Annotated in this window: 92 protein-coding genes, 2 tRNA genes and 1 riboswitch (1 of these 95 cut by a window edge); of the genes, 48 read left to right on the top strand and 46 right to left on the bottom strand. The window is 30.9% G+C overall.

Annotated elements, in window-relative coordinates; all coding sequences use genetic code 11:
* Together NZ841_01865 and iolB are read left to right on the top strand one after the other, a co-directional pair.
* A partial coding sequence (locus NZ841_01865; GenBank protein ID MCS7201513.1) for a 1,4-beta-xylanase occupies positions 1-443 on the top strand: 443 nt, incomplete at its 5' end.
* A 483-nt stretch (positions 444-926) separates the two neighbouring features.
* Positions 927-1,730 (top strand): 5-deoxy-glucuronate isomerase, encoded by an 804-nt coding sequence (gene iolB, locus NZ841_01860; protein ID MCS7201512.1) that lies wholly within the window; start codon positions 927-929, stop codon positions 1,728-1,730.
* Between the two features lie 153 nt (positions 1,731-1,883).
* On the opposite strand, the gene NZ841_01855 is transcribed toward iolB, so the two are convergent.
* A complete protein-coding gene (locus NZ841_01855) occupies positions 1,884-2,867 on the bottom strand; it encodes an acetylxylan esterase (protein ID MCS7201511.1) in 984 nt (327 codons plus the stop codon).
* A gap of 23 nt (positions 2,868-2,890) precedes the next feature.
* Positions 2,891-3,823, bottom strand: a complete 933-nt coding sequence (locus tag NZ841_01850; protein MCS7201510.1) for an SDR family oxidoreductase — start codon at positions 3,821-3,823, stop codon at positions 2,891-2,893.
* A gap of 100 nt (positions 3,824-3,923) precedes the next feature.
* Between NZ841_01850 and NZ841_01845 the strand changes: the two genes are divergently transcribed.
* The 7 genes from NZ841_01845 (at position 3,924) to NZ841_01815 (ending at position 10,921) form a co-directional block, all read left to right on the top strand.
* Positions 3,924-5,108 carry a class I SAM-dependent rRNA methyltransferase gene (locus tag NZ841_01845; GenBank protein ID MCS7201509.1) on the top strand — a complete coding sequence of 395 codons (1,185 nt, stop codon included), beginning with the start codon at positions 3,924-3,926 and terminating at the stop codon, positions 5,106-5,108.
* A gap of 22 nt (positions 5,109-5,130) precedes the next feature.
* Positions 5,131-5,631: a nitroreductase family protein gene (locus NZ841_01840; protein ID MCS7201508.1), complete on the top strand. Its 501-nt coding sequence runs from the start codon at positions 5,131-5,133 to the stop codon at positions 5,629-5,631.
* The gene (locus NZ841_01835) at positions 5,616-6,329 is read left to right on the top strand and encodes an RluA family pseudouridine synthase (GenBank protein ID MCS7201507.1); all 714 of its coding nucleotides are present in this window, start codon (positions 5,616-5,618) and stop codon (positions 6,327-6,329) included. Before NZ841_01840 ends, NZ841_01835 begins: the two co-directional genes overlap by 16 nt.
* A 416-nt stretch (positions 6,330-6,745) precedes the next feature.
* Positions 6,746-6,946, top strand: coding sequence for a Gfo/Idh/MocA family oxidoreductase (locus NZ841_01830; GenBank protein ID MCS7201506.1), 201 nt, complete (start codon positions 6,746-6,748; stop codon positions 6,944-6,946).
* Positions 6,943-8,727 carry an FAD-binding protein gene (locus NZ841_01825; protein ID MCS7201505.1) on the top strand — a complete coding sequence of 595 codons (1,785 nt, stop codon included), beginning with the start codon at positions 6,943-6,945 and terminating at the stop codon, positions 8,725-8,727. Before NZ841_01830 ends, NZ841_01825 begins: the two co-directional genes overlap by 4 nt.
* On the top strand, positions 8,717-9,808 hold the full coding sequence (locus NZ841_01820; protein ID MCS7201504.1) for a zinc-binding dehydrogenase: 1,092 nt from the start codon (positions 8,717-8,719) through the stop codon (positions 9,806-9,808). Before NZ841_01825 ends, NZ841_01820 begins: the two co-directional genes overlap by 11 nt.
* An 18-nt stretch (positions 9,809-9,826) precedes the next feature.
* Positions 9,827-10,921 (top strand): uroporphyrinogen decarboxylase family protein, encoded by a 1,095-nt coding sequence (locus tag NZ841_01815; GenBank protein ID MCS7201503.1) that lies wholly within the window; start codon positions 9,827-9,829, stop codon positions 10,919-10,921.
* Between the two features lie 59 nt (positions 10,922-10,980).
* On the opposite strand, the gene NZ841_01810 is transcribed toward NZ841_01815, so the two are convergent.
* The 3 genes from NZ841_01810 to NZ841_01800 all read right to left on the bottom strand — a co-directional run bounded on the left by NZ841_01810 (position 10,981) and on the right by NZ841_01800 (position 15,241).
* Entirely contained in the window at positions 10,981-12,174 is a 1,194-nt protein-coding gene (locus NZ841_01810) for a UPF0164 family protein (protein MCS7201502.1), read from the bottom strand.
* A gap of 205 nt (positions 12,175-12,379) precedes the next feature.
* A complete protein-coding gene (locus NZ841_01805) occupies positions 12,380-14,014 on the bottom strand; it encodes an NAD+ synthase (GenBank protein ID MCS7201501.1) in 1,635 nt (544 codons plus the stop codon).
* A 6-nt stretch (positions 14,015-14,020) separates the two neighbouring features.
* Complete coding sequence (locus NZ841_01800; protein MCS7201500.1) at positions 14,021-15,241, bottom strand: M48 family metallopeptidase; 1,221 nt, start codon at positions 15,239-15,241, stop codon at positions 14,021-14,023.
* A 50-nt stretch (positions 15,242-15,291) separates the two neighbouring features.
* Between NZ841_01800 and NZ841_01795 the strand changes: the two genes are divergently transcribed.
* Positions 15,292-16,254 (top strand): glycerophosphodiester phosphodiesterase, encoded by a 963-nt coding sequence (locus NZ841_01795; GenBank protein ID MCS7201499.1) that lies wholly within the window; start codon positions 15,292-15,294, stop codon positions 16,252-16,254.
* Positions 16,255-16,297: 43 nt separating this feature from the next.
* On the opposite strand, the gene NZ841_01790 is transcribed toward NZ841_01795, so the two are convergent.
* Both NZ841_01790 and NZ841_01785 read right to left on the bottom strand, forming a co-directional pair.
* Positions 16,298-16,831, bottom strand: coding sequence for a hypothetical protein (locus tag NZ841_01790; GenBank protein MCS7201498.1), 534 nt, complete (start codon positions 16,829-16,831; stop codon positions 16,298-16,300).
* A 67-nt stretch (positions 16,832-16,898) separates the two neighbouring features.
* Positions 16,899-17,921, bottom strand: a complete 1,023-nt coding sequence (locus NZ841_01785) for a glycoside hydrolase family 130 protein (protein MCS7201497.1) — start codon at positions 17,919-17,921, stop codon at positions 16,899-16,901.
* A gap of 144 nt (positions 17,922-18,065) precedes the next feature.
* Between NZ841_01785 and NZ841_01780 the strand changes: the two genes are divergently transcribed.
* Genes NZ841_01780 through NZ841_01760 form a run of 5 tightly spaced genes read left to right on the top strand, consistent with a single transcriptional unit; the run spans position 18,066 to position 20,909 of the window.
* A complete protein-coding gene (locus NZ841_01780; protein MCS7201496.1) occupies positions 18,066-18,374 on the top strand; it encodes an autorepressor SdpR family transcription factor in 309 nt (102 codons plus the stop codon).
* Positions 18,358-19,041 (top strand): SdpI family protein, encoded by a 684-nt coding sequence (locus tag NZ841_01775; GenBank protein MCS7201495.1) that lies wholly within the window; start codon positions 18,358-18,360, stop codon positions 19,039-19,041. The genes NZ841_01780 and NZ841_01775 overlap by 17 nt, the downstream gene beginning before the upstream one ends.
* A gap of 1 nt (position 19,042) precedes the next feature.
* Positions 19,043-19,249, top strand: a complete 207-nt coding sequence (locus NZ841_01770) for a PLD nuclease N-terminal domain-containing protein (protein MCS7201494.1) — start codon at positions 19,043-19,045, stop codon at positions 19,247-19,249.
* Positions 19,246-20,142, top strand: coding sequence for an ABC transporter ATP-binding protein (locus tag NZ841_01765; GenBank protein ID MCS7201493.1), 897 nt, complete (start codon positions 19,246-19,248; stop codon positions 20,140-20,142). Before NZ841_01770 ends, NZ841_01765 begins: the two co-directional genes overlap by 4 nt.
* Entirely contained in the window at positions 20,139-20,909 is a 771-nt protein-coding gene (locus NZ841_01760) for an ABC transporter permease subunit (GenBank protein MCS7201492.1), read from the top strand. The genes NZ841_01765 and NZ841_01760 overlap by 4 nt, the downstream gene beginning before the upstream one ends.
* Positions 20,910-20,918: 9 nt before the next feature.
* Here NZ841_01760 and NZ841_01755 read toward each other — a convergent pair whose 3' ends face one another.
* From NZ841_01755 to NZ841_01740, 4 genes are all read right to left on the bottom strand, one after another.
* Complete coding sequence (locus NZ841_01755; GenBank protein ID MCS7201491.1) at positions 20,919-21,644, bottom strand: MBL fold metallo-hydrolase; 726 nt, start codon at positions 21,642-21,644, stop codon at positions 20,919-20,921.
* Positions 21,645-21,647: 3 nt separating this feature from the next.
* Entirely contained in the window at positions 21,648-22,850 is a 1,203-nt protein-coding gene (locus NZ841_01750; protein ID MCS7201490.1) for a hypothetical protein, read from the bottom strand.
* A gap of 70 nt (positions 22,851-22,920) precedes the next feature.
* Positions 22,921-24,894 carry an ABC transporter ATP-binding protein/permease gene (locus NZ841_01745; protein ID MCS7201489.1) on the bottom strand — a complete coding sequence of 658 codons (1,974 nt, stop codon included), beginning with the start codon at positions 24,892-24,894 and terminating at the stop codon, positions 22,921-22,923.
* Positions 24,891-26,723 (bottom strand): ABC transporter ATP-binding protein/permease, encoded by a 1,833-nt coding sequence (locus tag NZ841_01740; protein ID MCS7201488.1) that lies wholly within the window; start codon positions 26,721-26,723, stop codon positions 24,891-24,893. Before NZ841_01740 ends, NZ841_01745 begins: the two co-directional genes overlap by 4 nt.
* 65 nt (positions 26,724-26,788) lie before the next feature.
* On the opposite strand from NZ841_01740, the gene NZ841_01735 reads away from it, so the two are divergent.
* From NZ841_01735 to NZ841_01715, 5 genes are all read left to right on the top strand, one after another.
* Positions 26,789-27,811, top strand: a complete 1,023-nt coding sequence (locus tag NZ841_01735; GenBank protein MCS7201487.1) for a LacI family transcriptional regulator — start codon at positions 26,789-26,791, stop codon at positions 27,809-27,811.
* Positions 27,812-27,968: 157 nt separating this feature from the next.
* Entirely contained in the window at positions 27,969-29,159 is a 1,191-nt protein-coding gene (malE, locus tag NZ841_01730; protein MCS7201486.1) for a maltose/maltodextrin ABC transporter substrate-binding protein MalE, read from the top strand.
* A 65-nt stretch (positions 29,160-29,224) separates the two neighbouring features.
* On the top strand, positions 29,225-30,961 hold the full coding sequence (locus NZ841_01725; protein MCS7201485.1) for an ABC transporter permease subunit: 1,737 nt from the start codon (positions 29,225-29,227) through the stop codon (positions 30,959-30,961).
* Positions 30,961-33,213, top strand: a complete 2,253-nt coding sequence (locus NZ841_01720) for an ABC transporter permease subunit (protein MCS7201484.1) — start codon at positions 30,961-30,963, stop codon at positions 33,211-33,213. Before NZ841_01725 ends, NZ841_01720 begins: the two co-directional genes overlap by 1 nt.
* 15 nt (positions 33,214-33,228) lie before the next feature.
* Complete coding sequence (locus NZ841_01715; GenBank protein MCS7201483.1) at positions 33,229-35,097, top strand: glycosyl hydrolase 53 family protein; 1,869 nt, start codon at positions 33,229-33,231, stop codon at positions 35,095-35,097.
* Positions 35,098-35,124: 27 nt separating this feature from the next.
* On the opposite strand, the gene NZ841_01710 is transcribed toward NZ841_01715, so the two are convergent.
* The 14 genes from NZ841_01710 to NZ841_01645 form a co-directional block, all read right to left on the bottom strand.
* The gene (locus NZ841_01710) at positions 35,125-36,009 is read right to left on the bottom strand and encodes a homocysteine S-methyltransferase family protein (GenBank protein ID MCS7201482.1); all 885 of its coding nucleotides are present in this window, start codon (positions 36,007-36,009) and stop codon (positions 35,125-35,127) included.
* Entirely contained in the window at positions 36,003-37,004 is a 1,002-nt protein-coding gene (hypE, locus tag NZ841_01705) for a hydrogenase expression/formation protein HypE (GenBank protein MCS7201481.1), read from the bottom strand. The genes NZ841_01710 and hypE overlap by 7 nt, the downstream gene beginning before the upstream one ends.
* On the bottom strand, positions 36,992-38,056 hold the full coding sequence (gene hypD / locus NZ841_01700; GenBank protein MCS7201480.1) for a hydrogenase formation protein HypD: 1,065 nt from the start codon (positions 38,054-38,056) through the stop codon (positions 36,992-36,994). The genes hypE and hypD overlap by 13 nt, the downstream gene beginning before the upstream one ends.
* 2 nt (positions 38,057-38,058) lie before the next feature.
* Positions 38,059-38,268, bottom strand: a complete 210-nt coding sequence (locus NZ841_01695; GenBank protein ID MCS7201479.1) for a HypC/HybG/HupF family hydrogenase formation chaperone — start codon at positions 38,266-38,268, stop codon at positions 38,059-38,061.
* A gap of 73 nt (positions 38,269-38,341) precedes the next feature.
* A complete protein-coding gene (locus NZ841_01690) occupies positions 38,342-39,442 on the bottom strand; it encodes a glycosyltransferase family 4 protein (protein ID MCS7201478.1) in 1,101 nt (366 codons plus the stop codon).
* Complete coding sequence (locus NZ841_01685) at positions 39,436-40,398, bottom strand: glycosyltransferase family 2 protein (GenBank protein MCS7201477.1); 963 nt, start codon at positions 40,396-40,398, stop codon at positions 39,436-39,438. The genes NZ841_01690 and NZ841_01685 overlap by 7 nt, the downstream gene beginning before the upstream one ends.
* Positions 40,399-40,406: 8 nt before the next feature.
* On the bottom strand, positions 40,407-41,399 hold the full coding sequence (locus NZ841_01680; GenBank protein ID MCS7201476.1) for a glycosyltransferase family 4 protein: 993 nt from the start codon (positions 41,397-41,399) through the stop codon (positions 40,407-40,409).
* Positions 41,396-42,475: a glycosyltransferase family 2 protein gene (locus tag NZ841_01675; GenBank protein ID MCS7201475.1), complete on the bottom strand. Its 1,080-nt coding sequence runs from the start codon at positions 42,473-42,475 to the stop codon at positions 41,396-41,398. Before NZ841_01675 ends, NZ841_01680 begins: the two co-directional genes overlap by 4 nt.
* A 35-nt stretch (positions 42,476-42,510) precedes the next feature.
* Positions 42,511-43,515: a glycosyltransferase gene (locus NZ841_01670; GenBank protein MCS7201474.1), complete on the bottom strand. Its 1,005-nt coding sequence runs from the start codon at positions 43,513-43,515 to the stop codon at positions 42,511-42,513.
* Between the two features lie 9 nt (positions 43,516-43,524).
* Positions 43,525-44,484, bottom strand: a complete 960-nt coding sequence (locus NZ841_01665; protein MCS7201473.1) for an NAD-dependent epimerase/dehydratase family protein — start codon at positions 44,482-44,484, stop codon at positions 43,525-43,527.
* The gene (gene rfbC / locus NZ841_01660) at positions 44,468-45,055 is read right to left on the bottom strand and encodes a dTDP-4-dehydrorhamnose 3,5-epimerase (GenBank protein ID MCS7201472.1); all 588 of its coding nucleotides are present in this window, start codon (positions 45,053-45,055) and stop codon (positions 44,468-44,470) included. The genes NZ841_01665 and rfbC overlap by 17 nt, the downstream gene beginning before the upstream one ends.
* A complete protein-coding gene (gene rfbB / locus NZ841_01655; protein ID MCS7201471.1) occupies positions 45,022-46,050 on the bottom strand; it encodes a dTDP-glucose 4,6-dehydratase in 1,029 nt (342 codons plus the stop codon). The genes rfbC and rfbB overlap by 34 nt, the downstream gene beginning before the upstream one ends.
* Positions 46,043-46,933 (bottom strand): dTDP-4-dehydrorhamnose reductase, encoded by an 891-nt coding sequence (rfbD, locus tag NZ841_01650; protein ID MCS7201470.1) that lies wholly within the window; start codon positions 46,931-46,933, stop codon positions 46,043-46,045. The genes rfbB and rfbD overlap by 8 nt, the downstream gene beginning before the upstream one ends.
* Complete coding sequence (locus tag NZ841_01645) at positions 46,930-47,661, bottom strand: sugar phosphate nucleotidyltransferase (GenBank protein ID MCS7201469.1); 732 nt, start codon at positions 47,659-47,661, stop codon at positions 46,930-46,932. Before NZ841_01645 ends, rfbD begins: the two co-directional genes overlap by 4 nt.
* A 272-nt stretch (positions 47,662-47,933) precedes the next feature.
* Here NZ841_01645 and NZ841_01640 point away from each other — a divergent pair, with 272 nt between their 5' ends.
* The 6 genes from NZ841_01640 (at position 47,934) to NZ841_01615 (ending at position 54,595) form a co-directional block, all read left to right on the top strand.
* Positions 47,934-49,478 (top strand): exonuclease, encoded by a 1,545-nt coding sequence (locus NZ841_01640; GenBank protein MCS7201468.1) that lies wholly within the window; start codon positions 47,934-47,936, stop codon positions 49,476-49,478.
* A gap of 97 nt (positions 49,479-49,575) precedes the next feature.
* Positions 49,576-50,784 (top strand): DUF401 family protein, encoded by a 1,209-nt coding sequence (locus tag NZ841_01635; protein MCS7201467.1) that lies wholly within the window; start codon positions 49,576-49,578, stop codon positions 50,782-50,784.
* Positions 50,785-50,839: 55 nt separating this feature from the next.
* A complete protein-coding gene (locus tag NZ841_01630) occupies positions 50,840-52,357 on the top strand; it encodes a bifunctional metallophosphatase/5'-nucleotidase (GenBank protein MCS7201466.1) in 1,518 nt (505 codons plus the stop codon).
* Positions 52,354-52,572, top strand: coding sequence for a hypothetical protein (locus NZ841_01625; GenBank protein ID MCS7201465.1), 219 nt, complete (start codon positions 52,354-52,356; stop codon positions 52,570-52,572). The genes NZ841_01630 and NZ841_01625 overlap by 4 nt, the downstream gene beginning before the upstream one ends.
* 6 nt (positions 52,573-52,578) lie before the next feature.
* The gene (pyk, locus tag NZ841_01620; protein MCS7201464.1) at positions 52,579-54,321 is read left to right on the top strand and encodes a pyruvate kinase; all 1,743 of its coding nucleotides are present in this window, start codon (positions 52,579-52,581) and stop codon (positions 54,319-54,321) included.
* Positions 54,302-54,595, top strand: a complete 294-nt coding sequence (locus NZ841_01615) for a septum formation initiator family protein (GenBank protein ID MCS7201463.1) — start codon at positions 54,302-54,304, stop codon at positions 54,593-54,595. Before pyk ends, NZ841_01615 begins: the two co-directional genes overlap by 20 nt.
* Here the strand turns inward: NZ841_01615 and NZ841_01610 are convergent.
* Positions 54,592-55,194 (bottom strand): cyclase family protein, encoded by a 603-nt coding sequence (locus NZ841_01610; protein MCS7201462.1) that lies wholly within the window; start codon positions 55,192-55,194, stop codon positions 54,592-54,594. The genes NZ841_01615 and NZ841_01610 overlap by 4 nt on opposite strands.
* Positions 55,195-55,428: 234 nt before the next feature.
* On the opposite strand from NZ841_01610, the gene NZ841_01605 reads away from it, so the two are divergent.
* Positions 55,429-57,864 (top strand): glycoside hydrolase family 2 protein, encoded by a 2,436-nt coding sequence (locus NZ841_01605; GenBank protein ID MCS7201461.1) that lies wholly within the window; start codon positions 55,429-55,431, stop codon positions 57,862-57,864.
* Here NZ841_01605 and NZ841_01600 read toward each other — a convergent pair.
* Positions 57,857-58,396 carry an archaemetzincin family Zn-dependent metalloprotease gene (locus tag NZ841_01600; GenBank protein MCS7201460.1) on the bottom strand — a complete coding sequence of 180 codons (540 nt, stop codon included), beginning with the start codon at positions 58,394-58,396 and terminating at the stop codon, positions 57,857-57,859. The genes NZ841_01605 and NZ841_01600 overlap by 8 nt on opposite strands.
* Positions 58,397-58,463: 67 nt before the next feature.
* Between NZ841_01600 and NZ841_01595 the strand changes: the two genes are divergently transcribed.
* Both NZ841_01595 and NZ841_01590 read left to right on the top strand, forming a co-directional pair.
* Positions 58,464-58,538: transfer RNA gene (locus NZ841_01595), tRNA-Asn, on the top strand.
* 245 nt (positions 58,539-58,783) lie between these two features.
* A complete protein-coding gene (locus NZ841_01590; protein MCS7201459.1) occupies positions 58,784-60,127 on the top strand; it encodes a GH1 family beta-glucosidase in 1,344 nt (447 codons plus the stop codon).
* Here the strand turns inward: NZ841_01590 and NZ841_01585 are convergent.
* Positions 60,116-62,407, bottom strand: coding sequence for a transporter substrate-binding domain-containing protein (locus tag NZ841_01585; GenBank protein ID MCS7201458.1), 2,292 nt, complete (start codon positions 62,405-62,407; stop codon positions 60,116-60,118). The two genes, NZ841_01590 and NZ841_01585, sit on opposite strands and share 12 nt — an antisense overlap.
* A gap of 53 nt (positions 62,408-62,460) precedes the next feature.
* Positions 62,461-62,610, bottom strand: a complete 150-nt coding sequence (locus NZ841_01580) for a hypothetical protein (protein ID MCS7201457.1) — start codon at positions 62,608-62,610, stop codon at positions 62,461-62,463.
* A 181-nt stretch (positions 62,611-62,791) separates the two neighbouring features.
* Between NZ841_01580 and NZ841_01575 the strand changes: the two genes are divergently transcribed.
* Both NZ841_01575 and nagA read left to right on the top strand, forming a co-directional pair.
* Entirely contained in the window at positions 62,792-64,438 is a 1,647-nt protein-coding gene (locus NZ841_01575; GenBank protein ID MCS7201456.1) for a hypothetical protein, read from the top strand.
* Between the two features lie 17 nt (positions 64,439-64,455).
* Positions 64,456-65,613 (top strand): N-acetylglucosamine-6-phosphate deacetylase, encoded by a 1,158-nt coding sequence (gene nagA / locus NZ841_01570; GenBank protein MCS7201455.1) that lies wholly within the window; start codon positions 64,456-64,458, stop codon positions 65,611-65,613.
* On the opposite strand, the gene NZ841_01565 is transcribed toward nagA, so the two are convergent.
* A complete protein-coding gene (locus NZ841_01565; protein ID MCS7201454.1) occupies positions 65,614-66,393 on the bottom strand; it encodes a DUF4097 family beta strand repeat-containing protein in 780 nt (259 codons plus the stop codon).
* A gap of 185 nt (positions 66,394-66,578) precedes the next feature.
* Between NZ841_01565 and glgP the strand changes: the two genes are divergently transcribed.
* A complete protein-coding gene (gene glgP, locus NZ841_01560; protein ID MCS7201453.1) occupies positions 66,579-68,279 on the top strand; it encodes an alpha-glucan family phosphorylase in 1,701 nt (566 codons plus the stop codon).
* Positions 68,280-68,343: 64 nt separating this feature from the next.
* Here the strand turns inward: glgP and NZ841_01555 are convergent, their stop codons facing one another.
* Positions 68,344-69,531: an ROK family protein gene (locus tag NZ841_01555; GenBank protein MCS7201452.1), complete on the bottom strand. Its 1,188-nt coding sequence runs from the start codon at positions 69,529-69,531 to the stop codon at positions 68,344-68,346.
* 236 nt (positions 69,532-69,767) lie between these two features.
* Between NZ841_01555 and NZ841_01550 the strand changes: the two genes are divergently transcribed.
* Genes NZ841_01550 through NZ841_01530 form a run of 5 tightly spaced genes read left to right on the top strand, consistent with a single transcriptional unit; the run spans position 69,768 to position 77,669 of the window.
* Positions 69,768-72,191 (top strand): N,N'-diacetylchitobiose phosphorylase, encoded by a 2,424-nt coding sequence (locus tag NZ841_01550; GenBank protein MCS7201451.1) that lies wholly within the window; start codon positions 69,768-69,770, stop codon positions 72,189-72,191.
* A 27-nt stretch (positions 72,192-72,218) separates the two neighbouring features.
* Positions 72,219-74,654: a glycosyl transferase gene (locus tag NZ841_01545; GenBank protein ID MCS7201450.1), complete on the top strand. Its 2,436-nt coding sequence runs from the start codon at positions 72,219-72,221 to the stop codon at positions 74,652-74,654.
* A 32-nt stretch (positions 74,655-74,686) separates the two neighbouring features.
* A complete protein-coding gene (locus tag NZ841_01540; protein ID MCS7201449.1) occupies positions 74,687-74,974 on the top strand; it encodes an RNA-binding protein in 288 nt (95 codons plus the stop codon).
* Positions 74,975-74,985: 11 nt separating this feature from the next.
* Positions 74,986-75,924, top strand: coding sequence for an aldo/keto reductase family protein (locus NZ841_01535; GenBank protein ID MCS7201448.1), 939 nt, complete (start codon positions 74,986-74,988; stop codon positions 75,922-75,924).
* A gap of 5 nt (positions 75,925-75,929) precedes the next feature.
* A complete protein-coding gene (locus NZ841_01530) occupies positions 75,930-77,669 on the top strand; it encodes an NFACT family protein (protein MCS7201447.1) in 1,740 nt (579 codons plus the stop codon).
* Here NZ841_01530 and NZ841_01525 read toward each other — a convergent pair.
* Together NZ841_01525 and NZ841_01520 are read right to left on the bottom strand one after the other, a co-directional pair.
* Entirely contained in the window at positions 77,643-78,554 is a 912-nt protein-coding gene (locus NZ841_01525) for an RluA family pseudouridine synthase (GenBank protein MCS7201446.1), read from the bottom strand. The two genes, NZ841_01530 and NZ841_01525, sit on opposite strands and share 27 nt — an antisense overlap.
* Positions 78,554-79,234, bottom strand: a complete 681-nt coding sequence (locus NZ841_01520) for a Crp/Fnr family transcriptional regulator (GenBank protein MCS7201445.1) — start codon at positions 79,232-79,234, stop codon at positions 78,554-78,556. Before NZ841_01520 ends, NZ841_01525 begins: the two co-directional genes overlap by 1 nt.
* A gap of 148 nt (positions 79,235-79,382) precedes the next feature.
* On the opposite strand from NZ841_01520, the gene dnaA reads away from it, so the two are divergent.
* Positions 79,383-80,705 (top strand): chromosomal replication initiator protein DnaA, encoded by a 1,323-nt coding sequence (gene dnaA, locus NZ841_01515; protein MCS7201444.1) that lies wholly within the window; start codon positions 79,383-79,385, stop codon positions 80,703-80,705.
* Between the two features lie 2 nt (positions 80,706-80,707).
* Here dnaA and NZ841_01510 read toward each other — a convergent pair whose 3' ends face one another.
* The 3 genes from NZ841_01510 to NZ841_01500 form a co-directional block, all read right to left on the bottom strand.
* Positions 80,708-81,553 (bottom strand): protease modulator HflC, encoded by an 846-nt coding sequence (locus NZ841_01510; GenBank protein MCS7201443.1) that lies wholly within the window; start codon positions 81,551-81,553, stop codon positions 80,708-80,710.
* 2 nt (positions 81,554-81,555) lie between these two features.
* Entirely contained in the window at positions 81,556-82,545 is a 990-nt protein-coding gene (gene hflK, locus NZ841_01505; GenBank protein MCS7201442.1) for an FtsH protease activity modulator HflK, read from the bottom strand.
* Between the two features lie 131 nt (positions 82,546-82,676).
* On the bottom strand, positions 82,677-84,722 hold the full coding sequence (locus NZ841_01500; protein MCS7201441.1) for a PEGA domain-containing protein: 2,046 nt from the start codon (positions 84,720-84,722) through the stop codon (positions 82,677-82,679).
* 124 nt (positions 84,723-84,846) lie between these two features.
* Here NZ841_01500 and NZ841_01495 point away from each other — a divergent pair, with 124 nt between their 5' ends.
* Positions 84,847-85,386 (top strand): CDP-alcohol phosphatidyltransferase family protein, encoded by a 540-nt coding sequence (locus tag NZ841_01495; GenBank protein MCS7201440.1) that lies wholly within the window; start codon positions 84,847-84,849, stop codon positions 85,384-85,386.
* Here NZ841_01495 and NZ841_01490 read toward each other — a convergent pair whose 3' ends face one another.
* Positions 85,387-86,712 carry an HD domain-containing protein gene (locus NZ841_01490; GenBank protein MCS7201439.1) on the bottom strand — a complete coding sequence of 442 codons (1,326 nt, stop codon included), beginning with the start codon at positions 86,710-86,712 and terminating at the stop codon, positions 85,387-85,389. It lies immediately after the preceding gene.
* Between the two features lie 75 nt (positions 86,713-86,787).
* Between NZ841_01490 and NZ841_01485 the strand changes: the two genes are divergently transcribed.
* From NZ841_01485 to NZ841_01465, 5 genes are all read left to right on the top strand, one after another.
* A complete protein-coding gene (locus tag NZ841_01485; protein MCS7201438.1) occupies positions 86,788-87,063 on the top strand; it encodes a TM2 domain-containing protein in 276 nt (91 codons plus the stop codon).
* A gap of 114 nt (positions 87,064-87,177) precedes the next feature.
* Positions 87,178-88,326: a homocitrate synthase gene (nifV, locus tag NZ841_01480; protein ID MCS7201437.1), complete on the top strand. Its 1,149-nt coding sequence runs from the start codon at positions 87,178-87,180 to the stop codon at positions 88,324-88,326.
* Positions 88,327-88,328: 2 nt separating this feature from the next.
* Complete coding sequence (locus NZ841_01475; protein MCS7201436.1) at positions 88,329-89,585, top strand: 3-isopropylmalate dehydratase large subunit; 1,257 nt, start codon at positions 88,329-88,331, stop codon at positions 89,583-89,585.
* Between the two features lie 11 nt (positions 89,586-89,596).
* Complete coding sequence (locus NZ841_01470; GenBank protein MCS7201435.1) at positions 89,597-90,097, top strand: 3-isopropylmalate dehydratase small subunit; 501 nt, start codon at positions 89,597-89,599, stop codon at positions 90,095-90,097.
* Positions 90,098-91,240, top strand: coding sequence for an iron-containing alcohol dehydrogenase (locus NZ841_01465; GenBank protein ID MCS7201434.1), 1,143 nt, complete (start codon positions 90,098-90,100; stop codon positions 91,238-91,240).
* Here NZ841_01465 and NZ841_01460 read toward each other — a convergent pair.
* The 7 genes from NZ841_01460 to NZ841_01430 form a co-directional block, all read right to left on the bottom strand.
* A complete protein-coding gene (locus NZ841_01460) occupies positions 91,225-91,914 on the bottom strand; it encodes a glucose-1-phosphate thymidylyltransferase (GenBank protein MCS7201433.1) in 690 nt (229 codons plus the stop codon). The two genes, NZ841_01465 and NZ841_01460, sit on opposite strands and share 16 nt — an antisense overlap.
* On the bottom strand, positions 91,898-92,800 hold the full coding sequence (locus NZ841_01455; GenBank protein MCS7201432.1) for a methylenetetrahydrofolate reductase: 903 nt from the start codon (positions 92,798-92,800) through the stop codon (positions 91,898-91,900). Before NZ841_01455 ends, NZ841_01460 begins: the two co-directional genes overlap by 17 nt.
* Entirely contained in the window at positions 92,797-93,384 is a 588-nt protein-coding gene (locus tag NZ841_01450) for a methylenetetrahydrofolate reductase C-terminal domain-containing protein (protein ID MCS7201431.1), read from the bottom strand. The genes NZ841_01455 and NZ841_01450 overlap by 4 nt, the downstream gene beginning before the upstream one ends.
* Entirely contained in the window at positions 93,368-94,219 is an 852-nt protein-coding gene (locus NZ841_01445) for a bifunctional 5,10-methylenetetrahydrofolate dehydrogenase/5,10-methenyltetrahydrofolate cyclohydrolase (GenBank protein MCS7201430.1), read from the bottom strand. Before NZ841_01445 ends, NZ841_01450 begins: the two co-directional genes overlap by 17 nt.
* 1 nt (position 94,220) lies before the next feature.
* Positions 94,221-95,858: a formate--tetrahydrofolate ligase gene (locus tag NZ841_01440; GenBank protein ID MCS7201429.1), complete on the bottom strand. Its 1,638-nt coding sequence runs from the start codon at positions 95,856-95,858 to the stop codon at positions 94,221-94,223.
* Positions 95,855-96,346, bottom strand: a complete 492-nt coding sequence (locus NZ841_01435) for a metallophosphoesterase (GenBank protein MCS7201428.1) — start codon at positions 96,344-96,346, stop codon at positions 95,855-95,857. The genes NZ841_01440 and NZ841_01435 overlap by 4 nt, the downstream gene beginning before the upstream one ends.
* Before the next feature lie 54 nt (positions 96,347-96,400).
* A tRNA-Ser gene (locus NZ841_01430) sits at positions 96,401-96,489 on the bottom strand.
* A gap of 61 nt (positions 96,490-96,550) precedes the next feature.
* Here NZ841_01430 and NZ841_01425 point away from each other — a divergent pair.
* Entirely contained in the window at positions 96,551-97,348 is a 798-nt protein-coding gene (locus NZ841_01425; protein ID MCS7201427.1) for a sugar phosphate isomerase/epimerase, read from the top strand.
* On the opposite strand, the gene aglA is transcribed toward NZ841_01425, so the two are convergent.
* Both aglA and argF read right to left on the bottom strand, forming a co-directional pair.
* Positions 97,317-98,705, bottom strand: coding sequence for an alpha-glucosidase AglA (gene aglA, locus NZ841_01420; protein ID MCS7201426.1), 1,389 nt, complete (start codon positions 98,703-98,705; stop codon positions 97,317-97,319). The two genes, NZ841_01425 and aglA, sit on opposite strands and share 32 nt — an antisense overlap.
* A gap of 40 nt (positions 98,706-98,745) precedes the next feature.
* On the bottom strand, positions 98,746-99,675 hold the full coding sequence (argF, locus tag NZ841_01415) for an ornithine carbamoyltransferase (protein ID MCS7201425.1): 930 nt from the start codon (positions 99,673-99,675) through the stop codon (positions 98,746-98,748).
* Positions 99,676-99,797: 122 nt separating this feature from the next.
* Between argF and cysE the strand changes: the two genes are divergently transcribed.
* The 3 genes from cysE to NZ841_01400 form a co-directional block, all read left to right on the top strand.
* Positions 99,798-100,460 carry a serine O-acetyltransferase gene (gene cysE / locus NZ841_01410; protein MCS7201424.1) on the top strand — a complete coding sequence of 221 codons (663 nt, stop codon included), beginning with the start codon at positions 99,798-99,800 and terminating at the stop codon, positions 100,458-100,460.
* Between the two features lie 55 nt (positions 100,461-100,515).
* Positions 100,516-100,634, top strand: a riboswitch (TPP riboswitch).
* A gap of 72 nt (positions 100,635-100,706) precedes the next feature.
* The gene (gene thiS / locus NZ841_01405; protein ID MCS7201423.1) at positions 100,707-100,901 is read left to right on the top strand and encodes a sulfur carrier protein ThiS; all 195 of its coding nucleotides are present in this window, start codon (positions 100,707-100,709) and stop codon (positions 100,899-100,901) included.
* Positions 100,902-100,904: 3 nt separating this feature from the next.
* Positions 100,905-101,004 carry the beginning of a thiazole synthase gene (locus tag NZ841_01400; GenBank protein ID MCS7201422.1) on the top strand. It continues 677 nt past the right edge of the window, so the window shows 100 of its 777 coding nt (coding positions 1-100); it begins with the start codon at positions 100,905-100,907; its stop codon lies off the right edge, out of view.

The following is a 101,004-nucleotide window of genomic DNA, read 5'->3' as shown; positions in this document are numbered from 1 at the left end:
AATTTAGGGTATTATGGGATGAGACAAGAATTTATGAATATGCTGAAAAATATGACTCTCTACTAAATAAGGCTAATGCTAATCCATGGGAACAAGATTCCTTCGAAATATTTATAGATGAAGATAACTCAAAGAGATTATCTTACGACTCTAATGATGCTCAATATAGAGTAAACTTTGAAAATGTACAAACTTTTGGAACCAATGCATCTTCTGCTCGGTTTGTAACTGCTACGAAGAAGACAGATTTTGGATATATTGTGGAAGCACAGGTTAAAATGAAAGAAGTAAAGCTAGAGGCAGGAAAAGTAATAGGATTTGATGTTCAAGTTAATGATGCAGATGCTTCAGGATCAAGGGTTGGAATTATAGCATGGAATGAGATGGAAAATATTAACTGGCAAAATCCATCAAGCTTTGGTAATCTAAGATTAGATCAATAAATTTATAATATACCTCTACCCCCTGGGGAATCCCTCAGGGGGTTTATTTTTTTTCTATTATTTAATGCCTCTAGTATGGGATATAAATATCACTCTTTAATAAGGAGTTTTGTTAGGAGAGAAAAGAGATTTCTTAGATAGATCAGATAAAAAATCATCGATGAGTAATTAAGAGATCTGAAAAAGGAAAGGTTCAATTTCTTAATTATATCAAGGATTGAGAGGGCAGCCTCAATCCTTTCTATTTTCTTTACCTCTTCTTTCTCTCTTCCTTCTCTATTCTCTCTACTATTACTATACTGGTACCTATCTCCATACCTATCTACTTAGTTAAATCTTTTTTCTCTTGACAAAAAAATTATTAAATTATATCCTTACCTCATGTAGTTATTACCGTGAGTATTGAAAATTTTTTTATTTGTTTTTTCTAGCAATGGAAAAATATATATCATGGAGCAAAATCAAGATAAGGAGGTTTTTAAAATGTTCAAAAAGGTAACCTTAGAAAAGGGATTGAATTCCTTAGTAAAGGAAAAGGATATGGAGTATATTGAGTTTGATATATTTAAAGGAGAAAAAGGAGATGATTATTCTTTTAATTCAAAGGATTACGAAATTGGATTAGTTATTTTATCTGGAAAATGTAATGTAAAAGTAGATGGAATAGAGTTTTCTTCTCTAGGTTCAAGAAGAAATGTTTTCGAGGGAAATGCTTTTTCCCTTTATATACCCAACAATAAGGATATCAAAATTGAAGCTTTAGAGGAAATAGAAGTTGCTTTATGTAAAAGTAAAGTGAAAACTGAAGAAGACGTTAAATTAATAAAACCCGAAGATGTTATTATAAGAAATGTAGGGGTTTTAAATTGGAGAAGAGACGTAAAAGATATCATAGATAAAAGAATTAATGCAAAAAGAATTTTGGTAGGAGAAACTATAAATCCTCCTGGAAATTGGTCTAGTTTTCCACCACATAAACATGATAGAGAAAATTATCCAGAAGAGATAAAGATGGAAGAAGTATACTTTTATAAAGTATATCCTCCTCAGGGATTCGGAATTCAAAGAGTATTTACTGAAGAAAGAGATATAGATGAGTTATTTTTAATAGAAGATAACTCACTACTTACAATAAAAAGAGGATATCATCCTGTAGTTGCTGCACCAGGATATCAAATATATTATCTTTGGGTATTAGCAGGAGAAAGAAGAGAGCAAATATTCTATGATGCTCCTGAACATAAGTGGATAAGATATATGGAAAAAGTTATTAAAGAATTTAGATAATTTATATGCTCTAAAACCATAGAAAAAGCTATAATTACAAACTTAGAAATCTGTATCAAATTTTTTACAGCATTCTTTAGAACATGCTTTTTCTGCGTATTACCCAGAACCGCAAGAAGAATAAAGAAAAAGCCCTGGAAAATTACCAGGGCTTTATTTTAAATATCTTTTTACAAACTTTATTTTTTCTAACGTATGAAAACTTCCTCCCCCTTCATGCCCATTAAAGGGATAAATTTTAATCTCCTTCTCTCCTTTGTAGTAGTTATATACTGCAAAGATTGTAGAAGGAGGACAAATCATATCCATAAGTGCTACAGAAAAAAGAGCTCTTGATTTTGCTCTTACTGCAAAATTAAGTCCATCAAAATAGGATAAAGTTTTGAAAACTTGATCTACATGATTTCTATGGATTTTTAAATATTGACCTATCTCTTGATAGGGATATCCATCGGTTATTTCCAATGCTCTTCTAAAATGACAAAGAAAGGGAACATCAGGCATAGCGATTTTTATATCCATATTTAAATAGGAAGCAAGCCCTGCTACAGCTAAAGTGATCCCTCCCCCCTGACTACCTCCAGTAATTCCAATTTTAGATTCATCAACATCAGGGAATGCAATTAAAGTTTCCACTGCTCTTACTGCGTCAGTAAAGACTCTTCTGTAGTAGTATTTTTTAGGATCGAGAATTCCTCGGGTCATAAATCCAGAATACTGGGGGTCAAAGGGAGAATCATCATAATCAGGAGTATCTCCAGGGCTCCAAGAACTTCCTTGTCCTCTTGTATCCATTACTAAATGGGCAATACCTAAGTTAGCCCAAAGTAAAAAATCTGTGGGAAAACCTCTTCCCCCACCATATCCAATATACTCTACAATTCCAGGAATTTTATTTTTTCTTTCCTTTGGAAGAATAAGCCAACCTTTTATTCTTTGTCCTTTATATCCAGAAAATGTAACATCATAAGTATCCACAAGTTCAAGTCCAAAATCTACTTTTTCAAAAATAGGATCGAGGGAAAATTTGTGAGACTCTTCTAAAGTTTCCATCCAAAATTTATCAAAGTCTTTTGGTTCTTCTCTTTCGGGCATATACTTCCATAATTCAGAAAGGGGTAAATCAAAAAAAACCATAAAATACACCTCCTAATTGCATTTCAAATAATTTTTCTATACCACTCTATAGTCTTTTTAAGTCCCTCATCTAAAGAAAATTTAGGAGTCCATGAAAGATGCTTTTTAGCTAAAGTTATATCCCCCATGGAATCTCTTACTTCTCCTCTCCTTTCAGGAGCATATATAGGTTCCACATCTACTTTTATAAGTTCCTTTAGTTTAAGAAAAAGTTCCTTAATACTTATTCTTTTACCACTTGAGATATTAAATATTTTTCCCTCTATTCCTTTTCCTCTTATTGCTTGAATATTTGCAGAGACCACGTCTTCTACAAATATAAAGTCTCTGGTTTGTTCTCCATCTCCATATATAGTAGGGGGTTCCTTTTTAAGAAGAGAAGTTATAAACTTAGGAATCACTGCAGAATAGGGAGAGTTTGGATCTTGTCTTGGTCCATATACATTAAAATACCTTAGAGAGACTATTTCTAACTTATAAATTTCATAGAAAAATTTCATATAAAGTTCTCCCACGTATTTACTTATGGCATAGGGAGAAATAGGTTCTAATTTCATATCTTCTTTTTTAGGAGTTATAGGGTCATTTCCATATACTGCTGAAGAAGAGGCATATATTATTCTCTTAACTTGATTTTTCAATCCAGCTATAAATACCCTTAAAGTTCCTGTTATATTTACTTCATTACATTTTTCTGGATTTTCTATAGATTCAACAACAGAAGTTAGCGCAGCCTCATGGAATATATAATCAACATTTTTTGTAATGGATAAAAGTAATTCTAAATCTCTTATATCGCCCTTTATAAAGATAATCTTGTTCCTTATGAAATTTAAGTTTTCTTCTTTTCCCGTTGAAAGGTTATCAAGAACAATAACCTTTCCCCCTTCTTTCACCAGCTCTTCCACAATGTGGGATCCAATAAAACCAGCGCCCCCAGTAACTAAGAACTTCATAGCTCAAATAATAGCATAAAAATTATAAAATTTCTATTCTTGAGAGTGGCAATTAAATGTTATAATCAAACTTAATTAGTGGAAAATATAATTCTAAAACATGAAAGAAAGAACAAAAGTTATTTTAAAAAGAAATATTCACAAAAAAATTGTTCGTGGAAGTCCTTGGATTTATGATAATGAAATTTTAAAAATTGAAGGAAAAATTTCTCCTGGAGACATTGTGGATATTTATGATTTCAGTAAAAGTTTTTTAGGGAAAGGATATATTAATCCTCATTCTAAAATAAGAGTAAGGGTATTATCAAGAAAAGAGGAAGAGATAGATAAGGACTTTTTTAAAAATAGGATTCTTCAGGCATGGGAATATAGAAAAAAATTAGTAGATACTCGATCCTGTAGAGTAGTTTTTGCGGAAGCAGATTTTATTCCTGGTCTTATTGTAGATAAATTTGAAGATGTCCTAGTAATTCAAACTCTCTCCCTGGGTATAGATAGATTTAAAGAAACAATAGTAGAAGTTCTTGATGAACTCTTTCAACCTAGGGGAATATATGAAAGAAATGATGTACCTGTAAGAGAATTGGAAGGACTTCCTCAAACAAAAGGATTTCTAAAAGGAAATTTTGATACCCAAGTAGAAATAGAAGAAAATGGATTAAAGATAATTGTAGATATAGAAAAGGGACAAAAAACAGGATATTTCTTAGATCAAAGAGAAAATAGACTTGCTTTAAGAGGATTAGTGGATGGTGCTGAGGTTCTTGATGTTTTTTCTTATACAGGATCCTTTGCTCTTCATGCTTTAAAGTTTGGTGCAGAAAAAGTAGTAGTTGTAGACTCTTCAAATTTTGCCTTAGAACTTGCAAAGAAAAATACAGAAATAAACGGTTTTTCAAATAAAGTCGAATTTATTGAAGAAAACGCTTTTGATCTTCTGAGAAAGTTTCAAAAAGAAGGGAGGTTTTTTGATGTAGTTATCCTTGATCCTCCTGCTTTTGCAAAATCCCAGAAAGATTTAGAAAATGCTATAAGAGGATATAAAGAAATAAACCTAAGAGCCATGAAGATAATTAGAGATGGAGGATTTTTAATTACTTGCTCTTGTTCTCAGCATGTAACTCTAGAAATATTTCAAAATATAATTGAATCTGCAGGCTATGATGCTAATAGAATATTAAGACTAATAGATTTTAGATATCAAGCAAAGGATCATCCTATTCTTTTATCCCATCCAGAATCCTTATATTTAAAATGTGGTATATATCAAGTATTAAAGAAATAAAATATCTTAAAAGGAGGTTTTTATGAAAGAAGTGATAAATGTTATTAAATCAAGAGTTAGCATAAGAAGTTATTTAGACAAAGAGATTCCCAAAGAAATTCTAGAGGACCTTATTGACTGTGCAAGACTTGCACCTTCGGGATATAACAAACAACCATGGACCTTTCTAGTGGTTACTGATAAAGAGTTAAAAGATAAACTAGCAGAAATTTGTACTTACGGAAGATTCCTAAAGGAGGCAGGAGCAGGAATTCTTATTTTTTGTGAGAAAGATGCAGAGCTTGCTTTAGAAGATGCCTGTGCAGCAGCGGAAAATATAATAATATCTGCTCAAGCCTATGGTCTCGGAACTTGCTGGATAAATTCATATAAAAAACCTCATTCCGAAGAAGTTAAAAAATTAGTAAATTGTCCAGACAATTTAGAACTTATGGTTATATTAGCAGTAGGATATCCCAAGGAAATTCCTCAAAGACCAAAGAAAAAAGAGCTATCAGAAGTATTGAAATGGCAGAAATTTTAGATTTTAAGCTAAGAATAATTTATGAAGACAACCATCTTTTGGTAGTGGAAAAATTGCCTGGTATTTTAGTACAAGGAGATTCAACAAAGAGAACCACTCTTATTGAAGTTGCAAAAAGATATATCAAAGAAAAGTATAAAAAGCCTGGAAATGTATTTTTGGGGATTGTTCATCGCTTAGATAGAGTAACTTCTGGAATCGTTGTTTTTGCTCGCACTTCAAAATCTGCAAAAAGGCTTTCAGAATCCTTTAGGGAACGTAAAATAGAAAAAATTTATCTTGCTATTTGCGAAGGAAATATAGCAAAGGAAGAGGGGAAATTAAGAAATTGGCTTTCTTGGGATGAAAATAAACATAAAACTCAGATTTTTGATAATCTAGTACCCCAAAGCAAAGAGGCTTTAACTTATTATAAAGTTCTTAATAGATTTAAGAATCTTAGTTTAGTATTACTTTTGCCACAAACAGGAAGAAAACATCAGTTAAGAGTTCAGCTTTCTCATATAGGTCATCCTATATTAGGAGATAAAAAATACAATGCAAAGAGAAAATTTATAAAAGATTATATAGCTTTACATTGTTTTAAACTAAAGTTAGAACATCCTATAAAAAAGGAAATTATGGAGTTTAAAATAAATCCTCCCTCTTTTTGGAATAACTTATTTCCAATGATCCATGAAATAGTTGAGAAAATTTAGAAAAAATTAGATATTGACACAAATTAACAAATTTTATAATATACAAAGAAATTGTATATTCTTCTTTTTAAAGCCTATTAACATACTCGTTCCTTGGCATAGAGGAAGCTTTATATAGATTTAACTATAAGAATCCTTTCTTCAGAAAATGGAGAAATATTTTAAGAAACAATTAGTGGAGGAAGCCTTCTTATATATAGTAGGAGAAGGAGGATTGGTCTTGCTTAATTATAACCTTTGAAGATGGATCAAAGGGAGCAATTTTCTCTTGTGATACCAGTCTTGGAGGAGTAAAAAATCTTGTACAAGTTTTTACTTCCAAAGGAGTTCTTTACGGAAATATAACTCCCAATAATACCATATTAGCCTACGCTCCCTCCTCTGAAATCTGGGGTGATGAGTATATTGCAGAAAAAATTGAGACAAAAGGAGGATGGAACTTCCCTTTTCCTGATGAGGATTGGATAAGAGGCTATCCCCAAGAGATGAGAGATTTTGTAGAGTGTGTTTTATATGATAGAGATCCTATTTCTGATTTTGAGTTGGCAAAGGATACTGTAAAGGTAATTTATGCAGGATACACATCTTCTGAGGAAGGAGTGAGAGTTAAAATATGAAAAGGATTAAGGGAGATGTAATAGTAATTGGAGCAGGAGGGGCGGGACTTCGATCTGCTCTTTCTGCTTATGAGAAAAATCCTAATTTAAAAACTGTTCTTATATCTAAAAAACCTATTGGTCTAGGTGGGGTTACTGCAAATGCCTTTTCCGATAGAATGGCTTTTCATGCTACCTTATCCTATACTTTGCCTCTGGAGAAAAATTATCTCTATCATGCTATGGATATTTATAGAATCGGAGGTGAAGTCTCTGATTATAATTTAGCAGAAATTTTAGCTAAAAATAGTGAATCTGCAATTAACTATCTGATATCCCTTGGAGTTCCCTTTGTAAAAACCTCTGATGGAAGAATCGACCAGTTTCTTACCGATGGATCTGAATTTCCCAGAGCCTGTTATGTGGGACCAAATACTTCTATAGAAATTTCCAAGGCATTAATAAGAAGATTAAAAGAAACAAAGATTGAGATTTATGAAAATTTAATGGTTTATGATTTTATTTTAAAAGAAGATAGAGTTATAGGCGCAAAGGCTATAGATATTAATACTCAAGAAAGATTTATTATTCAAGGTAGGGCATTTATTTTAGCTACTGGCGGTGCAGGAGAACTATACTATCAAAATGTCTTTACTTCTGAGATGACAGGAGATGGCTATGCAATGGCATTGAGAGCTGGAGCTGAGCTTGTAAATATGGAGTTTATGCAGATTGGCATATGCCATCCTAATATTCTTTTTGCAGAATCAGGAAGTATGTTTAGAGCTTTGCCAAAAATTGTTGATGAAAAGGGAAGAGAGTTCTTATTAGATTATCTTTCTGAAGACGATAAGAAAAATCTTTGTGTTCTAGAGTTTAAGAAAGGTGCCCATTGGCCTGTTTCTTTTGAATCTCCAACAAAGGTAATAGATCTTGCTATTTATTTTCATATTCAAAAAGGGCATAAGGTATTCATGAATTTTATGGAGAATCCTTCCTATTTATCTTATGAAAATATTCCTGAAGAAATTTTAAAATGGAGTGAGAAAATAGGAAAAGAAGTTTTTAGAGATACTCTTCCATATGAAAGATTAAAAATTATTAATCCTCAAATTATTGAATGGCTAAAAAATTATAATATAGATCTTTCAAAGGATCTACTTCCCATCCAAAATGCCCTTCAACACTTTCAAGGCGGAGTAAAGATAAAAGAGAATGCAAGTACGAATTTAAAAGGGCTATTTGCAGTAGGAGAATGTGCAGGAGGACAGCATGGTGCCAATCGTCCGGGTGGAAATTCCCTCTTAGATACCCAAGTATTTGGGAAAATTGCAGGAGAAAGAGCTATAGATTATGCGGAAAAGGTAGAATTTATAGAAATCTCTGATCTTGAAGAAGAAATCCCTTCAAAGGGTATTCCTGCTAAAATAGCAAGAAAGAAGATAAAAGATATAATTTCTCAATATGGATTTTTAGTAAGAATTGAGGATGATATTAAAAAAGGTTTAACAGAAATTAAAGAGCTAAGAAAGGAAGGAATATCTCTAGACGAAGAAGGATTGTCTTATTATTATGAAACCATAAATATGTTAGATGTTGCAGAGGTAATCCTCAATGCTATTTTAATAAGAGATGAAAGTAGAGGACCTCATTTAAGATTTAAAAGATTTGAACCTCCTGTAATGGAATTTCTTCCTAAGAATCCTAATTGGAATAAATATATTGTTTTTTATAAAAAAGACAACCAATTAAAGTTTGAAATAAGAGAACCTGTAAGACCAAGGGAAGAATATGAAAGCTAGATCTGCTATTCTCGAGGAATTTGGAAAACCTCTTGTTTTAAAAGAATTTGATATTCCAGAGCTCCCTAAAAACGGGATTCTTGTTAGAATCTTAGCGTCAGGCATATGTGGTTCTGATATTCATATTATTTCAGGAAAGGATCCAAGGGTAAAATTACCTATGATTTTAGGTCACGAAGGAGTAGGAGAAATCATAGAAATAAATGGGGAAAAGAAAGATTTGAAGGGAGAAATTTTAAAGAAAGGAGATTTAATAATTTGGAATAGAGGAATCGTATGTGGAGAATGTTTTTATTGCAAGATTGTAAAAGAACCATCTTTATGTGAAAATAGAAAGGTTTATGGAATAAATAGATCTTGCAAAGATTATCCCTATCTTCTTGGATCTCATAGTGAATATATAATATTAGAGGAAAAGACAGATATTTTAAAACTGTCTCCCAATGTAGATCCCTCAATTATGGTAATTGCAGGATGTTCTGGCTCTACTGCAGTTCATGCTCTTGATTCTATAAAAGAATCATTATTAGGCAAAACTGTAGTCATTCAAGGAGGAGGACCCCTTGGGATTTTTGCTTTATCTCTTGCAAGGTATCAAGGAGCAGAAAATATAATTCTCATTACAGGAAGTTCAGAAAGAATTAGTAGAGCCAAAAATATAGGAATAGACTTAATTCTTGATAGATACAGATTTACAGAAGAAGAAAGAATTAAAAAGGTTTTAGAATTAACTCAAGGAAGAGGCGCAGATGTGGTCATAGAAGCAACAGGAGTAAGCATTGCAGTAAAAGAAGGACTTAAACTTTTAAGAAAAGGAGGAACTTATTTGATTGTAGGAGTGGCAACCCCTCAAGAGGATATTCCCATTAATATATATGAAATCACCTCAAAAAATATCAATATTCAGGGAATATGGGTAAGTGATACAAAACATTTTAAAGAAGCAGTTTCCTTTATCGAAAAACATCAAGATATATTTGCACCTCTTATTACTCATAGGATATCATTAAAAGAAATAAACGAAGGATTAAAATTAATGGAAGAAAAGAAAGCAGTTAAGGTAGTTATAGATAAATTTTAAAACTTTGGAGGAAAAATTATGATCATCGAATTGGATAAATTTGATGTTCAAAAATTCTGGGAAGAAAATGATTATTGTTTACAAAATTTTGATAAAAAGACAAGAATTCCTATTTTTTACTGGCTTGATGACCATTTTCTCTTTGAATTTTTAAATGTAGAATCCACAGTTAAATATTATAACGATTACGAATATAGATTAAGACTTCACAAAGAAGCTAATGAAAAATTAGAAAAAGTTCTGGGAAGAAAATTCTATCCTGAAGATCCTGTAGAACCACCTTCTCCTAATAGATTTGAAGTTCTAATGGGAGCAAAATATGTACTTACAGAAGGGGGAACTCCTTGGCTTATGTCTCAAGTAGAAGACGTAGAAGACTTGAAAGAACTCATTAGAAATATGGAAAAGATAGATATGAAAAAATCTGCTCTTCCAGAAGACTTTATGGAGAAAAAAGAAAAATATGAAAGAATAACAGGAAAAAAATTAAAACTCGGGAATTTTAGTAGAGGACCTGCAACTATGGCAACAAGCATATTAGGCACGGAAAATACATGTATTTTTATGATGGAGGAAGAAGATATTTTATTAGAATTTTTTGAGATTTTATGTCAGAAATTAATAGAATATAATAAAGTACTAAGAAAAGCAACAGATAATAATGAATTTGGATATTCCTTTGCTGATGATAATTGTTTTCTTTTTCCTCCCAAAAAATACTTGAAATTCTGTGCACCTTTTTTGGAAAAGATATTTAAAGAGTTTGCTCCCTTAAAGGAACATAAAAGATATCAACATTCTGATAGCAATATGAAACATTTAATGAGTATTTTAAATGATTTAGGAGTAAATGAGGTGAACTTTGGTCCTGAGATTCATCCTGAAGAGATAAGAAAAGCAATGCCAAAGGCCAAAATTTATGGACAGATGCCTCCATTTACATTAAGAAACGGTAAGCCTGAAGACATTATTGAGATTGTTAAAAGAGATATGAAGTTTTTAGGAGAGGATGGAAACTTTGTAGAATGCACTGCGGGAAGTGTTGCAGGAGGAACTCCTTTAGAAAATATAAAGCTTTATATGTGGGCTGTGGAAAAGTATTGTAGATTATAAAATAAAAAGCCGGGGAGGGGTGCCCCGGCTAGAAGAAGAGAAGGGGTGGGTTAACAATTTTAGAATTTTGCAGATCCAGATGCAATAAATTTTAGATGAGACAAATCAGGAGTAACATTTTGAATTTGATCGCCAAGAACTGCAACATCTAAGGAGAATCCAAGAAGACTTAAACCTGCACCTACAGATAAAGTTATCCCTCTCACTGCAAGTTCTGCTGCCCTTATAGGATCAAGTTCTTCCAATCTTATATTTCCATAGGCTCCTGCCCTTAATGCTAATATGGGAAGAACCCAGAATTCTACCCCTGCATGCAAGGTTCCATATCTCCATCTTTCTGGCTTATTCCAATTTTCTTGACTGAAATTATGAGTTACATCAAAGTTGTCTAAATCTAATACTAATTTTATTGCTCCTAAATCTACCGCAACACCTAAATTGAAGAATGAAGGAAGTTTAATTCCTGAATAGATTTCAGAAGCAGGATCATAGGTCCACCATCTGCCCTTTTGGTCTCCCCAAATATAAGGATTTCCCCAAACAAAATCATCATGCCACATATAGTCTCTTGTATAGTTTATACTACTATAAGCATTTCTATAAACTAAACCTACTTTTAAAAGAGCAAGATTTATAATTGCTCCTAAATCTACTGTAAATCCATCAATACTTGCCCAATCGTAGGAATGAAATTGAGAATCCCAAGTAGTATAAGTTTTATAAGGATCATTTTCATATTCACTTCCTGGAATAAATCTTCCACTTCCAAACCAAATTCCATCAACCTTTCTTGACACTTCTCCTTTAATGTAAGTTAGATTAGCTCCAAGAGCTATAGGACCAAATTTTGTTCCTGTACCAACGGAAAATGTGTCAAGTTTTGATGTATCCGTTACATCAGAAAACCAATCAAATTTCATGGGATAGGTGTCAGGAGCATAACTTGTCCAATATCCTCCATCAGCTCTTCCTACTATTACAGGTGGTATAAAGGGTTTTTTGTATGCGAAAGAAAGATTGGAAAGAGCTAATGCTGCATAAAGAGGTGTGAAATTAAATCTATATTCATATTTAGGCTGACCATTTTCCCATCCAACAACTTCTTTATTTACTTCTCCCAATGCTAATGCAGTTAAGTTTATATTTCTCACATAGGCAAGACCTGCGGGATTATACTCAACAGAAGAGGCATCATTGGCAAGGGCTGTTCCTGCGCCACCCATGGCTATAAATCGGGCACTACCCCCACTCATCCAGGGAAGGAAAGAAAAAAGATCTATAGGATTTTTTATTTCATATGGACGAGTTTGTGCAAAATTTATTGTAGAGATAATAAGAATGCTTAGAATACTTACTATTAGGATCTTTAAAATTTTATTTATTTTGGAGTCCTCCTTTTTAATTTTTACATTTTCATTTTATCGTCTTTTAATTTTCTGTCTGTGATTTATATCACACCTACCAACCTTTTTTCCAAGCAATAGGCATTCTTCTCCCCATTCCAAAAGCTTTTGTAGTTACCTTTAAAACAGGAGGTGCCTGTCTTCTTTTATATTCTGCATTATCAATTTTCTTTACAACTTCTTCTACTAAATCTTTCTCAAATCCCATTTTTTTAATCTCATCAATGGATAAATTATCTTCGATATATGCTTTAAGAATTTGATCCAAAATGGGATAGGGTGGTAAAGAATCCTCATCTTTTTGGTTTGGTCTTAATTCTGCGGAAGGAATCTTTGTAAGTATAGATCTGGGAATAATTTCCTTTTCTCTATTAATAAATCTTGCTAATTCATAAACCATCATTTTAGGTAGATCTCCAATAACTGCCAAACCTCCTGCCATATCCCCATAGAGAGTACAATAACCCACTGCTAATTCCGATTTATTCCCTGTAGTTAAAACTAAATGTCCCTCTCTATTGGATATAAACATTAATATATTTCCTCTAATTCTTGCCTGTATATTTTCCTCTGCAAGATCCATTAAGGGACTTTCATTAGGATTCAAAGTCTCAAGATATGATTTAAAAATTTTTTCTATGGGAATAATCCTAAACTCAATTCCTAAATTTCTTGCTAAAATTTCTGCATCCTTTACACTTCCTTCTGAAGAATATCTCGAAGGCATGGAAACTCCAAGAACATTTTCTGCCCCTAAGGCGTAAGTTGCTAAGCATGCAACAACAGAGGAATCTATTCCTCCACTTAAACCAATAACTGCTTTTTTAAATCCTAATTTTGAGAAGTAATCCTTAATCCCAAGAATTAATGCTTTATAAATACTTTCTATATCTTCCTTAATAGAGTTTACGTCTCTTACAGGAAATAAATTTGAAAAATCAATAATACCAAAATCCTCCTCAAAATTCTTCCCTTCCCAATAAATTTTTCCCCCTTCTGTTATTACGAGACTTGATCCATCAAATATTAATTCATCATTTCCTCCCACTTGATTTACATAAACTATCGGTCTTTTATATTTTTTTGCAATATAACTTAGCATATCTACCCTTAATCTCATTTTCCCAAAATAATAAGGAGAAGCAGAAAGATTAATTATTATCTCTGCTCCTTGGGAAATTAATTCTTCCACTGGATCTTTTTCGTAAACTGTTCTATTCCAATAATCTTTATCATTCCATATATCTTCACAAATGGTAACACCAAGATTTATTCCCTTAAACAGTATTGGGTGTCGATATTCTGCAGGTTTAAAATACCTTGTTTCATCAAAAACGTCATAGCTTGGTAGAAGAGTTTTATACTGATATCCAAAAAGTTTCTCTTTATAAAATAACAATGCGGAATTATAAATGTTTCCATCTTTATATAAAGGAGCTCCCAGAAGAATCCCTAAATCCTTACTTTCTAATAAGATTTTTTTATAAATAACTTCATCTATTTTCCTCATAAGTTCAGCTCTAAAAAGCAAATCCCTTGGAGGATAGCCTAATATAGAAAGTTCAGGGAAAACAATTAAATCACAATTTTCTTTTCTAGCCTTATTTATATATGAAATAATTTTCTCTGTATTTCCCTTTATATCACCAATAGTTGGATTAATTTGAGCAATAGCAATTTTCAAGTTCATAAATCTTTACTCCTTTATTAATGCTAAAATTCTCTCCTCAGGAGAGGGATGGGAATAATACCAGACTCTATATAAAGGCAAAGGATGAAGATTTGCTAAATTTTCCTTTACTAACCTTTTTAAAGCACTTACTAATGGCTCTCCTGTCCCCAAAAGCTCTTTTGAAAATTTATCCGCAGAATATTCAAATTTACGAGAGAAGAAATTTATAAGGGGAGTAATAAAATATAAAATAGAGGATACAAAAATAAAAGAATAAACAATAAAAGAATAACTCTTTTCCACAGAAAAAGTTTGGGATATTAGTGGAGATTTATATAAAAGAAATACGAAATAAATATATGCTATATAAAAAACTATGCTTAAACTTATCATTTTAGGAATATGTCTTTTAACATGATGCCCCAGCTCGTGTGCAAGAACTGCTAAAATCTCATCATGAGTATAATTCAATATGGTATCAAAAAGTACCACCCTTCTTGACTTTCCAATTCCTGTAAGATAGGCATTTACTTTCTTTGTTCTCCTTGAAGCATCCATAACAAATATCTTAGAAATTTTAAACCTTGTCTTTTCTAAAAGAGAAAGAATTTTATTCTTCAACTCTTCATCTTGTAAAGGATAAAACTTATTAAATATGGGAGCTATAACCATAGGATATAACCAAGAGAGAAAAAGTTCAAAAACAATCACCACAAGAGCAAATTTCCACCACCAATTGGGATCAACACTTATAATCCATAAAAGTAAGGAAAGGATAGGTACACCTAGGATTATAGATATTATTATGGATTTAATTATATCAGTGATAAAAATTTTAGGAGTTGTACTATTAAATCCATATTTTTCTTCTATTACAAAGGTAGAATAAACACTAAAAGGAATAGATATTAAAAAATTTATTAAAGAAAAGATTCCAAAAAACAAAAGACCTTGAATAATATAAGATTTTGAGAGAGAAGAAACAAATTTTTCAAAATATGAAAACCCCCAGATTATGAAGACAATGGAGATAATAATATCAACAATATGGGATATTATTCCTAAATTTGTTCTATCTTTTAAATAGTTCTTAGATTTTTCGAAATCTTCCTCTGTTATTTTATCTTTAAATATTTCAGGTATTTTTAAATTAGGTGATGTAGCATATTTTTTATTCCATATATTAAGAATTAGCTCCCAGATCTCTTTTATCAAAAAAACAAAAATAAAGATATAAAAAAACATTTTAAAACCTCCTCTTTCCCAATAATAATTTTTTATATTATACTATCTTTGTGATTATATTAGGCCATAGAGGAAATATTTATAATCCTGAAAATACTATAAAAGCCTTTAAATCTGCCATTGAAATGGGAGCGGATGGAATAGAATTAGATGTTCAAAAAACCAAGGACAATATTCTCATAGTTTGTCATGACGAGAATTTAAAAAGGTTAACAGGCATAGATTTAAACATTAGAAGAACTGAGTTTGAAAAAATAAAAAATATTACAATCCAGGGAGAACCTTTAGTTGACTTAGAAAAAGCACTAGAATTTATAAAATCTTACAATAAATTTGTAGATATAGAAGTTAAAAATCCTCAGGATTTTTTAGATGTTATAAAACTTGTAAAGAAAATTAATTTAAAAGATTTCATCATTTCATCCTTTTGGCACAAAGAGCTATTTTATGCTAAAAAATCCTATCCTGAAATAAGATTTGCCTATCTTTACGTCCATTTTCCAAAGGATATTTCAATTTATGCTAAAGAAATAGATTTTCTAAAACCTCATTTTCATTACATTAATGAAGAATATGTACCATATAAAGATAAGACTATAGCATGGACTGTTGATGAGGAAGAAAATATAGATTATCTCTTAAAGATGGACATCTTTGGGATAATCTCTAATTTCCCTGACAAAGTTATAAAAAGAATGAAGGGAGGAAAAATTATGTATCAAAATCCTTACCTCTCCTATTTTATCCAGATGATTGATAAAAAATCCATTGTTCGAGGAGAAAATTATATAAGTTTTGAGGCAACAAATTATGTCATACCTTTAAGAATAGAATCTATATCTATGGAAGATGGAGAAATCAATCTTAATAAAAGCTTTCCCCTTGATTGGAACTTAGGAGAAAGATTAAAATTTGAAATAACTATTAAAGGAGAAAATCCAAAAATTAAAATAAGAGTAAGAGAAGTTGGAGAATTATCTTTTTCCTTAAAGGAATTGGAGGAAGTTATATAAATTTAAGGAGAGGACTAGAATGTCCTCTCCTTTTTCAAAAATCTTAGAAACTCACAAAACTAAATCCAATAGTTATTGGATAAATCCAAAAATAAACATTCAAATAAGAATTTTTTCCACCATAAGGAGTATATATTCCTAAATATAGATCAAAATCTACAATAGATTCTATAGTATGTGAATAATCAGTTCCAAAACCAAATCTTAAGATATCGACACTTAAAGCAGCATTTAAAGAAGGATACCATTTTCTTCCGAAGAGATCAAAAGACCATGGTTTCAAAAGATATATAGTATCTATATTAATACCTAGAGCTAAAAAGCTCGCATTAATTCCAGTATAGGATGCATAGAAGACTTCTGGTCCTACCATTACATATAATCCTTCAACTTCTTTTATAGGCAACCCGACTTGATAAAATCCTGAAAGAGCAGTAAGACTATAATATGCTCTTGGAGCAAAAACTAAATATCCTCCAAATTTTGTAGAAGGAAAGTTTACTCCAAAGATGTTAACAGCATAAGTAGGAACTATAATGAGGGAGAGGATTAGGAAAAAGAGAAAAACTTTTTTCATAGGAACCCACCTTCCCTTTTAACTTTTTAAAAAATTATATCATATTTAGGAAATTTTTTAAAGAAACCTATCCCCTTCCCTCTTCTCCATCTCCAGAAACAAGTTCAGAGTTTTCTTTAACAAAATTTATCACATCATCAATATAAGTAAAAGCTAAAGAAACATAAGTATCAGCAGATCCATAATAAATTGCGACTCTTCCTGTTTCTGCATCTACTAATGTGGCACAAGGAAATACCACATTGGGAACAAATCCTACCGTCTCATACTCTTCTTCAGGAGTCAAAAGATAATCTCTTGATCTAAAAAGAACCTTGGAAGGATTATTTAAGTCCAAAATTGCTGCACCAAAACTGTAAACGTATCCATTACAAGTGAGAACTACCCCATGATAGAATAAAAGCCATCCCTCACTGGTTTCAATAGGTACAGGACCTGCTCCAATTTTAAGACTTTGCCACCATCCAGATCCTCCTCTACTCATAACTCTTCTGTGTTTTCCCCAATATATTAAATCGGGACTTTCACTCAGAAATATGTCTCCAAAGGGAGTATGTCCAGTATCACTAGGTCTTGAAAGCATCATATAATTGCCCTTTATTTTTCTTGGAAAAAGTACACCATTTCTATTATAAGGAAGAAAAGCATTTTCCATTCTTGTAAATTCTTTGAAATCTTTCGTGTATCCAATCCCTATAGTAGGTCCATAAAAATCCGTACACCAAGTAATGTAATATTTATCATCGAGTTTAAGAACTCTAGGATCATAAGCATAATTAGGCTGATAAATATTTCCATTCTCATCTTTCCAGATTATTTCCTTATCTTCTATCTCCCAATTTATCCCATCTTTGCTCCATCCTACATGTAATCTTGCCTTTCCATCCTTATGGTCTCCTCTAAATACCCCTACAAATTCTCCATTATATGGAACCACAGCACTATTAAAAATTCTTGCTATACTTTTTGTAGGATTCCATTTTGTTAAAGGATTTTTATCATATCTCCAGATTATTCCTTCATACCCCTTTGGTTTTTCTTGCCAAGGAATATTTCTTAGGGGCTCTCCTATAATTTTTACTTTATTCATAAAATTTACCTCCTATTTAAAGTTTTATAAAAATATTAATAAAACGAAATTTTCCTGTCAATATTCTTAAAATTGCATCAATTTGCTTTTCAAATTTGACTTTTGAAAGATTTTATTTTAAAATTTATTTTGATAATTATCTAAATGTTTTTTAAAAATATGTCTCTAGATCTTTTATTTAAAGCTTTAAGTGACGAGACCAGAAGAAGAATTTTAAGAATGCTTGCAGAAAGAGATATGACTGCAGGTGAAATTGCAAGCTCTTTTTCCCAATCTTGGCCTACCATTTCCCATCATTTGGAAATATTAAAGCAGGCAGGACTGATAATCGATGAAAGGAGAGGGAAATATATAGTATATTCTTTAAACACAACAGTATTTCAAGAGGCTTTACTTTTCTTATTAGATGCTTTAAAAAAGAAGGAGGAGAGAACAAATGAAAGAGAGATATAAGGTCGACAAATACACCCTTAAAAAGGATTTTATAATACTTCTTCTTATTTCTCTTATGTTTATTACAGGGGCAATACTTTATCCCTATCTTCCTGAAAAAATTCCCATGCATTGGAATTTTAAAGGAGAAATAGATAGATATGGTTCAAAATTTGAAGGAGTTTTTGTCATTCCTCTAACGGTACTTTTTCTTTATTTAGGACTTTTATATCTTCCCTATATAGATCCCAAAAGAGAAAATTATCCTAAATTCGAAAAGGTATATCAAATTATAAAGTATTTATTTGTAATTGTGTTCTCCATAATACATTATAGTGTTATTATTTCTGCCCTTGGAGGACCAAGAGATTTGATACCTAAAATTACTCCAATAACTCTTGGGATCTTATTTATTATTCTTGGAAACTATATGCCAAGAATAAAATATAACTGGTTTGTAGGAGTAAGAACCCCGTGGACTTTATCCGATGAAGAGGTTTGGAGAAGAACCCACAGATTTTCAGGATATCTTTTTGTGATTGGTGGAATTCTTATGCTTTTATCAGCTTTCTTACCTCCTTATGTAAATATCATAATAGGACTTTCTGGGATTTTTTTCGCAGGAATTTTAAGTGTGATTTATTCTCTTATCATCTATAAAAAATTAAAAAGACAAAAGGAGAATTAAAATGGATAATCTTTTTCAAGTTTTACCATTGATTATCCCTTTAATAATTTTGCAGGTAGTTTTTCAAATCTTTGCCCTTGTAGATCTTATAAGAAGACCAAGAGAAGAAATAAGAGGGGAAAATAAAATAATTTGGGGAATAGTAATCTTAATTTTTGCCATGTTGGGACCTATAATATATTTTATCTTTGGAAGGAAAATAACATGAATGTTATAGAAACATATAACCTTTGTAAATATTTTAAAGAAAAGAAAGCAGTAGATGAGTTAAACTTAGAAGTACCTCAAGGAGTAATCTTCGGATACTTAGGACCCAATGGAGCTGGAAAGACAACTACTATAAGACTCCTTCTAAATCTTGCAAAACCCACAAAAGGGTACGCCCTAGTCTTAGGGGAGGATATCACAAAAAGTAAAAATTATTTAAAAAAAATAGGTTTTCTTCCTGATGTTCCCAATTTTTATAATTATCTTACTGCAAGGGAATACTTAGATTTTCTTAGTGATATTTTAAATATAAATAAAAAGAGAATTGACGAAGTTTTAGAAATTGTAGGGTTGAAAAACGAGAAAAAAAGAATTGGAACCTTCTCTCGGGGAATGAGACAAAGATTGGGAATTGCTCAAGCTTTACTTCATGATCCCATTCTTTTAATATTAGATGAGCCTACTTCTGCCTTAGATCCTCAAGGAAGGAAAGAAGTTCTTGATCTTATACTTTCCTTAAAGGGAGAAAAAACCATATTTTTCTCTACCCATATATTAGCAGATGTGGAAAGAATATGTGATAGCGTGGGAATTATAAAAGAAGGAAAACTCTTGCTTAATGATACCATAGAGAATTTAAAGAAAAGATATAGTAGTAGAACTTTGTATGTAGAGGTAAACAACTGTGAAAAGCTTTTTAATAAACTAAAGTTACTCCCCTGGATAGAATCTTTGACATTCTTAAATAAAAATGGAATTATTATAAAAGTGAAAGACATGTTAATATCTCAAAAGGAAATTCCTAAAATTATTTCTCAAGAAGATCTTTCCCTTTTAAAATTTGAATTTTTAGAACCATCTTTAGAAGACATATTTATAGAGGTAGTATCATGATTTTAAAACTTATGAAAAAAGAATGGAAAGAATTTATAAAAACAGGAAAGTTTTATGCCTTATTATTTTCTTTTTTGTTTTTTGCAGTATCAAGCCCTGCTATCGCTAAATTTACCCCTGAGATTATTAAGAGCATAGTAGAATCTCAACAAGCTCAAGGAGTAATGATTCAACTTCCCCCTCCCACATGGAAGGATTCCTTTTTACAATTTTTAAAAAATCTAAACCAAATAATTTTTTTAATTTTAGTAATAGTATTCATAGGAAGTATAGCGGAGGAAAAAAGTAAAGGAACAGCAATAATGATAGTATCAAAGGGAATAAATAGAGTTATATGGGTTATATCCAAATTTATTTTCCAGTTTTTAATAAGCTTTGTTTTTTTGTTAATCTCCTATATTCTCTGTTTATATTATACTTTCTTTCTCTTCTCTAACTTTCCCATCGAAAATTCCCTTTTTTCAACTCTATTATATGGAATATATCTCTTCTTTATCCTTTCCTTAATCCTTTTCTCAAGTTCCCTTGGAAATAACACTATTCAATCCGCAGGAATATTTTTGGGAATTTTTATTCTTTTTAATATCTTTTCCCTCTTCCCAAATCTTAATTCCTATAATCCCCTATATCTTTCCTCATTAGAAAATATGTGGATTATAGGCTCTGTGGAATTAAAAGAAGCTATAAAACCAATAATTTCTACAATTATATTCTCTTTTATATTCTTATTCTTAGGTGTTTTACATTTTAATAATCAGGAATTATAAATTTAAAGACTATTTATAATTTAAAATCCATATCTCTGTTGTTTTTGGAAGTTTATCCTTGGAAATATTTAAAAGAGAACTTTCAAATTTTACTATTTTGAGCTCCTTTACTAATTTTAAAAACTCCTCTAAGGTTCCTATAGGCCATCCTTGAGTATATTCCGTTTTATAATGCATAGGAATAACAACTTTAGGATTTATTTGATTTATAACCTTTAAGGCTTCCTCTTGGGAAAGGGTATAATATCCTCCTACAGGAATAAATAAGATATCAACCTTTCCAAGAAGTTTAATCTCTTTCTCAGTTAATACAATTCCCAGATCTCCAAGATGAACAAGTCTTATTCCTTCTCCATCAATAACAGTGATACTATTTTTCCCTCTCTTTTTTCCTTCCGCATCGTCATGAAATGTAGGAACATTCCATATTTTTATATCTTCTATCTTCTTTTCAAATAAATTCCATTCTGTTCCTCTATCTTTCGTACCTACAATTACTTCTACTTTTTTTCCTAAAAAATTAGGATTATAATGATCTCCATGCTCATGACTACTAATTATCAAATCTGCAGTAGTTTGGGGAATTGGATAATTTGAAGAGAAGGGATCAATAATAACTGAATATCCAGAGTTAAATTGAATTCTAAAACAAGCATGTCCAAAATATCTTATCTCCATAGCAAAGGAAATAGAAAAAAGAGAAAATAAAGTAATTAATATTAAAAACTTTTTCATTTATTATCCCCCTTTCACTTGGAATACTAAAATTCTATAACCATCTCCTCCCATCAATAAAAGTATAAGATATTTACTATCCAAAGTAAACTCCATCTTTTCTAAAAAGTATTCACCATCTAAATCTATTTTTTTTCTCACTTCTTTTCTCCACGAATAGATAACAATTTCCTTAGTAGGTGCAAGGTAATGTTCCCCTAAAGAATAAGCTAAAAATCTATTATCATAGGAAAAAACAGGATGGGATCCAAAAACAGTAAAAAGAGGTTTATTGTCCCTCAAAGAAAAAACAGTAATTGTTTTATTTCCTTCAATAGCTAAAAAATCCCCTGTGGGACTTAAAAAGGGATTCCCTATATAGGGAAGAGTTAGAATTTCTCTTAAAAGGAAAAGATCTATGACTTTTATCTTTTCCTCTTCTCCTAAAGTGATAGCAAGATATCTATCATCTTGAGAAAGACTCCACCCTGCAGTTCTATCTCCTTCATAAAAGAATTCCAAATCCTTTCCAGTTTTCAAGTCCTTTACGATTAAAGCGTAATTTTTCTTACTATCTCTTAATATGGGATTTAAAATTAAAAGATACTTCTCTTTATTACTAAAAATTAAATCAAATTCAAAATAATTCCTTTTACTACTTAGGGAATATAATTTCTCCCTTTTTGGGAAGGTTAATATATTATATTCATACCACTCATCTAATTGAATAAACCCGCCTAACAAAAAGGTTTTAAAGTTAACCTTCTCTATTATAAAGTTACCTAAGGGCGATATAATTAAATCTTCTATTTTTTCAATTTGAGTTGTTAGAACCTTTGTGTTTTCTCTTAAAGTATTTACTTTGTTGTAAGAAAGAGGAGTTTCTATTCTTTTTATATAATCAAATATAGTTAAATAAGGTTCATTATTTACTGCAATTACCTTTCCCGTGTCAAGAGGTTGAAAGTTTGTAACTAATATATTTTCTCCTTCTTTAACCGCTGAAGATCTTACTCTTATCCTATTTATTTCTCTTCCTTCTTTTATACTATATAAAACTAGGAAATCTTTTTGAGAAAAGAATAAAATATCTCCTAAAATTTTAAAAAAATTTACCGATTCATTACCTAGTTTTATTACTTTTATTAAAGTAATATCTAAAATTTCTTGAGCAGTAGAATAGAAAGAAAATAAAAAAAGGAAAATTATTATAAATAATCTCTTCATAAAACTTCTCCTACTCTTTCTAAGATATTCTATTATATCGAAGATTTATTTAAAAAACATGTGCTAAAAATCACATTTTTATAAAATTTGAATTCTGAATCTGATAAAGATGATAATATAATCCTTTTTTTCTTAATAGCTCCTGATGATTCCCTTTTTCTACAATTTTCCCTTTATGTAAAACATATATGGTATCTACATCCTGAATTGTAGATAACCTGTGAGCAATAATAATGCTTGTTCTTCCCTCTATTATTTTTTTAAGAGCATCTTGAATAAGCCTTTCTGTCTCTGTATCTACATTCGCGGTTGCCTCATCCAATATAAGTATTTTAGGATCTGATACTAAAGCCCTAGCAAAAGATAATAATTGTCTTTGTCCTGCAGATAAAGTTGATCCCCTTTCCTGAACAGGAGTTTCATAACCCTGAGGAAGTTTTAAAATGAATTCCTCTGCATTTACAATTCTTGAAATCTCTCTTACTTTCTCGTAGGGAATATTCTCTCTATATAGTTTGATATTATGTAAAATATTTGTAGCAAAAAGATGAACATCTTGAAGAACAACACTTATCTGACTTCTTAAATCCTCTAAGCTTAAATCTTTTATATTTATTCCATCAATTAATATTTCTCCCTTCTGAATATCGTAAAAACGAGTAATAAGATTTATAATAGAAGTCTTTCCTGCTCCAGTAAGACCAACAAAGGCAACTTTTTCTCCAGGTTCTATAACAAAAGAAACATCCTTTAAAACCCATTCTTTATCATAAGCAAACCAAACATTTTTAAATTCTATCCTTCCTTTTATCGTTCCCAATCTTATAGGATTTTTAGGAGAACTAATTGTTACAGGTTCATCCAATAATAAAAATATTCTTTCTGATGACGCCATAGCATTCTGAAGAATGTCGTATTTTTCTGCAAGATCTTGGATTGGCCTGAAGAATAGATCTAGGTATGAGATAAAAAGAAAAAGTAGTCCAAAACTAATTTTATTACTTAGTATTTGTATTCCTCCAAAAAATATTAAAGCGGAAACGACAAAGCTTCCCAGTGCACTTACTAAGGGTCTGAAAACTGCATTAACAAATATAAATCTCAATTGGGCCTTTAATAGACTATTGTTTATTTCCCTAAATTCTTTTTCGTTTTCTCTCTCCCTTGCAAAAAGTTGGGTTATTCTAATACCATTTATATGTTCTGCAAGATAAGCATTGACACGAGCCAATTTAATTCTAAAATCTCTATAAGCTTCTCTTGCATATTTTCTAAATATAAAACTCATATACCCCACTATAGGAATCGATAAAATAACAATTAACGCTAATCTCCAATTTAAGATGAACATAAATATACTTAATCCAATAATTAAAAAAATATCAACAACAAAGCTTGTAATTACAGAGTTGTACATTTCTAGAAGAGTCTCCGTATCATTGGTAACTCTTGTGACCAGTCTTCCCACAGGATTTCTATCAAAGAAACTTATAGGAAGTCTTAATAAATGATGAAAAATATCTTTCCTTATATCATAGATAATTTTTTGAGAAGTTAAGTGAAGGATATAAACTTGAGTATACGTAAGAAGAAAGATCCCAAAGATTATAATAAAATACAATATTGCAGATTCCATAAGAATTTTAAAATCCCATGTTCTTAATATCCTTTTATCCTCTATGGAAAACTTATCTAAATCTCTTTCTAATATATAAAAATCATTGTTATATTTTTTAACAGGATATTTATTTAAAAGTTTTTCCCAATCTTCCCTTTTAATCATTTCTCTTTTATTTTTATCAATTATATAAACTTTCTCTTCTTTACCCTGAATTACTATTACCTTAAAAGGATTAATGGATACATCAATGGCATTTTTGATAATATATGGATTTAAAATCTTTCCTATAGTTATCAAAAATATAAGAATTATAGCAAGAAGAATTCCTCTTATATGAGGCTTTGCATATTTTAGGAGCCTTTTCATTAAACGCGCATCGTATGCTTTTCCTAATATTTCTTGTTCTTCAAAATAATCTCTCATAAATTTTCCTCTAATTCTGCTTCCAATTGCTGTTGCTCATATAATCTTGCGTAAAATCCCCCATACCTCATTAACTCTTTATGATTTCCTCTTTCAATAATCCTTCCATCTTTCAAAACAATTATTTCGTCCGCATCCTGAATTACCGATAATCTCTGGGCAATTACAATAAGGGTTTTATTTTTTCTTATTTCTCTTAAATTATTAAGAATTTTCCTCTCAGTATGAGCATCTACTGCGGATAAGGCGTCATCTAAAATAAGAATAGGAGGATCCAAAGCTAATGCTCTTGCCAAGGCAACCCTTTGTTTTTGTCCTCCTGACAATGTAACTCCTCTCTCTCCTATAACCGTGTCTAATCCATAAGGAAAATCCTTAATATCCTCATCTAAAGCAGTAAGTTTTACTAATTCTTCTATTTTTTCATCAGATATACTTAAGTTACCAAATTTTATATTATTAGCAATGGTATCAGAGAAAAGAAAATTATCTTGAGGCACAAATCCAATATTTTTTCTTAGAGAATTAAGGGATAATCTTTTAATAGGAATATCATCAATAAAAATTTCTCCTTTATTTATATCAAACAATCTGGGAATAAGACTCACAAGGGTTGTTTTTCCAGAACCTACAGGTCCTGTTATTCCTAAGAATTTTCCAGGAGAAATCTCAAAGGATATATCTTCCAAAACCCATGATTTATTAGAAGAATAAGAAAAATAAACGTTTTTAAATGAAATTTTACCTTCTAATCTCTCTTTATAGATAGCATCTTTACAATCTCTAATTTCAGGAGTTTCATCAAGAACCTCATTTATCCTTTCCAAGGATGCTTTTCCCCTCTGAAAAACATTTACCACCTGCCCTAGAGCAACCATAGGCCATATTAAAAGTCCTATATATCCATTAAAGGCTATAAAATCTCCTAAAGAAATTTCTCCCCTTAAAACATATAAGCCCCCATAATAAAATATAATTAATACACACAAGCCTGCCAAAAGCTCTATAGAAGGAAACATAAATCCCCACACCTTAACCAATTTAATGTTTTTTTCTAAAAGATCCTTTGACTTTTCCAAAAAACTTTTTAATTCCCCCTCTTCTTGTACATATGCTTTTACAACTCTAATACCTGCAATAGTTTCTTCTACCTTATCCGTTAATCGAGCAAATCCTTCTTGAACATATTTAAATCTTTGATGAGTAATTCTCCCAAAAAAGAATATAGAGAAGGTTATTAAAGGAAGCGGAATCAACAAATATAAAGTAAGCTTTATATTTATACTTAAAAGGAAAATAATACTTAATATTCCTAAGAATAAAGTATCAAAAAACATTATAATACCAAATCCAAAAAGTTCTCTTACTGCATTTAAATCATTAGTAGCTAAAGCCATTAATTCACCGGTTTTACGATAGTTAAAATAATTTATTGACAGTCTTTGAAGATGAGAAAAATATTTTTCTCTAATTTTTGCCTCAAGTTTTCTTGATGCAGGAATTATTGACATTCGCCAGAAATATCTGAATAAAGCAGTTAAAGTAGCAAAAACAACAAGAAGAAGAGAGTAAATTAAAATTTCTTTTATTCTAAAATAACCTTTTTTTAAGCTATCAACACCCCAACCCAGAAACTTGGGAATTATAAGCTGAAATATATCCGTTAAGAGAAGAGCTATAACTCCCCTTAAATAATCTTTCTTATGTTCTTTTAAAAATTCTTTTATATGTCTTAATAGTGGCTTTTTTGTCATACAACTTAAAAATTTTATATCATTTATAGAGAAAAGAAAAGAAATAAATTTATTTTTGTTGACGACTTCTACCAATTATGGTACCTTTTATGCTATAATGGTATCAAATTGGCATAAATTGGTAGAAGGGAGAAAATTTTGTGAAAATTTCCCCATTAATAAAGGAAAAAATTAAAAATGAGATATTAAAGTTCATAGAAAAAAATAGAGGAAAAAATTATGTTAGAATACCATCAGAAAGAAACTTGGCAGAAAAATACAACGTAAGTAGAACTACTATTCGTTCTGTTATAAAAGAGCTTATAAATAATGGAGTAATAGTTCAATTTCAAGGTAAAGGGACATATATAGTACCCAAACTTAAGGAAAAAGATATACACATAATATATTCTCCTGACATAAAGAAAAATGATCCTTTTTATACAAAATTTTTTCTAGAACTAAGTTCACTGTCTTCAAAAGAAGATATAAATATAATATTTGCAAATATTGACAATCTACATAAAAAAGATATTCCTTTAATTATTGTTGGCCTTATTAATGAGGATCTGATGAGAAAAATAAAAGAATTTTACAATGTTATAATAACCATTGAACAATATTTAGCTCACGATGAAATAATTCAAGTATCTATTGATGATTATAAAATTGGATGGATTGCAGGAGAGATATTAATAAACTATGGTTTTAGAAATTTAATTCATTTAGCAGGCCCTGAAAAATATACTGCTCCTTATCTAAGAAAACTTGGTTTTATTGATAGGTTAAAGAAAGAAACAAAAATTTACTATGAGATCCTAGAGGGAAAAATGAATTGGAATTCCGGGTATGAACTCGGAGAAGTTATTCTCCAAAGATTTAATAACATTAAAAATCCCTTAGGAATATTTACTGCTAATGACTGGATGGCAATTGGATTGATACAAAGATTAAGAGAAAAAAGGATAAAGATTGGAGAGGAAATTTCTATAATAGGTTGTGATAATATACCTTTAGCAAGCGAAGTTGTTCCATCCCTCACTACTTTTGACTGGAATGTAAAGAGTATAATTTTAGAGATAATCCACATAATTAATAGTATTTATTCTGGAAAAACTTTACAAAGCAAAAGGATTTTAATTCCTGCAAAACTAATCTTGAGGGAAACCCTTAAAAAAGTTTGATTTTACTTTATTGACAGAAATTCTATAGAATGATATTATAAATTGGCATTAAATTGGTTTAAAAGTGGTTTAAAATCAAGATGAGGAGGTGAGACGATAAATTTTTAAAAAATCTTCCCCCTGAAAAATACATCTCAATGAAAGGAGGATTTCTTAAATGAGAAAATTGAGCCTTTTATTTTTGATACTTTCCTTAATAGTTTTCTCTTTAACCTCTGCTCAAGCCACAAAAATAACCATTTGGTGCTCTGAAAAGCAGGTAGACATTCTTCAGAGATTAGGAGAAGAATTCAAAGCAAAGTACGGAGTTGCTGTAGAAGTTCAATATGTAGAATTTGGATCTATAAAACCTAATTTCTTAACAGCTGCCCCTCTAGGAAAAGGTGCAGACATTATTGTTGGCGCTCATGACTGGGTAGGTGAGTTAGTAGTTAATGGATTATTGGAGCCTATTCCTGAATTCAAGGATATAAAACAATTTTATGATACTGCCTTAAAAGCTTTTTCCTATGGAGGAAAGCTTTATGGTCTACCCTATGCCATGGAGGCTATTGCCTTAATTTATAATAAAGATTATGTAAAAAATCCACCATTAACTATGGAAAGTTTAATTACTACTGCGAAGAAGATAAATACTGCATATAAAGGTAAAGTGAAGGGATTCGTTACTAGCGCAGCTGAATTTTATTACGTAGCACCTGTTATCTTTGGTTATGGTGGATATGTATTTAAAGATACTCCCACAGGACTTGATGTATCAGATATTGGACTTGCTACCCCAGGAGCTATAAAGGGTGTAAAATTATGGAAAAGATTAGTAGATGAAGGAATTTTAAGTCCTGGAGATAACTATCAAATTATGGATTCTTTATTCAAAGAAGGAAAAGCAGCAATGATTATCAATGGTCCTTGGGCAGTAAAAGCCTATAAAGACGCAGGAGTAAATTATGGAGTAACGGTTATTCCCAATTTAGAAGCAAAAGTTCCTGCAAAGCCTTTCGTGGGTGTCCAAGGATTTATGGTAAATGCCAAATCTCCCAATAAAGTTCTTGTTAGAGAATTTCTTATAAACTTTATTGCCACAAAGGATACTATGCATAAGATTTATCTTGCAGATCCAAGACTGCCTGCAAGAAAGGATGTACTTGCTCTTGTAAAGGATAATCCTGATATTGTTGGATTTACAAAGAGTGCTTCTAATGGAATTCCTATGCCTAATGTTCCAGAAATGGCTGCAGTTTGGGGCGCTATGAATGATGCTCTTAATTTAGTTGTAAATGGAAAAGCAACGCCTGAAGAAGCACTAAGTAATGCAGTAAAAACAATAAGAGCTCAAATTAAAAAATAAAATTTAAGAAAAAAAGCCCAAGGGTAATCCCCTTGGGCTTTCAATTTTTAGGAGGGAGAAGATAAGTGGTTAAAATATTAAAAATCCTCTTATGGTTTATATTAGCATTATTAAATGCTATCTTTTTATTATTTGGAATTTACCTAATCCGAAATGCCTATTATGAGCTGGGGATTGTTCTTCTTTCTGCTCTTATTCTTATAGATTTCTTTATTTTAAATCCTAAAGCTTATCCTTATAGATATACAATTCCTGCTCTTATTTTTTTATTTCTTCTTGTTCTTTATCCCATTTATTTTACTATCAAAACTGCCTTTACTAATTATGGAACGGGCCATATTTTTACAAGAGAAGAAGCTATAGAAAGGCTTCTTTATGATCCGAACTATACATACATTTTAGAAGAAAAGCCTATAAAGTTTAAAATTTTTTCTGTTTTTAAAGATTCTCAGCCCACTGATGATTTTTTAATAATTTTTGAGATTGATAAAGAATATTATATAGGAGGGATTCCTCTCCCTAAAAAACAAAGGGGAAGAGAAATTCTTTTAAGAGAGGGAAAGCTTACAAAGATAAAAAATAAAATTTTTGACTTAGATGGAAAAACCTTTGAGGTTTCTCCTTATCCCTTCAACATCGATAATATTGATTTCATTTCAACTTCTAATAAAGTTTATAAACCTATATTTATGTTAGATAATCCTGAACTTGAGAAAAATTTCTACTACTTTACCTTAATTATCCAGAAATATCTAATTCAAACGGAATATGTAGATAAAGAGACAGGAAAAATTTTAGGAGTAAAAATAGACAACGATGGAAGATGGAAATTCTTTATAGTAGATAGACTTTATAGGTTATCTTATGAAAATATTGGAGAAGATGGTAAAACAAAAACAAAACTTGTAATTATCAATACAAAGACAAAAAAAACTATTATTGAAGAAAAGGGATCTTTTTATGATATTGATGATAAGGGAAATAGAATTTTTCTTGTAGGTTATTCCGCTTTTGTAGGATTTGAAAATTTTACAAGAATTTTAACAGACGAACAAGTTTCAGGACCATTCTTCAGAGTTTTCCTATGGACTATAATTTGGTCTTTATTAACAGTTTTATTTTCTTTCTCCTTAGGACTTTCCTTTGCCTTAGTTCTTAATAATAGAAAATTAAAAGGTAGAAATCTTTATAGAACATTACTTATTATTCCTTGGGCTATTCCCTATTTCATATCAGTCTTGACTTGGAGAAATGGTATTTTCAATGAAACCTACGGTATTCTTAATAAAATAATCCTTCCCTTTTTAGGAATGGAACCGATAAAATGGTTTAATGATCCCTTCTGGGCTAAAGTTATATGCTTAACTGTTAATACCTGGCTTACTTTTCCTTATATGATGACCGTTTCCTTAGGAGCTCTTCAAGGAATACCCGATGAGCTCTATGAAGTTTCAGCTATCGATGGGGCTGGAAAATGGCATAGATTTTGGTATATTACCTTTCCATTACTTCTTGCAGTTGTTGCTCCTTTACTTATCAGTAGTTTTGCTTATACATTTAATAACTTTACCCTTATTTATCTTTTAACCGCTGGAGGTCCCCCTATGGTTGGGGCGACAACTCCCGCAGGACATACTGATATTTTAATATCCTATGTATATAAATTAGCTTTTGAAGGGCGAGGACAGGAATTTGGATTTGCTAGTGCTATAGCCATTCTTATTTTCTTCTTAGTTGCAGGAATTAGTCTTATGAATTTTAAGCTATCAGGAGCTTTTGAAGAGATAAGAGGTGAACAATAATGGTTGGAGAAGGAAGAAAAAGTTTATTAACTCATTTAATTTTATGGATTGTTATCCCTATAATTCTCTTTCCCATAATTTGGGTGGTATCAACTTCCATAAGAAGAGACGAGGCTGCTTTCTCAACAAAGATTTTTTCTTCAAGATTAACCCTTCAACACTATATAGACTTAATAGCACCCGAGAAAAATATTCCTGTTCTTATACAGGAACTCCAAAACTTAGTTTTAAGAACACCGCCTTATGATAAATGGAAGGATGAGAAGATTAATAGACTTATAGAAGAAGATTTAAAGGCATTACAAAATTATATAAAGGAAACTCAAGAAAGGTATATATATTCTAAAGAATCCTTTGATAAAGTAAATAACTTTCTTTCTTCTAAAAATGAAGAAATTAAAAAAAGAACTTTATCAATACTTTTAGAATTAAAAAAATTTTTAGAAGGAAAGATTTCTAAGGAAAAATCCCTAAGAAATAATCTAAAAGAAAATAATACCTCTTTAAAAAAACTTAAAGAAAGGCTTTATGAAATTTCTGAAAGAATAAAGAAAAACTCTATAGAGATAAGCAAAATTAAAAATAATTACATATCCTTACAAGAAAATATTCTTAACATAAATAAAGAATTTAGTTATAAGATAAATCCACAGATTGAATTCCTAAATAAGAGCCTAACTAAGAATTCCAATATCTTGCCTGCGTCTTTTATAGATATCAAAAAGGATAATTTTTTATCGAAGTCTCTAAATATTTTAGAAAATATTATCAAAAAGATTGAAAAATATCCTGATCTTTCTGAGACTTTAAATTCCTTAAACAATCTTTATAGTAACTTGAAGAAGCAAGAAAATCTTTTGCTTAATCAATCAAGGGAAATATATATAAGCATAAGAGAATTGAATTCTAAGATTTCCCCATCGATTTCTAAACTTGAATATAACATTAAAGAACTTAAAAAGGAAGAAAGAAAATTGGCTTTATTAGAACAAGAAAATGAGTTTTTAGAAATACAAAAGGAAATTTTGGGAACAGAAATAAAAGAAGAGGAAGAAGAACTAAAACCTCTTTCTAAAGATTTAGAAATTTCTAATTTCTTAAAAAAATTAGAAGAAAAGATAAAAGATATTGAAAACACTAAAAATTTTGAAGATTTAATCATCCTTTGCGCACCTATAGAGGGGGAATTTAGAGATTTTGTCAGCAACTATATCATGAATTTTGATAGAGATGAATTAGTGTCTAAAATAGAATCTTCTGCAGATAAATTGAGATGGTTTCAGGAATATAGTACATTTTTAGAAAAATTTGATCTTTTCACAAGGAATTTTAATAAAACCATGGAGAAAACCCAAGTCTATCTTTCAGATTTAATCTTAAAAAAGATGTCCATAAAACCAGAAATTTTAGATAAATTATATAATATTGCCAAAACTGATTATGTGAACCTTGTGAGCCCCAATATGAATATTGTTTCCAAAAAGGCAGGAGATCTAATGGATCTACTACCCTACAGAGAAATTAAGGGGCATTTAAATAGAATTGATGGAGAATTATTTAGAATCGATCAAATATGGAAGCAGAAAACAAAACATTATTTCTTAAGATGGGTTAGAAACTCAATTTTTGTTGCTGGTTTTGCTGCAATTATAACCACCATCATATGCTCCATTGCTGCCTATCCCTTTAGCAGATTAAGATTTTGGGGAAGAAGATATGGAATAATGACTCTTCTTCTAATCCAGATGTTTCCCAGTGCAGTTTATATGATCGCTATATATAGCCTTCTCAATTTATTAGGGAAGTTTATTCCCTTTTTAGGCTTGGATACTCTAACAGGACTTACCTTTGTTTATCTTGGCAACATTGCATATAACATGTATATAATCAAAGGATTTTACGACACCATTCCTGATTCTTTAGAAGAATCCGCAATGATTGATGGTGCCACAAGATTTCAAACCTTTTATAAGATAGTTATTCCCCTTGCTCGACCTATTCTCGCAGTAGTAGTAATTTTAACTTTTATGAGTGTCTTTAATGAATTCATCTTTGCAAGAATTATATTGCGAGATGCCAAAAATTATACATATGCTATTGGACTTTGGACCTTCTCCTCAGGACCATATCTTACAGAATGGGGCTTATTCACAGCAGCTGCCCTTCTTGGAATGTTGCCTATGACTATTTTATTCCTTTCCCTTCAAAGATATATAGTTTCTGGACTTACTAAGGGAGCAGTAAAGGGATAAAGGGAGGTGAAATTCATGAGATCCAATAAACTTTTCTCAATATTTAAAATAATGACCATGTTGGGACTAGTTTCCTTTCTTGTACCAGGATTTTCAGAAACCAAAATATTTGTAAATCCCATTGAGAATCTACCACCAGATTTTATTAAAGGAATTGATGTTTCAATGCTTTATCAGATTGAAGAGAATGGTGGTAAATTTTACGACAATGGCATAGAAAAGGATCCTCTTAAGATATTAAAGGACCATGGAGTAAACTGGATAAGATTAAGAGTTTGGAATGATCCCTATGATGAGAAGGGACAACCCCTAGGAGGAGGAAACTGTGATTACATAAAAATGACAAAAATTGCTCAAAGAGCAAAAGCTTTAGGATTAAAGGTATGTCTTGATTTTCACTATAGTGATTGGTGGGCAGATCCAGGAAAACAGACAAAGCCAAAAGCATGGAAAGATTTAAAAGGAACATCCTTAGTTAAAGAAGTGTCTAATTTTACTACTAAAGTTTTAGATTACATGAAAAAGAATAATGCCCTTCCTGATATGGTCCAATTAGGAAACGAAATAAACAATGGATTTTTATGGCCTGATGGACAACTTATTGGGGTAAATGTAGGAGGATTTGATGGATTTGTAAAACTACTAAATGCTGGAATCAGCGCTGTGAGAAAAATAAGTAAGTCTATTAAAATTGCTCTTCATTTATCCGATGGTGGGAATAATTCTTTATATCGCTGGTTCTTTGCAGAAATGGTAGCAAGAAAGGTAGATTTTGACATTATTGGAGTATCATATTATCCCTACTGGCATGGAACTCTCGAAGAATTAAAAGCAAACTTAAATGATATTTCCCAAAGATTTAACAAGGATGTAGTAATTCTTGAAACTGCTTATGCATGGACCTTACAAGACGTGGATGGACATCCCAATATTTTTGGGGGAGATATGGAAGTAATGGGAGGATATAAAGCAACAATTCAGGGGCAGGCTACTGCAATAAGAGACATTATGGAAGTTGTTGCTCAAGTTCCCAACAAAAGAGGCTTAGGAATATTTTACTGGGAAGGATGTTGGATACCTGTAAAGGGAGCAGGTTGGAAAACTGGAGAAGGAAATCCCTGGGAAAATCAAGCCTTATTTGATTTTAATGGGAATGCTCTACCCTCCCTAGATGTTTTTAATCTTGTTTATGGAAAATCCTACATAAAGCCTGAACCCAGGGAATTGCTTTCTGACGTAAATATAAAAACTTCTACAGGCGAAATACCGCGACTTCCTGAAAAGGTTAAAATCTTATTTTCTGATGATTCTATAAGATCAATTCCAGTTACATGGGAAGAGATTGATAAATCATTAATTTCTACACCAGGAACCTTTAAAATAAAAGGTGTTGCCAGAGATGTAAATATTAATGTATTTGCAAAAATAACTGTTATTGGAGAAAAGAATTTTGTTCAGAATCCAAGTTTCGAGTCAGGAAGTTTTGATCCCTGGATAGTAGTAGGAGATAGAACTGCAGTAAAAGTAGTTAAAGCAAGTCCTCCTCAGAATGCTAAATCTGGAGAATATGCAGTAAATTATTGGCTTGATAAGCCATTTAAATTTGAAATGTACCAACTAATTAAGGGACTGAAAAATGGAAATTACAAAGTAAGTTTTTGGATTCAAGGTGGAGGAGGAGAGAATATTCTGAAACTTAAAGTAAGCGAATATGGAGGAGAAGATTTGATTCTAGATATTGTAAATACTGGATGGCTTAAATGGAGTAATCCTACTATAAAAGGAATAAAAGTTTCCAACGGTCAATGTAAAATTAGTATTATAGTTGATGGTAATACAGGAAATTGGGGCTGGATTGATGATTTTGAATTAACAGAAGAATAATTATAGGGGAGGGATATTCCCTCCCCATTATATTCTACCTTTTTCTTTAAAAATCTTATAAGCTTCCTTTATGAATTCAGGATTTGTTCCACAACATCCCCCAATAAAATTTACTCCTAAATCTAACATTTCTTCAACAAAAACTGCAAAATTAGAGGGAGATTCTGAATAAACCAATTTTCTATTAATAATTTGAGGCATACCTGCATTGGGCTGTATTAAAATAGGAAGATTTGTTGACTTTCTAAGTATAGGTGCTATTTTTCTCATATCTTCAATTCCTTTTCCACAATTTGCTCCCACAAAATCTGCCCCTTCCTTTTCCAACTCCCTCATAGATATTTCTACCTCATCTCCAAAGGGAGTTCTTCCACCCTTTGCTCCCCATTCAAAACTCATAGTGACACCTACTATACATCCTAACCTTTTTGCGGATCTTAAGGCTATTTTCGCTTCATTCAAGGAAATCATGGTCTCTATAAGAATAAAGTCCACCCCTGAATCTCTCAATATTTCTATCTGTTCAGAAAAAATCTCTTCTGCTTCTTCTTCTGTAATATCCCCATATGGCTCAATAAGTTCTCCTAAAGGTCCTACCGACCCTGCAATTAATATTCCCTTACTTTTAAATTTTAATGCAATCTCTACTGCCCTTTTATTTATTTCTTTAACTTTTCCCTCTAGATCTTTTCTTTTTAATCTTAACCTGTTTCCTCCAAAAGTATTAGTCTCAATCACCATAGCCCCAGAAGAAATATAATCTCTATGGATATCCTCAACAATATTAGGATTATCCATATTCCAAAGCTCTGGAGGTATTCCTATGGGAAGACCTCTTCTTTGAAGCTCTGTCCCCATAGCACCATCAAAAAGTAGATTTCTTTTTAAAAATTCTTTATTATCCTTTAACATATTCTTGGAAGGAGATCCTTTCTTAATGGATCTAAAATTCTTCTTGTACCAATCTTAGTCCTTAAATACACCTTATTTCCCTTACCTTTAATTTCTCCAATAATTCTTCCTTCTTTTCCTAGTTCATGTTTATTCAAAAATTCAACAATTTTATCTCCTTCTTCCCTTGTCACTATAATAATTACCTTTCCTTCGTTAGCAGAATAAAGAGGATCTATGCCTAAAATCTCACTTGCAGATCTCACCCAATCCTTTAGAGGAATCTTTTCTTCTTCAATTTCTATTTCCACATTATATCTCTGAGCAACCTCATTTAAAACTCCCGCAACTCCACCCCTTGTGGGATCTCTCATAAATTTAATTCCTTTAAAAAATGAAAGAAGAGGTAAAGTTAGAGAATTTAAAGGAGCAAGATCTGACTTTATTTCTTCTCCTATTTTAACTCCTAATCTTTGAAGCATTAGAGAAATCCCATGTTCTCCAATTCCTCCATTAACAATTATCAAGTCCCCCTCCTCTATTTTTCTCCCTCTCCAATCCAAATCTTTTTCTATTATTCCAATGCCAGTTGTATTTATAAAAATCTTGTCCCCTTTTCCTTTTTCTACAACTTTTGTATCCCCTGTAATAATTTTTACTCCACATTCCCTACTTGCATTACTCATAGATTGGAGGATTTTTCTAAATTCATTTAAAGTTAGACCCTCTTCAATAATAAATCCCACACTCAAATATAAAGGTTTTGCTCCCATTACCGATAAATCATTTACAGTTCCATAAATAGAAAGTTTTCCTATATCTCCTCCGTTAAAAAAGATAGGAGATACTACAAAAGAATCAGTAGTAAAAGCAATCTTTCCTTCTATATTAAAAACTCCTGAATCTAATAACTCACCTAATATTTCATTTCCAAAATATTTTAAAATTTCCTCTTCAATAAGCCTTTTTGTCAGTTCTCCTCCACTTCCATGAGAAAGAAGAATTATCTCTTCCATCTATTTCCCCCATAAATATAATAAGCAGAACATGTCCCTTCAGAAGAAACCATACAGGGACCCTTTGGATTTTCAGGAGTACATATCCTTCCATAAAGGGGACACTCTGGAGGTTTTAATACACCTCTTAGTACCTCACCACATTTACATAATAAATTCCCCTTAGATTCAATCTTTACAGGATAAATTTTTCTTATATCGATATCTTCAAATTCTTCTTTTAGTATAAGACCACTGTTATCAATAATACCAAACCCTCTCCATTTTGCAGGTCCTTTTTTAAAAACCTTATATATGAAATCTAAAGCTTTTTTGTTACCTTCTTCTTTTACGCTCTTTTTATAGGCATTTATAAGAGAAGCTTTTCCTTCCTCAATAGTAATTACCAAAAGATATATGCCATATAAAATTTCTTCAGGTTTAAAACCTGTAATTGCGAAGGGAATATTATATTGATTAAAAACCTCTTCCCATCCTTTTCTTCCAATAATAGTAGATACATGTCCTGGACCAATAATCCCATCAAGTTTTACCTCTCCCATATCAAGTATTGCCTTAATAGCAGGAGGAGTTAATTTATGAAGAGAAAGAAAGAATAAATTGGGAATATTTTCTTCTTTTATTTTTATTAAAGTATAAGCAAAGTTAGGAGCTGTAGTCTCAAAACCGATTCCCACTAAAATATATTTTTTATTTTTATTTTTTTTAGCTATATTTAATGCCTCAAGGGGAGAGTATATAACAATTACTTCCTTTCCCTTTGCTCTTAAATAATTTAAACTTCCCGTGGAACCTGGAACATTTATTAAATCTCCAAAAGTAATTATTCCAAAATTGTAATTTTCTGAGAGAAATAAGATATAATCAATATCTTCTTCTGCTGTTACGCATACAGGACACCCAGGACCCGAGAAAAGATGAATATTTTCTGGTAAAATTTCTCTAATTCCATATCTAAAAATCTCATGAGTATGGGTTCCACAAAATTCCATTATATTTATTTCTTTTTTCGATATATCCTTTATCCTTTCTACAAAATCTTTCACTTTCATTACTAAGATTTTTCTAAAATTTCAAGAACCTCCTCTGCTTCATCTTGAGAAAGAATACTTATTGAAAATCCAGCATGGACAATCACATAATCTCCTATTTTAACTTCTGGGGTAAAAATAGTACTTATTTCAATAGTAGCCCCTCCCATATCTACAAGAGCAACATTATCATCTTTTATTTCTATCACTTTTAATGGTACTCCAAGACACACAGCCTTCCTCCAAGTTTTCTCTCAGATTAACTATATAACCTTCTTTCTATGAATGCAAGAGTCTATTAATTTTTCATATCTCTAATATTACTTCCAAATGTTTTTTAGCGGATTCCTCCCATGTAAATTTATTAACTCTTCTCCAGCCTTTTTCAATTAATCTTTCTCTTAAATTTCTGTCTTGAAAAACTGATATGATTCCCTTAGCTATTTCCATAGGATTATAGGGGTTTACATAATATACAGCATCTTCACATATCTCTCTAATTACTGGAATATCTGATGCAACTACTGGACATCCGCATGCCATAGCCTCAAGAGGAGGAAGACCAAATCCCTCATAGATTGAGGGAAATACAAGTATACTTGCCAAGTTATATATCTTAGGAATATCGAACTTCTCCACGTAACCAGTAAAAACAACTCTTTCCTGTAGATCATTATCTTTTGATAATAAATTAAAAACTTCAATATCTTCTTTTATAAATCCCTCTTTTTTCCCAACAATAACTAAACTTAAATCATCAATTTCCTCTTTTACTATTTTAAAAGCCAAAAGAGTATTTTTAAGATTTTTATGAGGTTTCACATTTCCCACATATAAGATAAATTTTTCTGGAAGATTATATCTAAAGATTATATTCTTAAGATCTTTTTTATCATATTTCTTGAATATATTAGTATCAACACCATTATAAATAACTGTAATCTTTTCTCTTTTTACTCCTGTATATTTAATAATTTCTTGTTTAGAAAAATTTGAGACTGTAATAACCCTATCCGATAATCTTACCGCAGAATTTACAAGAAATTTTGCATAATTTCTTTCAAAATAATTGTATATACCAGAAAAAGCAAGATGAAAAACATCATGTATCGTTACTAATCTTCTCTTTGCTTTAATTGGTAAAACTGGTACATTAAAATGGGGAGACCAAAAAATATCACATTTTCTAATCTTCCAAGGAAGCTCTATCTGTTCAAAAGGAGAATAGATCGAAGATTTAACAGTAATAACTTCAATACTTTCATTAGCTACATATTTTTTAATTTTTTCCTTATCTCCTAAAAAAATTAAATTTATCTCCTTATTTAGATAGGGTATTAAATTCTGGAGATATGTCCCTATTCCAGAGAAATCTATCATGCGACAGTCAAGAATTAGATTCAACATTTACTATCCTTTATAGCTTTAAACATAAGTCCAACTCTTTTAAATTGTTTCCTCTTAATTCTATTTATTAAAACACCAAGATAACTCAAATAAACAAAAACTAAATATTGCGGATAAAATTTTCTTGTAAAAATTATTCTATTTCTCATCCAATAATAATCAGCAATTTCACTTTTTTCCTTTCCTATTGAACTTGAACCTATGCTTTCTCCTTCCTTATGATAGACTTTACTTTTCCAACAATAAAGAAGCTTATAACCTTTTCTTTTTGCCCTTTCACTCCAATCCAAATCTTCGAAATATAAAAAATATTTCTCATCCATTAATCCCACATCTAGTATAAACTCTTTTGGAACAAACATACATGCACCAATAACATAATCTATATTGTAAATTTCTTTATCATACTGTCCTTTATCTTCTTCAAAACCTCCTATATGGCTTGTTAAGGCTAAATATTTATTAAATCTACCTCCTATTCCTTGAAAAATTCTAGGATTCCAATAATACAAGAGTTTTGAGCCTATAATACCAACTTTTATTCCTTTCTTTTTTTTCTCCTCCGCATAATTTATTAATTCTATTAAAGAAGACGAGTCTAATATTAAATCATTATTTAATATCCAGACATACGAAAAATCATTTTTTTCTAAGGCATACCTAAGACCAGTATTAACTCCTCCTGCGTAACCTTTGTTTTCTTGGTTTATTAAGACAATTGGATATTTAAGATTATAAGATCCAAAAATAATTCTATTATTTCTCTCTACATAGTATTCATTACTCCAGTTCTTATCTTTAAAAAACTTTAATAAATTTTCTTTTAAATCTTCTGAAGGGTTATTATTAATCAGAACTATTTGAAAATCTTGATAATTTAAATTTAAAAGATTTTCTAGCAAATTTAGAGTATCCTTTAGTCCTTTATAATGGATTATAATAACATATATTTTCATGTCTTTATCTAAAGAAGAACTGATAAAATCCTCAAGTTATCTTTAGTGAATCTTGCTCCTAATTCCTTAGCTCTATTGGACAATCTAATTTTTTCCTCTAGAGATAGATTGAAATATTCTATGACCTTTTTAGCTATCTTCTCTCTATCTAAAGGCACAACAAAATTTTCATTAAGTTCTTTTATTATTTCTTTTACTCCAGTAAACTCAGAAACAATAGCAGGAAGTCCTCCTAAAAGAGCTTCTAATGTGCTTACAGAAAAAACTTCTCCTCTTCCTGTATGCAAGTATAAAGAACACTCAGGAATAAACTCTTCTACTTTCTTATATCCCAAAAAGAATACTCCATCGCTTTTAAATTTTTCTTTTATTTTATCATCCCAATGCCCTAGTATAAAAAGTTTAGAATCATGAAATTCTTTCCTAATTTCCTTGAAAGAATCTATGATAAGATCTAGACCCTTATAATACCAATCTGGACCATTGGAAATAAAAAGTATATTGTGGTTAGAAAGATTTTTAGGAGTAATATAAAGAAGTTTCTTATACCTTTCTTCTTCAATATAGGGATATATAATTATATATTTAGCATTAGGAAAGATCTGTCTCAAGAATTTACTCACCATTTCCCCTACACATATGAATAAATCTACTTTTCTCAAGGCTTTTTTAAATAAAATTCTTTTTAAAAAATTTGTTCTTCTAATAATATAATAATAAAAAGAAGGATCTGCAGAAATATTTATTATATTCTTTTTAAATCTTTTAATAGGAAGATATTTAAACAAACTAGGAATCAGGAATGTTCCCTCGCAAAGAAAAGTGGAATATTTTTGATAATTTCCTAAAATGGAATTAATAAAATATGCTATCACTTTGTAAGAATTACTTTTTTTGTAGTCAAGAATATCAGAATATTCGCATTTTAGGTAATCTGCAATAGCCTTATGAAAATAGTGAGGTCCATACGCGAAAAATAAAATTTTATTATTTGGCTTCATAATATTATTCTATCCTTATTAAAATTAAAAATTAAAATCATACGTTTTAATATTTCTTTGTCTGAGATCTTTCTAGTTTTTTGAACGGCAACTCTATATTTAAGTGTATTTCCTAAGTTTTTAATATTCCATATTATACTTTTAACTGACTTTATTACAGCTAGGAGAAATTTTATTGGTAGGCTTAAAAATAAATATATAAATAAATAAGGTAATGATAAATTCTTTATGAAAACTCTAAGTTTATTCCTATAATCCAAATAATAAGTGTTTAAATTTATTTTTTTAACTGTTTTAGAACCTTTATGATAGCAAATAGTATTTATATTAACTTTAAGCTCATACCTAAGCAAACGAGCTCTCCATGATAAATCTACATCTTCAAAATAAGCGAATAGTTCTTTGTCAAATATTTCTCCATTTTTAGTGATTTCTGAAATAAAATCCGTATTTATTAAAAGACATGCACCACTTAAGTAAAACAAATTTTTATTATTTAAAACTTTTTTAGGACGTGTATTACCTAAGAAATCACATGAAAAACCTAAATTATCAATTGAAAGATCCTGATAGCTTATAATTTTGGGTTGAACTAAAGCTATCCTACAGTTTTCAAGAATTGTTTTTACCAATTCTTTCAAAAGATCTTTTTCTATGACTGTATCGTTATTTAAGAGTAGAATATAATCGGGATTTAGATTTTTTAGAGCAAATCTTATTCCAATATTATTTCCCTCTGTAAATCCGTAATTTTTTTTATTCCTTATGAGTATTAATTTTCTATCTGAATCTAGACTTTTGTATTCTTTAATATCATAATTCTCCATTCCTTCTTCATATTCAAAGACTCTAATTGGTTTATTATTGGGATTATATTCGAAAAATTTTGATTTTACCTCTATTTCTCCACAGCAATATTTTTTTATTTTCTCGATGGAATCATCGTTAGAGCCATTATCTATTAAAACCATATCATAATTAGAATAATCAGTTTGATATACAGATTCTAAACAATCTATTGTATCCTGCCAACCGTTGTAATTTAGGATAATTATTGAAATTCTCAAAACTCTCATAAAAAACATCAAGATATTATATTATTTTCTAAAATTTATGGATTAAATAATTTAAATTTAAATTTTCGTAGCTTATTATATAACTTAGGATTAAGTCGAAGTATAACAACCTTAAAGATAATTAAGTAATTTTCAATTTCTATAAAATTCTTATAATTCTTAAAGTACAAAATTAATTTTTTAAGTAAATTTTTTCTGTTACTTTCTAATATTTCTTTCTTAAATTTGGTTTTTTTATTATAATTAATTAACAAATGTATCTTTTTTTCAGAAAGATAACAATTTTTGTCCTCTAGGATAATACTTATCATTGTTTCTCTTCTTTTTATATCTTCATTAAGTTCTGATATTATGTTTTTTATATAAATATTTTTATATTTAAAATCTTGTAGGACCATATTTTTATCATGCATTCTGTATAATGTAAGCTGTAATGGTATATAATCAACTTTATATCGTCTAGCTATATTAAAAGCTATCCACCAATCTTCACACCTATCGAATCCTTTTGACTTCGGAATAGGATAAAATAAGTTTTTATCTTTCGAACGTACCATAATAGTTCCCCCAGAAATAAAATTACCCACTATTAGTTTATCTAAAACGTATCCTTTATAAGGCGTTATTCTTTGCCATTTCCAAAATGAAGAATATAGTTCTCTACCCTTTTCGTCAATCAAAGTTAGGTCAGAATAGATTAAACCAATATCCTTTTCTTTGTCTAAATATTCAACCTGTAATTTACTCTTTTCTCTTTTCCATTTATCATCAGATCCTAAAAAAGCTATGTATTTTCCTTTGGCGAGTGAAATTCCTTTGTTTATAGCATCTATATAAGTTACTTTTTGTAAAAAAATCTTAATAATATTTTTGTACTTGTTAATTTTTTCGATAGAATCATCATTAGAGCCATAATCTACTACAATTAATTCTATTTCATCTTTAGGGAAATCTTGATTGATAACACTATCAATTGCTTCTTCTATATATTTTCCATAGTTATAATTAGCAATAATCACAGATAAAGTAGGAAATACCATACTCACACCTCATTTATTAAGAGCAAGTTGGCTTTTTACCCAATCTATTGTATTTTTTAATCCCTGATATAAATCTATCTTAGGACTCCAACGTAAAACCCTCCTAGCAAATTCGATATTTAATACTCTTCTTCTTACATCATCAATATCTCTTTTCTCTATATGCAATATCTGAGATTTACTCTCAGTAAGTTCTATGATCAATTGGGCAAGTTTATTAATACTTGTTTCTATTCCTGAACCTATATTAAAAGTCAAACCTGGCATAATAGTGGCTGCTTTTAATGTGGCTTCAACCACATCTTCAACATAAGTAAAGTCTCTTGTTTGCTCACCATCACCATAAATTAGAATTGGCTCCCCTGATAATGCCCACGTGATAAACTTAGATACTACCCCACAATATGGATTTAAAGGATTTTGATAAGGCCCATATACATTCGAATATCTAACCACATTAATTGGTATCCCATATGTTTCAAAAAAAGCTGAACAATAGGCTTCAGCTGAAAGCTTACTAGCAGCATATGGATTTAGGATTATTTTAGAATCTTCCTCATTTATAGGAAGATACTTTGCATTTCCATATATGGAAACTGAAGAAGCATAAACAATTTTTTTAACTTTAAAATTTTTTTCTAAACACGCCTTTAAAATATTAATAGTTCCTAAAACATTTGTTAGAAAATCTTTATAAGGTTCTTTTGTAGAAGCGATGATATTTCTTGCTGCAAGGTGAAATACTATTTCGATATCTTTTAAGGAATTATAAACATCTTCTAAATTTTCAACATTCCCTTCTACAATTTCTATATCTAAATCTTTTAAATTTTCTTTTAATCCTGTGAAAAAATTATCTAAAACTCTAACTTTAGCTCCTTCTTTTAATAAACGTCTTACGAGATTTGTTCCAATAAATCCAGCACCACCTGTAACTAATACTAATTTTCCCTTAAAAAATTTCTCCATATTCTTCACCCCTATAGTTTAAAACTACAACATTTCTCAATCTTTCCCATTTTTTATCTTTCTCAGAAAGAATTATCTCATCTATTTCCTCAAGAGGCCAATTTATACCTATATCTGGATCGTTCCAGATTATTCCCCCCTCATCTTCTGGATGGTAATATTCTGTTGTCTTATATAAAACCTCTGCTTCTTCTGAAAGTACTAAAAATCCATGAGCAAATCCTTCAGGTATATAAAACATAAGCTTATTTTCTTCTGATAGTTCTATACCGTACCATTTTCCAAATGTAGCTGATTCTTTCCTTATATCTACTGCTACATCAAAAATTCTTCCTCTTATTACTCTTATTAATTTGCCTTGAGGATATTTCCTTTGAAAATGAAGTCCCCTTAAAACTCCTTTCTTAGATCTTGAATGGTTATCTTGAACAAAATCTACGTTTAGTCCAAGTTCTTTAAATTCCTTTAAATTATAAGTTTCCATGAAAAAACCTCTCTCATCTCTATAAACTGTTGGCTCTATTATTATTAATCCTTTTATTGGCCCTTCTTTAAATTTAAATTTCCCCATTTCTCTAAATACCACCTTATTGTTTTTCTTAAAGCTTCTTCAAATTTCCATTGGGGCTTCCATCCTAATTCTTTTTCTATTTTCTCAGTGTTTAACGCATATCTTTTATCATGTCCAGGTCTATCTTTTACAAAGGTAATTAATTTCTTATATTCTTCCTCTTTCTTTCCTGTCTCTTCCGCAAGAATTTTACATATTAGCTCTACAAGCTCAATATTCTTCCATTCATTCCCTCCACCTATATTGTATATCTCACCTATACTTCCTTTATGTAATACTATATCTATCCCTCTACAATTATCTTCTACATAAAGCCAATCCCTTACATTCTGTCCATTTCCATATACCGGTATTTCTTTTCCTTCTAATGCCCTTTTTATGGTAAGAGGTATTAATTTCTCTGGGTATTGCCTTGGACCAAAGTTGTTTGATGATCTTGTTATTATTACTGGAAAATTATAGGTTACAAAGTATGCCCTACAAAGAAGGTCTGCTCCTGCTTTAGAAGCAGAATAGGGACTATTTGGCTTCAATAAAGATTCTTCTTTGAATTTCTCTTTGCTTTCGAGATCTAATGATCCATATACTTCATCAGTACTTATTTGAACAAATCTTACTTCATCTTTACTTTCTTTATACCAATATTCTTTCGCTACATCTAATAATACATGGGTTCCATATACATTTGTTTTTATAAATATCTCTGGCCCTTCTATACTTCTGTCTACATGTGACTCTGCTGCAAAATTTATTACATAATCTGGACTAAATTCTTCAAATATATGCTCTACAAGTTCTCTATTGGAAATATCTCCTTTCACAAAATAATAGTTGGGATTTCTTTCTACTTCTTTTAAATTTTCAAGATTCCCTGCATATGTAAGTTTATCTAGATTTATTATTTTATATTCAGAATATTTGTGGAGAATGTAATGTATAAAATTTGAGCCTATGAATCCAGCTCCTCCTGTTACAAGTATTGTTTTTTTATACACTTTTGATTTCTCCTTTTTCATGATAGGAATTTATGAGAAATGAACCATAGGTATTTAGAAAATCAGTTAATGCTCTCTCCCAATCTCTCATTATATTTAAATTCTCAAGCTTTAATAGGTAGTTTTCAAGAGCTGAATATCTAGGCCTTTTCGCTTTAGCTGGATAGTCCTCTGTCTTTATAGGAAGAATATTTATGTTATCTATATTTAATATCTCAAATATCTTCTTCGCAAATTTATACCAACTTATCTCTCCTTGGTTTGATGAGTGATAAATCCCTACTTTATCTTCTTCTATAAGTTTCAATGTCTGTCTCACTACATCTAAGGTATATGTAGGACTTCCTACCTGATCATCTACAATTTTAAGCTCCCTTTCTTTTATACCTTTTTGAATTATAGTCTTCACAAAATTTCTTCCGTTTATCCCATAAAGCCATGAAATTCTTAATATTAAATGATTTGGATTATATATCTTTGTGTATTCTTCCCCTAAAAGCTTTGATTTCCCATAAAAAGATAAAGGATTTGGCTCATCAAACTCTGTATATGGACTATCTTTGTTTCCATCAAATATATAATCTGTACTAAAGTATATTACCTTGGCATTTATTTTGTAGGATGCATAGGATACATTCTTCGCTCCTATTGCATTTACTTTAAAACATTCTTCTATTTCATCTTCAGCCATGTCTACTTTTGTATATGCACTACAGTTTATTACACAGTCGGGCTTTATCTTATTTAAGCTTTCAGATAGTTTCTTGAAGTCTAAAATGTCTAATTGGGCATGAGTTAGAGCATAAATTTCTTCTTTTCCTCTTAAATAATTCTCAAATTCTTTTCCCAATTGTCCTGATGCTCCTAAGATTACAATTTTCATGTTTCATTAAAATTTAAAATTATATCTTGAGTAAGATGATTTGCTCTAAATAAAGATTCAGGAGTTCCTGCATCTGTCCACCATCCCTTTAAGATATCATAGGTTAATGTTCCCCTTTCTAAATAAGCATTATTTACATCAGTTATTTCAAGCTCTCCTCTTGCAGATGGCTTTAGAGTCTTTATTATTTCAAAAACTTCTGAGTCATACATGTATATCCCTGTTACTGCATATCTACTTTTTGGTTCTTTGGGTTTTTCTTCTATTTTTATTATTTTTCCATCTTTTATTTCAGGAACTCCAAATCTATGAGGATCTGGTACCTCTTTTAACAATATTTTTGCCCCTCTTTCTTGCTTCTTATATCTCTCTACATATGGAGTTATATCATCTTCAAATATGTTATCTCCTAATATTACTACACATCTATCATTTCCTACAAAATGCCTTGCAAGCCCAAGAGCTTGTGCTATCCCTCCTGCTTCATCTTGTACTTTATACGTAAACTCCACTCCAAAATCTCTTCCACTTCCTAAAAGTTCTATCACATCACCCATATGCTCTCTTCCTGTTACTATCAATATTTCATAAATTCCTGCTTTCTTAAGTTTATATATGGGATAAAAAATCATAGGATATCTTCCTACAGGAAGAAGATGTTTGTTTGTCACATTCGTTAATGGTCTTAATCTTGAGCCTGTCCCCCCTGCTAATATGATTCCTTTCATAGTTTTAGAATTTCTCTCTTCTTTTATTGAAAAATCTTTTTTGAATAAACATTATTCAACCTATGCTATAAATTAAGTCTATTTTACAGATAAGTGTAGCATATATATTTAATGCTTTCAATTTTTATTGTTTTAACTATGGACGTGTAAATATTTGATAAATATTTGACCTAAACTTGAGGTTATAGCTTTTGGTTATTTTATTGGAAAAGCTAGTTTTAGTATTTGAAATGTTAAAATATATTTAAGTTTTTCCTTTTGGGAGTTTAAAGGTGGGAGCAAGACTTATTTTCTATGATGGAGTAGATTGTATAGGTGGAAATAAAATCTTGCTGGAAGAAAATAATTTTTCAATTCTTTTTGATTTTGGAATTAATTTTAATGAAGAAGGAAAATATTTTGATGAGTTTTTAAGACCAAGAAATATCTTAGGAATATATGATCTATTAAATTTAAATCTTATTCCTCCCCTTGAGGGCTTATATAGAGATGACTTAGTTTTGCCTGGTCTTTTTGATAAATTTAAAAATCATAATCATTATAGAAAAGTCGATCCTATTGGTGTTTTAATTTCTCATGCCCATCTAGATCATGTGGGATATATATCTTACATTGCTCATGATATTCCTATTATAACTTCTCTTACCTCTTCATTAATTATAAAAAGTTTAGAAGATACAAGTAAAAATCTTTCAGATTTCTGTCTTATTAAGAAAAGAGAATATAAGGATGGGATTCTTCAGACAGAAAAGGGAGTTTTCATAAAAAGACCATATACAGTATTTGGAGAGAAATTGAATTCTGATATTATCAATTTTTGGAAAAAAATAGAAAGAAAAACTTCTTTTGAAATATTAGAAAGAGAATTAGAAATAGTAAAAGAAGTATTAAGATTAGGTCCCTTTGAAATAAAAGCTTTTCCTGTAGACCATTCCATTCCTGGAGCATTAAGTTTTGGAGTTAAAACATCCTCAGGCTGGATTGTTTACACTGGTGACTTAAGAATTCATGGGAGAAATGCAGAACTTACAAGAAAATTTTTAGAGGAGCTAAAAAAAATTCCCATAAAGGTGCTATTATGTGAAGGAACCCATCCCGATTTAAAAAATCTTCATTCAGAAGATGATGTGAAAGAAACTGCATATAGAATTGTAAAATCAGCAAAAAGCTATGTTATCGCGGACTTTGGTTCTAGAAATATAGATAGATTAATAACCTTTTTAGAGATAGGAAAAGAAACAGGAAGAAAGCTATTATTGACCTTAAAAGATATATACCTTTTAGAATCTTTATCTCTTTTAGGTTTTCCAGATCCTTTAGAGGATGAGTATATTACTTTTTATTTAGAGCCTAAAGGAAGGTACGAAACTTGGGAGGAAAATCTTATAGAAAGATATATGAGAGTTCAAGGAAAAGGCATAAATTCGGAAGAACTTAAGAAAAATCCTAGGGACTATATTCTCTGTATTTCTTATTACGATTTTCATCTTCTTCTTGATATTCTTCCCAATTCAGGAGTATATATCTTTTCTTCCAGTGAAGCCTACAACGAAGAGATGAGAATTGATCAACAAAAAATAGAAAATTGGTTGAAATATTTCAATTTAGAGATTAGAGGAAATTTGGTAGAAAAAAGAGAAGAATCTCCTCTTCACGCCAGTGGACATATTCATGAGGAAGGAATTATAGAAATAATTGAATCTTCAAAACCAGAGATCCTTATTCCTATTCATACTAAAAATAAAAACTTTTTTGAAAAGTTTAAAGGATTTTGCAAAGTATTGTTCCCTAATAAGGGAGAAATAGTAGATTTTTGATTTTTACTTTTTTCTTGATTCTTTTGATTAATTACTGCTAAAATACTATCCATATAAACTTTTTATAGATTTAAACTAAGAATAGAGGTGATATGATATGATAGCATTTCTAAAAGTAACTATTATTTTTGCTCTTATTGTTAGCGCTATTATAAATAAACTTCCCTTAGTTTGGGCTCTTTTTGGTGGAAGTTTTATACTAGGTGTGAGTTTTGGTCTTCCATTAATAGAAATATTTAAATCTGCGCTTTCCTCGACTATTTCTTGGAATACTCTTAAGATCGTTATTGTTCTTTACCTTATTGCCATATTAGAAAATATATTAAGAAATAAAGAAATGTTAAAAAATATGGTCCAATCCCTAAAAAATCTCATCAAAGATCCAAGACTTACCTTAATTTCCATGCCTATGATTATGGGACTTCTTCCTTCTGTTGGAGGAGCCCTTTTCTCTGCGCCTCTCTTAGAAGAAGCATCTTCTGGAAATGATATCTCTCCTGAGAAGAAGGGATTTTTAAATTTCTGGTTTAGACATGTTTGGGAACCTTTTCTTCCTGTATATCCAGGAATAATTTTAGCCTCTACCCTCTCAGGGATATCATTACCTATATTAATAAAAGAAGCACTACCTTATGGTCTTGCTGTTTTTATTATAGGACTTTTTATAGGATTTTATAAGTTATCTTTAAATAAAGAAGAGGTTACTGAAAGTAATTGGAAAAATGAGTTATTTAATTTTTTCACATCTTTCTGGCCTTTTATTATTATTCTTTTTTCTGTTTTAGTTCTTCATTTTGATATTCTTTTTGTTCTTTTATTAATATTAATTCTTTTATTATTGATCTTTAGATATACTCCTTTAGAAATTAAAAATACTCTAATAGAATCTCTAAAAATAGAAAATCTACTGTTGATTATTGCGGTAATGGTTTTTAAGGGACTTTTGGAAAGAGTAAATGCCGTTAGTGATATTTCTTACTTCTTTTCTTCCTTAAATATTCCCTTAATTATAATTTTCTTCACCCTACCCTTTCTAGTGGGACTTCTTACTGGAGTAACTCAGGCTTCTATCGGAATAACCTTTCCTATTATTCTTTCTCTTATACCCTATGGAGAAAGCATAAAGTGGGTTACTTTTTCTTTTATAAGTGGTTATATTGGAGTTATGATGTCTCCTGCTCATTTATGCTTAGTCTTGACAAGGGAGTATTATCAAGCAGAGTGGAATAAGCTTTATCCAGAAGTAATAAAAGCAGGAATTATTTTAATAATTTTTAACTTTTTTTTAAAAATTTTTAATTTTTAAGAATATATATTTAGTGTAAAATTAAATCATAAAATCTTTCTGGGAGGTATATTTTATGAAAAAATTTATAAAATCCTTAATTATCTCCTTAGCTATTTTTATTCTTTTCTCTTTTATTTTTGCTCAGTCTGTTCCCAGCATAAATTTAACAATTCTTCATATTAATGATTTTCACGGAAGACTTCTTCCATATACTGTGAGAAGTATAAGTGAAAAAGTTCCAGTAAGCGGTGTGGCTTATCTTGCTCAGTTGATAAAGGAAGAAAGATCTAAAAATCCTGAGGGAACTATTCTTCTTTCTGCAGGAGACATGTTTCAAGGAACACCCCAATCTAACATATTTAGAGGAGAACCTGTAGTTGAAATAATGAATATTCTTAATTTTGATGCCATGGCAGTTGGGAATCATGAGTTTGATTGGGGACAGGAAACTTTACAGAAATTAGTTTCTCTTTCTAAATTTCCCTATCTTTCTGCAAATATTCTCGATAAAAATGGAAATTACCCATCTTATTTGAAGCCTTATGTAATTCTTGAAAGGAAAGGATTAAAGATTGCAGTTATTGGATTAATAACTCCAGAAACTGCATATATTACAAAACCTGATTATGTACAAAATTTAATTTTTAAAGATCCAGCAGAAGTTCTTCCAAAAATAATTGATGAAGTAAGGAAAAAGGGAGCAAATTTAGTAATAGTTCTTTCCCATTTAGGATTTGAAGCGGATAAAAAATTAGCAGAAAAAGTATCAGGTATTGATGTTATAGTTGGAGGACATAGTCATACTGTAGTTACTAATCCAGTAGTAGTTAGAGGAGTAATCATAACTCAGGCAGGATATAATGGAATATATCTAGGAGTTTTAGAATTAAAAATTCAGCCTGATACATATATGATTTTAGGTTATACAAAAGAAAATGCCTTAAAAACTGTTTTTGCTGGACCTGAAAACAAATTTGACGAAAAAGTAGCTCAAATTGTGGAAAAATATAATAATCAATTAAAGGACGAATTTGCAAAGGTGGTAGGAGAAACCTTAGTAAATCTAGTAAGAAACTATAACGAAGAATCCAATGTAGGAAATGTAATATGTGATGCTATGAGAGAAGCAGCAAAGGCAGATATTGCTTTTCAAAATAGTGGAGGAATAAGAACAGATATAAATAAAGGACCTATTACTATGGAATTGGTCTACACTCTTCTTCCCTTTGATAATGTATTGGTAGTCATGGATCTTACTGGAGCACAGATCTTAAAACTTTTAGAGCAGAGTGCTACTTTAGAAAAGGGAATATTGCAACAATCAGGATTAAAGGTAAAATATGATATGAGAAAACCTATAGGACAAAGAGTTGTAGAAGTACTTGTTGGAGATAAACCCTTAGAACTTGATAAGGTATATAAAGTAGTAACCAATGACTTTTTAGCTGCAGGTGGAGATAATTTCGTAACTTTCAAAGAGGGAAAAAATTTAGTTTACGGAGATATGCTAAGGGATGTCTTTGTAGAATATTTAAAGAAATATTCTCCCATTTCTCCAAAGGTTGAAGGAAGAAGTGTTATAATAAAATGATGGTTGAAATTATTACTGTTTACGTAAATAACAAACCGGTAAAAATCTATCAAGGCATGCAGGTAAAGCATGCCTTGATTTCTTTTGATTATTTTCTTTATAAATCTTGTGAAAATGGAGAATGTATAGTGTTAGATGAGAATGGATTTGAGATTGGATTAGAAGGCGCTTTATATGAGGGAGCAAAAATTTACACAAAAGAGATAAAGGGGTGAAAAAGGTTGTTCAGAAGAACAAAAATAGTGTGTACCATCGGACCTGCAAGTGAAGATGAAAAAACATTAAGAGAACTCATCTCTTGTGGGATGGATGTAGCAAGATTAAATTTTTCTCATGGAGATTATGAAGTTCATGGCAAAAGAATTGAGCTTATAAGAAAAATATCTGAAGAATTAGATAAAAGTGTTGCCATTCTTCAAGATCTTCAAGGTCCTAAAATAAGAATTGGAAAATTTGAAAAAGAAAAGATTTTTCTTGAAGATGGACAGGAATTCTGTTTAACTTCTGAAGAATGTATAGGAAATGAAAAAATAGCTTATATTAATTATCCTTATCTTTCGGAAGATTTAAAAGAAGGAGAAAGAATCTTATTAGATGATGGCTTAATAGAGCTTAGAATAGAGAAAATAAAAAAAGACAAAGTTATATGTAGAGTAATTCATGGTGGAGAATTATGGGAAAAGAAGGGAGTAAATTTCCCTGATTCTGAATTAAGGGTATCTGCGCTTACAGAAAAGGATAAAAGGGATGTCCTCTTTGGAATAGAAAAAGGTGTAGATTTCATTGCTTTATCCTTTGTAAAAAAAGCTGGAGATATTTTGGAATTAAAAGAGTTCTTAGAATTATATAATGCAAGAATTCCAGTAATTGCCAAAATTGAAAAAAGAGAAGCTATACAAAATTTTAGAGAAATTTTAGAGGTTTCTGACGGTATTATGGTGGCAAGGGGTGACCTTGCGGTTGAGATTTCTAATGAAAATGTTCCTTTATTACAAAAAAGAATTATAAAAGAAGCAAGAATTTCAGGAAAACCAGTAATAACTGCAACCCAAATGCTAAGTTCCATGGTAAATAATCCCACTCCTACAAGAGCAGAAGTTAGTGACGTTGCCAACGCCATATTAGATGGAACAGATGCAGTTATGCTCTCAAATGAAACTGCTGTTGGAAAATATCCTGTTTTAAGTTTGAAAATGATGGATAAAATAGCAAGAAAAGTAGAAGAGGAATTTCCCTATGAAAGCTTTTTAATTCCTCCCTCTGATGAAAACATAACTCAGTCAATCACTTATTCTGCATGTGAAATATCTCGTCAAATAAAAGCAAAAGCTATAATCACTGCAACCCATAGTGGCTTTACTGCACAACAGATATCAAAATACAGGCCTTTTTCTCCTATTTTCGCTATAACTCATTTTCCTGAAGTTCAAAGAAGATTAAACTTATCTTGGGGTGTAATTCCTCTCCTTACTGAAGTCTTTTATACTACCGATGAAATGTTTGAGAAATCTACAAGAATTCTTTTACAAAAAAATTATATAAAAAGTGGCGATACAGTAGTAATTACTGCAGGAATTCCCATGGGAATCTCAGGAATGACAAACTTAATAAAAGTTCATGTAATATCTGAGATCATTGGAAAGGGGCATGGACTAGGTGGTGAAACTAAAACTGCAAGAGCATGTATTCCAGAGAACGAGAAAGAAGTGTTTAGTAAAGCTCAAGAGGGGGACATTCTTATTATTTCAGATTTCTTTCCAGAACTTATTGCTATATTAGATAAAATAAGAGGTTTAGTTATAGAGAGTAGAAAACTTCCCCCAGATCTTATTCCTTGGAGAAGTAAAGGTTTAGGAATTATAGTTGGCACAGGAAAGATAAGAGATAAATTATCTCATGGAGAGATAATTACTATAGATCCTGAAAGAGGGGTGATATATAGAGGTGTTATCCGCACAACGTAAGAAAAAATACAATAGAATATTTCTAATTCTTATAATTTTATATCTCTTTCCATCATTTTATTTTGGAATTAAGGACTACTTTTATTATAAAAAAGAGCTGGAAAGAAATAAAAAAAGATATGAAAAATTAATTAAGGAAGTAGAAGACCTCAAGGAAATAGTTAATAACCTTAATGATCCGTATATTATAGAAAAACTAGCTAGAGAAAAACTATTTATGGTGAGACCCGGCGAAATTCCTATTCTCATTATTGAAAAAAACTCTAAAAATTAAACAGGTTGAAGCGCAAAAACTCTTGAGGGAATAATTTTTAAAGCTTTAATGCTCAATGGAGCAATTACTAAAAAAATCTTTTCCTTTTTAATGGAAAGAAGATTATAGAGATTATGAATTAGAAAGATATCTCTAGATAAAAATAAATCATGAGCTTCTTTACTTATGGGAAAATCGACTCCAATAAATTTTATTCTTTTTTCAATTAGAATATTGCATGCAGGAAGAGAAAGCACAGGGTAATCTTTAAATATTTCTCCAGATGTCCAACGAGAATACCATTTTGTTTTTAAAATAACTCCCATTCCCCCATCTATATATAAATTCTCAAACTTTGCTTCGGTAATTACATCTCTCATCCAAATCTCTGATAAATCTACAACAACAGCTTCCCTTAAAAGGAAATCCTTTGGAAATTCATTCCAAGGAATTTCTATATAAGTGCCTGTATGAGATGAAATTTCTATTTTATAAAAAGGAGAATTCCAAAAACTTGTCTTGCCTAATTCGCTTAGTTTAAAAATAGAATGAGATTCTTCAGGAAAAATCATATCGGGTGAAAGTTCTAAGGTGAGATCTATTATTTCAAATTTACTCATATTTTCACCTCGACAATTTTGTTTAGTTAAATTATACCATGTTTTGGTATAATATTTGACGATTTATATAATCTTTGTATTAGGGAGGTAAATATGGGAAGACAATGGAGAGTTAGAGAAAAAAGAAAAAGAAGAAAAGCAAGAGAAAAAAGAAGAAAGAAAAAACTTGCTCAACAATTGAAGGCATCAAAATAATTGATATAATAATTTTATTATAACTAAGGGAGGGACTAAATGGAAAAGATAAGTCTTTCTGGGATTTGGCTTTTTAGGGAATCGAAGGAAAATAAATGGTATAAAGGAAAGGTCCCTGGATGTATTCATTTAGACTTAATGGAAAATAATTTAATTCCTGACCCTTTTATAGGAAAGAATGAGAATAAAGTAAGTTGGGTAGAAGAAAAGGATTGGATTTATCAAAAAAAATTTGAAATACATAAAGAATTCTTAGACTATCCTTCAATTGAACTTTCTTTCGAAGGCTTAGACACCTTTACTGAAATATATTTAAATGGACATAAAATCGGAGAAACAGATAACATGTTTATTCCATGGAATTTTGAAATTAAACCTTATTTAAAAGAGGGAGAAAATACCTTAGAAGTGTATTTTTATTCTCCATCAAGGGTTTTAGAAGAGAAGGCCCAAAATTATCCCCCTCTAAAAGGAGCTTTTTACCCTTATAGAGTTTTTGGAAGAAAAGCACAATATTCTTTTGGATGGGATTGGGGTCCAAGACTTGCAACTTCAGGGATCTTTAGAGATGTATATCTAAGAGGATGGAGAAAAGCAAGGATAAAAGATATATGGATTCCTGTAGGAATTATGGAGGACAGAGCTCAGATAAACTTGGAATTGGAGATAGAATTAATGGAAAACTCTACCCTTGATGTCCCACTAAGAATTTCCATTGAAAAAATAGTTCTTGAAAAAAAGTTAAGATTAACTCTTCCAGAAGGAAAGGTATTTATAAAGATTCCATTGACCATTTCTAACCCTAAACTCTGGTATCCTAATGGTTATGGACCTCAACCTATATATACTCTCCAATTAGCGTTAGTAGATCAAAACGGAGTAATCTTAGATAGAAAGGAGCAAAAGTTCGCAATAAGGAAGGTAGATCTAATAACCCAAAGGGAGGAGAAAGATAGCTTTATTTTTTATATAAATAATATCCCTATATTCGCAAAAGGAGTTAATTGGATTCCTTGTGATTCTTTTCTTCCAAGAGTGAAAGATGAGGATTACAGAATTCTTCTTAAAAAAGCTAAAGATATAGGAGTAAATATGATTAGGGTTTGGGGAGGAGGAATCTACGAAAAAGATATCTTTTATGATCTTTGTGATGAAATGGGAATTATGATATGGCAAGATTTTATGTTTTCTTGTGGAGAGTATCCTGAAAGTGATGAATTCTTAGAAAAAATAAGAGAAGAAGCAGAAATTATAATTAAAAAGCTAAGAAATCATCCATCTATTGTTTTATGGTGTGGAAATAATGAAAATGATTGGGGTTATCATGCAAAATGGTGGGGAGAAAGAGAAAGATTCTGGGGTGAGAGCATATACCACAAAATCCTTCCCGACGTATGCGCAAGATTGGATATGACAAGACCCTACTGGCCTAGTAGTCCCTTTGGAGGAAAAGATCCTAATAGTGAAAAAGAGGGAGATAGGCACAGCTGGTCTGTATGGTCTGGTTGGTCAGATTACAAGGAATATCTGAAGGATAATGGGAGATTTATAAGTGAATTTGGATTTCAAGCTCCTCCCCATAAAGATACAATAATGAAATTTATAACATCTCCTGAGGAATATTATCCTCAAAGTGAAGAAATAGAATTTCATAATAAACAAACTCAAGGAACAGAAAGAATAATTAGATTTCTTGCGGAACATTTTAAGATTACCTCAGATATGGAAGAGTATATATATCTTGCTCAAATAAATCAAGGTTTAGCCTTAAAAACTGGAATAGAACATTGGAGAAATAATAAATTTGACACAGCAGGAACATTAATATGGCAATGGAATGACTGTTGGCCTGTGATTTCATGGAGCATTATAGATTATTATAAAAGGGAAAAACCCTCATATTATTTTGTAAAAAGAGCTTTTAAACCAATAAAAGTAAATATAGAAGAAAAAGAAAAGGAGCTAATAATTTTTGGGGTGAATGATACCCTAGAAGATTTTGAAGGGAAATTAAACATTCAACTTTTATCCTTTATAGGTGAAAAAAGGAGAAACTACGATTTAGAGATAAGGATTCCATCTAACTCTAGTGTTAAGCTCTATTCTCTTTCAAAATTAAACCCTGATCCAAATAAAGAATTTTTGAAAGTAAACCTATTTTCTAAGAATGGAAATTTAATAGATAGAAACGAATATTTCTTTAAAGAATTTAAACATATCAATTTACCCCAAGCAAAAGTACTTTATAAAATTGAAAAAGAAGGAGAAAATTACAGAATAAAATTCGAATCGAATAATATTGTTTTGTGGCTTGCTCTAGAACTAGATAATACAGAATGGGAGGATAATTATTTTAATCTCTATCCCAAAGAGGAATATTCTATTTACTTTAAAACTATTCATGATTTAGATTACATTGAGAAAAATTTAAAGATTAAGAGCTTTAACGAGATTAAATTAGAGAAAGCTATGTAAAAAACTGAGAAATAAGAGAGGAACAACGATTACAAAATTTTTCTTTCTTATGATCAGTATCTTTTAAGCTGTTAGAAAAAAACATAACACATTTAGGATTGGAACAATGCTCAAGACCAAAGGTATGGCCTAACTCATGCACAGCTTCTTTTATTGCTCTTTCCTTCAAAAGTTTTATATTCTCAGGTAATCCATAAAAAGTATTGTTTAAACGAGCTAAACTAATCAAAGCCTCTCTACCTCTAATCTTTGCTTGACCAAAAATATAATTTAAATCTGGAACATATAAGTCTACTTCTGTTATTCCGAGAATTTTAAAGGCTTGCTCTAGTTCTAATTTAGAGAGCTTTTCTAAAAATAACGGAGAAAAATATTGATTTCTTTTTACATTCAAACTATTTTCAGGAATTGAGATTTCATCGCTTACTTCAAAAAAATATGGAAAAATTAAGGATAAGTTTTCCTTTAAATACTCTAAAATTTCAATTCTAACCTTTCCTATGGGAACAAGATATATTTTTTTATCTCTCATTAATTTTATTTTAACTCAATAGTATTGATTTTTTCCAGACTCTTATATATAATTTTATCAAAATCGCTCCTCGGTAGCTCAACGGTAGAGCGGCCGGCTGTTAACCGGCGGGTTGCAGGTTCGAATCCTGCCCGAGGAGCCAGTTTTTTTAAGTAAAACTTCTTATCGGGGAAGTAGGAGATTTAGATAGAATAAAACTTAAAAAACTTTATACCTACTTCCCTAAATTTTTATTTGATAAAGATTTATAGAACAGGAGAGAAATAAAAGGAGACACAACATTAGTTTTTCTAGAATTAGTGATATATCCCCTAAATTAATATCTTCTGTCTTGCCTGATTTTACCCTTAAGAGAGAGAAAGTTTTAAAAAACTGGAGGTGATATTTTTGGCAAAATATATCTTTCCGAAGGGATTTTTATGGGGAACAGCGACAGCATCTTATCAAATTGAAGGAGGAGTCTATGAAGATGGAAAGGGAGAGACAGTATGGGATAGATTCACTCACACCCCTGGAACTATTTATCAAAATCAAAATGGAGATATAGCATGTGATCACTATCATAGATGGAAAGAAGATGTAGAAATTATGGAATTTATTGGTCTAAATGCTTATCGTTTTTCCATATCTTGGGCAAGAATTTTTCCTGAAGGAAAGGGATCTTTAAATCTAAAAGGTCTTAATTTTTATAGAGAACTTATAGAAACCTTATTATCAAAAAATATTAAACCTGCTATAACCCTTTATCATTGGGATCTTCCCCAAGCCTTAGAGAATAAAGGAGGGTGGTTGAATAGAGATACCTCAAAATACTTTTCTGAATATGCAAACTTTATGTTTAAAACCTTCAAAGAATACGATATTATTTGGATTACTCTAAATGAACCTTGGGTTCATGCCTTTTTAGGTTATGGCTTTGGAGTTCATGCTCCAGGAAAAAGAGACATGAAAGGAGCTTTTATTGCAAGCCATAATCTTCTTTTAGCTCATGGCTTAGCTGTTCAATCTTTTTTTGAGAATAGGATTAGAGGACAAATTGGCATATCTTTAAATCTTTCTCCCATACATCCCGGAGAAAATATCCCTGAAGATTGGGAAGCAGTTCAGATTCAAGATGGATTTGTAAATAGATGGTTTTTAGATCCTCTCTTTTATGGGAAATATCCTGAAGATATATGGAAAATATTAGAAAAGAATAAATGGGCTTTTGATTTCCCTCTTGACGATTTTAAAACCATAAATCTTCCCTTTGACTTTATTGGGGTAAATTATTACACAAGATCAATTGTTAAGAAAGATCCAGAGAATCCTTTTTTAGGAATTAAATTTGTATCCACAGAAAAAGAAAAAACAGAAATGGGATGGGAAATATATCCTAAGGGACTTTATGAACTCCTAATAAGACTTAAAAAAGATTATCCCAAAGCTATTTATATAACAGAAAATGGAGCCGCATTTAATGATGTATTATTAGAGGATAGTAAAGTAAAAGACGAAAAAAGAATTAATTACCTAAAGGAACATATAAAAGAAGCCTACAATGCATTAAAGGATGGAGTAGATTTAAGGGGATATTTTGTCTGGAGCTTAATGGATAATTTTGAATGGGCTCATGGCTATAGTAAAAGATTTGGAATAGTTTATACTGATTATGAAACCCAAAAGAGAATCTTAAAGGATTCTGCCTATTTTTATAAAAAAGTAATTGAACAAAATGGATTAGAGGATTAAACTCTTTTTCATTTTCTCTAATATTGTCTCTATAAATATATCAGATAAATAGGGGTCAAACTGCTTACCCCTATTTATCTTTATTTCTTCTATTGCCTCTTCTAAAGTAAGTTTTTTTCTGTAAGGTCTGAAAGAGGTCATTGCTTGAAAACTATCAGATAGTGCAATAATTCTTGAGAAAAGAGGAATTTCTTCCTCTATTAAACCATCGGGATATCCTTTTCCATCCCATCTTTCATGATGATATCTTATAATGGAACTAATTCCTTTAAAAACTGAAAAATTCTTAACAATATCCTCTCCCCATATGGTATGAAGTTTTATCACATTATATTCTTCTTCAGTTAACCTTCCTGGTTTTCTTAATATGAAATCAGGTACTTTTATCTTTCCTACATCATGAAGATAACTTGCATATTCTAATTTTTTTAAATCTTCCTCATCCAATCCTATTTTCCTCCCTAACTCCATAGAAAAATCTCTCACACCTCGAGAATGACCTCCTGTATATGGATCCCTTGCATCTATAGCTTCTACTAATATAAATAATGCTTCTCGATCTAATATTTTTATCTTATTTCTTAATTCTTCTTTATATAAAGCTAATGCTAAGAGAGGGGCTATCTTTTCAATTATTAAGAGGTTTTCTTCGGTAAATTTTCTATATTCTTTAAAACTATTTATATTTAAAACTCCTATTAATTCTCCTTCATGGATTAAGGGATAAGAAATGGAAGATTTAATATTTATTCTAGGTTCAATAATTTTAAATCTCTTATCTTTGTAAACATCTTCTAAAATTAAAGGTACTTTATTCTCAGCAACCCACCCTGCAATTCCCTCTCCCAGTTTTAATACCGTTTTTTCCACAACTTCCTCAGGAAGACCCACACTCGCCTTTATCTTAAGAACCTTTTCCTCTTCGAAATAAATCATGATTGATCCTGCATCCCCTTGTAAACATTTTATAATTCTATTAAGAAAATCTTCTAAGTTTAAAGATTTATCCCTATATATAGAAGAAAAAGAATCTAAAAGTTTAGAAAATTCTTCAGATTGCTTTAATTTTCTTTCTGACTCAAGATTTAAAAGAAGAGTTTCAAACTCCTTAGATAAGATTTGAAAAACTTCTTTATATTTTTCCGTCTCTCCCTCAATTACAACACAGGAAAAAACCTTTTTGGTGTCCTTGAAAAAATACTTTTCCCCTGGAATTTCTGTTAAGCTCTCCAAATTAAGGGAATAACTTTTCTCTTCGGGATAAGATTTTAATAATAAATAATCTCCGTTAGTTTTTTTAAAATATTTTATTTTACACTTAGGAAATATCTCTTTTATTTTTTCAAAATATATTTCTTCTATTTCTTCTATTTCCTTAGAAAAGGTATCCTTTAGAAAATTATAAAGACTTCTAATGTAAAGGATTTGTCTATATATTTCTTTTTTTAAATATCTTCTACTAATAAAAACTCCTAAAAGAAGTAGCAGAATGAAAAGAGAAATATAAATTAGAATTTGGCTAAAAATTTCTTTTCTTCTTACTTCTTCCTTTAAGATAACTTCTTCTCCAAACCATTTTAAAATAAGATTATTGTAAACAGGACTTTTAATAATCTTAGAAATTCCCCTTTGAATTTCATCTAAATAAGGACTATCTTTGGGAAGAGCTATACCTGCATAATTTGTAAAAAGTTTATCGGAAAGAATTTTTAATTTATCATGCCAATCATTTTTATTTATTATCCATCTTGCCACATAGTAATTAACAACTCCTGCAGATACTTCTTTGTTTAAAACTGATCTTAATACTTCTTCAGAAGAAGTTTTAGGAAATACCTCTCCCACTTTTAAAAGAAAACTATGAGCAACATCCAAATTTAAACAAGAGATTTTTTTACCCCTTAAATCCATAAAGTTTTGTATAGGAGAGTCTTTTAAAACAACTATGACGCTAAAATTTTCAAAATAGGGAACAAAATCAAATTCCTTTTTTCTTTCCTCAGTAATTCTCATCAATGCTACTCCATCTACCTCTTTTTTCCTTAGTTTAGAAATTGCTTGTTCCCATGGTATAAGTTCAATAACTACATTTTTTTTAAGCTCTTTACTAAGTTCATTAATAATATCTACAGAAAAACCCCTCGCATTTCCATCCTCATCTAAGTATTCAAAGGGTGGAAATTTATAATCTCCTGCTATATGGATATAATCTTTATTTGTCTCTCCAAAAAGAAAGGATATTATTAGTATGTTTAAAAAAATAATTATAATTTTTCTCATTTATTTTCAAAAAATATGGGGAAGAATAACCTTCCCCATTTAAGAATAATTTTTTAATCTTTTACAGAAACCTCCCTTTCTATTTTAACCACTGGCAGAAGACTTGTAGTTTGATTCCCATCAGCCTCATTGGGATCTGCTATTGCAATACTAAAAAGAAATAAGATAATTATTAAAACTATAGATAAAATTCTTTTTTTCATTTTTAACCTCCTAAACAAATAATTTTCTGGATTTTACTTTATCAAGAATCATTTGACTTTCAAAATTTTTCCTTTTAAAATCTCTTATCAAATCTTATTTAAAAATTTCTTTTTTCTCTTTATTTTTCAATTCTTATAAATTTCTTTTTATACAATTTTTTCTGATATAATTAAAATTATTATGAACAGAAAAGTTCCCAATATTGCATATATACTTTTTAAATATGGAGTGTTTTCAAAACCTTTTCTTAATTTTATCCTTGAGAAAAAGATCCATAGAGCATGGAAACATTATTTTAAGGCTCAAAAATTAGAGTGGGAAAGAAATTACAAAAATGCTCTTAAAGAAATAGAAGAAGGTTTAAAATACTGTAAGAAAAATCTAACTCTCTTTTATTTATTATATTCAGAAAAGATTTTATATTTAAAGAATCTAAATAATCCTGAGGGAGATCGATTATTTCAGGATTTGAGAAAAAATTATGCTAAAATTCCAAGTCTTGCAAGAAAAATAACCGCCCCTACCCTTTTTGACTACTTTGTTCATAAATATGAAGATTTAAATCTTCAAAAGATAAGATTTTGGAGTAAACAATATAAGCTTGATAGATCATCTTATCTTTTCTTATTATTAGCAAAGGCAAGAATGGAAGTTAAAAGAAATCTAAGGTATGGAATTTCTTTATATTTTGAATGCTTTAAGATTTCAAAAAACATTCCCCATCCCACAGGAATCATATTAAGCTTAAATAACTCTGCATGGTATCTCAAAGAGAAGCATCCCAAATTCTCTTTAAAATTATCAAATAAAGCATTATATTTTGCAGGTTGGTATAGGGAAGATATTAGTAATATATTTTTTTTATTGGATACCTCTCTTGAAGTCCAAAAAATTAATAATGATCTATCTATCTTTGAGACAATAAATATAATAAATTATTTTGAAAAAAGTCTACCAAAAGGTTCAGGTTGGGGGACAAGGGAATACTACAAAAACACTATAGATTTTGCAAAAAAGTATAATATTAATATCAAAAGTAAAGCCTATGAAAATACAAAGGAATTAAGAGAATATTTGTTAAATCTTAAAAAAGCAGAAAAACTTAGTGAATTATCTAAAATTTTGGGTATAACTTCTTGTAATTTATCTTTACTTCTAAGAGGAAAAACAAAGAAAATAAAAGATAAAACTATAAGAAAATTTATGGAAAAATTGAAGATTCCCATAAATATATTAGAAACTCCCATACCTTTTATAACAGAATACATAAAAATAAAAATAGAAGAGGAGTTCAAAAATAACTTAGAACAATTCTTAAAAATTCCACAAGAAGAAAGGATATTGCTTTTTATATCCACATATATGGGAATTTTAAGGGGAAAAAATTTTTATATATCTAGAAAAAATAGATTAAAGCTATTTTATAAAACTCTCTTAGAAGATCCCCAAAATTTCATAAATTTATTTAAGAAGGATTATGAACTAATAAAATTTTTTAATAATATGGTAAATCTCCAATATCCATTATATTCAGCAAGAAGAGAACTTGTCTTGAATTTTTTAAAAGGTCTTTCAAAAATTAGAAGAGATGAGTTTATAGAATTCTACGTAAATTTGGAAGAAAAAGATAGAAATTTAATAGATATTTTTGTAAGAAATTATATAAGATTCAATAGAAAATGGAAAATTAACCTTCCTTCTATTATTGATCTTGAAGGCTTTATTAGAAAATTTAACTTAAGAAAAAACCCTACAATTCTTTCCCTCTATTATTTTGATAGTAAATTTCAAAGAGAAAGAGTAAAATTATTATTGAGAAAAATTTAATATTTTGAGGAAAAATAATGGAGAAAACTTTAATTATTGGAAAAATCATTACTCCTAATAGAATAATTGAGGAAGGAGCTATTGGAATAGAAGGAAGTAAAATTATCTATGTGGGAGAGGACAGAAACTTAAAGGATTTTGAGGAAATTTATAATTTTAAAGATTTTTTCATTTCTCCAGGATTTATCGACATTCATATTCATGGTGCCTTTGGAAGAGATGTTATTGAAGGGGAAGAATCTGCCCTTGACACCATAGCAAAATTCATTGCAAGTAAGGGAACAACAGGATTTCTTCCCACAGTTCTCACTGCTCCCTTAGAAGATATGGAGAAAGCTATAAATGCTATTGAAAATTATATTAAAAAACAAGAAAGAAAAATTGAAGGAGCAAAGATTTTAGGAATTAATTTAGAGGGACCCTTTTTAAATAAAAAATATAAGGGAGCTCAAAGAGAAGATTGTATTATGTCACCTGATATAAATATCTTAAAAAGATTATTGAGAGAAAAGGTAAAATTAGTTACTATTGCTCCCGAGGTGGAAGGAAGTTTTGAGATTATAAATTATCTTAGAGAAAGAGGAATTATCATATCTGCAGGACATACCAATGCTAAAACCTCAGACATGGAAAAAGCTATATCTTTGGGCTTATCTCATATTACCCACATATTCAACGGAATGCGTCCTCTTCATCATAGAGAGGTAGGAGTTGTAGGAATAGCATTGGTAATGAATAGTTTAAGCTTAGAAGTTATTGCAGATGGAATTCATCTTTCTCCATATATACTAAAACTTTTAATAAAGACAAAACCAAAAGAAAAATTAATCTTAGTAACTGATTCTATGATGGCAACAGGTCTTTCCGATGGAGAATATCAACTGGCAGGACAGAAGGTAACTGTTAATAATGGGAAGGCAACTTTATATGATGGCACCATTGCAGGAAGTACTTTAACTTTAAATATTGCGGTAAAAAACATGATGGAAATGGGGGGAATTAAATTAGAAGATGCTGTATTTATGGCATCTTATTCTCCCGCTTTGCTTTTAGGAATAGAAAATATAAAAGGAAGTCTTGATGTGGGAAAGGATGCAGATATTGTTATCTTTGATAACAATTTTCAGGTTAGAATGACTATTGTTGAGGGAGAAATTGTTTTTAAAGATGTTTAATTACTTTACTTTGACATCTCCCATTTTACAATAAATCTCAATCTCTCCCTTTTCTCCTGTTCCAAAGATATATTTTTTATCTTTGTATCTATAGCCCTCTTTCAAAATAGAAAAATCACCAAGAGAAACCTTAGAGGTTAAAACTCCATCAAAATTATCTGGAAGGACTACAGATAAATCTCCCATACTACAGTTTAATAATGCCCTTTTAGGATTTTCCATAAATTTTATATCCATATCTCCCATATTTACAATGCAATTTACCTCAAAAGATTTTAAAAATATATCTGCATCTCCTGCATTTAAGATGATATTAATTTTATCCGCATATATCTCACCATTAAAATCCCCAGCATTTATTATTAATTTTAACTCCTTAAGCTTTGGTAAACTCAAAAAAAAGTCTCCAGCAGATAAAACAAGCTTATTTTCACTAAAATTATATCTTCCCTTTCCCTTCAATATTACCTCATCTGTTTCTCCAATTTTAACGCTTAAGTCTCCTCCAGATATATTTATTTCTAAAGGTTCTTCTTTATTAAAGGGAAGAGTCTTTTTCTCGTCCAAAATTTCTTTCTCAGAAAAGAAGAGGACACTTCCTAAAATCTCAGGAATAACAGACAGAGCAGACGAAACTGTATCACCTATAATTTTTCCAAAGTTTAATATTCCCCTCTCCTTTCTACCTTTTTCTTCAATCGCAGAGATTAGCTTTTCTGCTTCCTCTGCAGTTATTTTTCCTTCCTCCAACATTTTTAAGATCCTTCTTACCTCTTCCATATTTTTCCTCCTATTAAGAACTTTGATTGGCTTTTGATAAAATTATAAATAAAACCTTAAATTTTTGCAATAGTTTTTTGAAATAATTTAAAATTAAATTTCATTTTTATTAAATTTACATTTAAATCGAATTGAGTTATTATTATTCTGTGATTTTTAGAATTATTTACTAGAGGAGGCAGGATATGGATATTTTTGAGATATTAAGAAAGGAACAAGTTATAGCATATTTCTCTATGGAAATTGCCTTGATACCAGATATTCCTACCTATAGTGGAGGATTAGGAGTCTTAGCAGGAGATATAGTAAGAACCTCTGCAGATCTCAATATTCCCTTTGTTGCAGTAACCCTTATAAGCAGAAAAGGTTATTTTAAACAAGTAATTAGTGAAGATGGTACTCAGAAAGAATTACCTCATGAATGGCAACCTGAAAATATTTTAACTCCTTTACCTATAGAGGTTTCTGTAGATATTGAAGGAAGAAGAGTATTTATTAAGCCATGGGTTTATTATTGGACTTCTTATACAGGGTCCACTGTCCCTGTTATTTTTTTAGATACAAATCTTCCCCAGAATACAGATGAAGACAGAATTATCACTGATTATCTTTATGGCGGTGACGCCAGTTATCGTTTAAAACAAGAAATTGTTCTTGGAATTGGAGGGGTAAGAGTATTAGAAGCTTTGAAACTTAATATAAGGAAATATCATATAAATGAGGGACATTCAGCATTACTTACCTTAGAAATATTAAAGAAAACCGATGGAAGACCTATAGAGGAAAGAATAGAAACAGTAAGGGAAAAATGCGTTTTTACAACTCACACTCCAGTAGAAGCGGGACATGATAAATTCTCTTATGATTTAGTAAAAAAGATTCTTGGAGATTTTATTTCCTATGATCTTTTAATAAAATTTGGGGGAGAAAGGGAATTAAATATGACCCTCTTAGCTTTAAATCTTTCGGGATATGTAAACGGTGTCGCTAAAAGGCATCAAGAAATTTCCTCTGCTATGTTTCCAGGAAGAAAAATATCTGCAGTTACAAACGGTGTTCATTCCTTCACCTGGACCTCAGGAAGTTTTAGAAAATTATATGATGAATATATACCTGGATGGGCAAATGAGCCAGAACTTTTAGCAAGAGTAGGTATCATTCCTAATGAGAAAATATGGGAAGCTCATCAACAAGCAAAAAGAGAATTAATAGATTTAATATATTCCCAAACAAATATTAAATTTCAAGAAAATATTCTTACTCTTGGATTTGCAAGAAGAGCCACTGCATATAAAAGGCCTCATCTCCTCTTTTCTGATATCAATCGTCTAAGAAGGGTAAAAAGAAAAGGACCTATTCAGATTGTTTACGCAGGAAAGGCTCATCCAAGGGACGAAGAAGGAAAAAGATTAATAAAAGAAATTTTTAACTATATTAGAGAATTAAAAGATGATATTAATATTGTTTATCTTCAAGACTATAATATGACAATGGCGAAAAAAATTATTGCTGGGGTTGACGTCTGGTTAAATACACCACAAAGACCCCTAGAAGCGTCAGGAACTAGTGGAATGAAAGCAGCACATAACGGAGTAATTAATTTCAGTGTCCTTGATGGATGGTGGATTGAGGGATGTTTAGAAGGAGTAACAGGATGGTCTATTGGTCCTTCCCCAAAAGATGAAAAGGGCATAGAAAATCATTTACAAGAGGAAATTGATGATTTATATAATAAACTTGAGTATATAATAATTCCTATGTATTATAATCAGATAGATCAATGGATTCGCATGATGAAAAATTCCATCGGAAGTATTGCGTCTTATTTTAATACCCATAGAATGATGAAAAGATATATAACTGATGCATATTTTAGGCGATTATGAAATATCTTTTAATATTCTGTCTTAACCTTGTATTTTTCCTACAAATTCTAGAGATAATTGAAGTTCAAATAGTAGAAAGAACAGGGCCCTCAAAAATATCCCAAAAGGCCCAAATACCAGCTCCTATTAACTCTGCAGGACAATCTAAGAAGGATGTAAGCTCGATTTTCACTTCTCCCGCAGAAGGAGTAATACTGTATTTTCTTACATTTTTCACAACTTCATCTCTTACTTCTTCCCAAAAGGAGACAAATTTCGATGTTACTAAGGGACCACCAATAATAATTACATCAGGATTAAGACCATTCACGATATTTATTATCCCTACAGAAATTTCGTAAGCAAAATCCTTTAAAAGATTTTCATCCTTATCACCGATTTTTTCTTTCCTAAGATCAATTCCCAAATTTTTACTCACCGAGCTAGATAATGATGCATACCTTTCCCAACATCCTTCATTTCCACATTTACAGGGAATTCCATCCTTGGATACTACCATATGGCCAAATTCTCCAGCTGTGTTTTTACTTCCTCTATGTAATTTTCCATCAATAATTAATCCTGTTCCAATTCCCTCACCTATAAAAACATAAACTATATTCAAATCATTATATCCTATTTTTGTCCCTAACATTCCTTCAGCAATTACCGCTAAATTTGCCTCATTATCCATCTTTACTGGCACATCAATTTCTAGAAACTCTTTAATTTTTTCACTTAATAGAGAAGCTAAAGGGACATCTTTCCATCTTAAATTTGGTGCAACAATTATATTTTGGAAACTATTGTCTACAATTCCAGGAACCCCAATTCCTATAGCATGAATTTTATCCTTTTTTTCAGGAAATAATCTGTTTATTCCTTCAATAACATTATTTATAAATTCATAAGGATCTTCGGGGGTAGAAAAGCTTAAATAATCTTCAATTTTCATAGCAAAATTTATTCTTGCTATAGTAGACATCGTAACTCCAATCTTAATAGCAACAGCCTTTTTGTAATCAGGATTTAAACTTAATACAATTGCCTTTCTTCCCAATCCTCTGGATAGGCTTCCTACTTCTCTTATCATGTTTTCAGAGATAAGATGGTTTACAAGACGGGTAACAGTACTTTTACTAAGATTGAATTTCTTAGCTAAATCAGTTCTTGAGATATTTTTATATCTTAAAAATCCATTTAATATAATTGTTCTATTAATTTCTCTTTGCTGAGCAACCTTTCCTGTCTCTCCTGTTCTTATAAATACCATAATTTCTTTCTCCTTTTTTAAATTTTATTTCATAAAGAAAGAAATTCAAATTAATTCTAAAATTTTACATCCTATCTTGTCAAGAACTAAAAAGAAAACGTTTAAAAAAATCAATTCTTCCCCTGGAAATTGTTTCCTGTTAAGCTTTCATAGCTTGACATGAGCAAGATAATATTATACTCTTACTAAAAAATTAAAAGTTTCCTTATGAAATTTAACTTAGAGGAGGTAATGGAATGAGATTTGGATATTTTGATAATGAAAGAAAAGAATACGTAATTACTCGACCTGATACTCCTCGAGAATGGGCAAATTATCTTGGCTCTTTGGAATATGGTGCTATTATAACAAATAATGGAGGAGGGTATAGCTTTGTAAAATCGGGAGCTAGTGGAAGAATCATTCGTTCTCGATTTAATGTGATTCTTGGAACAAGTTCTGGAAGATATATTTACTTGAGAGACATGGATAGTGGAGATTACTGGTCTGCAACATGGCTTCCTGTTAAAAAGGACTTATCAGAATATCAATCCCTATGTAGACATGGAACCTTTTATACTATTATTTCCTCAAAATATTCTGGAATAGAGACAGAAGTAACCTACTATGTTCCTCTTAACGAACTTTATGAGGTCTGGGCATTAAGAATAAAAAATAACTCCAATAGAAAAAGAAGAATTTCTATTTTTAATTTTGTTGAATTTACTAACGAGCCTAATGAAAATCAAGATCTTGTTAATCTTCAATATACTCTTTTTATTTCCCGAACCTATTATAGGGATAATCTCATAATACAAACTATAAACGAGAATTACACAGAAATTGGAAAAAAAATAGAATTAGAAGAAGGTATGGGAGGAAGAAGATTTAATAGGTTTTCAGGAGTAATAGGAGCAAAAGTTATCTCCTTTGATGGATGTCGAGATACCTTTATTGGAAACTATAGAACTTATGGGGATCCTATAGCAGTTGTTAAGGGTATGTGCAGTAACTCTTTAAATTATGGAGGAAATAGTTGCGGAGCAATGCAGGTATTTCTAGAACTTGATAATGGGGAAGAAAAAGAAATAGTTTATGTGGTGGGAGAAGGAAATGAGGCAAAAGCGAGAAAAATAATGGCAAAATACGAAGAAAAAGGAAGGGTAGAAAAAGAAGTAAGAGACCTTATAAATTATTGGCATTCTAAGATAGAAAAATTTAAAGTTAAAACACCATCGGAAACTTTTGATACTATGGTTAATATTTGGAATGCCTATCAATGTTTTATTACCTTTTTCTGGTCAAGAGCCGCATCCTTGATATATGTAGGTCTTAGAGATGGATATGGATATAGAGATACTGTTCAAGATATACAAGGAATTATGCATTTAGATCACGAATCTGCAGGGGAAAGACTCAGATTAATGCTATCAGGTCAAGTCTCTAACGGTGCAGGCTTACCCTTAGTTTTCTTTGACCATACTCCCAAATCCAATTTGTCCCTTGAAAATCCTGAATACGTTAAAAGAACAGGATATACAGAATATAGATGTGATGATCATCTCTGGTTGTTTATTACAGTAAGACAATATATTAAGGAAAGTGGAAATATTGGATTTCTAGATGAAGTGATACCTTATTCTGATAAAGGAGAGGACACAGTATATGAACATTTAAGAAGAGCTTTAATCTTTAGTTTAGAAAGATTAGGAAAACATGGACTTGTTTTAGGATTAGATGCGGACTGGAATGATTGCCTAAGGCTTGGAAAAGAAGGAGAAAGTGTCTTTGCTTCTTTTCAACTATACCTTGCATTAAAAATTTTTGCTGAATTTGCAGAAAAGAAACAAAGAATAGAGGACAAAGAATGGGCAGAAAGAGAAAGCAAAAAACTATATGAAAATTTACAAAAATATGCTTGGGAAGGAGACAGATTTGTTAGAGCCTTTAGAGGAGATGAAGTTATTGGATCAAAAAACTGTGAAGAAGCGAGTTTTTGGTTAAATGCCCAAACTTGGGCAGTATTAAGTGGAGTTGCAGATGAAAATCAAGGAAAAATAATAATGGACAATGTTGAAAAAATTCTAAATACTGATTATGGAGCTATGATTATGTATCCTCCTGTTAAAAACTATGGATTTCCTGTAGCAAGAATGATTCTTTTCCTTCCTGGCATGAAAGAAAACGCAGGAATATTTTCTCATACTCAAGGATGGTTAATAAGGGCAGAAACTATGCTAGGAAATGGAAATAGAGCTTTTAAATATTATCAGGAAAATAATCCTGTAAATATGAATGATAAGGCAGAAATAAGACAAGCAGAACCCTATGTACATTGTCAATTCACCGAAGGAAAAGACAGTCCTTTTCATGGAAGAGCTCATGTTCACTGGCTTACTGGAACAGCAGCTTCAATACAAACATCTGCTATAGAAGGAATTCTTGGTATTCAGCCCGATTATGATGGATTAAAAATTGATCCATGTGTACCCTCGGATTGGAAGGAATTTTATATAGAAAGAATTTTTAGAGGTAAAAAGTTAAAAATAAAAGTTGAAAATCCTAATGGAGTCCAGAAGGGAGTTAAGTACATAATAATAAATGAAAAGGAGATTCCTGGGAATTTTATCCCCATTAACGAGATGAAAGACGAAAATGAAGTCTTAGTAATAATGGGATAAAATTTAACAAAAGGAGGTTTAATATAAATGAAATTTGGATATTTTGATGATTTAAATAGAGAATATGTAATTACAAATCCCATGACTCCTTATCCATGGATAAACTATTTAGGATGTGAAGAATTTTTCTCAATAATATCAAACACTGCTGGAGGTTATGCCTTTTATAAGGATGCAAGATTAAGAAGAATAACAAGGTATAGATATAATAATGTACCCATTGATAATGGAGGTAGATATTTTTATATATGGGAAAAAGGAGATTTTTGGTCTCCTAGTTGGAAACCTGTTAAAAAAGATCTTTCCAAATATGAATGTCGCCATGGGCTTTCTTACACAAGAATTTTAGGCGAAAGAAATGAATTGTCCTGTGAAATATTATTTTTTGTTCCCCTTGGAGTAAATGCAGAAATTCAGAAATTAACTATTAAAAACTTATCCTCAAAGAGAAGAGAAATTAGACTTTTTTCTTTTATTGAATGGTGTCTTTGGAATGCATGGGACGACCAGACAAATTTTCAAAGAAATTTTTCTACAGGAGAAGTAGAAGTAGAGGGATCTTGTATCTATCATAAAACTGAGTATAGAGAAAGAAGAAATCACTTTGCTTTTTATTCTGTAAATGTTCCCATACAAGGATTTGATACTGATAGAGATAGTTTCATAGGATTATATAATGATTTTTCTGCACCAAAGGCTGTTGTTGATGGAAAACCAACAAACTCCATTGCGGAAGGTTGGGCACCTATTGCTTCTCATTATTTAGAAATTTCTTTAGAACCCTTTGAATCTAAGGATTTTATATTTATACTGGGATACGTGGAAAATCCAGAAGAAGAAAAATGGGAGAAGAAGGGTATAATTAATAAGAAAAGAGCCTATGAGATAATAAATAAGTTCAAAAAAGTCGAAGATGTAGAAAAAGCCTTTAACGATTTAAAAAATTACTGGAATAATTTATTATCAAAATATCATCTTGAACATCCATCGGAGATATTATCACGAGTTGTGAATATTTGGAATCAATATCAATGTATGGTTACCTTTAATTTAGCAAGAAGTGCCTCTTATTTTGAATCAGGAATAAGTAGAGGTATAGGATTTCGAGACTCTAATCAGGACATTTTAGGAGTAGTTCATCTTATTCCTGAAAGAGTAAGAGAGAGAATTTTAGATCTTGCCTCTACCATGTTCGAAGATGGTGGAGCTTATCATCAGTATCAACCTCTAACAAAGAGAGGAAATAATGATATAGGAGGAAATTTTAATGATGATCCCCTTTGGATAATTCTTGCTACATCTGCTTATATAAAAGAAACAGGAGATTGGTCTATTCTTAATGAGGTAATTCCCTATAATAACGATATAACAAAAAAGGGAACCCTTTATGAGCATATAAAGAAGGCTTATCACCACGTTACTAATAATCTAGGACCCCATGGACTACCTCTTATAGGAAGAGCGGATTGGAATGATTGTTTAAATCTTAACTGCTTCTCTAAAAATCCAGATGAATCCTTTCAGACAACAACAAACCAAGAGGGGAAAATTGCTGAATCTATTTTTATAGCAGGGCTCTTTGTCTTTGTTTCTCCTGATTATATAGAAATATGCAAAAAAATGGGAGAATATCAAGAAGCAGAATGGGCAAAAGAAGCCTGTAATAGAATGGTCTCTGCAATATTAGAACATGGTTGGGATGGGGAATGGTTTCTTAGAGCCTATGATGCTTTTGGACGAAAGGTAGGAAGTAAAGAATGTGAAGAGGGAAAGATATTTATAGAACCTCAAGGAATATGTACCATGGCTGGAATAGGCATAAATGATGGAAAAGCAAAACTTGCTTTAGACTCATGCAAGAAATATCTTGATACTAAATATGGAATGGTACTTCAACAGCCTGCTTATAGTAAATATTATTTAGAACTAGGAGAAATTTCCTCTTATCCTCCTGGATACAAAGAAAATGCTGGAATTTTCTGTCATAATAACCCATGGGTTATTGCAGGAGAAACAGTTATTGGAAGAGGGGATCGCGCCTATGAAGCCTATTGTAAAATTACTCCCGCCTTTTTTGAAGAAGAAAGTGATATACATAAAGTAGAACCCTATGTTTATTGTCAGATGGTTGCAGGAAAGGACGCAAAAAGACATGGGGAAGGAAAAAATTCTTGGCTCACGGGAACTGCATCTTGGGCCTTTGTAGTTATGTCTCAATGGATTTTAGGAATTAAACCTGAATTTAATGGTTTAAAAATTGATCCCTGCATTCCAAAGGATTGGGAAAGATTTGCTGTTACTCGTTACTTTAGAGGAGCTAATTATAGAATTGAGATTAAAAATCCAAAACACGTTTCCAAGGGAATTAAAAAGATAATTGTCGATGGAAAAGAGATCTCAGGAAATATTCTTCCTATATTTGGAGATGGAAAAACTCATTTTGTGGAGGTAGAAATGGGTTAAAATATATAAAAATGTTTAGGAGGTAAAAAAGTATGTTAAATTGGCTAAAAAAACTTTTTTCTCCACCCCCCTTCTCTCCTCAGACTTTTGATATTAAAGTTAAATGCAAAAGATGCGGAGAAATTATTTCTGTAAGAATAAGACCAAGAGAAGAATCTAATCCAGAATTTGGTCCCAACGATGAAATTATAAAATATGAATTATGGAAAGATATCTTAGGAGAAAAATGTTCTAATCTTATAAGATTACACGTAGAATTTGAACCTGATTGGAAAATTATTTCCCAAGAGGTAGAAGGCGGAGAAATAATAAAAGAATAGAGGAGGTTAAAATGGAGTACAGAAAATTAGGAAAAGCGGGAATTAAGGTTAGCGAAATCTCTTTAGGAGCATGGTTAACTTATGGGGAATCTGTAGATTTTGAAGTTACTAAAAAATGTATATATATTGCAATTGAAAATGGGATAAATTTTTTCGATCTTGCAGATGTTTATGCCAAAGGGGAAGCTGAAAGGGTTGTAGGAAAAATTTTAAAAGATTTTAGAAGACAGGATTTAGTTATATCAAGTAAAGTATATTGGCCTATGAGCGATAATGTAAATGACAGAGGGTTAAGTAGAAAACATATTATGGAATCCATAGAGGGTTCCTTGAAAAGATTAGGTACTGATTACTTAGATATCTATTTTTGTCATAGGTTTGACCCAGAAACTCCATTGGAAGAGGTAGTAAGAGCAATGGACGATTTAGTACATCAAGGAAAGATTCTTTATTGGGGAACTAGCCTATGGACTGCAGCCCAGATTGAAAGAGCTGTAGGAATATGCGAAAAACTAAATTGCTATAAGCCTCAAGTAGAACAGCCAAGATATAATATGTTGGATAGACATATTGAACAAGAGATTATACCTACTTGTAGTATGTATGGAATAGGGATAACTGTATTCAGTCCTTTAGCTCAAGGAGTATTAACAGGAAAATATAATGAGGGAATACCCAGCAAAACAAGAGCAGAGTGGAGTGAATGGATTCGAAGAGATCTAACAGAAGAAAATATAAATAAAGTAAGAAAACTTACAGAACTTGCAAAGGATATAGGAATAACAATGTCCCAACTTGCCCTTGCCTGGATATTAAGAAAACCAGAAATAAGTAGTGTTATTACAGGAGCTAGTAAACCCGAACAAATTTTAGAAAACGTAAAAGCATCAGGAATTAAATTGAGCGAAGAGGTTTTAAAGAAAATTGATAATATTCTCTTAGAAACTTAAAAATTATGAATTTAAAGCTAAATTTTGATCTTTTAACTTTGGAAATTTTATATGAGGAACTTTATGATAGAGTTAAAAATTCTTTAGTAGAAAAAATCTATCAAATAGGAAATACAGAGCTTTTTTTTCATATATATTCTCCAAGGGAGGGAAAATTAATTCTCTCCCTTTCAGTTCATCCTCAATTATATAGAATACAGTTAACTAGAAAAGAATTTCCCTATCCTTTGAATCCTCCTCCCTTTGTTATGTTTCTTAGGAAGCATTTGGAGGGGGCGAGAATTCTAGATTGGCATATTATTCCTCAAGAGAGAATAGTAGAATTTATATTTCAGAGATTTGATGAATCAAGAAAAAAACTTATTGTGGAACTTATGGGGAAATATAGTAATATAATTCTTACAAGTGAAAATAATATTATTTTAGATGCTATAAAACATGTAAGTTCTGAAAAAAGCAGATATAGAGAAGTGTTGCCGGGAGAAGTATATCTATATCCTCCAAAAATAGAAAAGTTTTCTCTTTTAGATATAGAAGAAGAAACTGTAGAAAAATTCTTAAATAAGGAAAAACCAGTTAAAGAGGTGCTTATAAAGGATATCTTATATATTAATCCATTGTTGGCGGAAGAAATAACAAGAGATATTAAAGAAGGGACCTATGCTTCTTTAGAAATTGAGGATAGAGAAAAACTAAAGAAAGAAATCTTTAAAATAAAAGATAAAATCTTAAAAAGAAAGTTTCAGTTTTTAGTATATTTTGTAGAAAACAAACCCTATACCTTTTCTCTTTTTTCTTTAGAAATATTTGAAAATCTTAAGAGAAAGGAATTCAAGAATCTTACTGAAACAATAGATTATATCTACTCTTATTCCTTAGAAAGTTTCCTTATAGATCAACTTAAAAAGAAACTGCAAGATATTATAAAGAGTAACTTAGAGAAGGTTCTTGAGAAAAAAGAAGAATTTTTACAAAAGATAAAAGAAGGTGAATCAGCAGAAGTTTTGAAAATAAAAGGAGATCTACTACTTTTTTATCAGAAGGAAATTAAAAAGGGAACAGAAAAAATAATCCTTCCTAATCCTTATAACGAAAACAAAGAACTTATAGAGATAGAATTAGACCCCTCTTTATCTCCTGTGGATAATGCTCAAAGATATTTTAAGAAATACAAAAAACTAAAAAAGGGAATTGAAATACTAAGGGAACAGTTGAAGAGAATAGAAGAAGAAATATATTATCTAAATTCCTTGGAGATATCCCTAGAAAATACTAATAGTTTCTTTGAACTTCAGGAAATAGAAGAAGAATTAATTAATGAAGGATATATTAAAAAGAAGAAAGAAAGAGAGAAAAGAAAGAAAAAGTCAGAACCATATAAGTTCATTTTAGAAGGATATGAAATATATGTGGGAAAGAATAATAAACAAAATGACTACGTTACTTTCAGTATTGCAGGCCCAGAAGATTTATGGTTTCATGCAAGGGGTATACCAGGAGCCCATGTAGTTCTAAAATTGAAATCAAAAGAAGAAATACCTTTTGAAATCATAGAGAAAACTGCAGAACTAGCAGGATATTTCAGTAAAGGGAAAAATTCGAACTATGTTGCCATTGATTATACGAAAAGAAAATACGTACAAAAACCAAAAGAAGGAAAACCTGGATTTGTAATATATAAAAATGAGAAAACAATTTTTGTAAAGCCGGAAAAAGCATTAGATATTATTTCTCAATTGGTTTAATACTTCTTTAAAATCCGAAGGTAAATCTGAAGAAAAACTCATATATTCCCTCTTTCTCGGATGAAAAAAGACTATTTCTTTTGCGTGAAGAAGCTGGCCTGATACTCCAAATTTTTTATCTTTTTTACCATAAATAGCATCCCCTACCACAGGAATCCCTAAATAACTTAGATGTACTCTAATCTGATGAGTTCTTCCCGTTTCAAGATTTACACAAAGAAGAGTATAGCCTTTGAATCTTTCTAACACTTTAAAATAGCTTATTGCAGATTTTCCCGAAGACACTACCGCCATTTTTTTTCTATATACAGGATGTCTTCCAATGGGTAATTCTACTCTTTTTTCCTCCCATGGAACTTCTCCTTCCACTAAAGCCCAATATATTCTTTTTAATGTTCTGTTTTTTAATTGTTCCGAAAGAGCCAAATGGGTAAAATCATTTTTAGCAATTAAAATAAGTCCTGTAGTATCTTTATCCAATCTATGAATAATCCCAGGTCTTATTTTTCCTCCGATCTGAGAAAGACTACCTACGTGATGTAACAATGCATTAACTAATGTTCCAGAATAGTGACCACAAGCAGGATGGACTACCATACCCCTTGGCTTATTCACTATTAAGAGATCTTCATCTTCATAAATAATATCTAATTTTATATCTTCTGGGATTAAATCAGTAGATTCTGGAGGTGGTATTTCTATCTCAATCTCATCTCCTATTTTTACTCTTTGACTTCCTTTTGCAGGTTTTCCATTTACTTTTATATTTCCATCTTTTATAAGCTTTTGGATTTGAGAACGCGTAAGGGGTAATATCTGAGCTAAATATTTATCAAGCCTATCTTCTACAGGCTCTTTTATTTTTATAACTTGTCTTTGATGCATTAATATATTCTTTTCTTAAGCTTTTCTAAATTATGAACTATAATATGATTCTTTTCTACAGTTATTATTCCTTCCTCTTCAAAGGCTTTTAGGGTTCTTGTAGCTGTTTCTCTAGAAACACCTATAAGACTTCCTAGCTCTTGTCTTGTAAAATCTAAATCTACTGCAATTCCCTTCTCTGTTTTTATCCCTTTATCTAGAACAATATCAAGAAGGATTCTCGCGATTCTCCCCGGCGCATCAAAAAACATCAGAGTTTCAATCTGTCTATTTGCCTTTCTAAGTCTAAGGGAAAGAGTCTTTAAAATTTTTAAAGACATTTCAGGATGGGTATAAAGAAGTTTTAAAAATTCGTCCCTCTGGATTATTAAAACTCGAGTATCCTCAAGCGCAACAATAGATGCAGACCTTGGTTCTCCATCTAATAAAGACATTTCCCCAAAAAATTCTGTGGGATAAAGAATAGAAAGAATTGCCTCTTTTCCATCTTCTGTCTCTATTACTACCTTTACCCTTCCAGAACAAATAATAAAAAAGAAATTACCAACCTCTTCTCTTTGAAAAATTACTGAATCCTTTGGATAAAATTTTTCTCTTGAGATATTAATAAGACGATCTAGATCCTCTTCTGAGAGTTCAGAGAATAATGGAACTTTTCTAAGAAATTCCTTTCCCTCCATCTTCCTACACGTTTGAATAACGTCTTTTGCTTTAATTATACATGAAAATACTGATTTCTCCAAGAAAAATTTTTAATTGCTCTACAAAAATATATTTGTTAAAATTAATTTAAGCGTTTTTATATAATCTTTTTTTAAGAGGTTGGTTATGGAAGACTGGAAAATTGCTTGGGAAAAGGCATTAGATATTATTTCTTTGGAAATAAGTAGGCCTGGATTTGAAACATGGATAAAGACTTTAAAACCCTTAGGAATTAAAGGAGAAAAGTTTATTCTTCAAACTCCTAATAGATTTTCCAAAGAGTGGCTTCAAGATCATTATGTGGAACTAATTGAAGAAGCATTAAGAAAAACTTCTCAAAAAGAATGGAAAATTGAATTATTCGCGGAAGATAATGAGGAAGAACGTCCTCAAAAAGGAATTTCAGAAGAGGTCTTGTACCATCTTAATCTAAATCCTAAATATACCTTTGATACTTTTGTAGTGGGAGATAGCAATAGATTTGCTCATGCAGCAGCGTTAGCAGTAAGTCAAAATCCTGGAAAAGCCTATAATCCTCTCTTTATATATGGAGGAGTAGGACTAGGAAAAACTCATCTTATCCATGCCATAGGCCATTATATCAGAGAAAAATTCCCTCAATTAAAAGTAATATATTCATCTATGGAAAAATTTACTGTAGAGCTAATTGATGCCATAAAGGAAGATGGAATGAGTAAGTTCCGATCAAGATATAGGAATATAGATATTTTGTTAATTGATGATATTCAATTCTTAGCAGGGAAAGAAAGAACTCAGGAAGAATTCTTCTATACCTTCAATGCTCTATATGAGGCAGGAAAGCAAATTGTTATAACCAGCGATAGAATACCAAAGGAAATTCCGACCTTAGAGGACAGATTAAGATCAAGATTTGAGTGGGGACTTATGGCAGATATTCAACCCCCAGATTTGGAGACAAGAATTGCTATTTTAAAGAAAAAAGCAGAAGCAGAAAAAGTTACAGTTCCCGATGAAGTCATAGAATTCATTGCAGAACAGATTCAGTCAAACATAAGAGAACTTGAGGGAGCACTGATAAGAACTGTGGCTTTTGCTTCTTTGAACAATATGCCTATTGATCTCTCCCTTGTAAAGACTGTTTTAAAAGACATTTTACAACCACCAAATATAACTCCAATAAGCATTCAAAGTATTATTCAAGAAGTTGCTAATTACTTCCATATTACTCCTGATCAAATTGTAGGAAAGGGAAGAACTCAGGAAATAGCATTACCTCGTCAAATTGCCATGTATCTAGCAAGAACTCTTACCGATATTTCCCTTCCTAAAATTGGAGAAGAATTTGGAGGAAGAGATCATACTACTGTTCTTCACGCTTACGAGAAAATTCAAGAATTATATCAAACAGATCTTACTATAAAAAAGATAATTCAGGATATACAAAATAGATTAAGAAACTCTACATAATTTTATTTTCCTTTTAAATATTTAAATATCTCAGACTCTGGAGTTATAATAAGAACATTTCCAGGAAGAGCTTTTTTATAAACCTCTAATGTCCGCAAAAATTGGTAAAATTCTGGATTTGCAGAAAGAGCAGATTGTAAAATTCTTCCTGCCTCTGACTCTCCTTCTCCTTTTAACTCTTGTGCTCTTCTATATGCAGACGCCAAAATAATAACTTTTTTCTTCTCAGCCTCTGATTTTATTCTTTGAGCCTCTCTTTGTCCTTCTGCTCTATATAAAGATGCTTGTCTCTGTCTTTCCGCTATCATTGAATCATAAATTTTCATTAAATTTTCTTGAGGAACTGTAACCCTCTTCATTCTAACAGTATTTATCTCAATCCCTAACTCCTTTGCTTTCACTTGAGATGCCTTTGTCACTTCTTCGAATACCTCTTCTCTCCTACCAGAGACAATATCATCAAAATCATATTGTCCTACAACTCTTCTCATTTCGCTGTAAATGATATCATCTAATCTTGCTTGAGCTCCAGCTTCGTCTCTTACAGTTTTGAGAAATAAAAGAGGATCTGAAATTCTAAAAAGAGCAAAGGAATCCAAAATCATAGATTTTTTATCTTTGGTGACCACAAAAGTAGGTTCTGAATCATATTCTAATATTCTTTTCTCAAAATATACCACTTCCTGAATAAAGGGCTTTTTAAAATACAATCCAGGTTCTTTTATAACTCTTATAGGCTTTCCAAATTCCATTACTATAGCTTGTTTTGTTACATCTACAACAAAAGTAGATGTAATAAAAATAAAAACAAGAATTAATAATATTGCTATAGGAATTATATATTTCATTTCTACTTTCCTCCTTCTTGCAAAGTCATGGTTTTTGTAAAAACATCTGCAGGAAGATTAAATATTTTTATACTTCCCTTTGGATCATCAATAATTATTATTTTGGTTTGAGGTAGAATCATCTCTAAAGCTTCCATGTATAATTTTGTCTTCATAAGAGAGGGAGTTTTATTGTATCTCTCTAAAAGAGCCTTAAATCTCTGAGCATCTCCCTTTGCTTTTTCAATCTGTTCATTTTTATAAGCCTCCGCCTCAGCAATAATTTTAGCAGCTTGTCCTTCTGCTTCAGGAACAATTTGATTGTAATAGGCTTGAGCTTCTAGAATTAACTTGTCCTTTTCAGATTTTGCATTGATAACTTCCTGAAACGCAGATTGAACAGGTTCTGGAGGAACAACATCTTGAAGCTGTACGTTTATAATTTTAATCCCAAAATTGTTTTTACTTAAAACGTCTTGAAGAACATTTTTTACACTATTTTGGATCTCATCTTTAGATATTGTAAGAATTTCATCAAATAGAAAATTTCCAACCACCTGCCGCATAGAAGCTTGAGAAAGATCTCTTAAAAGTTTTTCTGATCCCCTTATATACATAAGGTACTTTACAGGATCTGAAATTTGATATTGGACAACAAAATCTAAATCTACAATTTTTCCATCCTTTGTAAGAAGAAGAGACTCTTCCTTAATATCTTGATATCTTGCAGGGGGTCCTACATCTATAGTTCTAAATCCTATTTCTAGTCTCCTTATTGCTGCAATATCAATTTTATGAACAGAATCAATAATAGGAATTTTCCAATGAAGTCCTGGTCCATAGACTCCTATAATTTTTCCAAATCTCTTTAATATTCCTGCCTCAGCAGGACCAACAAAATAAAAACTTCCTAGAGCGATTAATATTACAAAGATTATTATTATAAGAGAAAATACATTTTGAAAGGAAAATTGATGCTTGGGAAAAGTTGGAAAATTAGGCCACTCTCTCATAACATTCCTCCTCTCCTATCTTTTACTCCCTCTTTTTGAGAAGATAATAATTTTTCTCTAATTCCTTTGAAATTTTATTTTAGATCTTTAACAGAAATCCCGGTACCAAGAGTAAGGACATAATTTCTTGTCTATTTTCCTTCTATGAAAATCTCTTTTATTTTTAAACTACCTTCTACCCCTTTACTCACATAAAAACTTAAAGTGTTTTCCTTATCTTGTAGCCAATAAGAAGTTATATCCCACTTTACTGTTATATATTCTCTACTTTCAACGGCAAAGGGTAGTGTTATAGATCTTCCATTAAGAGTTATTTCGAATATGGGATTTATAATTCCCTTGCTATCAGAAGAAATAGAGAAATTAACCCTTAAAAAGATTTTCTTAAATCTTGAAAGGGGAACTTTTGTTTCTAAAATACCCGAGGGAAGAACTGTCAAATTAAAAACTCCATCTTCTTTGCTAAATATAGAATTTTCTAATCTTGTTATTATTAAGTTTCCTTCTGCAATACCCTTCGTAAAGCTAAGAGAGTAGATATAGGGTACTTCTATAGGAGAGAGGACAAATACATAGCTACTTTTTTCTTTACTTTTAACATTTAATTCTGTATTCACCTCATAATATCCAGAAAGACTTAGAGTTAAATTATATTTTCCCTCAAAAAGATTAAGATTAATAGGCGTATTTCCTTGATATTTTCCATTTATATAAACCTTTGCTCCTTGGGGTTTTGAATCAATTAAAACTTCTCCATATAAAGGTTTGAGATTTGCAGTAATTTGTTTTGTTTCTCCTGGAGAGAGAGAAATTCTTTCAAAATATTCCTCATAGCCTGAAAGAACTACTCTAATATCATAAGTTCCTGAAGGAACATCAGAAAGAGAAAGAGGAGTTTTTCCTCTATAAACTCTATCGATATAAACTTCAGCACCTGATGGGTTAGAAAATACATTTATCATTCCCAGGAGAGGAGTAAGGTTAAAATTATATGAAGATGTAGTTCCTGAGGTTACAACTACAGAGCTTAAAAGATCTTTATATCCACTTTTTCTCAATTGAATTTGATATGTGCCCGGAGAAAGATTAGAAATAGTTAAAGGAGTAATTCCTCTATGAACACCGTTAAGGTATACCTCTGCTCCTGAAGGATTAGAATATATGCTTAGACTTCCAAAGGTAGGAAGTAAAGATAAATTTATTCTTATTTCAGTTCCTTCTTTAACCTCAACCCTTTCTATTTTATCCTGATATCCTGGATAAGTAAGTTTCAATTCATAGGTTTTTACCAGAAGATTTTTAAGAGTTAAAGGAGTTCTTCCCCTATATACTCCATCGAGATAAATGGAGGCTCCTGAAGGAGTAGATAATATAGTTAAATCTCCATATCTTGGAGAAAGATTAAAAGTATATTCTTTTTCTCTATTTCCCTCTACAATAATATTAGTTTCATAATCTCTATATCCCTCTAATCTAACAAGAACCCTATAACTTCCTTCGGAAAGAGTTAAAGTTAAAGGTGTATTTCCTTTATAGTCATTGTTAATATATACTTGTGCCCTTGAGGGATTTGAATTTATCTTTACCCTTCCCTGAGTTATTACTTCTTGTACATAAAAATATGTTACCTTTTGAGCCCAAGTTTCCTTTTTTTCTTCAATCAATACCTTCTCTATATTCTTAAGAGCCTTTTCAATATTTTTCTCCAAGGATTCAAAAGGCTTTAAAGACTCTAATTTTCTTCCAGGGAATAAATTTAATGGTTTTTTAGAAATTATTCCTATGATAAACTCCTTACCTACTGGGGGACTCACTTTAAAGCTATACACAGGTTTATCAGGAAAGGTATAAGTTTGATCTTTTCTTATAAAATTATTTCCAGAATACATATTTGGGAAAATCAGTTTAAAATCTCCATCAGGAGTTAAATCAAATATGTATAGATATACATCATCATTTGCTCTTACAAATATTTTCAACTCTTCCCCTATTCTATATACACTTCCTTCTGGCTTATTCAGCCATAAATCCAATTGTAATTTTGTTTCTGGATTGGGGACTATAATTATCTTTTCCCAAGAGGGAGAAGCTGGTCTTTCCTGAATTGATATTTGTTGAGAAAAAGAGAAAGATGTTAAAAAAGTAAGAATTATCAATGTAAATATTAATCTCTTCATTTAAATAACCTCCCTTTTCTATAGTTAGTTATTTATTATACAAAATTTCTCTCTTATAAGAAGTGATATATATCACAAAATATGATAAAATCTATTTAATAAATAAAAAGGGAGGGAAATAAAAATGACTTATATAAAACTCTTAGCAGATTCACTTACTTTATCAAGATTTCTTATAGGTTTTTGGATAGCTTTTATAGGTTTATCTCACGGGAAAAATGGTCTTCCCTCTGCAATACTTTGGCTTATTTTTGCATGGTTTACTGACATATTAGATGGATTTTTCGCAAGAAAATCTAAGGTAAATTATCAAACATGGATAGGAGCCCATGATTTATACGCAGATATGATGGTATCTTTTGGAGTTCTTCTTTATCTTACCTTCAGTAGATTTATATCTGTTTTTATCTCAATTCTTTTTTTGATAATAACCTTTTTAGGACTTTGGGCCTTTCCCTCGGAACAACTAGCTCAAGGACTTGAAGCAGTTCCTTATGGGATGATGATTTATATAGCGTTTAGAAATCTCTTTAATTATGGAATCCTTATTGTTACTTATCTTATTTTTCTAATTGTTATAACGTGGCCTAGATTTCCAAAAGAGAAAATACCTGAATTTTTAAATGGAATGAAAAATTTAAAATGGAGAGGAAGAATTAAATAATTAATTTAGATTATAAGTTCTTTCTACAAATTCTCTGAATTTTTCGTATTCCTCTTTTGAGTAAGAAGAGGCTTTTACTATTATATCTCTTAAATCTTTGCTAATAGCTTTTAACTGATTATATAAATTTCTACATACTCCTCCATTATTTACTTCATTTTCCATTTCCCTCATTACATCTTCCATACCAAGAGCTTTTCTATAGGGTCTATCTTCAGAAAGAGCAGTAAAGACATCTGCTATTGCAACAATTTGAGCCTCAATAGGAATTTCATCTTTTGTAATATGAAAAGGATATCCATTACCATCAAGTCTTTCATGATGATAAGATGCCCAATCTCTAACAGCTTCCATTCCCCTTAAATTATCTAGTATTCTATGGGTATTGTAGGGATGACTCCTTAATATTATCCATTCATTCCTACTTAATGATCCTTCCTTTTCTAAAATCTCCAATGGGATAGCTAATTTGCCAAGATCATGAAGTAAACCTGAAATTTTTAATAATCTTATTTTTTCTTTGGAAAAACCTAAGTATTTTCCTAAACTCTCGGAAATTATAGATACTGTTCTTGAGTGAATTGAAGTAAATTGACTTTTAAAATCAATGGTTTTTGCTAATATCTCTGATAACCTCTCAAAATCGTCAAAACTCAAGTTTTTATCTTCCTTTTGTACTTTCTTAACTATTATATTGGGAATATAGTTTGAAGTAAGATCTAACCAAAAATATTCTTTATCAATTAAGTTATAGAAGGCTTCAACTAGATAAGGCACAAATATTCTTCCAGAGTTTTCTCTTATAGTTTTTACTATTCTTTCCGTTTGATTTAATATATGCTCTCCTTTACGAATAAGGACTTCAATTCTATCTGCAAGATGAAGAATATGACTTTCTATGGGAACCTTCTCTCCATTAAATTCCTCTCCTTTTCCATTATCCCATAGTAAATGGTGATATTTTATATATTCAGCAATTCTCTCAAAATATGAAAAATCTTTTAACAAATAGTAGGTAAGAAAAGAATGGGAATGTGGAGTTTTGCTTATAAAGTCAAATTCAAACTCTCTTTCGGATAATATATCTTTATAAGATAAAAGTCCAAAATCATGAAGCATTCCTGCCAATATAAGGTCGTATATTTTATCCCAAGAATATCCTAGTTCTTTTGCTATACTATAAGAGATATAAGCTACTCTCTGAGAATGGGTCACAATCTCAGGACTTACTAGATCCATGGTACTTGATAAAGAAAATATTATATCAAACAAAGACACAGTTATTTCTTTATCTTTTTCTTCAAACATAAGTATTAGAATAATCATAATATATTTAACCTCTTTTTGTCAAAGGAGAAATATGTTATACTCACAAAAAATTTAAAATTAAGGAGGAGTCCTATGGCAAGGGGATTCTCTGATAAATCAAGAAAAATTGCCCTTCTTCTTTGTATTTTTCTTGGAATATTTGGAGCCCATAGATTCTATATAGGAAAGATTGGAACAGGACTTCTTATGCTATTTATTGGATTCATGTGGATAGTATTATCTATAACTCTAAAGATGTTTTATTGGTATCTTTTTATTCCCTTAATAATATGGGTATTAATTGATCTTATAACTATTATTATGGGAAAAATGAAGGATATTAATGGAAATTTGGTTTGGAAATGGTAAAAATGTGATATAATAATTCCATAAAAATAAAATTTTATGGAGAAAAAGCGAAGGTGCTTTGGAGTATTTCCAAAGCACCTCTTTCTTTTTTAAAAACCTTAGGGAGGTAAGAATATGAAAAAAGAAGATATAAAAATAGTAGATACTACATTAAGAGATGGAGAACAAACAGCAGGTGTAGTATTCTCTAAAACTGAAAAGGTACAGATCGCTAAAATGTTAGATGAATTAGGAGTACATCAAATTGAGGCTGGAATTCCAGTCATGGGTGGTGATGAAGAAGAAGCAATAAAGGCAATTGTAAAATCTGGACTTAAAGCAAGTATTATGGGATGGAATAGGGCTGTTATTAGCGATATTGAAGCTTCTTTAAGATGTGGGGTTGATGCAGTAGCAATCTCCATTTCTACTTCTGATATTCACATAAAGTATAAATTAAGAAAAACAAGAGAATGGGTATTAGAAAACATGGTAAAGGCTTGTGAATTTGCTAAAAAACATGGAGTATATGTCTCTGTAAATGCAGAAGATGCATCAAGAACTGATCTAGACTTTCTATTAGAATTTGCAAGACTGGCAAAACAAGCAGGGGCGGATAGACTAAGATTTTGTGATACTGTAGGTATTTTAGAACCCTTTACCACTTACGAGATTGTGAAAAAAATAATAGATGAAGTTGGAATTCCTGTAGAAATGCACACTCATAATGATTTTGGTATGGCTACAGCTAATGCCTTAGCAGGAGTTAAGGCAGGAGCAACTTATGTAGGAGTAACAGTAAACGGATTAGGAGAAAGAGCTGGAAATGCTGCTTTAGAAGAAGTAGTTATGGCTTTAAAATATATCTATAATGTAGATTTAGATATAAAAACCTTTAAACTTAAAGAAATTTGTGAATATGTTGCAAAAGCATCTGCAAGAGAGCTTCCACTAAATAAAACAATTGTAGGAAAGAACATTTTTGCTCATGAATCTGGAATCCATGCAGATGGAGTTTTAAAATATCCAAAAACTTATGAGGTCTTTTCTCCCGAAGAGGTAGGAGGAGAAAGACAGATAGTAATAGGTAAACATTCAGGAACCCATGCTTTAATTAGAAAATTTTCCGAATATGGAATTCAACTAAGTGAGGAAGAAGCAACAGAACTACTTAAATCTGTTAGAGCTTTAGCTGTAGAGTTAAAGAGACCTCTTTTTGATAAAGAATTAATGTATCTATATCAGGATTACTTAAATAAGAAAGCAGAGACCAAAGGGGTGTAAAAATGGGAAAAACTATAAGTGAGAAAATCTTTTCAAATCATTCAGGAAATTCTGTAAAAGCAGGAGACATTGTTGTAGCAAAGGTTGATGCGTTAATGGGGCAGGATGGAACAGCTCCCCTTGCTATAAAAGTATTTGAAGAATTGGGAGGAAAGATGACTATTGATAATAATAAGGTTTTATTAGTTTTAGATCATTCCGCTCCTCCTCCCAATGAAGGAGTTGCTAATCTTCATAAACTGATGAGGGATTTTGCAGAAAAATATAGAACTCAGCTTTCAGAGATTGGAGAAGGAGTTTGTCACCAAGTGTTTATGGAAAGAGGTCTAGCATTACCAGGAAGTTTAATCATAGGAGCGGATTCCCATACCTGTACCTATGGAGTTTTAAATTGCTTTGCTACAGGAGTTGGCTCCAGTGAACTTGCTTCTGCTATGTATACTGGAAAACTTTGGTTTAAAGTTCCCGAGACAGTAAAGATAATCTTAAGAGGAAAATTAAGAAAAGGAATCACTGCTAAAGATGTTATCCTTTACCTTGTGGGATTTTTTAAGGCGGATGGGCTTACCTATAAAGCCATAGAATTTGATGGAGAATTAATTAGAGAATTATCCATCGATGGGAGAGCAACCATAACAAACATGGTAGTAGAAATGGGAGCAAAGGCTGGAATTATGCCCTTTGATGAAAAAACAAAGGGATTTTTTAGAGAAATTGGAATTGATATAGAAGAAGGAATCTCTTCAGATAAAGATGCTAATTTTTCCGAAGTATATGATTTTGATCTTAGCAATTTGGAGCCTCAGGTTGCTCTTCCTCATCAAGTAGACAATGTATTTCCTATATCTTCCGTAGACAGAATTAAGATTCAGGAAGCCTTTTTAGGGACATGTACCAATGGAAGACTTGAAGATTTAAGGGTTTCAGCAGAATTATTAAAAGGAAAAAAAGTAGCAAAAGGAGTAAGAATGATTGTAGCTCCTGCATCCAAAAAAATATATCTACAAGCATTAAAGGAAGGATTAATTGAAATTTTTCTTTCCGCAGGAGCAATCGTTGTAAATCCTGGCTGTGGTCCCTGTGTTGGAACTCATCAAGGAGTTCCAGCGGATGGAGAAAATGTTATCTCCACAGCAAATAGAAATTTTAAAGGAAGAATGGGAAATAATAAAGCTTTTATATACTTAGCATCTCCTTTAACAGTTACTGCATCTGCAATAAGAGGAGAAATTACAAATCCTTTAGAAGTTATGGATTAGGAGGAGAAAAAATGATATTCGAGGGAAAGGCTCATAAATTTGGAGATGATATAAATACAGATTATATTATATCTGGAAAATATAAATTTAAGTCCTTAGATTTTAATGAAATGGCAAAACATCTACTAGAGGATATTTATCCTAATTTTTATGAAAAGATAACAAAAGGAGATATCTTAGTAGCAGGGAAGAATTTTGGATGTGGATCCTCTCGAGAACAGGCACCTTTGGTAATTAAGCATGCAGGAATAAGCGCAGTCCTCGCAAAAAGCTTTGCAAGAATATTTTTTAGAAATTCTATAAATGTGGGACTTCCTGTACTTGAGTGTAATACAGATTTAATCGAGGATGGAGATTTAATATATTTAGACTTGATTAAAGGTGAAATTTACAATAAGAGTAAAAATATAAAAGTAGAAATATTTTCTCCTCTTCCAGAAATTATGGTAAAGATATTAAAAGAGGGAGGATTAGTAGAATACTTAAAAAAGGAAGGAGATTTTAAATTATAAATGAATCATTTTTCTTTTTACTTTCCTGTAAGAATTAAATTTGGAATAGGAATTTGGGAAAATTTAGCAGAAGAAGCTTTAAAATTTGGAAGAAGATTTTTATTAGTAACAGGAAAGAGACATCTAAAGGAGACAGGAATTTTAGAAAAAATCGAAAAGAGCTTTAACAATTATCAATGTGAATTATTTATATATGATAAAATACCTCCAGAGCCACCCTATTACTTTGTTGATGAAGGTGCAGAAATAATTGAAAATAACAATATTGATGCAGTTATTGGAATCGGTGGAGGTAGTGCTTTAGATATTGCAAAGGCTATTGCTGTAAAATGCAAACTTCCTGATTCTATTTGGAATTATATAGGAGCGGACAAGATTCCAAAAAAAGGTTTACCATGTATTCTTATTCCCACCACAGCAGGTACAGGGAGCGAAGTCACAAGGGTATCCGTCTTGATCAATCCTGAAACAAAAGAAAAATTAAGTATAGCTAGTGACTATCTATATCCTGATGTGGCAATTGTAGATCCCTATCTTACCCTTACTTTACCTCCTGATTATACTGCTTATTCAGGAATAGATGCCTTTATTCATGCATTGGAATCTTTTTTATCTTTGAACAATAATCTTCTTACTGAATCTATATCTTTAAAAGCTATTAAATTAATCTATAGTTACTTACCCCGCGTATATAAAAACGGAGAAAGAATAGATTTAAGAGAAAAAGTTCTTTATGCAAGCACTTTTAGTGGAATAGCATTGACCCTAACAGGACTAGGAGCCATTCATGCCTTAGCTCATCCCGTTGGTGTATTTGGAAATCTTCCCCATGGTCTTTCCACTGCTCTTGTTACTTTGCCCGTCTTAGAATACAATTTAGAGATTCTCTCTCGAGAAAAGCTTATGCTTTTGGGAAGAACTCTTGGAATCTTTTCTATTAGATCTGCAAAGGAAAGAATCTTGAAAAAAGTCAAAGATCTTTTTGATTCTTTAAATATAAGACTAGGACTTAGAAATTATAATATAAAATATGAGGATCTTCCTCTTCTTGCAAAAGAGGGGTTAAAATCAAGATCTATTAAAACTAATCCCCGAGAAATAAGAGAAGAAATATTACTAAATTTACTTCAAAAAGCTTGGTAAGGTTTTATCTCAATTATCTCCAATTCAGGCTTAAATTTTACTATGGAATTGTTAGGTATATATCCTCTCACTGTTGCATTAGGATAAATTAAGACATGTTTTCCCAAAATTGTTCCTGGATTTAATACAGAATTACATCCTGTTTCACTATAATCTCCTATTACTGCGCCAAATTTTCGTAATTTTGTATCTATAATTTGATCATTAATTTTTACTTTAACTGTAGATTCTGGACCAATTTTTAGATTAGAAATCTTGGTACCTGCTCCGAGATTTGTATTATGTCCCAAAATGCTATCTCCCACATAATTAAAATGAGGTGCACTAGAATTATTTAGTAATATACTATTCTTTACTTCAGTAGCATGACCAACCACACAATTATTTCCGATAAAAATATTACCTCTCAAATAAGCACCTTGTCTTATTTCACAATCTTTCCCAATATAGGTGGGACCCTTTATATATACTCCTGGTTCTATTACTGTTCCTTTGCCCACGTAAACAGGTCCCTCTATAAAAACCCCCCCTAAAACTTTTCCATGTATCTCTGGCTTTACATATTTCGATAGAAAAGCAGATAGTTTCAAAAGAGCTTCCCATACAAACTCAACTCCTTCAAAAATTTCTCCTTCAAAATCCTCTAATTCAAAGAAATCAGATGGCTTCAACATTTGAGCTCTCCTCCTTCTTCCATTTAAGCAATCTCAATACCTCTAAAATATCCACTGGTCTGCTAGCTAAAAAATGAATTCCATTTAGAAGTTTACTTTCTTTTATTTTCATACAAAATTCTGCACAAATCTCTATACTTTTTTCTCTTATATCTTTACTCTTTTCTAAGATTTCAATTATCTCTTTTGGAATCTTTATTCCAGGAACTTTATTTATCATATACTCAAACATCTCTTTAGATTTAAAAATAGTAACTCCTGCTAAAATTCTAGGCTCCCAGTCTTTTATTTTTTCTCTCGTCCTCTCAATCAATGAAAGATCATAAAATAATTGGGATTGGAAAAATTCTGCTCCTGCTCTATGCTTTCTTTCCAATTTAGATATCTCCAAATCTAAGGGCTCTAAGTTAGGATTAAAGACTGCACCCAAGAAAAACTCAGGAGCTCCACTCAATTTTTTCCCAGCAGAATCCCTTCCTTCACATAAATTTTTTATAAACTGAAGAATATTTATTGCATCAATATCAAAAACAGGTTTTGCATCTTTCATTATTCCTGTTGTAGTGTAATCTCCTGTTAATACTAATACATTTCTAATTCCTAATACATACGCACTTAAAACCTCTCCTTGAATAGCAACTCTATTTCTATCCCGTGAAGTTATTTGAAAAATAGGTTCAATACCTTCCTTGAGAAGAAGATAACTTCCTACTAATGATGTTATTCTTACTCCTACATTTTGAAAATCTGTCACGTTTAAGGCATCTAAACTATCTTTTAGTAATAAACTTCCCTTAATAAAGGATTCTAGATTTGTACCTCTTGGAGGAGTAACTTCTGCTGTTATTACAAAATTTCCAGACAATAACTTATCTTTAAAGGTCATTCTTGCAATAAGATTTTACTAAATTTTTTGGGTGGAATTATATCCTTTATCTCTCCTTTATTTTTAAAAAGAATTATAAAAGGACATATTCTTTCTCTAAATACCTCACAATAACCATCTCTTGCTCCTCCACAGGGACCATTTCTCATTTTTTTAGGACAAAGTCTTTCTATGCATAAATTACCTACATAATGAATCCAACATTCTCCACAAGCAGAACATAACCTTGCAAAACTTCCCAATTTTCTCTCCAATTCTATCTTTAAGGTATTTACAGCAGGAATAACCTTTGAATTTATAAGCGATGACAAAACTTGAGGCAATCCCCCACAAGTAAAGGTAAGAACAAAATTTGAAGAAATAAAGTTTTCTTCTAAAATTTTTCTTAAAGAATTAATGTTACAGTACTTAGGTTCTAAATTAATAATACCTAATATTTTAATCCCATGCCCTTCCAAGAACTCTTTTATTTTTATATTTTTCCTATCAATCTCTTCTCCTCCACAACTATTACAACTAAATACAAAGACCTCTTTTCCTATAAAACTTTCTATTTCCTCCCATTCTTTAATTTCCAGTTTCATTTTTTCTTACAGCCTCCAGTAAATTTTTAGCTAAAACTCTAACAGTAATAACCCCTACTCCTCCAGGAACAGGAGTTATTGCTTTTACCTTTTCTTTAACCCTCTCAAAATCTACATCCCCCACTAATTTTCCATCTACTATATTGGTCCCAATATCTATCAAAATACTTTCTTCCCTTATCATTTCCTCGTTAATTATACCAGCCTTTCCCACTGCTGAGACAACAATCTCTGCTCTTTTTGTATAAAGAGAGAGATCCTTTGTCTTTGAATGACATAGAGTTACTGTGGCATTTCTTTTTAAAAAAAGCAATGACAAAGGTCTTCCTACAGAGATACTTCTTCCTATTATTACTGTATCTTTTCCTTCTAAGGAAATATTATAGTAATCTAAAAGCTCCATAACTGCCAATGGTGTACATGGAATAAAGCATTCTTCTCCTGCAAACAATTTTCCCAAGTTTATATAACTTAAACCTTCAATATCTTTCTCCTCAGGTAAAAAAGCATAAGCCCTGGAACTTTCAAGATGAGCAGGAAGAGGTCTTAACAGCAAAATTCCATGAATATTTCTATTTTCTCTAAGTTCTCTATAAATATCCATTAATTCTTGGAAAGAAATCTTTTCATTATAATTTCTTTCATCTACTTTAATTTCTAATTTCTCAAATACCTTTTTAATACTTTTTAAATAAGCTTCTGCTTCTTTATCTTCTCCAATCTTTAAAACTGTAAGGGTAGGAAAAATTTTTTTCTCTTTTAACTCTATAACTTCTTCCTTAATTCTCTTCTCTAATGCATCTGCACAAGGTTTTCCCCATAATATCTCTACCATTTTAATCTCCTACCTTTATATTTCCAAATTCATCTATATTCATCTTTAAAGCAGATGGAATCTTAGGAAACCCTGGCATAGTCAAAATATCACCTGTATATACTACTACAAAGCCTGCTCCACCCCAGACTTCTAATCTGTTCACATTAATGATAAAATTCTCTGGCTTTCCCAAAAGCTTAGGATTATCAGAAAGAGAAAATTGAGTTTTTGCTATACATATGGGTAAATTATTGAATCCCCATTTATATATTCTTTCTAAATCCTCTTTTGCGGAATCACTAAATATTACTTTTTCTGCAGAATACACTTTTGTTGCAACTTTTTCAATTTTAGATTCATAAGATTCTTCTAAGGCGTACAGATTATTAAAGCCATTAGGATCTTCCTTTATAGCATTTAAAACCTCTATAGCCAAATTAATTCCTCCCTCTCCTCCTTTATTGAAGACTTCAGAGATTGCATATCTTAAATTTCTTTCTTTAAGTATTTCTTCGAGAATTTCGATTTCCCTCTGGGAATCAAAGGGAAATTTATTTACTGCAATAACTAAAGGTAAATGAAAAATTTCTTTAATTATATAAACATGATGAAGTAGATTAGGAATACCTTTTTTTAATGCATCAATATTTTCCTTATCTAAATCTCTTTTTTTAGCTCCACCATGAAACTTTAAAGCTCTAATAGAGACCACTAATACCACACAAGATGGATTTATCTCTCCAATCCTGCATTTAATATTTAGAAATTTTTCTCCTCCTAAGTCTGAACCGAATCCTGCTTCTGTAACTACATAATCAGAAAGCTTTAAAGCTAATTTTGTAGCTATAAGAGAATTACAACCATGAGCAATATTCGCAAAAGGACCACCATGAATAAAAGCAGGAGTGCCCTCTTGAGATTGAACTAAATTGGGAGATAAAGCATCCTTTAAAAGAATACACATGGCATCTTCTGCCTTTAGATCCTTACAAAAAACAGGATTTCCCTCACTATTAATCCCAATAATAATATTTTCTAACCTTTCTTTTAAATCCTTTAAGTTTTTTGCTAAAGATAATATGGCCATGATCTCCGAAGCTGCAGTTATTTCAAAACCATCCTCTCGAGGAAAACCATTTTTCTTTCCCCCAAGTCCACTTATTATAAATCTTAATTGTCTATCATTCATATCTATACATCTTTTCCACAGAATTTGTCTTGTATCTATTCTCAATTCATTTCCATGATAAACATGATTATCAATCAAAGCTGATAAAAGATTATGAGCAGAAGATACTGCATGAATATCTCCTGTAAAATGCAAATTGATCTCTAAATCGGGAACAACCTTTGCCTTTCCGCCTCCAACAGCTCCTCCTTTAACCCCAAAAAATGGACCTAAAGAAGGTTCTCTTAAGCAAATCATTGTTTTTTTCCCTAATAAGGATAAGGCATCTCCTAAACCTATCGTTGTTGTGGTTTTTCCCTCTCCTGCAGGCGTAGGATTTATAGAGGTAATTAAAATTAATTTACCATCAGGTTTATCCTGTAAAAACTTTAAAAGACTCCAATTAACCTTTGCAATATACCATCCATAAGGTTGATAATTCTCCTCACCTATATTCAAATACTCGGCAATTTCACTAATCTTCTTCATAATTCTACAATTTCTCCCCAAACCTTATCTTTATCCACATAGAGAAACCCAATAGAATTTTTCGTGGTAAAAATTTTATCAGTAGGAGAGCCAGGGTTAAAGAAAAATATATCCTCATCCCATTCCATTAAGGCATGATGAGTATGGCCAAAAACTATAGCCTTAACTTCCTCTCCTAAAAACTCTTTTTTTATTCTTTCCTTTATTCCAAAAGGACTTCCTCCGCCGTGAATTAATCCAATTTTTATATTCTCTACTTCTATAATTCTTTTTACTGGAAATTTTTTCTTAACTTCTAAGGAATCCATATTTCCTTGCACTCCATATACAGGGGCTATTTTTTCCAATTCTTTTAAAAAGAATAACTCCTCCCAGTCTCCTGCATGAAGGATCATTTCAACTCCGTGTAATTTTTCCAAAATAATAGGAGGTAAAAAAGGAGAACGAGAAGGAAGATGCGTGTCAGATATTACACCGATTTTAACCATATAAATTACCTCCATGAAAAAAATAAATAAAAGAATTATTAAAAATTAAAAAGTTGGCGGGGAGGGTGGGACTCGAACCCACATGGCCACGAGGGCCTTACCGGTTTTCAAGACCGGCCCCTTGCCAATTCGGACACCTCCCCTTTGTGTTTTCATTATATCATAGTATATAATTAGAAAAAAGTTTTTTGAGAGAAAAAAATAATGTTTATCTCATGTTCCACTGCAAGTTTTTTGGATCCAGAAAGTAGTCCTGAAGAGAAAGTAAAAGCAACTATATTTGCAATGGAAAAGATTATCTCTTCAGGATACATGGGGGTTGAATTATTCATAGCAAAAGTTTTTGACGAAGAGATGATTAACTTGATATTGTATGAGTCTCTAAAATACCAAGGAAAGATAGTTACTCTCCATTCTCCTAAAAATATTCTCCATAAATCCTTTAAGGATATATTTCCATCTTTAAGTAGGTTGATAAAAAAAGCAGGTGAACATAATATTCCAGTAATTGTACTCCATCCTCCTTTTAGATCTGATGTAAACTCCCTCTTAAAAACAATTTTTCCCATATTTGATAAAATGGTAGAGTATTCTATGAAATATAACGTAACATTAACAATTGAGAATGTACCTTATCTTCCTAATCCCCCTCTATTTTTTGAAAATCTCATCAATAGATATTCCAAAAATGTGGGAATAACTATAGATACCGAATATCTTTTCTCTACAGAATTTTCTCTTGATAAATATCCTGTGAGTATTTTAAAGTTTTTAAAAAATATTCATGTAAGAGACTACGATGGACAAAGTTTTGATGATGAAGGAAAAAGAAAATATTTAAGATTGGGAGAAGGAAATATAGAATTTTCTAAAATATTTAATAGATTAAAAGAAATAGATTATAATGGACCTCTTACCATAGAGACCTCTTTTAAGAATCCTTTGGAAGACCTAAATTATAGTAAAGAATTTATTTATAATGCTCTTTCATCTCCTTATTAAAGGGTAAATTTAAAATTTCTTCAATAACTCCCTTTACCTGTTCATAGGATTTTGTTCTTGGATCTCTTATTAAAATCTCTTCAAGAACTTTTCTATCCCCAGTTATAAATGCTTCTAAAGCAAATTCCATTCTCATAATTCTCGGGATAAGAAAGAATTTTTTGATTCGTGAGGTTAAATCAGGAGAAATATTTTCAGGATGAATTCCCTCTTTATCAACCCATACAGGAACTTCAACTACAATATCCCTAGGAATTTCGGAAATAATTCCATTATTAGGAATATTTAATATTAACCTTGTTCTTTTATTATTTTCTATTGCATTTATAAAGGGGATTTGTTGCTCTCCACTTAATTCTTTCTTTCCAATTTCTGGAAAGATTTGAGAAAGTTTTATTTCATCATTTTTTGATAATTCTATTAAACTTCTCTTTAAAGCTCTTAAAGTTTCATAAAATTTAGGTCTTTCCACTTCATTATCTATTCCTCCAAATTTTCCATACCATTTTCTTTTTGTCTCAAGATTATAATGATATTTCCAAGAACCATTTCTAGGAGTATCACCAATAGGAAGCATCCCGTAAAATTTATACATGTCTATACTCGCGGGACTAAGCTGAACATCCCAAGGGTTCCTCGGTTCCCATTCTAAAGATTTTTCTTCTATCCATTTATCAAGAAGAGGATAAGCATTTTTACCCTCATATAAAAATCTATTAAGCCATATTCCATGATTTACTCCTGCTACTTGCCAATCAACTTTATTAGGATCTAAGCCTAAGGCATGAATCACATCAAATACTCCTCCATATCCATGACAAAAACCTATAATTTTCGCATTGGTTTGTCTTAAAACCAGTTGAGTAATCTCAAAAACAGGATTTGCAGTTTGTAAAATAAACGCCTTGGGAGAATATTTCTCTACAGCCCTTGCTATTTCAAGGGACATTTTTAATTGATTAAATCCCCCAATAGTATAATAATCTGAAACCATATTAAATTCCTGACTATCTATTCCCCTATAATATCCATATTTCTCTCCCACGTCTCTCATAATTTCATATTGAACATATCCATCCTCATGCCCTTCTGCACGAGCCAAAGCAGTATTTATAACGTAATTCGCTCCCTCTAAAGCTTCTTGAAGTTTATTTGTTTTTTCAATCTTTAAAGAGGAAGAAAACTCATCATTTAACCTCTTAGAAAGTCTAAAGACTGCATCTAATCTTTCTTCGTCAATATCCATCAAAGAAACAAAAGAGTCTTGTAATTCTTTTATTTTACAAAGATCAGAAATAAGAGTTAAGGTATATCTTACACTTCCAGCCCCAATAAAAGCAATCTTAATATTAGCCATACTTAGCCTCCTTTAAAAATATTGTTCTTGTATTTTTATTTTATATTAAAAGAGCTAATATTGCCTTTTGAACATGAAGCCTATTCTCCGCCTGATCAAAAACAATAGAATTTGGACCATCCATTACATCATTAGTAATTTCTTCTCCTCTATGAGCAGGAAGACAATGCATAACTATTACATCCTCTTTTGCTAAAGAAAGAAGTTTACTATTTAACTGATAAGGAGGAAAGGTTTTGAGTCTTTTTTCTCTTTCTTCTTCTTGTCCCATACTTATCCATACATCAGTATAAAGAACATCTGCATCTTTAACTGCTTCTTTAGGATCTTCTATAATTTCAATTCTGGCTCCAGTTTTTTTTGAAATTTCTTTTGCTCTTTTTAAAATCTCTAAATTAGGATAAAAATCTTTAGGTGAAGAACAAATTACATCCATTCCCAATATACTCCCACAAAGTATAAGAGAATTAGCTACATTATTTCCATCTCCAAGATAAACAATTTTTAATCTCCCCTCGCCCTTTTTTTCTCGAATAGTAAAATAATCTGAAAGAATCTGGCAAGGATGTTCCAAATCGGAAAGTCCATTAATAACAGGTATCTTAGAATATCTTGCTAATTCTTCTAGAGTGGTATGAGAGAATACCCTTGCCATTATTCCATCCACATATCTTTCTAATACCCTTGCAGTATCGGAAAGAGTTTCTCCTCTCTTTAGCTGTAAATCTTGAGCATTTAAATATAATGGGTAGCCTCCCAATTGATAGACCCCGACCTCAAAGGAGATTCTTGTTCTCGTAGAAGGTTTCTCAAAAAAGAGTGCTACCGTTTTCCCCCTTAGATAATCAGTTTGTTTTTTGCCTGCATAGAAATCAATTTTAAAATTTTTTGCCAAAAAATATATCTCTTCTATTTCTTCTCTATTAAGATCAGATATAGAGAGTAAATCTCTCCCTTTTAAATTTGGCATCTTTCTCCCTCCTTGAATTTTGAAATATATTCTTAATTATAATCAAAACTTTACAAAATAAAAATTTATGTTAAAATAATTTACACTAAAAAAGTATTAATTGAGGTGAATAAATGAGAAAAATATGGGAAACCATAAAAGCGGATTATAAAGCTATATTTGAAAAAGATCCTGCAGCAAAAAATTTTCTCGAAGTAATCCTCTGTTATCCAGGTTTTCATGCAATACTTATTCACAGATTTGCCCATTTTCTCTGGAAAATGAAAATTCCAGTAATTCCAAGATTAATTTCCCATATTTCAAGGTTTCTAACGGGAATAGAAATACATCCAGGTGCAAAAATTGGGAAGGGATTCTTTATAGATCATGGAATGGGAGTAGTAATTGGAGAAACCACAGAAATTGGAGATAATGTTCTTCTATATCAAGGAGTAACCCTTGGAGGAACAGGAAGAGAAAAAGGAAAAAGGCATCCCACTATTGGAAATAATGTAGTCATTGGAGCAGGAGCAAAAATCTTAGGTCCCATAACTATTGGAGATAATGTTAGAATTGGAGCAGGTTCTGTGGTATTAAAATCTGTTCCTCCTAACTGTACTGTAGTTGGAGTTCCTGGAAGAATAATAATTCAAAATGGAAAAAAGGTTGAGAATGATGCTTTAGCTCATGGAAATTTACCAGACCCCTATTCTCAAATAATAGAGGATTTAACCATAAGAATTTTACATCTTGAAAAGAAAATAGAGGAATTAGAGTCGATAGTTAATAAATTAAAAGCAACTTAGGTAATATTTTCCTTGCACTTTCTTTCCTTTGACATTATAATAAATTGAAAATTTAAGATTATATTAGGGGAGCTGAGGGGATAAGCTCGGCTGAGAGGAGGTCTAGTATCCCGACCTCGACCCTTAGAACCTGATCCGGGTAATACCGGCGGAGGGAAATAGTATGAAAATATTGAAAATTTTTAAAAGACCGCTTCGGTATTCCCAGCGGTCTTTTTTTTATATCAAAAAAGGAGTGACAAGAAGATGAAAATTTACGTAAATGATATGGAAATAAACTTTGAGGGAAGTATAAAGGAACTTCTTGAGCATCTTAATTATAATTCAGAAAGAATAGCAATTCTTATTAATGGCGAAATTATAAAAAGAGATCAGTGGGGAACATATAAACTAAAAGAAAAAGACTATATCGAGATTGTTACATTAGTAGGTGGAGGGTAAAGTATGAGCTTTATAGTAGGTGGAAAATCAATTAAAAATAGACTTTTTGTGGGAACAGGAAAACTTCCAGATTATAGCATTTTAAAAAGAATATACGAAGAGC

The sequence above is a fragment of the Dictyoglomus sp. genome, assembly GCA_025060475.1.
Classification (GTDB): Bacteria; Dictyoglomota; Dictyoglomia; order Dictyoglomales; family Dictyoglomaceae; genus NZ13-RE01.
The sequence above is the reverse complement of the archived record's forward strand: the minus strand, read 5'-3'. Positions and strand labels throughout refer to the sequence as shown.

Excerpts from the sequence above, each read along its gene's own strand:
- iolB (MCS7201512.1), top strand. The coding sequence starts at position 927 with ATGTTCAAAAAGGTAACCTTAGAAAAGGGATTGAATTCCTTAGTAAAG.
- NZ841_01855 (MCS7201511.1), bottom strand. The coding sequence starts at position 2,867 with ATGGTTTTTTTTGATTTACCCCTTTCTGAATTATGGAAGTATATGCCC.
- NZ841_01850 (MCS7201510.1), bottom strand. The coding sequence starts at position 3,823 with ATGAAGTTCTTAGTTACTGGGGGCGCTGGTTTTATTGGATCCCACATT.
- NZ841_01845 (MCS7201509.1), top strand. The coding sequence starts at position 3,924 with ATGAAAGAAAGAACAAAAGTTATTTTAAAAAGAAATATTCACAAAAAA.
- NZ841_01840 (MCS7201508.1), top strand. The coding sequence starts at position 5,131 with ATGAAAGAAGTGATAAATGTTATTAAATCAAGAGTTAGCATAAGAAGT.
- NZ841_01835 (MCS7201507.1), top strand. The coding sequence starts at position 5,616 with ATGGCAGAAATTTTAGATTTTAAGCTAAGAATAATTTATGAAGACAAC.
- NZ841_01825 (MCS7201505.1), top strand. The coding sequence starts at position 6,943 with ATGAAAAGGATTAAGGGAGATGTAATAGTAATTGGAGCAGGAGGGGCG.
- NZ841_01820 (MCS7201504.1), top strand. The coding sequence starts at position 8,717 with ATGAAAGCTAGATCTGCTATTCTCGAGGAATTTGGAAAACCTCTTGTT.
- NZ841_01815 (MCS7201503.1), top strand. The coding sequence starts at position 9,827 with ATGATCATCGAATTGGATAAATTTGATGTTCAAAAATTCTGGGAAGAA.
- NZ841_01810 (MCS7201502.1), bottom strand. The coding sequence starts at position 12,174 with ATGAGTGGGGGTAGTGCCCGATTTATAGCCATGGGTGGCGCAGGAACA.
- NZ841_01805 (MCS7201501.1), bottom strand. The coding sequence starts at position 14,014 with ATGAACTTGAAAATTGCTATTGCTCAAATTAATCCAACTATTGGTGAT.
- NZ841_01800 (MCS7201500.1), bottom strand. The coding sequence starts at position 15,241 with ATGTTTTTTTATATCTTTATTTTTGTTTTTTTGATAAAAGAGATCTGG.
- NZ841_01790 (MCS7201498.1), bottom strand. The coding sequence starts at position 16,831 with ATGAAAAAAGTTTTTCTCTTTTTCCTAATCCTCTCCCTCATTATAGTT.
- NZ841_01785 (MCS7201497.1), bottom strand. The coding sequence starts at position 17,921 with ATGAATAAAGTAAAAATTATAGGAGAGCCCCTAAGAAATATTCCTTGG.
- NZ841_01780 (MCS7201496.1), top strand. The coding sequence starts at position 18,066 with ATGTTTTTTAAAAATATGTCTCTAGATCTTTTATTTAAAGCTTTAAGT.
- NZ841_01775 (MCS7201495.1), top strand. The coding sequence starts at position 18,358 with ATGAAAGAGAGATATAAGGTCGACAAATACACCCTTAAAAAGGATTTT.
- NZ841_01770 (MCS7201494.1), top strand. The coding sequence starts at position 19,043 with ATGGATAATCTTTTTCAAGTTTTACCATTGATTATCCCTTTAATAATT.
- NZ841_01765 (MCS7201493.1), top strand. The coding sequence starts at position 19,246 with ATGAATGTTATAGAAACATATAACCTTTGTAAATATTTTAAAGAAAAG.
- NZ841_01760 (MCS7201492.1), top strand. The coding sequence starts at position 20,139 with ATGATTTTAAAACTTATGAAAAAAGAATGGAAAGAATTTATAAAAACA.
- NZ841_01755 (MCS7201491.1), bottom strand. The coding sequence starts at position 21,644 with ATGAAAAAGTTTTTAATATTAATTACTTTATTTTCTCTTTTTTCTATT.
- NZ841_01750 (MCS7201490.1), bottom strand. The coding sequence starts at position 22,850 with ATGAAGAGATTATTTATAATAATTTTCCTTTTTTTATTTTCTTTCTAT.
- NZ841_01745 (MCS7201489.1), bottom strand. The coding sequence starts at position 24,894 with ATGAGAGATTATTTTGAAGAACAAGAAATATTAGGAAAAGCATACGAT.
- malE (MCS7201486.1), top strand. The coding sequence starts at position 27,969 with ATGAGAAAATTGAGCCTTTTATTTTTGATACTTTCCTTAATAGTTTTC.
- NZ841_01720 (MCS7201484.1), top strand. The coding sequence starts at position 30,961 with ATGGTTGGAGAAGGAAGAAAAAGTTTATTAACTCATTTAATTTTATGG.
- NZ841_01715 (MCS7201483.1), top strand. The coding sequence starts at position 33,229 with ATGAGATCCAATAAACTTTTCTCAATATTTAAAATAATGACCATGTTG.
- NZ841_01710 (MCS7201482.1), bottom strand. The coding sequence starts at position 36,009 with ATGTTAAAGGATAATAAAGAATTTTTAAAAAGAAATCTACTTTTTGAT.
- hypE (MCS7201481.1), bottom strand. The coding sequence starts at position 37,004 with ATGGAAGAGATAATTCTTCTTTCTCATGGAAGTGGAGGAGAACTGACA.
- hypD (MCS7201480.1), bottom strand. The coding sequence starts at position 38,056 with ATGAAAGTGAAAGATTTTGTAGAAAGGATAAAGGATATATCGAAAAAA.
- NZ841_01690 (MCS7201478.1), bottom strand. The coding sequence starts at position 39,442 with ATGTTGAATCTAATTCTTGACTGTCGCATGATAGATTTCTCTGGAATA.
- NZ841_01685 (MCS7201477.1), bottom strand. The coding sequence starts at position 40,398 with ATGAAAATATATGTTATTATAATCCATTATAAAGGACTAAAGGATACT.
- NZ841_01680 (MCS7201476.1), bottom strand. The coding sequence starts at position 41,399 with ATGAAGCCAAATAATAAAATTTTATTTTTCGCGTATGGACCTCACTAT.
- NZ841_01675 (MCS7201475.1), bottom strand. The coding sequence starts at position 42,475 with ATGAGAGTTTTGAGAATTTCAATAATTATCCTAAATTACAACGGTTGG.
- NZ841_01670 (MCS7201474.1), bottom strand. The coding sequence starts at position 43,515 with ATGGTATTTCCTACTTTATCTGTGATTATTGCTAATTATAACTATGGA.
- NZ841_01665 (MCS7201473.1), bottom strand. The coding sequence starts at position 44,484 with ATGGAGAAATTTTTTAAGGGAAAATTAGTATTAGTTACAGGTGGTGCT.
- rfbC (MCS7201472.1), bottom strand. The coding sequence starts at position 45,055 with ATGGGGAAATTTAAATTTAAAGAAGGGCCAATAAAAGGATTAATAATA.
- rfbD (MCS7201470.1), bottom strand. The coding sequence starts at position 46,933 with ATGAAAATTGTAATCTTAGGAGCATCAGGACAATTGGGAAAAGAATTT.
- NZ841_01645 (MCS7201469.1), bottom strand. The coding sequence starts at position 47,661 with ATGAAAGGAATCATATTAGCAGGGGGGACAGGCTCAAGATTAAGACCA.
- NZ841_01635 (MCS7201467.1), top strand. The coding sequence starts at position 49,576 with ATGATAGCATTTCTAAAAGTAACTATTATTTTTGCTCTTATTGTTAGC.
- NZ841_01630 (MCS7201466.1), top strand. The coding sequence starts at position 50,840 with ATGAAAAAATTTATAAAATCCTTAATTATCTCCTTAGCTATTTTTATT.
- NZ841_01625 (MCS7201465.1), top strand. The coding sequence starts at position 52,354 with ATGATGGTTGAAATTATTACTGTTTACGTAAATAACAAACCGGTAAAA.
- NZ841_01610 (MCS7201462.1), bottom strand. The coding sequence starts at position 55,194 with ATGAGTAAATTTGAAATAATAGATCTCACCTTAGAACTTTCACCCGAT.
- NZ841_01605 (MCS7201461.1), top strand. The coding sequence starts at position 55,429 with ATGGAAAAGATAAGTCTTTCTGGGATTTGGCTTTTTAGGGAATCGAAG.
- NZ841_01600 (MCS7201460.1), bottom strand. The coding sequence starts at position 58,396 with ATGAGAGATAAAAAAATATATCTTGTTCCCATAGGAAAGGTTAGAATT.
- NZ841_01585 (MCS7201458.1), bottom strand. The coding sequence starts at position 62,407 with ATGAGAAAAATTATAATTATTTTTTTAAACATACTAATAATATCCTTT.
- NZ841_01580 (MCS7201457.1), bottom strand. The coding sequence starts at position 62,610 with ATGAAAAAAAGAATTTTATCTATAGTTTTAATAATTATCTTATTTCTT.
- NZ841_01575 (MCS7201456.1), top strand. The coding sequence starts at position 62,792 with ATGAACAGAAAAGTTCCCAATATTGCATATATACTTTTTAAATATGGA.
- nagA (MCS7201455.1), top strand. The coding sequence starts at position 64,456 with ATGGAGAAAACTTTAATTATTGGAAAAATCATTACTCCTAATAGAATA.
- NZ841_01565 (MCS7201454.1), bottom strand. The coding sequence starts at position 66,393 with ATGGAAGAGGTAAGAAGGATCTTAAAAATGTTGGAGGAAGGAAAAATA.
- glgP (MCS7201453.1), top strand. The coding sequence starts at position 66,579 with ATGGATATTTTTGAGATATTAAGAAAGGAACAAGTTATAGCATATTTC.
- NZ841_01555 (MCS7201452.1), bottom strand. The coding sequence starts at position 69,531 with ATGGTATTTATAAGAACAGGAGAGACAGGAAAGGTTGCTCAGCAAAGA.
- NZ841_01550 (MCS7201451.1), top strand. The coding sequence starts at position 69,768 with ATGAGATTTGGATATTTTGATAATGAAAGAAAAGAATACGTAATTACT.
- NZ841_01545 (MCS7201450.1), top strand. The coding sequence starts at position 72,219 with ATGAAATTTGGATATTTTGATGATTTAAATAGAGAATATGTAATTACA.
- NZ841_01540 (MCS7201449.1), top strand. The coding sequence starts at position 74,687 with ATGTTAAATTGGCTAAAAAAACTTTTTTCTCCACCCCCCTTCTCTCCT.
- NZ841_01535 (MCS7201448.1), top strand. The coding sequence starts at position 74,986 with ATGGAGTACAGAAAATTAGGAAAAGCGGGAATTAAGGTTAGCGAAATC.
- NZ841_01530 (MCS7201447.1), top strand. The coding sequence starts at position 75,930 with ATGAATTTAAAGCTAAATTTTGATCTTTTAACTTTGGAAATTTTATAT.
- NZ841_01525 (MCS7201446.1), bottom strand. The coding sequence starts at position 78,554 with ATGCATCAAAGACAAGTTATAAAAATAAAAGAGCCTGTAGAAGATAGG.
- NZ841_01520 (MCS7201445.1), bottom strand. The coding sequence starts at position 79,234 with ATGGAGGGAAAGGAATTTCTTAGAAAAGTTCCATTATTCTCTGAACTC.
- dnaA (MCS7201444.1), top strand. The coding sequence starts at position 79,383 with ATGGAAGACTGGAAAATTGCTTGGGAAAAGGCATTAGATATTATTTCT.
- NZ841_01510 (MCS7201443.1), bottom strand. The coding sequence starts at position 81,553 with ATGAAATATATAATTCCTATAGCAATATTATTAATTCTTGTTTTTATT.
- hflK (MCS7201442.1), bottom strand. The coding sequence starts at position 82,545 with ATGAGAGAGTGGCCTAATTTTCCAACTTTTCCCAAGCATCAATTTTCC.
- NZ841_01500 (MCS7201441.1), bottom strand. The coding sequence starts at position 84,722 with ATGAAGAGATTAATATTTACATTGATAATTCTTACTTTTTTAACATCT.
- NZ841_01495 (MCS7201440.1), top strand. The coding sequence starts at position 84,847 with ATGACTTATATAAAACTCTTAGCAGATTCACTTACTTTATCAAGATTT.
- NZ841_01490 (MCS7201439.1), bottom strand. The coding sequence starts at position 86,712 with ATGATTATTCTAATACTTATGTTTGAAGAAAAAGATAAAGAAATAACT.
- NZ841_01485 (MCS7201438.1), top strand. The coding sequence starts at position 86,788 with ATGGCAAGGGGATTCTCTGATAAATCAAGAAAAATTGCCCTTCTTCTT.
- nifV (MCS7201437.1), top strand. The coding sequence starts at position 87,178 with ATGAAAAAAGAAGATATAAAAATAGTAGATACTACATTAAGAGATGGA.
- NZ841_01475 (MCS7201436.1), top strand. The coding sequence starts at position 88,329 with ATGGGAAAAACTATAAGTGAGAAAATCTTTTCAAATCATTCAGGAAAT.
- NZ841_01470 (MCS7201435.1), top strand. The coding sequence starts at position 89,597 with ATGATATTCGAGGGAAAGGCTCATAAATTTGGAGATGATATAAATACA.
- NZ841_01465 (MCS7201434.1), top strand. The coding sequence starts at position 90,098 with ATGAATCATTTTTCTTTTTACTTTCCTGTAAGAATTAAATTTGGAATA.
- NZ841_01460 (MCS7201433.1), bottom strand. The coding sequence starts at position 91,914 with ATGTTGAAGCCATCTGATTTCTTTGAATTAGAGGATTTTGAAGGAGAA.
- NZ841_01455 (MCS7201432.1), bottom strand. The coding sequence starts at position 92,800 with ATGACCTTTAAAGATAAGTTATTGTCTGGAAATTTTGTAATAACAGCA.
- NZ841_01450 (MCS7201431.1), bottom strand. The coding sequence starts at position 93,384 with ATGAAACTGGAAATTAAAGAATGGGAGGAAATAGAAAGTTTTATAGGA.
- NZ841_01445 (MCS7201430.1), bottom strand. The coding sequence starts at position 94,219 with ATGGTAGAGATATTATGGGGAAAACCTTGTGCAGATGCATTAGAGAAG.
- NZ841_01440 (MCS7201429.1), bottom strand. The coding sequence starts at position 95,858 with ATGAAGAAGATTAGTGAAATTGCCGAGTATTTGAATATAGGTGAGGAG.
- NZ841_01435 (MCS7201428.1), bottom strand. The coding sequence starts at position 96,346 with ATGGTTAAAATCGGTGTAATATCTGACACGCATCTTCCTTCTCGTTCT.
- NZ841_01425 (MCS7201427.1), top strand. The coding sequence starts at position 96,551 with ATGTTTATCTCATGTTCCACTGCAAGTTTTTTGGATCCAGAAAGTAGT.
- aglA (MCS7201426.1), bottom strand. The coding sequence starts at position 98,705 with ATGGCTAATATTAAGATTGCTTTTATTGGGGCTGGAAGTGTAAGATAT.
- argF (MCS7201425.1), bottom strand. The coding sequence starts at position 99,675 with ATGCCAAATTTAAAAGGGAGAGATTTACTCTCTATATCTGATCTTAAT.
- thiS (MCS7201423.1), top strand. The coding sequence starts at position 100,707 with ATGAAAATTTACGTAAATGATATGGAAATAAACTTTGAGGGAAGTATA.